Origin of the sequence: Pseudomonas brassicacearum (assembly GCF_003732265.1) — a bacterium.
In the GTDB taxonomy this organism is placed as follows: Bacteria; Pseudomonadota; Gammaproteobacteria; order Pseudomonadales; family Pseudomonadaceae; genus Aquipseudomonas; species Aquipseudomonas brassicacearum_D.
The window spans coordinates 1-115,343 of sequence record NZ_MOBK01000004.1 but is presented as its reverse complement, the minus strand read 5'-3'; the positions used below and the strand labels follow the sequence as shown (position 1 = coordinate 115,343).

The 115,343-nt window shown below is 59.0% G+C and carries 100 protein-coding genes; 61 read left to right on the top strand and 39 right to left on the bottom strand.

Annotation, left to right across the window (positions count from 1 at the left end; genetic code table 11):
- Positions 1-27 precede the first annotated feature (27 nt).
- Entirely contained in the window at positions 28-1,215 is a 1,188-nt protein-coding gene (gene cfaB, locus BK660_RS10160; RefSeq protein ID WP_123433199.1) for a C17 cyclopropane fatty acid synthase CfaB, read from the top strand.
- Here cfaB and cls read toward each other — a convergent pair.
- The gene (gene cls, locus BK660_RS10155) at positions 1,212-2,651 is read right to left on the bottom strand and encodes a cardiolipin synthase (protein WP_123433198.1); all 1,440 of its coding nucleotides are present in this window, start codon (positions 2,649-2,651) and stop codon (positions 1,212-1,214) included. The genes cfaB and cls overlap by 4 nt on opposite strands.
- A gap of 132 nt (positions 2,652-2,783) precedes the next feature.
- On the opposite strand from cls, the gene BK660_RS10150 reads away from it, so the two are divergent.
- Entirely contained in the window at positions 2,784-3,305 is a 522-nt protein-coding gene (locus BK660_RS10150; protein ID WP_123433197.1) for a DUF3617 domain-containing protein, read from the top strand.
- Between the two features lie 24 nt (positions 3,306-3,329).
- Here the strand turns inward: BK660_RS10150 and BK660_RS10145 are convergent, their stop codons facing one another.
- From BK660_RS10145 to folE2, 5 genes are all read right to left on the bottom strand, one after another.
- On the bottom strand, positions 3,330-4,226 hold the full coding sequence (locus BK660_RS10145; RefSeq protein ID WP_123433196.1) for a His/Gly/Thr/Pro-type tRNA ligase C-terminal domain-containing protein: 897 nt from the start codon (positions 4,224-4,226) through the stop codon (positions 3,330-3,332).
- A 155-nt stretch (positions 4,227-4,381) separates the two neighbouring features.
- Positions 4,382-5,257 carry a metal ABC transporter substrate-binding protein gene (locus BK660_RS10140; protein WP_123433195.1) on the bottom strand — a complete coding sequence of 292 codons (876 nt, stop codon included), beginning with the start codon at positions 5,255-5,257 and terminating at the stop codon, positions 4,382-4,384.
- A gap of 11 nt (positions 5,258-5,268) precedes the next feature.
- Positions 5,269-6,135 (bottom strand): metal ABC transporter permease, encoded by an 867-nt coding sequence (locus BK660_RS10135; protein WP_123433194.1) that lies wholly within the window; start codon positions 6,133-6,135, stop codon positions 5,269-5,271.
- A complete protein-coding gene (locus BK660_RS10130; RefSeq protein ID WP_123433193.1) occupies positions 6,135-6,803 on the bottom strand; it encodes a metal ABC transporter ATP-binding protein in 669 nt (222 codons plus the stop codon). The genes BK660_RS10135 and BK660_RS10130 overlap by 1 nt, the downstream gene beginning before the upstream one ends.
- Positions 6,800-7,696, bottom strand: a complete 897-nt coding sequence (gene folE2 / locus BK660_RS10125; RefSeq protein WP_123433337.1) for a GTP cyclohydrolase FolE2 — start codon at positions 7,694-7,696, stop codon at positions 6,800-6,802. The genes BK660_RS10130 and folE2 overlap by 4 nt, the downstream gene beginning before the upstream one ends.
- An 85-nt stretch (positions 7,697-7,781) precedes the next feature.
- Between folE2 and BK660_RS10120 the strand changes: the two genes are divergently transcribed.
- Complete coding sequence (locus BK660_RS10120; RefSeq protein ID WP_123433192.1) at positions 7,782-8,978, top strand: N-acetylmuramoyl-L-alanine amidase; 1,197 nt, start codon at positions 7,782-7,784, stop codon at positions 8,976-8,978.
- Here the strand turns inward: BK660_RS10120 and BK660_RS10115 are convergent.
- Entirely contained in the window at positions 8,975-9,352 is a 378-nt protein-coding gene (locus tag BK660_RS10115) for a glutamine synthetase (RefSeq protein WP_123433191.1), read from the bottom strand. The genes BK660_RS10120 and BK660_RS10115 overlap by 4 nt on opposite strands.
- Positions 9,353-9,495: 143 nt before the next feature.
- On the opposite strand from BK660_RS10115, the gene zigA reads away from it, so the two are divergent.
- Together zigA and BK660_RS10105 are read left to right on the top strand one after the other, a co-directional pair.
- Entirely contained in the window at positions 9,496-10,704 is a 1,209-nt protein-coding gene (gene zigA / locus BK660_RS10110) for a zinc metallochaperone GTPase ZigA (protein ID WP_123433190.1), read from the top strand.
- A complete protein-coding gene (locus BK660_RS10105; protein ID WP_123433189.1) occupies positions 10,704-11,354 on the top strand; it encodes a DUF1826 domain-containing protein in 651 nt (216 codons plus the stop codon). The genes zigA and BK660_RS10105 overlap by 1 nt, the downstream gene beginning before the upstream one ends.
- A gap of 4 nt (positions 11,355-11,358) precedes the next feature.
- On the opposite strand, the gene BK660_RS10100 is transcribed toward BK660_RS10105, so the two are convergent.
- Positions 11,359-11,715 carry an NADH:ubiquinone oxidoreductase gene (locus tag BK660_RS10100; protein ID WP_123433188.1) on the bottom strand — a complete coding sequence of 119 codons (357 nt, stop codon included), beginning with the start codon at positions 11,713-11,715 and terminating at the stop codon, positions 11,359-11,361.
- A 27-nt stretch (positions 11,716-11,742) separates the two neighbouring features.
- Here BK660_RS10100 and BK660_RS10095 point away from each other — a divergent pair, with 27 nt between their 5' ends.
- The gene (locus tag BK660_RS10095; protein ID WP_123433187.1) at positions 11,743-12,708 is read left to right on the top strand and encodes a CobW family GTP-binding protein; all 966 of its coding nucleotides are present in this window, start codon (positions 11,743-11,745) and stop codon (positions 12,706-12,708) included.
- Here BK660_RS10095 and BK660_RS10090 read toward each other — a convergent pair.
- Positions 12,705-13,118 carry a DUF3301 domain-containing protein gene (locus BK660_RS10090; RefSeq protein ID WP_123433186.1) on the bottom strand — a complete coding sequence of 138 codons (414 nt, stop codon included), beginning with the start codon at positions 13,116-13,118 and terminating at the stop codon, positions 12,705-12,707. The two genes, BK660_RS10095 and BK660_RS10090, sit on opposite strands and share 4 nt — an antisense overlap.
- A 120-nt stretch (positions 13,119-13,238) precedes the next feature.
- On the opposite strand from BK660_RS10090, the gene pdxY reads away from it, so the two are divergent.
- Complete coding sequence (gene pdxY / locus BK660_RS10085) at positions 13,239-14,111, top strand: pyridoxal kinase PdxY (protein ID WP_123433185.1); 873 nt, start codon at positions 13,239-13,241, stop codon at positions 14,109-14,111.
- 115 nt (positions 14,112-14,226) lie between these two features.
- On the opposite strand, the gene BK660_RS10080 is transcribed toward pdxY, so the two are convergent.
- Positions 14,227-14,709, bottom strand: a complete 483-nt coding sequence (locus BK660_RS10080) for an acyl-CoA thioesterase (RefSeq protein ID WP_123433184.1) — start codon at positions 14,707-14,709, stop codon at positions 14,227-14,229.
- A 202-nt stretch (positions 14,710-14,911) separates the two neighbouring features.
- Here BK660_RS10080 and BK660_RS10075 point away from each other — a divergent pair, with 202 nt between their 5' ends.
- A complete protein-coding gene (locus BK660_RS10075; RefSeq protein WP_123433183.1) occupies positions 14,912-16,675 on the top strand; it encodes a cation:proton antiporter in 1,764 nt (587 codons plus the stop codon).
- Positions 16,676-16,704: 29 nt separating this feature from the next.
- On the opposite strand, the gene BK660_RS10070 is transcribed toward BK660_RS10075, so the two are convergent.
- From BK660_RS10070 to uvrD, 4 genes are all read right to left on the bottom strand, one after another.
- Positions 16,705-17,112 (bottom strand): SMI1/KNR4 family protein, encoded by a 408-nt coding sequence (locus BK660_RS10070; RefSeq protein ID WP_007943369.1) that lies wholly within the window; start codon positions 17,110-17,112, stop codon positions 16,705-16,707.
- 136 nt (positions 17,113-17,248) lie between these two features.
- Complete coding sequence (locus BK660_RS10065) at positions 17,249-18,124, bottom strand: Tim44 domain-containing protein (protein WP_123433182.1); 876 nt, start codon at positions 18,122-18,124, stop codon at positions 17,249-17,251.
- 179 nt (positions 18,125-18,303) lie between these two features.
- Positions 18,304-18,744 carry an EamA family transporter gene (locus BK660_RS10060; RefSeq protein WP_123433181.1) on the bottom strand — a complete coding sequence of 147 codons (441 nt, stop codon included), beginning with the start codon at positions 18,742-18,744 and terminating at the stop codon, positions 18,304-18,306.
- Positions 18,745-18,902: 158 nt separating this feature from the next.
- Entirely contained in the window at positions 18,903-21,086 is a 2,184-nt protein-coding gene (uvrD, locus tag BK660_RS10055; RefSeq protein WP_123433180.1) for a DNA helicase II, read from the bottom strand.
- Between the two features lie 258 nt (positions 21,087-21,344).
- Here uvrD and BK660_RS10050 point away from each other — a divergent pair, with 258 nt between their 5' ends.
- The 3 genes from BK660_RS10050 to BK660_RS10040 all read left to right on the top strand — a co-directional run bounded on the left by BK660_RS10050 (position 21,345) and on the right by BK660_RS10040 (position 25,643).
- Positions 21,345-24,215, top strand: coding sequence for an EAL domain-containing protein (locus tag BK660_RS10050; RefSeq protein ID WP_123433179.1), 2,871 nt, complete (start codon positions 21,345-21,347; stop codon positions 24,213-24,215).
- A gap of 135 nt (positions 24,216-24,350) precedes the next feature.
- Positions 24,351-25,217 carry a transcriptional regulator HexR gene (gene hexR / locus BK660_RS10045; protein ID WP_008027445.1) on the top strand — a complete coding sequence of 289 codons (867 nt, stop codon included), beginning with the start codon at positions 24,351-24,353 and terminating at the stop codon, positions 25,215-25,217.
- A gap of 216 nt (positions 25,218-25,433) precedes the next feature.
- Positions 25,434-25,643, top strand: coding sequence for a PA3496 family putative envelope integrity protein (locus BK660_RS10040; RefSeq protein WP_027926271.1), 210 nt, complete (start codon positions 25,434-25,436; stop codon positions 25,641-25,643).
- Here the strand turns inward: BK660_RS10040 and BK660_RS10035 are convergent.
- On the bottom strand, positions 25,585-26,547 hold the full coding sequence (locus tag BK660_RS10035; protein WP_027926272.1) for a LysR family transcriptional regulator: 963 nt from the start codon (positions 26,545-26,547) through the stop codon (positions 25,585-25,587). The genes BK660_RS10040 and BK660_RS10035 overlap by 59 nt on opposite strands.
- A 192-nt stretch (positions 26,548-26,739) precedes the next feature.
- On the opposite strand from BK660_RS10035, the gene BK660_RS10030 reads away from it, so the two are divergent.
- On the top strand, positions 26,740-28,155 hold the full coding sequence (locus tag BK660_RS10030; RefSeq protein ID WP_038980544.1) for an acetyl-CoA carboxylase biotin carboxylase subunit: 1,416 nt from the start codon (positions 26,740-26,742) through the stop codon (positions 28,153-28,155).
- A gap of 11 nt (positions 28,156-28,166) precedes the next feature.
- Positions 28,167-29,975, top strand: a complete 1,809-nt coding sequence (oadA, locus tag BK660_RS10025; RefSeq protein WP_123433178.1) for a sodium-extruding oxaloacetate decarboxylase subunit alpha — start codon at positions 28,167-28,169, stop codon at positions 29,973-29,975.
- 78 nt (positions 29,976-30,053) lie between these two features.
- Here oadA and BK660_RS10020 read toward each other — a convergent pair whose 3' ends face one another.
- The gene (locus tag BK660_RS10020) at positions 30,054-32,279 is read right to left on the bottom strand and encodes an autotransporter family protein (RefSeq protein WP_123433177.1); all 2,226 of its coding nucleotides are present in this window, start codon (positions 32,277-32,279) and stop codon (positions 30,054-30,056) included.
- Positions 32,280-32,479: 200 nt separating this feature from the next.
- A complete protein-coding gene (locus tag BK660_RS10015) occupies positions 32,480-32,674 on the bottom strand; it encodes a hypothetical protein (protein WP_123433176.1) in 195 nt (64 codons plus the stop codon).
- Positions 32,675-32,811: 137 nt separating this feature from the next.
- Between BK660_RS10015 and BK660_RS10010 the strand changes: the two genes are divergently transcribed.
- Together BK660_RS10010 and BK660_RS10005 are read left to right on the top strand one after the other, a co-directional pair.
- The gene (locus BK660_RS10010) at positions 32,812-34,164 is read left to right on the top strand and encodes a HipA domain-containing protein (RefSeq protein ID WP_123433336.1); all 1,353 of its coding nucleotides are present in this window, start codon (positions 32,812-32,814) and stop codon (positions 34,162-34,164) included.
- Positions 34,161-34,439: a helix-turn-helix domain-containing protein gene (locus BK660_RS10005; protein WP_123433175.1), complete on the top strand. Its 279-nt coding sequence runs from the start codon at positions 34,161-34,163 to the stop codon at positions 34,437-34,439. The genes BK660_RS10010 and BK660_RS10005 overlap by 4 nt, the downstream gene beginning before the upstream one ends.
- 68 nt (positions 34,440-34,507) lie before the next feature.
- On the opposite strand, the gene BK660_RS10000 is transcribed toward BK660_RS10005, so the two are convergent.
- Genes BK660_RS10000 through BK660_RS09990 form a run of 3 tightly spaced genes read right to left on the bottom strand, consistent with a single transcriptional unit; the run spans position 34,508 to position 36,277 of the window.
- Positions 34,508-35,179 carry a GNAT family N-acetyltransferase gene (locus BK660_RS10000; RefSeq protein ID WP_123433174.1) on the bottom strand — a complete coding sequence of 224 codons (672 nt, stop codon included), beginning with the start codon at positions 35,177-35,179 and terminating at the stop codon, positions 34,508-34,510.
- 17 nt (positions 35,180-35,196) lie between these two features.
- Positions 35,197-35,643, bottom strand: a complete 447-nt coding sequence (locus BK660_RS09995) for a GNAT family N-acetyltransferase (RefSeq protein ID WP_123433173.1) — start codon at positions 35,641-35,643, stop codon at positions 35,197-35,199.
- Between the two features lie 10 nt (positions 35,644-35,653).
- Entirely contained in the window at positions 35,654-36,277 is a 624-nt protein-coding gene (locus BK660_RS09990) for an FMN-binding negative transcriptional regulator (RefSeq protein ID WP_123433172.1), read from the bottom strand.
- A 90-nt stretch (positions 36,278-36,367) separates the two neighbouring features.
- Between BK660_RS09990 and pdxR the strand changes: the two genes are divergently transcribed.
- The gene (pdxR, locus tag BK660_RS09985) at positions 36,368-37,918 is read left to right on the top strand and encodes a MocR-like pyridoxine biosynthesis transcription factor PdxR (protein WP_123433171.1); all 1,551 of its coding nucleotides are present in this window, start codon (positions 36,368-36,370) and stop codon (positions 37,916-37,918) included.
- A 4-nt stretch (positions 37,919-37,922) separates the two neighbouring features.
- Here pdxR and BK660_RS09980 read toward each other — a convergent pair whose 3' ends face one another.
- The 8 genes from BK660_RS09980 to aspA form a co-directional block, all read right to left on the bottom strand.
- On the bottom strand, positions 37,923-42,404 hold the full coding sequence (locus tag BK660_RS09980; protein WP_148057436.1) for a dermonecrotic toxin domain-containing protein: 4,482 nt from the start codon (positions 42,402-42,404) through the stop codon (positions 37,923-37,925).
- Positions 42,405-42,607: 203 nt separating this feature from the next.
- Complete coding sequence (locus BK660_RS09975; RefSeq protein ID WP_123433169.1) at positions 42,608-47,191, bottom strand: dermonecrotic toxin domain-containing protein; 4,584 nt, start codon at positions 47,189-47,191, stop codon at positions 42,608-42,610.
- A 151-nt stretch (positions 47,192-47,342) separates the two neighbouring features.
- The gene (locus BK660_RS09970) at positions 47,343-48,443 is read right to left on the bottom strand and encodes a polyamine ABC transporter substrate-binding protein (RefSeq protein ID WP_123433168.1); all 1,101 of its coding nucleotides are present in this window, start codon (positions 48,441-48,443) and stop codon (positions 47,343-47,345) included.
- Between the two features lie 12 nt (positions 48,444-48,455).
- The gene (locus BK660_RS09965) at positions 48,456-49,487 is read right to left on the bottom strand and encodes a histone deacetylase family protein (protein ID WP_123433167.1); all 1,032 of its coding nucleotides are present in this window, start codon (positions 49,485-49,487) and stop codon (positions 48,456-48,458) included.
- Positions 49,488-49,751: 264 nt separating this feature from the next.
- Positions 49,752-50,750, bottom strand: a complete 999-nt coding sequence (locus BK660_RS09960; protein ID WP_123433166.1) for an AraC family transcriptional regulator — start codon at positions 50,748-50,750, stop codon at positions 49,752-49,754.
- 165 nt (positions 50,751-50,915) lie between these two features.
- Positions 50,916-51,920 (bottom strand): asparaginase, encoded by a 1,005-nt coding sequence (locus BK660_RS09955; RefSeq protein ID WP_123433165.1) that lies wholly within the window; start codon positions 51,918-51,920, stop codon positions 50,916-50,918.
- Positions 51,921-52,063: 143 nt separating this feature from the next.
- Positions 52,064-53,515 (bottom strand): alanine/glycine:cation symporter family protein, encoded by a 1,452-nt coding sequence (locus BK660_RS09945; RefSeq protein WP_123433164.1) that lies wholly within the window; start codon positions 53,513-53,515, stop codon positions 52,064-52,066.
- Positions 53,516-54,012: 497 nt separating this feature from the next.
- On the bottom strand, positions 54,013-55,437 hold the full coding sequence (gene aspA / locus BK660_RS09940) for an aspartate ammonia-lyase (RefSeq protein WP_027926288.1): 1,425 nt from the start codon (positions 55,435-55,437) through the stop codon (positions 54,013-54,015).
- Positions 55,438-55,617: 180 nt separating this feature from the next.
- Here aspA and BK660_RS09935 point away from each other — a divergent pair, with 180 nt between their 5' ends.
- The 5 genes from BK660_RS09935 (at position 55,618) to BK660_RS09915 (ending at position 59,428) form a co-directional block, all read left to right on the top strand.
- Entirely contained in the window at positions 55,618-56,526 is a 909-nt protein-coding gene (locus tag BK660_RS09935; protein WP_027926289.1) for a LysR substrate-binding domain-containing protein, read from the top strand.
- A gap of 333 nt (positions 56,527-56,859) precedes the next feature.
- The gene (gene purE / locus BK660_RS09930; protein ID WP_008030713.1) at positions 56,860-57,351 is read left to right on the top strand and encodes a 5-(carboxyamino)imidazole ribonucleotide mutase; all 492 of its coding nucleotides are present in this window, start codon (positions 56,860-56,862) and stop codon (positions 57,349-57,351) included.
- 11 nt (positions 57,352-57,362) lie between these two features.
- Positions 57,363-58,445, top strand: a complete 1,083-nt coding sequence (locus BK660_RS09925) for a 5-(carboxyamino)imidazole ribonucleotide synthase (protein WP_123433163.1) — start codon at positions 57,363-57,365, stop codon at positions 58,443-58,445.
- Positions 58,446-58,557: 112 nt separating this feature from the next.
- Positions 58,558-58,803 (top strand): GlsB/YeaQ/YmgE family stress response membrane protein, encoded by a 246-nt coding sequence (locus BK660_RS09920; RefSeq protein WP_010465333.1) that lies wholly within the window; start codon positions 58,558-58,560, stop codon positions 58,801-58,803.
- An 88-nt stretch (positions 58,804-58,891) separates the two neighbouring features.
- On the top strand, positions 58,892-59,428 hold the full coding sequence (locus BK660_RS09915; protein WP_059181930.1) for a DUF3299 domain-containing protein: 537 nt from the start codon (positions 58,892-58,894) through the stop codon (positions 59,426-59,428).
- A gap of 118 nt (positions 59,429-59,546) precedes the next feature.
- Here the strand turns inward: BK660_RS09915 and BK660_RS09905 are convergent, their stop codons facing one another.
- Positions 59,547-60,446 carry a D-hexose-6-phosphate mutarotase gene (locus tag BK660_RS09905; protein WP_123433162.1) on the bottom strand — a complete coding sequence of 300 codons (900 nt, stop codon included), beginning with the start codon at positions 60,444-60,446 and terminating at the stop codon, positions 59,547-59,549.
- A gap of 57 nt (positions 60,447-60,503) precedes the next feature.
- Positions 60,504-60,908 carry an acyl-CoA thioesterase gene (locus tag BK660_RS09900; RefSeq protein WP_007942704.1) on the bottom strand — a complete coding sequence of 135 codons (405 nt, stop codon included), beginning with the start codon at positions 60,906-60,908 and terminating at the stop codon, positions 60,504-60,506.
- A gap of 364 nt (positions 60,909-61,272) precedes the next feature.
- Here BK660_RS09900 and BK660_RS09895 point away from each other — a divergent pair, with 364 nt between their 5' ends.
- Complete coding sequence (locus BK660_RS09895) at positions 61,273-62,571, top strand: MFS transporter (protein ID WP_123433161.1); 1,299 nt, start codon at positions 61,273-61,275, stop codon at positions 62,569-62,571.
- Positions 62,572-62,580: 9 nt separating this feature from the next.
- Here the strand turns inward: BK660_RS09895 and BK660_RS09890 are convergent, their stop codons facing one another.
- Positions 62,581-63,072, bottom strand: a complete 492-nt coding sequence (locus BK660_RS09890) for a PIN domain-containing protein (RefSeq protein WP_123433160.1) — start codon at positions 63,070-63,072, stop codon at positions 62,581-62,583.
- Complete coding sequence (locus tag BK660_RS09885) at positions 63,069-64,127, bottom strand: helix-turn-helix domain-containing protein (protein ID WP_123433159.1); 1,059 nt, start codon at positions 64,125-64,127, stop codon at positions 63,069-63,071. The genes BK660_RS09890 and BK660_RS09885 overlap by 4 nt, the downstream gene beginning before the upstream one ends.
- Positions 64,128-64,315: 188 nt before the next feature.
- Here BK660_RS09885 and BK660_RS09880 point away from each other — a divergent pair, with 188 nt between their 5' ends.
- The 7 genes from BK660_RS09880 to BK660_RS09850 all read left to right on the top strand — a co-directional run bounded on the left by BK660_RS09880 (position 64,316) and on the right by BK660_RS09850 (position 73,455).
- Complete coding sequence (locus BK660_RS09880) at positions 64,316-65,317, top strand: phosphate ABC transporter substrate-binding protein PstS (RefSeq protein WP_123433158.1); 1,002 nt, start codon at positions 64,316-64,318, stop codon at positions 65,315-65,317.
- 199 nt (positions 65,318-65,516) lie between these two features.
- Complete coding sequence (locus BK660_RS09875; protein WP_123433157.1) at positions 65,517-67,799, top strand: ABC transporter permease subunit; 2,283 nt, start codon at positions 65,517-65,519, stop codon at positions 67,797-67,799.
- Between the two features lie 15 nt (positions 67,800-67,814).
- Positions 67,815-69,485 carry a phosphate ABC transporter permease PstA gene (gene pstA / locus BK660_RS09870; protein WP_123433156.1) on the top strand — a complete coding sequence of 557 codons (1,671 nt, stop codon included), beginning with the start codon at positions 67,815-67,817 and terminating at the stop codon, positions 69,483-69,485.
- 131 nt (positions 69,486-69,616) lie between these two features.
- A complete protein-coding gene (gene pstB, locus BK660_RS09865; protein ID WP_123433155.1) occupies positions 69,617-70,450 on the top strand; it encodes a phosphate ABC transporter ATP-binding protein PstB in 834 nt (277 codons plus the stop codon).
- 72 nt (positions 70,451-70,522) lie between these two features.
- Entirely contained in the window at positions 70,523-71,284 is a 762-nt protein-coding gene (phoU, locus tag BK660_RS09860) for a phosphate signaling complex protein PhoU (protein WP_123433154.1), read from the top strand.
- A 167-nt stretch (positions 71,285-71,451) separates the two neighbouring features.
- Positions 71,452-72,351 (top strand): response regulator, encoded by a 900-nt coding sequence (locus tag BK660_RS09855; protein ID WP_123433153.1) that lies wholly within the window; start codon positions 71,452-71,454, stop codon positions 72,349-72,351.
- Between the two features lie 207 nt (positions 72,352-72,558).
- A complete protein-coding gene (locus tag BK660_RS09850; protein WP_123433152.1) occupies positions 72,559-73,455 on the top strand; it encodes a peptidoglycan DD-metalloendopeptidase family protein in 897 nt (298 codons plus the stop codon).
- A 168-nt stretch (positions 73,456-73,623) separates the two neighbouring features.
- On the opposite strand, the gene BK660_RS09840 is transcribed toward BK660_RS09850, so the two are convergent.
- From BK660_RS09840 to phoB, 3 genes are all read right to left on the bottom strand, one after another.
- Positions 73,624-74,964 carry a hemolysin family protein gene (locus BK660_RS09840; protein WP_123433151.1) on the bottom strand — a complete coding sequence of 447 codons (1,341 nt, stop codon included), beginning with the start codon at positions 74,962-74,964 and terminating at the stop codon, positions 73,624-73,626.
- A gap of 124 nt (positions 74,965-75,088) precedes the next feature.
- Positions 75,089-76,375, bottom strand: a complete 1,287-nt coding sequence (gene phoR / locus BK660_RS09835; protein WP_259698499.1) for a phosphate regulon sensor histidine kinase PhoR — start codon at positions 76,373-76,375, stop codon at positions 75,089-75,091.
- 81 nt (positions 76,376-76,456) lie between these two features.
- Positions 76,457-77,146, bottom strand: coding sequence for a phosphate regulon transcriptional regulator PhoB (phoB, locus tag BK660_RS09830; protein ID WP_007896474.1), 690 nt, complete (start codon positions 77,144-77,146; stop codon positions 76,457-76,459).
- A gap of 152 nt (positions 77,147-77,298) precedes the next feature.
- Between phoB and BK660_RS09825 the strand changes: the two genes are divergently transcribed.
- The gene (locus tag BK660_RS09825; RefSeq protein WP_123433149.1) at positions 77,299-77,682 is read left to right on the top strand and encodes a COG4315 family predicted lipoprotein; all 384 of its coding nucleotides are present in this window, start codon (positions 77,299-77,301) and stop codon (positions 77,680-77,682) included.
- A gap of 64 nt (positions 77,683-77,746) precedes the next feature.
- Here BK660_RS09825 and ubiA read toward each other — a convergent pair whose 3' ends face one another.
- The gene (gene ubiA / locus BK660_RS09820; RefSeq protein ID WP_123433148.1) at positions 77,747-78,637 is read right to left on the bottom strand and encodes a 4-hydroxybenzoate octaprenyltransferase; all 891 of its coding nucleotides are present in this window, start codon (positions 78,635-78,637) and stop codon (positions 77,747-77,749) included.
- Positions 78,637-79,188 carry a chorismate--pyruvate lyase family protein gene (locus BK660_RS09815; RefSeq protein WP_123433147.1) on the bottom strand — a complete coding sequence of 184 codons (552 nt, stop codon included), beginning with the start codon at positions 79,186-79,188 and terminating at the stop codon, positions 78,637-78,639. The genes ubiA and BK660_RS09815 overlap by 1 nt, the downstream gene beginning before the upstream one ends.
- 202 nt (positions 79,189-79,390) lie before the next feature.
- Here BK660_RS09815 and BK660_RS09810 point away from each other — a divergent pair, with 202 nt between their 5' ends.
- The 3 genes from BK660_RS09810 (at position 79,391) to BK660_RS09800 (ending at position 81,197) form a co-directional block, all read left to right on the top strand.
- Positions 79,391-79,558, top strand: a complete 168-nt coding sequence (locus BK660_RS09810) for a rubredoxin (RefSeq protein ID WP_007954349.1) — start codon at positions 79,391-79,393, stop codon at positions 79,556-79,558.
- Between the two features lie 20 nt (positions 79,559-79,578).
- On the top strand, positions 79,579-80,727 hold the full coding sequence (locus tag BK660_RS09805) for an NAD(P)/FAD-dependent oxidoreductase (RefSeq protein WP_123433146.1): 1,149 nt from the start codon (positions 79,579-79,581) through the stop codon (positions 80,725-80,727).
- Positions 80,728-80,921: 194 nt separating this feature from the next.
- On the top strand, positions 80,922-81,197 hold the full coding sequence (locus BK660_RS09800; RefSeq protein ID WP_003213368.1) for an HU family DNA-binding protein: 276 nt from the start codon (positions 80,922-80,924) through the stop codon (positions 81,195-81,197).
- 89 nt (positions 81,198-81,286) lie between these two features.
- On the opposite strand, the gene BK660_RS09795 is transcribed toward BK660_RS09800, so the two are convergent.
- On the bottom strand, positions 81,287-81,682 hold the full coding sequence (locus BK660_RS09795; RefSeq protein ID WP_123433145.1) for a DUF6124 family protein: 396 nt from the start codon (positions 81,680-81,682) through the stop codon (positions 81,287-81,289).
- Between the two features lie 960 nt (positions 81,683-82,642).
- On the opposite strand from BK660_RS09795, the gene tssA reads away from it, so the two are divergent.
- The 28 genes from tssA to BK660_RS09655 all read left to right on the top strand — a co-directional run bounded on the left by tssA (position 82,643) and on the right by BK660_RS09655 (position 114,742).
- On the top strand, positions 82,643-84,199 hold the full coding sequence (gene tssA / locus BK660_RS09790) for a type VI secretion system protein TssA (RefSeq protein WP_123433144.1): 1,557 nt from the start codon (positions 82,643-82,645) through the stop codon (positions 84,197-84,199).
- A 32-nt stretch (positions 84,200-84,231) separates the two neighbouring features.
- Positions 84,232-84,735 (top strand): type VI secretion system contractile sheath small subunit, encoded by a 504-nt coding sequence (gene tssB / locus BK660_RS09785; protein ID WP_027926311.1) that lies wholly within the window; start codon positions 84,232-84,234, stop codon positions 84,733-84,735.
- 28 nt (positions 84,736-84,763) lie between these two features.
- Positions 84,764-86,239 (top strand): type VI secretion system contractile sheath large subunit, encoded by a 1,476-nt coding sequence (gene tssC, locus BK660_RS09780; RefSeq protein WP_027926312.1) that lies wholly within the window; start codon positions 84,764-84,766, stop codon positions 86,237-86,239.
- Positions 86,240-86,253: 14 nt separating this feature from the next.
- Positions 86,254-86,661 carry a type VI secretion system baseplate subunit TssE gene (tssE, locus tag BK660_RS09775; protein WP_027926313.1) on the top strand — a complete coding sequence of 136 codons (408 nt, stop codon included), beginning with the start codon at positions 86,254-86,256 and terminating at the stop codon, positions 86,659-86,661.
- A 10-nt stretch (positions 86,662-86,671) separates the two neighbouring features.
- Complete coding sequence (locus tag BK660_RS09770) at positions 86,672-87,196, top strand: PAAR domain-containing protein (protein ID WP_123433143.1); 525 nt, start codon at positions 86,672-86,674, stop codon at positions 87,194-87,196.
- Positions 87,197-87,216: 20 nt separating this feature from the next.
- Entirely contained in the window at positions 87,217-88,149 is a 933-nt protein-coding gene (locus BK660_RS09765) for a DUF6402 family protein (RefSeq protein ID WP_123433142.1), read from the top strand.
- 51 nt (positions 88,150-88,200) lie between these two features.
- A complete protein-coding gene (locus BK660_RS32440; RefSeq protein ID WP_148057435.1) occupies positions 88,201-88,617 on the top strand; it encodes a hypothetical protein in 417 nt (138 codons plus the stop codon).
- A gap of 65 nt (positions 88,618-88,682) precedes the next feature.
- Entirely contained in the window at positions 88,683-89,033 is a 351-nt protein-coding gene (locus tag BK660_RS09755; RefSeq protein ID WP_259698497.1) for a hypothetical protein, read from the top strand.
- Positions 89,034-89,035: 2 nt separating this feature from the next.
- Positions 89,036-89,458 (top strand): hypothetical protein, encoded by a 423-nt coding sequence (locus tag BK660_RS09750; protein ID WP_123433140.1) that lies wholly within the window; start codon positions 89,036-89,038, stop codon positions 89,456-89,458.
- Positions 89,455-89,931 carry a hypothetical protein gene (locus BK660_RS09745; RefSeq protein ID WP_259698496.1) on the top strand — a complete coding sequence of 159 codons (477 nt, stop codon included), beginning with the start codon at positions 89,455-89,457 and terminating at the stop codon, positions 89,929-89,931. The genes BK660_RS09750 and BK660_RS09745 overlap by 4 nt, the downstream gene beginning before the upstream one ends.
- 24 nt (positions 89,932-89,955) lie before the next feature.
- The gene (gene tssF / locus BK660_RS09740) at positions 89,956-91,743 is read left to right on the top strand and encodes a type VI secretion system baseplate subunit TssF (RefSeq protein WP_123433139.1); all 1,788 of its coding nucleotides are present in this window, start codon (positions 89,956-89,958) and stop codon (positions 91,741-91,743) included.
- On the top strand, positions 91,707-92,714 hold the full coding sequence (tssG, locus tag BK660_RS09735; RefSeq protein ID WP_027926318.1) for a type VI secretion system baseplate subunit TssG: 1,008 nt from the start codon (positions 91,707-91,709) through the stop codon (positions 92,712-92,714). Before tssF ends, tssG begins: the two co-directional genes overlap by 37 nt.
- Before the next feature lie 13 nt (positions 92,715-92,727).
- Positions 92,728-95,376 carry a type VI secretion system ATPase TssH gene (tssH, locus tag BK660_RS09730; RefSeq protein ID WP_123433138.1) on the top strand — a complete coding sequence of 883 codons (2,649 nt, stop codon included), beginning with the start codon at positions 92,728-92,730 and terminating at the stop codon, positions 95,374-95,376.
- Between the two features lie 10 nt (positions 95,377-95,386).
- Positions 95,387-96,904 carry a sigma-54 interaction domain-containing protein gene (locus BK660_RS09725; RefSeq protein WP_123433137.1) on the top strand — a complete coding sequence of 506 codons (1,518 nt, stop codon included), beginning with the start codon at positions 95,387-95,389 and terminating at the stop codon, positions 96,902-96,904.
- Positions 96,905-96,997: 93 nt separating this feature from the next.
- On the top strand, positions 96,998-97,138 hold the full coding sequence (locus BK660_RS09720; RefSeq protein ID WP_007894589.1) for a hypothetical protein: 141 nt from the start codon (positions 96,998-97,000) through the stop codon (positions 97,136-97,138).
- Positions 97,139-97,155: 17 nt separating this feature from the next.
- On the top strand, positions 97,156-98,352 hold the full coding sequence (gene tagH, locus BK660_RS09715) for a type VI secretion system-associated FHA domain protein TagH (protein WP_123433136.1): 1,197 nt from the start codon (positions 97,156-97,158) through the stop codon (positions 98,350-98,352).
- A 5-nt stretch (positions 98,353-98,357) separates the two neighbouring features.
- The gene (gene tssJ / locus BK660_RS09710) at positions 98,358-98,858 is read left to right on the top strand and encodes a type VI secretion system lipoprotein TssJ (protein ID WP_123433135.1); all 501 of its coding nucleotides are present in this window, start codon (positions 98,358-98,360) and stop codon (positions 98,856-98,858) included.
- A 2-nt stretch (positions 98,859-98,860) separates the two neighbouring features.
- On the top strand, positions 98,861-100,192 hold the full coding sequence (gene tssK, locus BK660_RS09705; protein ID WP_123433134.1) for a type VI secretion system baseplate subunit TssK: 1,332 nt from the start codon (positions 98,861-98,863) through the stop codon (positions 100,190-100,192).
- 5 nt (positions 100,193-100,197) lie between these two features.
- Positions 100,198-101,073: a type IVB secretion system protein IcmH/DotU gene (gene icmH, locus BK660_RS09700; protein ID WP_123433133.1), complete on the top strand. Its 876-nt coding sequence runs from the start codon at positions 100,198-100,200 to the stop codon at positions 101,071-101,073.
- Positions 101,074-101,086: 13 nt separating this feature from the next.
- Positions 101,087-104,611 carry a type VI secretion system membrane subunit TssM gene (tssM, locus tag BK660_RS09695; RefSeq protein ID WP_123433132.1) on the top strand — a complete coding sequence of 1,175 codons (3,525 nt, stop codon included), beginning with the start codon at positions 101,087-101,089 and terminating at the stop codon, positions 104,609-104,611.
- Positions 104,611-105,339, top strand: a complete 729-nt coding sequence (locus tag BK660_RS09690) for a PP2C family protein-serine/threonine phosphatase (protein WP_123433131.1) — start codon at positions 104,611-104,613, stop codon at positions 105,337-105,339. Before tssM ends, BK660_RS09690 begins: the two co-directional genes overlap by 1 nt.
- Positions 105,336-106,337 carry a serine/threonine-protein kinase gene (locus BK660_RS09685; protein ID WP_185045053.1) on the top strand — a complete coding sequence of 334 codons (1,002 nt, stop codon included), beginning with the start codon at positions 105,336-105,338 and terminating at the stop codon, positions 106,335-106,337. The genes BK660_RS09690 and BK660_RS09685 overlap by 4 nt, the downstream gene beginning before the upstream one ends.
- A gap of 28 nt (positions 106,338-106,365) precedes the next feature.
- Positions 106,366-108,432 carry a type VI secretion system Vgr family protein gene (locus tag BK660_RS09680; protein WP_123433130.1) on the top strand — a complete coding sequence of 689 codons (2,067 nt, stop codon included), beginning with the start codon at positions 106,366-106,368 and terminating at the stop codon, positions 108,430-108,432.
- An 11-nt stretch (positions 108,433-108,443) separates the two neighbouring features.
- The gene (locus BK660_RS09675; RefSeq protein ID WP_123433129.1) at positions 108,444-109,250 is read left to right on the top strand and encodes a toxin Tle1 chaperone Tla1; all 807 of its coding nucleotides are present in this window, start codon (positions 108,444-108,446) and stop codon (positions 109,248-109,250) included.
- 132 nt (positions 109,251-109,382) lie between these two features.
- Complete coding sequence (locus BK660_RS09670; RefSeq protein ID WP_259698495.1) at positions 109,383-110,003, top strand: Tli1a family immunity protein; 621 nt, start codon at positions 109,383-109,385, stop codon at positions 110,001-110,003.
- Positions 109,988-112,606, top strand: a complete 2,619-nt coding sequence (locus BK660_RS09665; protein ID WP_123433128.1) for a T6SS phospholipase effector Tle1-like catalytic domain-containing protein — start codon at positions 109,988-109,990, stop codon at positions 112,604-112,606. Before BK660_RS09670 ends, BK660_RS09665 begins: the two co-directional genes overlap by 16 nt.
- A gap of 285 nt (positions 112,607-112,891) precedes the next feature.
- Entirely contained in the window at positions 112,892-113,482 is a 591-nt protein-coding gene (locus BK660_RS09660) for a lysozyme inhibitor LprI family protein (protein WP_123433127.1), read from the top strand.
- Between the two features lie 150 nt (positions 113,483-113,632).
- Complete coding sequence (locus tag BK660_RS09655) at positions 113,633-114,742, top strand: hypothetical protein (RefSeq protein WP_259698494.1); 1,110 nt, start codon at positions 113,633-113,635, stop codon at positions 114,740-114,742.
- A 67-nt stretch (positions 114,743-114,809) separates the two neighbouring features.
- Here the strand turns inward: BK660_RS09655 and BK660_RS09650 are convergent, their stop codons facing one another.
- Positions 114,810-115,193, bottom strand: coding sequence for a DUF6124 family protein (locus BK660_RS09650; RefSeq protein WP_123433126.1), 384 nt, complete (start codon positions 115,191-115,193; stop codon positions 114,810-114,812).
- Between the last annotated feature and the right edge of the window lie 150 nt (positions 115,194-115,343).

The following is a 115,343-nucleotide window of genomic DNA, read 5'->3' as shown; positions in this document are numbered from 1 at the left end:
AGACGTCTGAAACCAGGGGAACACTCCATGCTCGCGCATCTTCCACCGGCCTTACAGAATCTGCAGCTACCGCTACGCCTGCGACTCTGGGACGGCCATGAGTTCAATCTGGGGCCGACGCCCAGCGTCACGATTGTGGTCAAGGACCCACAAATGGTTACCCAGTTCACCCATCCAAGCCTGGACGCGCTCGGAGCGGCATTTGTCGAGGGCAAGCTTGAGCTGGAAGGCTCCATCAGCGACGTTATCCGCGTCTGCGATGAGTGGAGTCAGGCGATGTTGGACGAAAACGACGACAATCAACCGGTTCGTACCGTCCACGACAAGGAAACTGACGCCAAAGCCATCTCCTATCACTACGACCTTTCCAACGCGTTTTATCAGCTGTGGCTCGACAGTGACATGGCGTATTCCTGCGCGTACTTCGAGACCGGCAGCGAAACCCTGGAGCAGGCGCAACAGGCCAAATTCCGTCATTTGTGCCGCAAGTTACGGTTGCAGCCGGGTGAATATTTGCTGGACGTCGGTTGCGGTTGGGGTGGACTGGCGCGGTATGCGGCGCGGGAGTTCGGCGCGAAAGTGTTCGGCATTACGCTCAGCAAAGAGCAACTTGCCTTGGCCCGTGAGCGGGTGAAAGAGGAGGGCCTGGAGGATTCGGTCGAACTGCAATTGCTCGACTACCGCGATCTGCCTCAAGACGGGCGCTTCGACAAAGTGGTCAGTGTCGGCATGTTCGAACACGTTGGCCACGCCAATCTGGCTGAGTACTGCAAAACCCTGTTCGGCGCGGTGAAAGAGGGCGGCCTGGTGATGAACCACGGGATCACCGCCAAACACACCGACGGCCGTCCGGTGGGACGCGGTGCCGGCGACTTCATTGAGAAATACGTGTTCCCCAACGGCGAACTGCCGCATCTGTCGATGATTTCTGCCGAAATCAGTGAAGTAGGTCTGGAGATCGTCGACGTCGAAAGCTTGCGCCTGCACTACGCGCGCACTCTGGACCACTGGAGCGAGCGCTTGGAAGACAATCTTGAAGCGGCGTCCAGGCAAGTGCCGGAACAAGCCTTGCGGATCTGGCGGTTGTACCTGGCGGGATGCGCTTATGCGTTTGCCCGGGGCTGGATCAATCTGCACCAGATCCTTGCGGTCAAAGCCCACCCCGATGGCAGCCATGAATTGCCATGGACCCGCGACGACATCTACACCCCTTAGAGAATCGGTGAAATAAGCCGGGCGACCCGCATGCCGATCTGTTGCAGGCGGTGGGTCTCCCGGCCTTCGTCTTTGGCAATTTCATGGGCTTGATCGAAGTCATCGTTGAGCATCTGTTCCACCTCGGCGGCAAACGCACTGTCGACCGTCAACAGCATCACTTCGAAGTTAAGCCGGAACGAGCGGTTGTCCATGTTGGCGCTGCCGATGGCGCTGATTTCACTGTCGATCAACACCACTTTCTGATGCAGGAAACCGGGCTCGTAGCGGAACACCCGCACGCCGGCGCGTACGGCCTCAAAGGCATAAAGGCTGGAGGCGGCGAAGACGATGCGGTGGTCCGGACGCGAGGGCAGCAACAGTCGTACATCAACACCACGCAGCACCGCCAGCCTGAGTGCGGCGAACACTGCTTCGTCGGGGATGAAGTAGGGGCTGGTGATCCACACCCGTTCAGTCGCGGCATGGATGGCTTCGACGAAGAACAACGAACAGGTTTCGTAGGAATCCGCCGGCCCGCTTGCCAGCAATTGACACAGCACGCCGTCGTCCGGATACACATCCGGCAGGATCAGCGGCGGCAACGATCGTGCAGCCCAGAACCAGTCTTCGGCAAAAGACTCCTGCATACAGGCGACCACCGGGCCGCGCACTCGAACATGGGTATCGCGCCAGGGCGCCAGTGGTGGTTTCTCGCCCATGTATTCGTCACCAACGTTATGCCCGCCGACGAAGCCCAGCACACCATCGACCACCACGATCTTGCGATGGTTGCGGAAATTGACCTGGAAACGATTGAGCCAGCCACTGCGAGTGGCGAACGCTTTGACTTCGACGCCGGCATCGCGCAACGGTTGTACGTAACTGTGGGGCAGCGAGTGGCTGCCAATGCGATCGTACAGCAGGTAAATCGCGACGCCTTCAGCCGCTTTTTTCAGCAGCAGGTTTTGCAAGCGCTGGCCGAGACGATCATCGTGGATGATAAAAAACTGAATCAGCACGGCTTCTTTCGCCTGGCTGATGGCGTCGAAAATCGAATCAAAGGTGGCTTGGCCATTGATCAACAAATGCACTTCGTTGTTCGCCAGGCACGGCATGCGGCCCAGCTTCGGCATCGCCCGCAACGACGCGTAGGCATTGGAAGCACGAGCGGTCAGCGCCTCCTCGACCCAGGGGCGCCAGTTGAGCTCGGAGATGGCCTTGCGCATCTCTTCGTTGGCCTGGCGCCGCGCCTTGATGTAACCATCAAAGGTACTGCGGCCAAAGACCAGATAGGGGATAAGCGTGAGGTAAGGCATGAACACCAGCGAAAGCGCCCAGGCGATCGACCCTTGGGCGGTGCGGACGGTGAGCACCGCGTGGATGGCAGCGATCAGGCCCAGCGTGTGAAGCAGTGCAATGGTGTAGCCGAAAATGTGCGGTCCAAAGTAATCCATGGGGGCAGCCTTGCTCCTGAAGATTCAGTGCTTAACAGACCATGTTCCGTGCAGAATGTCGCTATTTAATTGGCCCATGAACCGAAGCCGATGCCCGGCGTCTAACGGCCACTACTGATCAGGAGTTACGCGATGAACGTTCGTCTGCTGGGTTTGGCCATAGCTATTGGTGTGTCACTTCCTGTGGCCGCTCAGGCGCAGATGCTGCAACCCGGGTTGTGGGAATTGACCACCAGCAACATGCAGGTCGATAACCAGAACCTGCCGGACTTGCAGTTGATCCTTGGACAGTTGCAGAGCCAGATGACCCCGGAACAGCGCGCGCAACTGGAGAAGCAGGGGATCACCATGGGCGGCAAAGGGATTCGGGCGTGCCTGACACCTGAGCAGGTGAAGACCGACAATATTCCACTGACCGACCCGCAATCGGGCTGCAAACAGGAAATCACCGACCGTACTGGCAACCAGTGGAAATTCCGTTTCAGCTGTCCGAAAGCGCAAGGCGCCGGTGTGGCCACGTTCCTCAGCGACCGTGAGTTCACCACCAAGGTCAACGGCACCTTCAATGCCACCGGCATCCAGCAAAAGGGTAGCCTGGAAAGTCGCGCCGTGTGGCTGGGGCAGGATTGCGGGACGGTCAAGCCTCGCGCTTAAGACCTGCGCCGTTACACCCGCTCCCTACACGCTCGTGTGGGAGCGGGCCTGATTCAGCCACTGACACGCCGCCTCAACCCCCATCCTGCCGAAATCCTCGCCCGCACCACTGCGCAAACTGACGAACTCACCTTCCTGTTCCTTCTCGCCCACGACCATCAGGTACGGCACTTTTTGACCGTGCTCGCGAATCTTGTGGCGGACCTTTTCATGGCGCAGATCGACATGGACGTGCACACCGCTTCGGCGTAAAGCCTCGGTCACCGACTGGACATAACTTGCCTGACGCTCCGCCATGCTGACAATCATGACCAAGGGCGGTGCTCGCCAGCTGTCCAACTCTTGCTGGCAAGACCAACACGTGCCGTAGATCCGTTGCTCAGACTTACCGTTGATGTAGTCGAGGGAGAACGCCTGCAATACCTTCGTGGCTGGTACATGTGGGCCTGTCGTTAAATGTTCGAAGTCTCCCAGACGGTACAGCGACAAATGCTCGGCCGGTTTTATTGTTTGTCGGCGGATCGAGTGATTGGTCGCGGCCAGTAATTGCATCCGGGCTTCGATGAGTGGCAGGTCGGACCGGCTTAACGACTGCTTGACGCTAAATCCATAAAAGAACCCGTCACCTAGAGACGATCCGGACTGCAACTGCACACCGGGATAAAGTTGCTTGACCGCCATGGCCAGTATCAACGCGCAGGAGCGTCGCAGGATCTCCAGGCCATCGGGTTCCTGAGGCGTGACGATGCTGACCCGTGCATCGCCTCTGATCACGTATTCGCAGTCCACCAGCACACCGTCCACCCGACCGGCCACTGCCGCTTTGGCCAGCGCGGGGCTAATGCTCGCGGCGAGTTCGTACACGGACAATGGCTGGTTGTATTCACGAAGTGAACCATCGGGCAGGCGGATCTGAATCATGGTGATGCTCTCGAGTGCTTCTATTCACGTGGCCAGATCTTGGCCATGAGGGTGGTTATCGGCAGGACTCTGTCAGCCATTAATTCCAGCAAGAAGGCCGTCAGCACACTGCTCATGGTCAGAGCTTGTTTTGGAGCGCTTTGGGTTCTTGCGGATCATGGTTTGCTCAACGCTTGGTAGAGGGTGTTGAGGTTGTATTCGAACAGCCCGGCAAACGTACTGGCCGGCCCGGTGGCGGCGAGTGCGTCGGAGTACAACGTGCCACCGATCTGCGCGCCGCTTTCATCGGCAATCTGTTTCAGCAGTCGGGCGTCCTTGATGTTTTCCATGAACACCGCTTTGACCTTGGCCTGGCGAATCTGGGTTATCAGCGCAGCGACTTCAGCGGCCGACGGTTCACGTTCGGTGGACAGTCCTTGCGGTGCCATGAAGTCGATCCCGTAGGCCTGACCGAGATAGCCGAAGGCGTCATGGGAGGTGACGATTTTGCGATTGCCCGGTGGCAGCGAGCCGAGCTTGGCCTTGGCTTCGGCAAGCAGGGCGTAGATTTGTTTCAGATAGGCCTGACTGTTGCGTTGGTAGTCGGCCGTGTTCGCCGGATCGGCAGCGATCAGCGCCTTGGTGATGTTGGCGATGTACAGCTCGGTATTCGCCAGGTTGTGCCAGGCATGAGGGTCAGGAATGGTCTCGCCGTCTTCATCCAGTGAGCGCGGGATGACGCCATGACTTGCACTGATCACCGGCGCCGTGGTTTCGGTGCTGGTCACCAGGCGGTCCAGCCAAGGCTCAAAACCCAATCCATTCTTGATGATCAGTTTGGCACTGAGCAGCGCCTTGGCGTCGTCGGGCGTCGGCTCGTAGGTGTGGGCATCGGCGTCCGGACCGACCATGTTGGTGATCTGGATATGCTCGCCGCCGACCTGATGGGCCATGTCGGCGAGGATGCTGAAGCTGGTGACCACCTGAAGTTTTTCCGCCGCAGACAGCGTCATCGACAACATCAAACTGAACAGCACGAGTAGAACGCGCATCGGGCAACACCTCATTGGGATGTGAGCAAAGGCGGGCGGCGCAGCAAGCCATGCACCGGACCGAACACCACGGACAGCAGATAAAAACCGCCGGCAACCAGCACAATCGCCGGACCGCTGGGCAGCGAGTAGAAGAACGACAGCAGCAATCCGAGCCACACCGAGAGGCAGCCGAGCACGGCGGCGATGCCAATCAACACTGGCAACCGGCGGCTCCAGAAACGCGACGCGGCGGCAGGCAGCATCATCAGGCCGACCACCATCAGCGCGCCGATGGCCTGGAAACCGATCACCAGATTCAGCACCACGAGCGTCAGGAACACACCGTGGGCCAAGGGGCCGAGACGGCTGACGGTTTGCAGGAAGAGCGGGTCGAGGGTGTCCAGCAACAGTGGTTTATAGATCAGGCCCATGGCGATCAGGCTGAAGCCCGAGACCCACAACATGCCGGTCAATGTTGGGCCATCGACTGCCAGTGCGGAACCAAACAGCAGGTGTAACAGGTCCAGGCGTTTACCGGCGATGCCCAGGATCAGCACGCCGCTGGCGAGGGAAATCGGATAGATCGCAGCCAGACTGGCGTCTTCTCGCAAGCCGGTACGGCGAGTGATCCATGCGGCCAGTCCGGCCATGCTCAGACCAGCGCCCAGTCCACCAAAGGTCAATGCCGGCAAACTCAAACCCGCGAACCAGAAGCCGAGTGCGGCGCCGGGCAAGATCCCGTGAGCGACGGCATCGCCGATCAGGCTCATGCGCCGCAAGATCAGGAACACACCCAGCGGTGCCGTGCTGCAGGCCAGGACGAGTCCGCCAATCAACGCCCGACGCATGAACACAAACTCGTGGAACGGTTGCCAAAGCTGAGTGGCGGCGAGCATCAGGCCACCTGTGTCTGTGGTTGTTGCCGGATCAGTTCGGTACTCGGTCCGAGCAGGCAACCACTGCTTTTGATCAGCAGCGTGTGCGAGATGTGTTGGCGAACGGCGGCGAGGTCATGGCACACCACAACCAGCGTTCGACCCTCGTCATGCCATTGGTGGATGTGCTTCCAGAGCAGCGACTGACCGAGTTCGTCGAGCGCCGCGTGCGGTTCGTCGAGCAACAACACTGGCGTTTGCGCAAGGCTCAATCGGGCGAGCAGGGCGCGTTGCAGTTCTCCTCCGGACAAGGCCATCAACGGGCGTTGCTCCAGACCGCTGAGGCACCAATCTTCCAGCACTGTTTTCAGGCGCTGGCTGCGCAGCTCGGGCGATTGCTTACTGCCCCAGAAACCGGCGGCTACCAACTCCCGGAGGCTGATGGGAAATTGCCGGTCCAGGTGTTGTTGCTGGGGTAGGAAGGAGAGTGAGCCCTTGCGTGGAACATCGAGGACGACTTTGCCTGTGAGTGGCTTTTGTAATCCGGCGATGACTTTCAGCAAGCTGCTTTTCCCCGCCCCGTTGGCACCAATCACGGCGGTCAGGCTTCCCTTGGGCAGTTCGAAATCCAAGGGGGGTGTGAGTGGTTGGCCGGGGGCGCCCCAGCGCAATGCCTGGCAACGGATCATGCGGCCTCCCAATTCCAGCGGCTTTCGGCAACGGCATCATGGGCGTGCAGGCTTTCGGCGTGGACGACTCGGACGTGAAAGGCGTGGAGGCCGGGTGAGCGTTTCAGGGCAAGGTTCAGACGTCGCGCGGCGTCTTCGCAGAACATCAGGTTCTGACCATTGGCCAAGGCGAAAGCTTGTTCATCGGCGCGCTTGACCGCGGTTTGTACGGCGGTGCCGAGTGCGGCTTCTGCGTCGTTGATGAGGGCAATCAACGGCAGGTCGTCCAGATAATCGTCTAGACGCAAGCTTAGGTGCGCGGTGCTGCGTTGACTGTGGGGAGTCGCAACCATGCCTTTTGTGGAACCGAGCCATGCCAGTACATCGGCGTGCTCCAGTGAGCGGTTGGCAAAGTCATCGACGAATTGCTGCTGAATCAACTGGCGGGACAGTGCCGCTGAACACGGACACGTCGAGGAATAAGCCACGTCGATTTTTAGTTCCACGTGGAACATCGCGTTTTTCAATCGCGCTTCGATACTCACCGGATAGCTTTTCCAACCGGCCAGCGGACTGATGAGCGCCGGCCTTTTGAGCAGTAAATCAGCGCGAATTTTTAAGTAAGCGCTTCGGGACAGTCCTTCATGACTGTCGAGAAAACTTCGCAGGACGCGCCGCAACAAAGCCGGTTTCAAGTTCTCCTGCTCAAGCATTTCCAGCGCCAGATACAGCCGCGACATATGAATCCCGCGTGCTTCTCCATCATCAAGGCTCACGCCCGCATCAGCTGTTGCGCTCAGACGTTGGCCATCGATCAGAACAGGAAGGGCAATGCCGCACATGCCCACCCAGTCGAGTGGCAGGGCTTGGCGAGAGGCTTGCGCGGCGATGTCCGGCAGAGTCAGCGCATTCATGAGCAGGTCCATCGTGGGAATCGATTCGGCATGTTATGTTATTACATTAAATTCGACTACGTCTTTTTCTCGAGCGGTTCTCTTCATGCACAGACGTCACTTGCTCAACCTGATTCTGGCCAGCGCAGCCTTCGCGTTGCCCTTTGGTGTCTCGGCCACGCAAATTCGCAACGCACGGTTGCGGCGGTCGGATGACAAGCTGCGATTGGTGTTTGATCTGAGCGGGCCGGTGCACTACAAAACCTTTTCCCTCAGTGCGCCCGAGCGGCTGATCATTGATCTGAGTGGCGCCAACCTCAGTGGCGATTTCAGTCAGTTATCCCTCGCCGATACGATGATCCGCTCGATCCGCTCCGGGCATTTTGGCCTGGGGGATACGCGAATCGTCCTCGACCTCAGCGGCCCGGTGCAGCTCAACAGCTTTTTGCTAGCGCCGCAGGATGGCCAAGGCCATCGGCTTGTGCTCGATCTCAAGTCCGCTGCGCCGTTACCCGTTGCGATGCCCTCTGAGACGATCCAGGACGCGGCACACCCCAAGCGCGACATCATCGTGGTGGTCGACCCTGGTCATGGCGGGAAAGACCCTGGCGCGGTCGGCGCTAAAGGGGAGCGAGAGAAAGACGTGGTGTTATCCATCGCTCAGCTGCTGGCCAAGCGTCTGAAACGCGAGAAGGGCTTTGATGTGAAGCTGGTGCGCAACGACGACTTCTTTGTTCCGCTTCGCAAACGGGTAGAAATAGCGCGCAAGCACAACGCCGACATGTTCATCTCGGTGCACGCGGACGCAGCCCCGCGTCTCACCGCTTCCGGTGCCTCGGTGTATTGCCTGTCTGAAGGCGGTGCGACCTCGGCCACGGCACGCTTCATGGCGCAGCGTGAGAACGGCGCGGACCTGCTGGGCGCCACGCGTTTGCTCAATCTCAAGGACAAGGATCCGATGCTCGCCAGGGTCATTCTCGACATGTCGATGAACGCCACCCTGGCCGCCAGTTTGCAGTTGGGCAGCACGGTCCTCGGCAGCCTCGCGGGGATCACCACGCTGCATCAAAAGCGCGTGGAACAAGCCGGATTTGCGGTGTTGAAGTCGCCGGACGTGCCATCGATCCTGGTGGAAACCGGCTTTATTTCCAATGCTCGCGACAGTCAGCGATTGGTCACTGCACGTCATCAGCAGGCGGTGGCGGACGGTTTATTCGAAGGGTTGCAGCGTTATTTCCAGAAACATCCGCCCGCCAACAGCTACATCGCCTGGCAACAAGCGCAGAAAAAAGCGCAGGTCTAGCAGCCGGTAATCCGGCTGCAGGTGAATTTGGCGCTGCTGCCACCCGAGCTGGAGAAGCGATTGATGGTGGTCCAGCCCACCCGACGGTTGTAGCCAACCCAGGCTTCGCCGTCGGAAGCGATGCCAGTGAAAAAGGTCAGTTGCCCGTAGCGGCTGTTGGTCTGTGCCCAGTAGCGCTTGCCCGCCATTTCGAAGCCGCGCAGATAGATCGTGCTGCCCACGGTGTTGACGCTGTAGGCGTTGCCGTCGACATCCACGCAGGCCAGCAGATTGGCGCTACGGGTGCACTGGGCCAGGCTCGGAATCTGCGCCCAGGTCTGTGTGGCCATCAGCAGCGAAACACTCATCAGCGCCAGTTTCAGGGCAGTACGCATGGGTTTCCTCGGGGACTGAACGGCCTTCAGCATCGGTCGCTTTGTCGTCATGGGCAAGAGGAGAGTGGTTTGATTGCATTGTTATACTATAACATTGAGTCAAGCCCGACACTGCGACCGGGCACCCTTGTGAGGAATACCTGATGCCCAATCGTCTCCCCGTGACCGTGCTCTCGGGCTTTCTCGGTGCAGGAAAAAGTACGCTGCTCAACTACGTCCTGCGCAATCGCGACAACCTGCGAGTCGCTGTCATCGTCAACGATATGAGCGAGATCAACATTGATGGCAGCGAAGTCCAGCGTGATGTCAGCCTGAATCGCGCCGAAGAAAAACTCATTGAAATGAGCAACGGCTGCATTTGCTGCACCTTGCGCGAGGACCTGCTCGAAGAAGTCAGCAAACTCGCCAGGGACGGGCGTTTCGACTACCTGTTGATCGAGTCCACGGGCATTTCCGAACCGCTGCCCGTGGCGGAAACCTTCACCTTTCGCGATGAACAAGGGCAAAGCCTGGCCGACATGGCGCGGCTCGACACCATGGTCACCGTGGTGGATGGCATGAACTTCCTGCTCGACTACCAAGCCGCCGAAAGCCTCGCGTCCCGTGGCGAAACGTTGGGTGAGGAGGACGAGCGCTCGATCACTGATCTGTTGATCGAGCAGATCGAATTCGCCGACGTGATCCTGATCAGCAAGATCGACCTGATCAGCCGCCGCGAACGCGAGGAGCTGATCGCGATTCTTCAACGCCTCAACGCGCAGGCAGACATCATCCCCATGGTCATGGGCGAAGTGCCCCTGGAAAAAATCCTCAACACCGGTCGCTTTGACTTTGAAAAAGCCGCTCAGGCACCGGGCTGGTTGCAGGAATTGCGTGGCGAGCACGTGCCGGAAACCGAGGAATACGGCATCGCCTCGACCGCATACCGGGCCCGCCGACCGTTTCATCCGCAACGCTTTTTCAGCTTCATCGACCGCCCTTGGGTGAATGGAAAGCTGCTGCGTTCCAAAGGTTTCTTCTGGCTGGCCAGCAAGCCCATGGACGCCGGTAGCTGGTCCCAGGCGGGTGGTTTGATGCGCCATGGGTTCGCGGGGCGCTGGTGGCGGTTTGTGCCGAAAACCCAGTGGCCGCAGGACGAAGAAAGCACCGCCGGGATCATGCAGAACTGGACGGCCGCCACCGGCGATTGCCGTCAGGAATTGGTGTTCATCGGGCAGAACATCGACTTCGCGCAACTCACCGCCGAACTCGACGGTTGCCTGCTGACGGAGGCCGAAATGGCCTTGGGCATGGAAGGTTGGCGATTGCTGCCAGACCCGTTTGGGCCGTGGCACGAAGAGGCTGCAGCCTGATGTTGGCGCCGAGTCTGAAGCGGCGTTCGGTCGCTCATCCTGTCCAGGGCGAAACGCCGCAAACGCTCGCCAGAATCCTCGATGACGAGGTAAACCTCGCCATTTGGCAGCGCCAGCTTCCGGTGCATATCGTCGATTTCGGCCAGTTGCTGCTGTCGCTGAACGCGCCGTTGGCCGAGTCGCTAGTCCTGGACATGCCCAGCGATGACGCCGAACCCAATCTGCAGGGATTGGCCTCAGGTTTCAGCAATTTGGAAGGGCATGAGGGCTTCATGGCCGACGTGTCGTGGCTGGTCAGCGCGTTTGCCTGTTTGCTGGGCGCCAAGCGCATCGGCCTGCGTTTGCGGGCGCTGGACAAGGCCATGTGCCCGCGTTTCCACGTCGATCATGTGCCGGTGCGGCTGATCACTACGTATTCCGGCATCGGCAGTCAGTGGCTGCGAGAGGGCGTTATGGATCGTCGCCAATTGAGCCAGCCTGAGGCTGAGCCTGTACAGGATTCGCTGATCGAGCAGATCGCCAGCGGGGATGTGGCGCTGTTCAAGGGCGAAAAGTGGCACGGCAACGAAGGTTTTGGCGTGATTCACCGCTCGCCGCAACCCGCATCGGGCGAGCGTCGTTTGATCCTGACCCTCGATTGGCTCGGCTAACGCCTCAAGGCGTGAGCCAGTTGCCTTGGCTTTGCGCTTCGCAAAACGGCTTCAAATAGGCCGCATCGGTGGCCACGCCGTAATAGTGAATGTCCTGCCGGTAAGGCATATTGGCGACTTGAGCGTTGCTGCACACCCCGAATGCGCCCGTTGGGCATTGGTCAACGTACTGCACGTCGACGGTCTGCCCGGCCAGATTGGGCTGGCAGAAGCCGTCGGCGAAGAGCTTTTCCGGGATGTTGCGGTTTTGCTGGCAGACTTTTACGTCCAATCTCACGGATGTGGTATGTACCACGCAGGCTTGGGCAAACACCTCGCCAGAACACAGTGCCAGCAATAACGACAATCCCATCAACCGCATCTTTTACCTCCTCAGAAAATACCGACCATGTTGCAGAACATTCCCACACACGTCATTGCCGGTCCATTAGGTGCCGGCAAGACCAGCCTGATCAAGCACCTGTTGACGCAGCGGCCGGTCGGCGAGCGATGGGCGGTGTTGATCAACGAATTCGGGCAAATTGGCCTCGACGCTGCGCTAATGACCTCGGATGCCGATGGTATCGCACTGGGTGAAGTGGCCGGCGGCTGTTTGTGTTGCGTCAATGGTGCGCCGTTTCAGATCGGGCTCGGACGGTTGCTGCGCAAGGCCAAGCCGGATCGGTTGTTCATCGAACCTTCCGGCCTCGGACATCCGGCCCGGTTGCTTGAGCAGTTGAGTGAGGCGCCTTGGGTCGGTGTACTGGCGGTACAACCTTGCGTACTGGTGCTGGATGCCCAGGCACTCGCGGCTGGCAAACCGCTGCCTGCGGCGCAACAGGAGACATTGAACAGCGCCGGTTTGTTGGTGTTGAACAAGGCAGAAGATCTCGACGTCGATGATCGCCAGCGAATCGCCGCGCAGTTACTGCCTCGTCCTCTGTACTGGACGCAGCACGCCGAGTTGCCATTGAGCGAGTTGCCGGGGCTCCATGCTCGGGCTGAAACGGGTGTGGATAACTTCGTCGTGCCAAAGGGGCTGGCGCAGCTGCCGGCCATCTGGACCGATCCCTTGCTGCCGATTTGCTTGAGTCAGGAACAGGAGGGTGGCTGGAGCATCGGCTGGCGCTGGCATCCGATCCAGAGGTTCGACGTGGCGCGCATCGGCCAGTGGCTTGAAAGCCTGTCCTGGCGGCGGGCGAAGCTGGTTATCCACAGCGTCGACGGTTGGGTGTCGGCCAATGCGCTGGATAACTCGGCGCTGGAATGGAAGCCCAGCGAATGGCGCCAGGATTCGCGGATAGAACTGATTTTCAGCGAGCCGCAGGAGGTTGATTCACTTCAAAGCGCCCTGGCCGGCTGTCGGTCGGTTTAAGGGCGCCACTTGGTGTGTTCTTGCCGCCATTGGCTCAGCTCGATCACCTCGGCCCGGGGCTTCACCACATCGACAACCGCAGGCGTGTCGTCGAACGGCATCGGGTAGGGCGCCAGTTCGATCTGCGCGCTGTGGGCGCCGAATTGGGTGATGGTGCCGTTGTGACGGGTTTCGCCGGTCACGGTGAACTCAAAGTTGTACACGCGAGCCAGGCGGCGCCGGCCGTTGGCGTCTTTGATGAAGGCGATCTTTTTCAAGGCCACGTTGCCGTCCAGCAACTCGATGCCGAGCTTGGCGCAATGCTGCTTGACCCGCTCCAGCGCGCGCTCGCGCAAGCCGTGGTTGTGCCACAACCACGCGCCACCGGTGGCGAGCAGCATCAGCACGAAGATATTTCCGAGGGTCAGCATCAACAGGTTGCTCCAACTAGATAGTGTCAGCTTAACTGCGTCGCCGGTCTGTCGTACAGGCTGCGTTTCGTCGCATACTGCGCGGCTCGAATTTCAATCGTTTTACGGAAAACTCACCGCATGAAACGTACGCCCCATCTGCTCGCCATTCAGTCCCACGTGGTGTTCGGCCACGCTGGCAACAGCGCCGCGGTTTTCCCGATGCAGCGGGTCGGGGTGAATGTCTGGCCGCTCAACACCGTGCAGTTCTCCAACCACACCCAGTACGGCCAGTGGACGGGTGAAGTGCTGGCGCCGCACCAGATCCCTGAGTTGGTCGAAGGCATTGCCGCGATTGGCGAGCTGGGCAACTGCGATGCGGTGCTGTCCGGTTACCTGGGCAGTGCGGCTCAGGGCCGGGCGATCCTGACCGGCGTGGCGCGCATCAAGTCGATGAATCCCAAGGCACTGTATTTGTGCGACCCGGTAATGGGCCATCCAGAGAAAGGCTGTAGCGTACCGGCCGAAGTCAGCGATTTCCTGCTGGAAGAAGCGGCATCGGTGGCTGACTTCATGTGCCCGAACCAGTTGGAACTGGACAGCTTCTCGGGGCGCAAGCCGCAGTCGCTGTTCGATTGCCTGGCCATGGCGCGAGCACTTTTGGCGCGTGGGCCGAAGGCAATATTGGTCAAGCATCTGGACTATCCCGGTAAGCCGGCGGATGGCTTCGAGATGTTGTTGGTGACTGCCGAGGGCAGCTGGCACCTGCGCCGTCCGCTGCTGGCGTTTCCGCGTCAGCCGGTGGGTGTGGGCGACCTGACGTCCGGGCTGTTCCTGGCGCGGGTGTTGTTGGGTGACAGTCTGGTCGCTGCGTTCGAATTTACGGCGGCAGCGGTGCATGAAGTGCTGTTGGAGACTCAGGCCTGTGCCAGCTATGAGCTCGAGTTGGTGCGGGCACAGGACCGGATTGCGCATCCGCGGGTGCGGTTTGAGGCGACGGCGATCAGTCTTTGATTCGGCGTTGACCTCATCGCGAGCAGGCTCACTCCTACATTGGATTTGTGAACGACACAGATCAAATGGGGGAGCGAGCTTGCTTGCGATAGCTCTCTAAAACCGGTCACAGACCTCAGGCATCGCCCTTGATTTCCTGATAGCGCTTTTCCAGCTCCTGACGAATCTGCCGACGCTGCTGGGCCTGCATGAAGCGGCGTTTGTCTTCGCTGTTCTGCGGTTGCAGTGGCGGGACAACAGCCGGTTTGCGGTCGTCATCCACCGCGACCATGGTGAAAAAGCAGCTATTGGTGTGGCGCACCGAGCGCTCGCGGATGTTTTCGGTCACCACCTTGATGCCCACCTCCATGGAGGTGTTGCCGGTGTAGTTGACCGAAGCCAGGAAGGTCACCAGTTCGCCGACATGAATCGGCTCGCGGAAAATCACCTGGTCCACCGACAGGGTCACCACGTAGCGGCCGGCATAACGGCTGGCGCATGCGTACGCGACTTCGTCGAGGTACTTGAGCAAGGTGCCGCCGTGGACATTGCCAGAGAAGTTGGCCATGTCGGGGGTCATCAATACCGTCATCGACAGTTGTGCGTTTCCGGGTTCCATAGCGTTCTCACGGTTCAAGGCAGAATTTCAGGGGCGCACCTCTGCGGGTGCCTTGTCAGCTTTTCAAAACCAACAGTTATCGGGACGCCGGGCAGGTGGCTGCCGTCACGCCCGTTTCGATCTGTTTCCATATATTGCACCGCCTTTGCGGCGCAAGTCCCGGTGTTAACCTCCAAAAGTCCCCCCTTACGGAGCACACGCCATGCATGCCATCAGTTTCATTCAGGATTTGGCAGTGATCATGTTGATCGCGGGCGTGGTGACCGTGCTGTTCCATCGCTTCAAGCAGCCGGTGGTGTTGGGCTATATCGTCGCCGGTTTCATCATTGGCCCGCACACACCGCCGTTCGGGCTGATCCACGACGAAGAGACCATCAAGACCCTCGCGGAGCTCGGGGTGATTTTCCTGATGTTCTGCCTCGGCCTCGAATTCAGCCTGCGCAAGTTGTTCAAGGTCGGTGCGACGGCGTTCATCGCGGCGTTCCTCGAAATCGTGCTGATGATCTGGATCGGCTACGAGATCGGTCGCTGGTTTGACTGGAACACCATGGATTCGCTGTTCCTCGGCGCGATCCTGGCAATTTCCTCGACCACCATCATCGTCAAGGCACTCAACGACCTGAAGATGAAGAACGAGCGTTTCGCGCAGTTGATCTTCGGTGTGCTGATCGTCGAAGACATCCTCGGCATCGGCATCATCGCGTTGCTCTCGAGCATCGCCGTCAGCGGTACGGTCAGCTCCGGCGAAGTGTTTTCCACGGTGGGCAAGCTCTCGCTGTTCATGATCGTCGCGCTGGTCATCGGGATTTTGCTAGTGCCACGGCTGCTGGCGTACGTGGCGAAATTCGAAAGCAACGAGATGCTGCTGATCACCGTGCTGGGGCTGTGTTTTGGTTTCTGCCTGCTGGTGGTGAAGCTGGAATACAGCATGGTGCTCGGCGCGTTCCTGATTGGCGCGATCATGGCCGAGTCTCGGCAACTGTTGAAGATAGAGCGCCTGATCGAGCCGGTTCGCGATTTGTTCAGCGCCATCTTCTTCGTCGCCATCGGCCTGATGCTGGATCCGATGATCCTCCTGCAATACGCCTGGCCAATCGCCGTGATCACCGTGGCTGTGGTGCTTGGAAAGATGCTGTCCTGCGGCCTCGGGGCGTTTATCGCCGGCAATGACGGACGCACCTCACTGCGCGTGGGGATGGGGCTTTCGCAGATCGGCGAATTTTCTTTCATCATTGCCGCGTTGGGCATGACGCTGCAGGTCACCAGCAACTTTCTCTACCCGGTTGCGGTGGCGGTTTCTGTGATCACCACGCTGCTGACTCCGTACCTGATCCGCGCGGCCGATCCGCTGTCGATCAAACTCGCCGCGGTGATGCCGCGACGGCTGGGCCGGGTGTTGGGGATGTACGGCGAATGGCTGCGCAGCATTCAGCCGCAGGGCGAGGGCGCGCTGCTGGCGTCGATGATTCGGCGGATTCTGCTGCAGGTGGGGGTCAATCTGGCGTTGGTGAGTGCGATTTTCTTTTCGGGAGCGTTTTTCGCCGAGCGCGTGTCCGTCTATTTGCAAGACTGGATCAGCGACCCGAGTTGGCAGAAGGCTTTGATCTGGGGTGGGGCGCTGCTGTTGTCGCTGCCGTTCCTGATCGCCGCCTATCGCAAGCTCAAGGCGTTGTCGCTGCTGTTGGCCGAGATGGGCGTGAAGCCGGAAATGGCCGGGCGTCACACACAGCGAGTGCGTCGGGTGATCGCCGAAGTGATTCCGATCCTCTCGCTGCTGGTGATTTTCCTGCTACTGGCAGCCTTGTCGGCCAGTATTCTGCCGACCAACAAGTTGCTGGTGTTGATCATCGTGGTCGCCGCCGCCGTGGCAGCATTGCTCTGGCGCTGGTTCATCCGCGTACATACGCGGATGCAGGTGGCATTGCTTGAAACCCTGGACAACCACAATGATGCCCCCGGTCACTGACATCGCACTTGCTACAACACCGAGGCGTCTCAGCTTTCCAGCCAGACGTCCCGCGCCCAGTGCCACACCGATTCCCAGGTTTCTTCGGCGATCAGTTCTTCTTCGGCCTGCCACAGCACCACGGTGCCGTCTTCTTCGACGAGGTAATAGTCATCACCGTCCTGGCAGATCGGGATCATGCTGCGGTCAACGCCAGCGTCCCAGGCGTTGGCGGCAACGTCAGGCAGGTAGGTGTGGGATTGCGGGTCGGTGACAGTCACCGGCTCCAGGCTGCCGTAGACGACGTCGCTGACGGTCAGCAAAAATTCTCTGAAGACGAACGGAATGTCGATGAACAGTTGTTCTTCGATTTCCACGATCTGGTCTTCGTCGGGCAGCTCCAAGGGGACCGGTACCGGTTCGTTGGCTTCACGCAGTTGTTCGATGATTTCTTCCACGTCCGGGATCCTCTTGCTTGATGGCGCGGTTTAGTTGGGGCGGTTTATACAGTAGCTCGCTATAGATGCAACCGCGAAATAGAAAACCCCAGCCTGAGCTGGGGTTTTTATTACAACACGCTTAACGCTGTGGGGATCAGCCGTTCTGGCGGATACCGGCCACCAGCCAAGGCTGGTTTTCGCCCTGCGGACGTTCCATGTTCCAGCTTTCGCTGAACACTTCGCCCTGGTCGAAACGTGAAGTCTTCGACACGCCGCTGAAAGTCAGGGTGGCGATGGTCTTGTCGGCACGATCATCCACACCGTCCAGTTGAACATTGAGGTTATCAATGTAGGTGGACTGGAAACCGTCGCCCAGGTCAGCGCGTTCGCGCTTGAGGAACTCGAGCATTTGCGGGGTCACGAACTCGGCGATCTTGTCCATTTCGTTGGCGTCCCAATGCTGCTGCAGGGACTGGAAGTGGTTGCGGGCCGCTTCAATGAAGTTCTGTTCATTGAACCAGGCCGGCGCATTGATTACCGGACGAGCGGCAACCGGTGCAGCCGAACCGCCGAAGATCGAACCGCCAGCAGGCTTCTGGTCGAACACTTCACGCTGCATCGGTGCGTGGCCAGCGGGAGCCATGTGCTCCTGCTGCTTGCGACGACGAGCGGCGATGAAGCGGAAGATCAGGAAGGCGATGACCGCCATGATCAGGATGTCGAAAATCTGCATGCCCTGGAAGCCGCCGCCCATGAACATGGAGGCCAGCAGGCCACCGGCAGCGATGCCGGCCAGAGGGCCGAGCCAGCGCGAAGCACCGCCAGCCTTGGCCGCAGCGCCCGCGGCACCGGCAGCGCCAGCGGTCGCCGCAGCGCCGCCCATGCCTGGAGAAGAAGGCGCCATTTGGCTGGTCTGGTGGGTCGGCGCAGCGCCGACGCTTTTGCCGCCACCAAAGCGCTTGGCGTTGGCGTCGAGGCTCATCGTCAGGCCGATGCACAACGCCATGGCGATGCTAAGAAAACGTTTCATAAAGGGTAATCCCATTTGTGGATGGCACGCGCGCCATGTTGCACAGCTGAAGTGTTACTGGCTAGCGGCAGAGTGTTTCGGGCTTTTGCCTGACAGGTTGCGTTCAGCTTCAGTCAGCGCAATAAGGCCTTTTGATTTCGGTCCGTAGGACGAGTGGATAGCTTCTGTAGGAAGGATGCCTAGCGTCGCAGCGCCAGCATGACCACACCGGCCGTGATCAGGCCGATTCCGCCCCATTGGCGCAGGTCGAGTCTTTCGCCCAGCAGGATCACGCCGAGCACTGCCACCAGCACCACGCTGAGCTTGTCCACCGGAGCGACCAGCGAGGCCGGCCCCAGTTTCAGCGCGCGGAAGTAGCAGATCCACGAGGCGCCGGTGGCCAGTCCCGACAGCAGCAAGAACAGGTAGCTCTTCGCCGAGATCGATCCTAATGACTGATATTGGCCCGTGGCGTACAAAATCAAGGCCAGGCTGACCAATACCACTACGGTGCGCAGCAGGGTGGCGAAGTCGGAATTGACGTTTTCGATGCCGATTTTGGCGAAGATCGCAGTCATGGCGGCAAACGCCGCCGACATCAGGGCCCAGAACGTCCAGGAAGAAAAGAAGCCTGAGCCCATTACTTCGCGCCTTTAATAAGATTAACTGTGAGCCTGGATGCAACACAGACTCTGTGGGAGCGGGCTTGCTCGCGAAGGCAGCAACGCGGTTTTTCAGAAATACCGCATTATCGTTCTTCGCGAGCAAGCCCGCTCCCACATAAGCCCGCTGGCTGGCTTTAGATCGCTTCCAGCTTCGCGTAACCCAGCATCAGCCACTTGCTGCCTTCGCTGAAGTTCACCTGCACCCGTGCCTGCGCGCCGGCACCCTCGAAGTTGAGGATCACGCCGTCGCCAAAGATCGAGTGCCTTACCGTCTGGCCCAGGCTGAAGCCGGTTTCCGGAATCTCGCTGCCGCTGAACAGGTTGCTGCCGCTCATCGATTGATTGCCACCGAACGGACGGCTGACACTGTTCGACAAGCGCACTTCCTGGATCAGCCCTTTCGGCACTTCCCGTACGAAACGCGAGACCTTGTTGTAGGTTTCGCTGCCATACAGGCGTCGGGTTTCAGCATAGGTCATCACCAGATTCTGCATGGCCCGGGTGATGCCAACGTAGGCCAGACGGCGTTCTTCCTCAAGACGGCCGGGCTCTTCCAGGCTCATCTTGTGCGGGAACAGGCCTTCTTCCATGCCCACCAGGAACACGTAAGGAAATTCCAGGCCCTTGGCGCTGTGCAAGGTCATCAGCTGAATGCTGTCTTCATGCTCTTCGGCCTGAGTATCCCCGGCCTCCAGCGACGCATGGCCGAGGAACGCCGCCAGCGGCGTCAGGTCTTCGTCTTCTTCGGCGTTTTCGAAGTTGCGCGCGGCGCTGACCAATTCCTCAAGGTTTTCTACCCGAGCCTGGCCTTTCTCGCCTTTTTCCGCCTGGTGATAGGCGATCAGCCCGGATTGCTCGATGACTGTCTGGGTCATCAGGTGCAGGGGCATTTCCATGCACTTGGCAGCAAGGTTCTCGATCAACTCGATAAAGGCACCGAGCGCGCCAGCCGCGCGACCGGTCAGGCCTTTATTGGCCACCAGCAGTCGCATGGCTTCCCACATCGACACATCGCTGTGACGGGCGTGGTCGCGGATGGCTTCGACAGTTTTCTCGCCGATGCCACGGGCCGGGACGTTGATCACCCGCTCCAGCGCCGCATCGTTGCCACGGCCTTCCAGCAAACGCAGGTAAGCCATGGCGTTCTTGATTTCTGCCCGCTCGAAGAAGCGCTGACCGCCATAGATACGGTACGGAATGCGTTCACGCAGCAGGGCTTCTTCCAAAACGCGCGATTGGGCGTTGGAGCGGTACAAAATCGCGATATCGCTGCGAGCCAAGCCGGTTTTCAGCGCACTTTCAATGGTTTCCACCACGTAACGTGCTTCGTCGTGCTCGTTGAACGCGGCGTACAGGTTGATCGCTTCGCCTTCGCCGCCATCGGTCCAAAGCTCTTTGCCCATGCGCCCGGTGTTGTTGGCAATCAGGGCGTTGGCAGCCTTGAGGATCCCGGCGGTAGAGCGATAGTTCTGCTCCAGACGGATGGTCTCGGCATCCGGGAAATCATCGGAATACTGATAGATGTTCTCGATCTTCGCGCCGCGCCAGCCGTAAATCGACTGATCGTCGTCGCCCACCACCATCAGGCTGTCGCCGCCTTTGGCCAGCAGACGCAACCAGGCGTACTGCACGGCGTTGGTGTCCTGAAACTCGTCCACCAGAATATGCCGGAAGCGTTTCTGATAATGAGCCAGCAAACCCGGGTGGTCGCGCCACAAATCGAGGGCACGCAGCAGCAATTCGGAGAAGTCGATCACGCCGGCGCGCAGGCAAGCGGCCTCATAGGCCTCATAAATGCTACGCATGGTCGCCAGGAACATATCGCCGCTGGCTTGAATATGTTGCGGACGCAGACCTTCATCTTTCTGCCCGTTGATGAACCACTGGGCCTGACGGGCCGGCCAGCGTTGTTCGTCCAGGCCCAGCTCGCGGATCACCCGCTTGACCAAGCGTTGCTGGTCGTCGCTGTCGAGAATCTGGAAAGTCTGGCTCAGCCCGGCTTCCTGCCAATGCGCCCGCAGCAAGCGGTGCGCCAGGCCGTGGAAGGTGCCGACCCACATGCCGGCGGGGTTGAGCCCCATCAGCTGCTCGATGCGCTGACGCATCTCGGCTGCGGCCTTATTGGTGAAGGTCACCGACAGGATGGAGTGCGGCGAGGCGTTTTCGACCTGGATCAACCAGGCGATACGGTGCACCAGCACTCGGGTTTTACCGGAACCAGCACCGGCCAGGACCAACTGACGACCCACGCGGGCAGCTACGGCCTGGCGTTGGGCATCGTTGAGGGAGTTCAGCAGAAGGGAGAGATCATCGCGCATCGGGGCATTCTAGGGTGCGCCGCCACACCGGGCAAACCGAGCTTTGCATTAGCCGATGAAAGTTGCACGGAGGACGACCGGTCAGTCACTGGCTGCAGGCGTTGGCGGGCCGCGCTCGTAGGGTTTTGCCGGGTAGACGGGGTGCTGAAATATTGTCGAATTTATGATCTGGGGCAGTTTGGTAAGGGCATTGGCTTGTGTATGCTCCGTCGACGTTTCGGGCTCATGCTCATCATTATAAGAACAAGAACATTGCCTATGACCCTCAGCACCGACCTGTCGGGCCCCACGGTGGAGCCGCGGGTTATCCGCAAGCAGTACGCCATGGAAATGGCGGTCGAACGCACGCGCCTGCTTTATCAGGGGTCACTGCTGCCCACGTTATTCATGTTGATCAATGGTCTGGTCTGCGCCGGTTTGCTCTGGAGCCCGCAGCGCTACTTCCTGGTCAGCGTCTGGCTGGTGTGGCTGTTGTCGCTGGTGGCGTTGCGGGTGATTCAAGTCGCGGCCTTCGATTCGGCGATTCCCAACCGTCAGGCGCATCCGATCTGGCGCCGTATGTTTTTGCTCGGCTCTGGCCTCACCGGCCTGACCCTGGCCGGTGCCGGTATTGCCTTGGTGCCCGCCGACAATTTCATGCAGCAAGCCTGGGTATTCGGCCTGATCGGTGCCGCCGCCCTTTCTGCCAGCGTGGCGTACGCGGTCAGCCTGCCGGCGTTTCTGTCTTTTACCTTGCCCTGCCTGTTGCCTGCCATCGCCTATTTATTCTGGGGCGGTGACGCGCAGGATCATGGCTGGGGCTGGTTCGGCTTGATTTTGTTGGGCGCGCTCAGCGTGATTGCCTGGCAGGTCAATCGACTGATCGACAGCGGATTGCTGCGCCGTTTCCAGAATCAGGCGTTGATCGAGCATTTGCAGCAAGCGCAAAGCTGCGGCGACCAGCTCAATCACGAGTTAGCCAAAGAGATCGATCACCGTCGATGCGCCGAAGAAAAACTGCGTGAAGCCCAGGTCGAACTGGAAAACCGTGTCGCCCAGCGCAGCCTGGAGCTCGACGTCGCCAACCAGGCCCTGAGCAAGAGTGAAGCGCGGCTGGCGTTGGCGTTGAAGGCCAGCGAACTCGGGCTGTGGGACTGGAACCTGCAAACCGATGAAGTTCATCACACGCAGATTCAGGAGTTGTTCGGCCTCGCGCCGGAATACGTAACAGCCATGCTTCGCCACCTTCGCCCGCGGTTGCACCCCGAAGACGTGCCGGCGCTGAAGCACGCGTTGATCGAGCATTTGAAAGGCCGCAGCGAGGATTACCAGATTGAATACCGCGTGCGGCATGGCGACGGCCACTGGGTCTGGATCGAGGACCGCGGCCGGGCGGTCGAGCGCAGCAAAACGGGTCGGGTCATCCGCATGGTCGGCACCCGTCGCGACATCAGCGCGAGCAAAGGCCAGGAAGAACAACGTCAACTGGCGGCGACCGTATTCGAAGCCGCCAGCGAAGGTATCGTGATTTTCGATCCCGATTACGCCTTGATCGCGGTCAATCAGGCCTTCAGTCGAGTCACCGGCTATGACATCGATGACATGCTGGGACGCAACGTCGTCGAGTTACCCTGCAGTCGCGATGCTCGCCGCCACTACGGCGCTATCCATCAGGCGCTGGCGCAGCACGGGACGTGGCAAGGCGAATTGGTCGAGACCCGTAAAAACGGCGAGCTCTATCCGCAATGGCTGCAACTGAACGCAGTGCGCGATACCCGAGGAAATGTCAGCCATATTGTCGGCTTCTTCGCCGATCTGTCGGCCCGCCGAGAATCCGAAGAGCGCATGCGCTACTTGACCCACTATGACGAACTGACGGGCCTGGCAAATCGCTCGTTGTTCCGGGAACGGTTGCGCGAGGCCCATCAGCGGGTGCGCCAGGGCGGGCGTAGCCTGGCGTTGCTGCACATCAATCTGGACCGATTCAAGCTGCTCAATGACAGCCTGGGGCATGACGTCGCTGATCAACTGCTGCAGAAAATGTCCCGGCGTCTGGTCAACGCGCTGCCAGAGGCCGACACGATCGCCAGGCTTTCCGGCGACGAGTTTGCGGTGCTGTTTGATACCTACGGCAACCTGTCGAGCCTGGCGCGGGTGGCGACGCGGTTGTCGACCAAGCTGCGTTTGCCAGTCTCCGTCGATGGCCATGAACTGGTCATCAGTGCGTCCATGGGTATCAGCATGTTGCCGGACAATGCGCGGGAAATCTCCGCGTTGGTCAGTCAGTCGAACATGGCCATGCAGCACGCCAAACACTTGGGCGGCGACAACTTCCAGTTTTATACCGAAAGCCTGCAAGCCAGCACCCTCGAGCGTTTGCAGCTGGAAAACCAGTTGCGCAAAGCCATCGAAGAAAAGCAGCTGAAAGTCTTTTACCAACCCAAACTCTGCCTCGCCACAGGCCGCTTGAACGCCGCCGAAGCGCTGGTGCGCTGGGATCATCCGACCATGGGCCGGGTGCCGCCGGGGGACTTTATCGGTCTGGCCGAGGAAACCGGGCTGATCGGCCCGATCGGCGAGTTCGTCTTGCGCCAGGCCTGTTGGCAAGCCTGCGAATGGCAGCGGCAGGGGCTGGAACCAATTCGTGTGTCGGTCAACCTGTCGGTGCATCAATTGCGTCAGGGCAAGCTGGTCAGTCTGGTGCGCCAAGTGCTGGAAGAAACCGGTCTGGCGCCGCACTGCCTGGAACTGGAACTGACCGAAAGTCAGTTGCTGGACAGCGTCGAGCACATCATCGCGACCTTCCAGCAGCTGCGTGATCTGGGGGTGAAGTTGGCGATCGACGATTTCGGCACCGGGTATTCGTCCTTGAGCTACCTCAAACGTATTCCAGTGGATTACGTGAAGATCGATCAGGCGTTTATTCGTGGGCTGGGGGAGGGCACTGTGGATGCGGCCATTACCCGGGCGATCATTGCGATGGCGCATGGCTTGTCGCTGAAAGTGGTGGCCGAAGGTGTGGAGCGGCAGGAGCAGTTGGAGTTTTTGAAAGCCGAGTGCTGCGATGAAGTGCAAGGCTATTTGATCAGTCGCCCCGTTGAGGCTGATGAACTGGCCAAGCTGTTACAAAAGGACGCGAACCCCTCGTAAGTGCTACATGGAGCGCATGTGGCGTGGAATGGGGACATCGAGTTACGGATTGAGCAGGCAAAAAGCCAATTCTTGTAGTATAACTACAAGCTTGCTACATCTCCGGCAACTGCCAATAACAAAGAGTCCAGCCCTTTGAATCTGCTGCAACACATCGCCCAGTCACGCCATCTCTTACGCAAGTCGGAGCTCAAGGTCGCCGACCACGTGCTGCTTGATCCTGCGGCGGTGATGCACAGCTCCATGGCCGACCTGGCCCACAGCGTCGGCATCAGCGAGCCGACCATCGTGCGCTTCTGTCGTGCCATCGGTTGTTCCGGTTTTCAGGACTTGAAACTGAAGCTGGCGCAGAGCCTGGCGGCCGGTGCGAGCTTCGGCCAGTTTGCAATCCATGAAGACGATTCCGTGGCTGACTACAGCCTGAAAATCTTCGACACCACCCTGCACACCTTGATGGAAGTTCGCGAGAAGCTCGATCCGGTGGAGTTGCAGCGGGCAGTCTCGCTCATGTCCCAGGCCCAGCGCGTCGAGTTCTATGGCTTCGGCGCATCGGGTGCGGTGGCAGCCGATGCCCAGCATAAATTCTTCCGTTTGCTGCTGACCGCGGCGGCGTACTCCGACCCGCACATGCAAGCGATGTCGGCCGTGACGTTGAAGCCGACCGATGTGGCGATCTGTATTTCCCAGTCCGGGCGCTCCAAGGATCTGCTGATCACGGCCAACCTGGTGCGTGAAAGTGGCGCCTCGCTGATCACCCTGTGCCCGAGTCAGACGCCGCTGGCTGAGCTATCGACCGTCAATCTGGCGATCGATGTGCACGAAGACACCGAAATCTACACCCCGCTGACCTCGCGTATCGCTCACTTGGTGGTGATCGACGTGTTGGCGATGGGCGTGGCCATGGCGCGCGGCCCGAGCCTGGTCAATCACCTCAAGAGCGTCAAACGCAGCCTTCGCAGCTTGCGGCTGTCGCCCAAGTCGGTGAAAGCGCTGGATGACTGATCCTGCTGGAGCTGTGGCGAGGGGGCTTGTCGGAACGCCGCATCGCCCCGTTGGGTCGCGAAGCGGCCCCAAAATCTCTGCGACTGCTGCGCAGCCGGACGGGGGCAAGCCCCCTCGCCACAAAGTAATGTTCACATCCCTGTAACCCACCCGCCGCCAAACCGTCATCCCCCGCGCCTATCTTGAAACTCCCGTAATCGCCTTGGGAGACTCGAAATGGCCCAGCCCTACGAAGAACGCAACAGCGCCGCCAAAACTCGCCGTCAGCAAGAAGATCAACGCCGCATGGAATTCCGTCGCGCCATCGAAGATCGCTGCGAACGCCGCCAACTGCTGGCCGAAATCGGTGATTTCCCGGAGCTGGAACTCAATTACTGGCAGGCGGCACCGACAACTTCCCGTCGAAACGCTCAACCAGCGCGCTGATCTGCACCCGCTCACTGCGGATAAACGCAAGGAACGCGTGCGCCACCGGTGACAGCCTTTTTGCCTTGGCTTGCACCAGACACCAGCTGCGGTAGAGCGGCAATTCCTCGACCGGCAACTCAATCAAGCCGCCGGTCGCCAACTCAAGGTTCAGGGCGTGACGCGTCAACAGCGCTACGCCCAGACCCGCCAGCACACATTCTCGCTGAGCTTCGGCTGACGAGACCTCCTGGGTCTGGTTGAAGTGCACGCGCTTTTCCTTGAAATACTCTTCGCAGGCCAGTCGTGTCCCCGAACCGGACTCGCGCATCAGCAAGGTGTAGGGCTCAAGGTCTTGCAGGCGCAGCGGCCCCATGTGGCACAGCGGATGATCCGGTGGCGCCACCGCAACGATCGGGTTGTTGAGGAAGGGCAGGAACTCCAGTCCCATGTCTTGCGGCACCATCGACATGATCACCAGGTCATCGCGGTTATCTGACAGGCGACGAATCACTTGCCCCCGATTGACGACCGTCAGTTGCAGATTGACCTCGGGATGCTGGCGCTTGAACGCGGCAAACAGGTGCGGGACGAAGTATTTGGCGCTGGACTCCACCGCGAGTTTCAGCTGCCCTTGCAGTGAGCCCTGCATGTCCGAAAGCTGCATGTCGAGGTTTTCCAGGCGCCCGAAAATATCCCGGCTGGCGCGCTGGAGTGCTTCGGCGGCCTCAGTCATGTAGAGTTTTTTGCCGACGTAATCGAACAAGGGCTGACCAATCAGCTCTTCAAGTTGCCGAATTTGTAGGCTGACGGCCGGCTGTGTAAGCGACATTTCGTCGGCTGCCCGGCTGTAGGACCGCAAATCACAGACTTCATTGAAAATCTGCAATTGACGCAATGTCATACGCATCAATGACTTACGCATAGTTTAGTCGCTCTCGGCACGGGCTGATGCGACGACTATAAGTCTTTACTTATGCCTAACCCAATAATTATTCATTTTTGTTAATCCCTTGCGGGGGCTAGTGTGGCCCTGCGACTGAATTGAAACATTTGGTCACGCGTCGACCTGGTCTAGCAGGTCGTGGTTACCACCGGCTCAAGGGAACCTCCAAAAGTGATAAAAAAGATCCTGATCGCCAACCGTGGTGAGATTGCCGTACGAATCGTGCGTGCCTGCGCCGAGATGGGCATTCGCTCGGTCGCGATCTATTCCGACGCCGACCGTCATGCCCTGCATGTGAAGCGCGCGGACGAGGCCCACAGCATCGGTGCCGAGCCACTGGCCGGTTACCTGAATGCGCGAAAACTGGTGAACCTGGCCGTGGAAACCGGTTGTGATGCGTTGCATCCCGGCTACGGCTTCCTTTCGGAAAACGCCGAACTGGCAGACATCTGTGCAGAGCGCGGCATCAAATTCATAGGTCCATCGGCTGAAGTCATTCGCCGCATGGGCGACAAGACTGAAGCCCGCCGCAGCATGATCAAGGCTGGCGTGCCGGTCACGCCGGGCACCGAAGGCAACGTCGCGGACATCGCCGAAGCGTTGCTCGAAGGCGACCGTATCGGTTACCCGGTGATGCTCAAGGCGACCTCCGGTGGTGGTGGTCGTGGTATCCGTCGCTGCGACAGCCGCGAAGAACTCGAACAGGCGTTCCCGCGCGTGATCTCGGAAGCCACCAAGGCGTTCGGTTCGGCGGAAGTGTTCCTGGAAAAATGCATCGTCAATCCAAAGCACATCGAAGCGCAGATTCTTGGCGACAGCTTCGGCAACGTGGTGCACCTGTTCGAGCGTGATTGCTCGATCCAGCGTCGCAACCAGAAACTGATCGAGATCGCCCCGAGCCCGCAACTGACCCCGGAACAGCGCGCCTACATTGGCGACCTGTCGGTGCGTGCAGCCAAGGCCGTGGGTTACGAGAACGCCGGTACCGTGGAGTTCCTGCTCGCCGAGGGCGAGGTGTACTTCATGGAGATGAACACCCGGGTGCAGGTGGAACACACCATCACCGAAGAAATCACCGGCATCGACATCGTGCGTGAGCAGATCCGCATCGCGTCCGGCCTGCCACTCTCGGTGAAACAGGAAGACATCCAGCACCGCGGTTTCGCGTTGCAGTTCCGGATCAACGCCGAAGACCCGAAAAACAACTTCCTGCCGAGCTTCGGCAAGATCACCCGTTATTACGCGCCCGGCGGTCCCGGCGTGCGGACCGACACGGCGATCTACACCGGTTACACCATTCCACCGTTCTACGATTCGATGTGCCTGAAACTGGTGGTGTGGGCGCTGACTTGGGAAGAGGCGATGGACCGTGGCTTGCGTGCCCTCGACGACATGCGTCTGCAAGGGGTCAAGACCACCGCCGCGTACTACCAGGAAATCCTGCGTAACCCGGAATTCCGTAGCGGCCAGTTCAACACCAGCTTCGTTGAAAGCCACCCTGAACTGACCAACTACTCGATCAAGCGCAAACCCGAAGAGCTGGCCCTGGCCATCGCCGCCGCCATCGCCGCCCACGCAGGCCTGTGAGGAATATAACAATGACTAAGAAGATTCACGTAACCGACACCATCCTGCGCGACGCCCACCAATCGCTGCTCGCCACCCGCATGCGCACCGAAGACATGCTGCCGATCTGCGACAAGCTCGACAAAGTCGGCTACTGGTCGCTGGAATGCTGGGGCGGCGCTACGTTCGACGCCTGTGTACGTTTCCTCAAGGAAGACCCGTGGGAGCGTCTGCGCCAACTGCGCGCGGCGCTGCCTAACACACGCCTGCAAATGCTGCTGCGTGGCCAGAACCTGCTGGGCTACCGCCATTACAGCGACGACGTGGTCAAAGCCTTCGTCGCCAAGGCCGCGGTCAACGGTATCGACGTGTTCCGCATCTTCGACGCCATGAACGACGTGCGTAACCTGCGCGTGGCCATCGAAGCGGTGAAGGCAGCCGGCAAACATGCCCAGGGCACCATCGCTTACACCACCAGCCCGGTGCACACCATCGACGCGTTCGTGGCACAAGCCAAGCAAATGGAAGCCATGGGTTGCGATTCGGTGGCGATCAAGGACATGGCCGGTCTGCTGACTCCATACGCCACCGGCGAACTGGTACGGGCGTTGAAAGCCGAACAGTCGCTGCCAGTGTTCATTCACTCGCACGACACCTCTGGCATGGCCACCATGTGCCAACTGAAGGCAATCGAAAACGGCGCCGACCACATTGACACCGCAATCTCCAGCTTCGCCTCGGGCACCAGTCACCCGGGCACCGAGTCGATGGTTGCTGCCCTTAAAGGCACCGAGTTCGACACTGGCCTGAACCTGGAACTGCTACAAGAGATCGGCCTGTACTTCTACGCCGTGCGCAAGAAGTACCACCAGTTTGAAAGCGAATTCACCGCCGTCGACACCCGTGTCCAAGTCAACCAGGTACCGGGCGGGATGATTTCCAACCTGGCCAACCAGTTGAAAGAGCAGGGCGCACTGAACCGCATGAGCGAAGTGCTCGCTGAAATCCCGCGCGTTCGTGAAGACCTCGGCTTCCCGCCGCTGGTAACCCCGACCTCGCAAATCGTGGGTACCCAGGCGTTCTTCAACGTGTTGGCTGGCGAACGCTACAAGACCATCACCAACGAAGTGAAGCTCTACCTGCAAGGCGGCTACGGCAAGGCGCCGGGTACTGTGAACGAACAACTGCGTCGCCAGGCCATCGGCAGCGAAGAAGTGATCGACGTGCGTCCAGCCGATCTGCTCAAGCCGGAAATGACCAAACTGCGTGCTGAAATCGGCGCCGTGGCCAAGTCCGAAGAAGACGTGCTGACTTACGCCATGTTCCCGGACATCGGTCGCAAGTTCCTCGAAGAACGCGCTGCCGGCACCCTGACACCTGAAGTACTCCTGCCGATTCCTGAAGCCGGCGGCGTGGCCTCGGCCGGTGGCGAAGGCGTGCCGACCGAGTTCGTCATCGACGTCCACGGCGAAACCTACCGCGTCGACATCACCGGTGTCGGCGTCAAGGCTGAAGGCAAGCGTCACTTCTACCTGTCCATCGACGGCATGCCGGAAGAAGTGGTGTTCGAACCGCTCAACGAATTCGTCAGCGGCGGCAGCAGCAAGCGCAAGCAAGCCACCGCGCCGGGCCACGTCAGCACCACCATGCCGGGCAACATCGTCGATGTGCTGGTCAAGGAAGGCGACACTGTGAAAGCAGGGCAAGCCGTGCTGATCACCGAAGCGATGAAGATGGAAACCGAAGTCCAATCGGCCATCGCCGGCAAAGTCACCGCCATTCACGTGGCCAAGGGCGACCGGGTGAATCCGGGCGAAATCCTGATCGAGATCGAAGGCTGATTTAACAGCCTCGATACAACGCTTTAAACCTCGGGGGGGCATGTGCTCCCCTTTTTTTTCGCCGCGTATTTATGACGGTCAGAAATTCATCCGCCATTGGCCGGTGACGCCATGGCTTCGGCTTTCCGTACCGACGTCCCCGTTAAGACTGACGCCCAAGGTATGTCTGGCTGACAATCCCAGGTCCAGCCCTGCATCGACGCTCAGGTTGTTACGGTCCAGAAGCGCACCGGAGACGGTGTAGTTTCTACCGCCCGTTGCCAGTCGTTGGCGAGTGTCGCTGGTGACATCACCGTAGGTGTGTTTCCAACTGGCACTTAATCGCGGCGTCAGTTGCATGCCGTTATTCAAAGCATTGGTTTTCGCCATGCGCAGGCCGACTGTGCTGTTCAAATTGTTCTGGGTCTGGCCGTGGACTTTCAACGCCGCTGCACCACCTTTTTCCGTGTAGGTGTCACGCTGATAGCGTTCGTAGCCAAGGCTGGCGAATGGTTCGATGCTGACATTGGCCCGCCCCAGGTTGTAACCCACTTCAGCGAAGGCTTGTTGGGTGTTGGCATCGTAACGGCCTTCGGGGCGGTCGCTGAAACCATTGAAAGCCACCCGGCGCTTGGTGTTGCCGTCGTGATTGCCATACGTCGCGCCCAATCGCAGCGACATGGGGCCGTTCTGGCGCAGGGCATAAGCGCCCAGATACCAGCTGTCGAGACCGCCGTCGAGGTCGCGACTATCGAGGCGTGTTTCGCCTTTGCCGCCCATCACACCGATACGCCATTCATCATCGATGCCCCAATCTGCGCCCAGGACCAAGCCTTGAGTGGAGTGTTTCAGTGGATCGAAGTCACGGTCCAGAGTGCCTCCCTGACCTAATGCTTGAAGCCAGACCCTGCCATTATCGTCGCTGCCCGCCGCCAGGCTTGGTGCGTTCCTGCGGTTGCTGCCCTTGTTGTAGGTGCTGGCGCTGTCCAGTTGGCGCATGGCCGAGAGCACGGAAGTGCCCACGGGGCTGGCGCTGGCGAGCGTTGCCTTGGCGAGGTTGGCGGTATTGCCGCCGGCCAGTTGTTCGATGGCATGAGCGGCGGTTGTTTTGTCGCTGCCGAGCAGCGCCACGACTGCGGCGTTTGCATTGCGCGATGGCGTAGGTGCTGCGGCGACGGGAGTTGTCGCTTGTGATGTTGAGGCGGTGACGGGAGTACCGAGGTTCTCGGCGGGATTCAGGGCCGCAGCAATTGGGGCGGCATTGTCCGGTGGCGTCTGAGTTGGCTCAGCGCCCCTTGGCTCCTCAATGCTTCCTCCAAACTCCCGTCCGTTATCTGAGTCCGCGACGCTCTCGATAGGCACATCGTTTCGAATCAAGACCAGGTCGACTGTCCTTTCACCGTATTGGACATCGGGTTCCAAAAAGGCAAGGTTGTTGATTACGTTGCCAAATTTTCCTTCGACGTTATTGGCCACAAGAATGTTGTTTTCGCTGACTAGCGGGTAGTTACCGGGCGCTGCAACAATGTTCAGTGTGGCGCCACCGAGCGTGGCGGTGCCATCGACTAATATCGTTTCACTTTTGCGATCGGCGCTGACTTCGTAGAGCAATTCGGCGGTATTGGAAAGCTTCAGGTCACCATTAACTTTTGGGGCGCCGTGCGATTCGCCCACCGAAAATTGTCCGTTTACCTCCAGCGAACCCGTGCGACCTCTACCCGCAAAAGCCCCTTTTTCGTGAATAAACACGTCGCCCTCGATCACCCCAGAGTTACTCAGGGCGCCACCTGACAGCACCGCCACCCCGCCGCCAATCCTGCCGTTATTGACGAGAGTGCCCTGGGTCAATGCACCTCCCCGGATATCGCTCTCATTTATTAGTGTTGCTTTGGGGCGTACCAAGGCACCTGTGGCGAAATCACCACTGGAACCGTTCAAGGTCCAGGTGCTTCGTTTCAGCTCCAGGCCGTCGAAATTGCGACTGTCGCCTAACGTGCCACCGCTCGCTGTATCGAGTTGTAGGAAATTGGTACCACCACCACCGTCAACCCATCCGGTGATACTCCCGCGACGGGATAAAGTGACCAGATCATTGTCATCGCTGAACGTTCGATTGGTACCGTCCTCTGCGTTTCCGATAGTGGTCTTTTTGGTGTCAGGGTCTTTGATAAATGCATCGAGCGCTGCCAAGAGCTGATCTGGCGTTTCAAGCGCAGGGGGAGTGTTTTCGACAGGACTTTGTTGGGCAAAAATTTCAGTGCAACTCAACGCCAGCGCAATGGCTAGCGCCAGATGATGTGGTCGGTATTTGTGTTGAACAGACATGGAATTTGGCCTCAATTGGAAGGAGACCAAACTCTAAGGAGAGCGCGTCGATACCGATGTCAGCCCGTTCCGGCGGGTTTGCAGGCGGTGTCAGAAGCTCGATGCAGAAAATCCACCGCTGCATGGGCACAGCGGTTTTTAACGCTTCGGACCGATGACCTTTTCTTACAATAAATCGAGACGCTGCCTGCAACGCACTCTCAGAAACTCATCTGCCACTGCCCGATCAGCCCTTGGTTACAGCTGTTGTTGCCGATTTCGCCGCTATAGCCAATGCCCACCGAATGCCGAGCCGAAATGCCCAGATCCAGACCAGCCTCCAGCACCAGGCTGTCTCGATCCAGCGAACTGCCATCCACACTGATGTGTGCCGCGATATCTGCATTATTTTGCATTTAAGGAAGCTTCCATGATCGTTTTTACGCATTTTATTGCATTTATAAAGGTGTTTAGGGGGGGCGCTAATGCACTATATTGCAGTTAACGTTTAAACGATTTTTGAAAATTGCATTTAAATGCAGACGGTGACGGCGTGTACAACCTGACCTTACAAATCTATACGACAGGAAAATGGCTCGACGCCATGGTTTTCAGCTTCGACAACCCTGAAAAAGGTTTCGAAAGCAGATGCAACTTCGGCTACGAAACCCCGTATCTCGTTGAGAGCATTGACGATATCGGAACTCTCTTCGCCAAAGCTGTCAGTGCCAGATTTCCTTTGGATTGGGAGGGCAAGCGATCCACTGCACCGGCGTTTCTATATGACATTGCGCCTGCCGGCGCAGCCAAAAAATTTCTTCTGGCACGCATAGGTAACGACAAGCCTGTTGACGTCAGCGCAGATCTTTATTTGCTGTCCAAAAGTACTCCGGCACCGATTGGCAATATGCGCATAAAGGAGTCCGCCGAGGCAGTAGATCAGCGCGAACCTATAGGGTTTAAGCGTGAGGATGTGATCAGTCGTGACAATCGGTTTCTCGAATATGCCCATGAGCAGGGCGCAGCAATTGGTGGGGCAACGGGAGCAGGTGGCGAGGCGCCAAAACTTTTGTTGGCTCAGGGCAAGGATGGAGATTTTTATCCTGATGCGGTACTCGATGATGCAGACGTTATCCAACACTGGTTTGTTAAGTTTTCTCGCAATAAGGGAGCCCGCAACGATCAGGACATTCTCAGAAGCGAATACCATTACTACAGGGCGCTACAAGAACTCGGTATCGAAACGGTGGCTGTTCAGGGCTTGGCCTTGGAAGAGGCGACCAAACCAAGCTTGTGGATGCAGCGTTTTGATCGGCAAGTAACCCCTCAGGGTGTCGAGCGTTTTGCCGTGGAGTCGATCTACTCCCTGGCACAAATAACCACGCAAGGTAGCTCGATGGATCACATGGAAGTTATTCGGCTGCTTGCGGGACTCTGGCGTGATGCTGGGCAGGCGGACCAAATCCCGAACCTTGTTGCTGACTATCTACGTAGGGATCTGATCAACAAAATCCTCGGCAACTCGGATAACCATGGTCGCAACACTGCAATCATCCGAGATACAGCCACTTTCCGTCTGGCACCCATCTATGATTTGGCGCCCATGGTGATGGACGATGAAGGTGTGACGCGTACAACCAAATGGCCAAAAGAGCTGGAACGAGCGGGTGATGTTGATTGGCGTGGGGTGTGCCGTGCTTTGGCCGATATTGCTGATCCGGATGATCCGCTGGCTGCGTTGAGTGAAGCGCAGGATTCCTTTGAGCGACTGCGGGGGGATGCTCAGCATCTCATGGCACTCCCCGACATTCTCGCTGCCAGCGGTTTGCCAGAGGTGACGATGAATCACCCGCAAATTGCATTGAGAAATCTGGAGCAGCGTTTGAAAGAGTGGGGCCTGAAATGAGCATGACTGTTGCCGAACGCACTGTGCTTATAGAAAACATTCAGGAAGCGCTGGCTCAAGGCACCCTTGAAATCAGCGAAGCGGTTCGCCGATTACGCGTAGAGGTCACCGGCCTGCACCAGACCCAATTCGCAAAAATGTGCAAAATCTCGGTGCGCACGTTGGTGCATATCGAACATGGGGAAGGGAATCAAACGCTGAAATCACTGAATGCGGTGTTCAGACCGTTTGGTCTGAAGATGGGCGTTGTGCGGATTCGGCGCGACGTTAGTTGAGGCTGAAACTCGAAATGAGTGGCAAGGGAGGTTTCTCCCTCGCCACCGGGTACTAAAAACCGCGCGCGTTACCCGCGGCACTCGGCAAGCGTTTTCACCTGCCCCGACCCCGCCTGATTCTCATCGCTCAACCAGCGCTCAAACCCTGCGCCAATCGCCGGCCATTCCGAGTCCAGAATCGAATACCACGCGGTATCGCGGTTCTGTCCCTTGACCACCATGTGCTGGCGGAAGACCCCTTCAAAACTGAAGCCCAGGCGCTCGGCCGCGTATTTGGAGCGGGCGTTACCGTTGTTGCACTTCCACTCCAGGCGTCGATAACCCAATGCAAACGACTCCTTGGCCAGCAGATAAACCGCCTCGGTACTTTTCGGTGAGCGCTGCATTGGCGCGCCGAACGTGACGTGGCCGATTTCGATTCGGCCCTGAGCCGGCACGATCGACATCAGGCTGAGAATGCCCTGCACCTCACCACTTGCACGGTCGATCACGCTGAAGAAATACGGGTCGCTGTTGGTCGCATGGTTGTTCAGCCAATCGTTGAACACGCTACGTTCCGGGAAAGGCCCGTAAGGCAAATAGTCCCAGAGTTTTGGATCGGCACCCGGGCCTTGCAAGGCCTTGAACAAGCCCTCGGCGTGACGGGCCGGGTCGAGTTTTTCCAGGCGAATGAAGCGCCCTTCGAGGGTTTGAACGGTGGGCGCGGGGACGCCTTTCCAGTCCGCGAGTGAAGTCGACATGTTGTTCTCCTTGAACCTTAAAGGGCTTTGCGAAACTGGATGTAACCGGGACGTTCGGCGATGCGCTCGTAGAGCTGAATCGCGGTGGCGTTGGTTTCGTGGGTCAGCCAGTGGACTTTGCAGCAACCGTCCGTTTTGGCGGTGGCGTAGACGAATTCGATCAGTTTGCGGCCAACGCCGGTGCCGCGGGTTTCTGGCGCTACCAGCAGGTCTTGAAGGTAGCAGGAATTTTCGATGCTCCAGTTCGAGCGATGGTAGATGAAGTTCACCATGCCGACGGCTTTGCCGTCGAGCCACGCCAGCGCGGAATGCGTCGTTTCGGTCGGGTCGAGCATGCGTTGCCAGGTGCTGTCAGTGACCGCTTCGGGCAACTCGGTATTGTAGAAGCGCAGGTAGGCTTGCCACAGCGGCAGCCAGGCCGCGTGATCGTCGGCGCTGACCTGGCGGATTTCAATCTGACTCATGTTCATTTCCTTAACGCATCAAGTGGGCGAGAGCCTGGTCGTGCACATCGGGGCTGGCGGCGAGCCCTTCGCGCACACCGGCGATGTCTTCGGCGCTGCGGTTCTGGCTGAGTTTGCGTTTGCCTTCCAGGCGCTGGATCGGCAGGGCAAACCCGACAATTGCCTTGAGCATGCCGTCGATGTAATCAGCGGAAGCGTCGGCGACCTTCCACGGCTGGGCGCGGCCGGCTTCGTGACGATCAGTCAATGCGCTGACCAGATTGAGCAGGCGCTCGGCATCGGTGAAGACGTCGGCGGTGCCGTGGGCGTGCACCGCGACGTAATTCCAGGTCGGAACAACTTTGCCGTGCTTGGCTTTGCTCGGATAAAAACCGGGACTGACGTAAGCATCGGCACCGGCAAAGATCACCAGCGCTTCAGCGCCGTTCTGCAATTCCTTCCACTGCGGATTGGCACGGGCGAAGTGGCCGTAGAGGGTGCCATTCGGACCTTCGTCAGGTTTGAACAACAGCGGCAGATGGCTGGCTTGCAAGCCTTGCTCGCCGTGGGTCACCACCATGGCGAGGCGGGTGTCGAGGATCTGCTGGCGCAGTTCATCCAAATCGTTGATGGCAAAGCTGCTGGGGTTGTACATGGAAATATCCCTTGGCGAATGCCTCCATCCTAGGCAGGCTATTGGTCTGTTGTAAGAGCCATTAATGGCCAATTTAATAGGTCCATTGCCATGACCGATGCGCCGCTTTCCTTGTCGTTCAACCCTGCCGGTATCGAACTTGATCGCCGTCAGGGCCTGAGTCGTCAGCTCTATCAAGCCTTGCGCCTGCGAGTGCTGGATGGACGAATGGCGAGCGGGACGCGATTACCGGCCAGTCGGGATCTGGCGGCGGCGTTGGCGATTTCTCGCAACAGCGTGGTGCGCGCCTACGATCAGCTCTATGCCGAAGGCTTTATCGAAGGGCGTGTGGGGGACGGGACTTACGTCGCGCAACTGCCCCAAACCGCGATACCCGCCAAAAAATTATCCACAAAAGTATCCACAGGGTTGTCAACAGGGTTACCCACAGCCTTATCCACAAATTGGCTGGATTTACCTGTAATTTCATCCAGTAAAGTTATCCACAGCGGCGCGCTGGGGCGCGTTCAAAAGAACCATTTGGCCCTGCCACCGAGTGGCCCGCCGCGTGCTTTTCGGGTCGGTGTGCCGGCATTTGATCTGTTTCCTTTCGAGGTCTGGGCCAAGCTGAATGCGGCTTTCTGGCGTAAGCCGGATTTGCAGCAGTTGTGCTATGGCGATCCGGCGGGCGATGAGCGCCTGCGTGGAATGATTGCCGCGTACTTGCGCAGTTCACGCGGCATGCAGTGTTCGGCTGAGCAAATAGTGATCACCAGTGGCGCGCAGCAGGGGATTAGCCTTTGTGCACAGCTGCTGGTGGAGCCCGGCGATGGGGTGGCGATCGAGAATCCGGGGTACCGGGCGGCGGGTCATGCGTTCGCCGTGGCGGGTGCGCGACTGCACGGTGTGGCGGTGGACAGCGAGGGTATCGACTGCCGCGAACTGGCTGCGCTCGAGGATTGTCGCCTGACGTACGTCACGCCGTCGCATCAATACCCGACCGGGGTGGTGATGAGCCTGGCCCGGCGTCTGGAATTGCTGGCCTGGGCCGAGCGCACCCAAGGCTGGATTGTCGAGGATGACTACGATGGCGAATACCGATACAGCGGCGCACCACTGGCACCGTTGGCGGCACTCGATCGACAAGGACGGGTTTTGTACGTCGGGACCTTCGGCAAGGTCGCCTTCCCGGCATTGCGTCTTGGCTATCTGGTGTTGCCGCCGGCGCTGGTGCAGGGGTTCTCTCAACGGCGGGCGGTGGACGTGCGGCATTCCGAAGTGAGCACCCAGGCGGTGATGGCCGAGTTCATGGCCGCCGGACACTTTCAGCGGCATATTCGCCGCATGCGTCGCGCCGCCCTGAGTCGGCGCAATACATTGCTGGCCGGTTGGCCGAAGGACATTCCCGGCATCGGCAGCCTGCCGAGTGTCGCGGCAGGGCTGCATCTGACCGTGGCGGTCGACTCACAGGCCCGCGAGCGCGAGCTGGTGGAACAGGCGGCGAGCGTCGATGTGGAGATCAATGCCCTCAGCGGCTACTGGTTGCCGGATTCGACACAACCTGTGGACCAGCGGGCGGGGCTGGTCCTGGGTTTCGCGGCGGTGCCCGAGGTGGCCATCAGCGCCGCACTCGGGCGACTGGAAAAGGCCTGGCGTCGTTAAGTGCTTACGTTGCGGTGTTTGTCTGTGGTTCCAGGTCCAGGAACAGTTTTCGTAGCGCAGGATCTTCCAGCTTCCTGAACACCCCATCGATGGGTTCGAAGGTGGTCAACGCCAGTTGCTGATCCAGTGGCAGCGTTTTCAGGTAATCATCTGAAACTTTCAAATGGGCCGCGGTGGGTGTACTCGCCGGACTCGACAGCGTCTCGTAGTGGAAATGCGCCACCCATAACGGTTTATTGTGGCTGTTGTCGAAAATCCGGTACTCCTGGAAAAAGTCGCCGAGCCCTCGGGTCTGGACGCGCCCTCGTCTGTCGCGGCTGATGGCGAGCTGCCCGTTTTCATGCATCCATTTGAAAATGCTCTGGGTCGGTTTGTGGCGCGTGTAAAGGTCGGCGCGAACGCTGACACCTTCTTTGCGCAGACGACTGGCCCCTGCACGTAAATCGCGGCTCAGGGTGGCAACCGGGAGAGGGGAGGCTTCGTCCTTCCTGCTATTGATCACGGCTTGATCAACGCTGCTGGCAGTCTGCTCCAGTTTTAATGCCTGCTGATCGAACACATCCTGAATATCGGCAGGGATGCGTCTTGGGAGCAAAGCGTCTTTACGGATGCGTTCGATGAATGGGGCCGTGTCCAGGTTCAGCTCGATGCCAGCCTCGATCGTTCCTGTGTCATCCAGCACCGGGACGGGTTGCCGATAAACGGCGGGGGTAAATGACCCAAGTGCCTCCTCCTTGGGTTTTTGGGGTTCATTTTTGCCGCAATCCCGCGGCCTGGTCTTGCGCACCTTGATCGGTTGTCGTGACGTACCCGGATGTACTCGTTCTACAGGGGCCTGCACGGGCATGGGTTCCGGCTCTGGCAGCAACGCCTGTAAGCGGTTTTGTGCGAGCTGCGCGAACTCGTCGATGAGCGATTGCAGATGGTCGAGCCTGGTTTGCTTGACCAGTCCAGGGTACGTGCCTGGCAATTCCTGAATGCGCTGATCAGCGCCGGCAAATGTCTCCACGAGACTGTTCAATTCCTCGATTTGCGCCTGTAAATCGGAATGTTCGCCTTCGACTTTCATCAGGTCCGCCACTTGAATCGCGGCCTTCGCGGCGCTCACAGCGATATGCCCCACCGCGTTACGGGCCTGCTGCATCAGAGGGCTGGCCTGTTCATTGAGGCACAGCTCCTGCGCCATGCCGATCTCGTTGGCCTTGATATCCAGCACGGTAAACGAAGGCGCCAGTTTTCTGATTTGCATGGCGCGCTCAATGCCAGGACGTCCTGCCGCGTGCATGTCCTCAAGTGTCGACGCAAACAGGGTCAGCTTCTCAATCATCTCGTCACCGATGTCGGACGCTTTCTGCACATTGTCGACAAACGTTGGCCTGGCAACGGGTTGGTTTTGTTGGCCGCTGGTCAGGACTTGGGTGACCTGAGCATACCTGGACCGCTTCAGGACAAACCACAAAGACAGATTCTTCTCCAGCACCACGCTCATGCGAAGCAAATCTTCCCGGTAGTTTTCCGTGCCACCGAGGGTGCGCCATTCGCGTAGTTGTTCCAGCGCCTGGCGATACTCGCCGATCGTTGCCTCCAGTTTTTCCATGTACGCCGCCGTTCGTTGATCGTAGTTTTCGGCGTTGGCCTGCCCGATGCTGGCATGTAATGTTTTGAGTTCGGTTTCCTTCGCTTTTTCCTGGCTTTTGAAGGAACTCAGGGCCTCCTCCAGATGGCTTCTACGCTGCTCGTCAGCCGCCTCCTGGTGGCGGCTGAATGCATTCCCGGCTCCCCCTCGCAACCGCAGACGCAAGTCGAGCACCCATTGCCCCTGGCCGTTATCCATCAGCATCGGGCCGTTTCGCTCAGGCTGATCCGGGTAAACGATATGAATTTCATCATCCCCTTTCACGTCGACGTAAAACCACCGCTCACCCACCTGTGCGTAGTTTCTGAAGTTGTGTTGGTAAAAATGCGGAGGGGCTCCCTTCACCTTCGTCACGTTTGTGCTGGAAATATCGGGAGCCGCGACTTTGAGCGTGTCCAGGTAAGCGCCCAGCGCGGTCGGTGTTCGGCGTGGAACCGAACCAGCCAGTTCCAGGGAGGAAAGATGACTGGACGGAAGATCCGGGGCCAGCGGGGCGGGATTGAGCGTGACGGCCTCGGGCTCGACGAGTGATTCTTCAGCTTTCTCCCTCGACAGCTGCTCGATTCGGGGTTTGCTCGAAACCCTTCTGCGCCGCATCACGGCGTGATGGCTAAGGATGATGCCGATCGCCAGCAGAATGTCCGACACTGAAGTCCATTCGATGAAACGGTCATCCTGCTCGTGGGCATCGAGTGCCTGTTGGATCTGATTGATGGTTTGCCAGACCCAGACGGCTGTGCCAACCGCACCGCTGAGAACATTCGAGGCGACGTTGAAGAGCGCCCAGCCACTGTCCTTCAACACACTCCAGCGTCGTTCGGCATTGGAGCTCGATTGTCGGTCGGCGAGGTTGACCAGCATCCGTGCATTACTTTTGAACAGCGCAGACAGAATGTCGCCGGTGATCTCGACGTTCTCGAAAACCACACGCCCGAACTTGTCTGCGCGCTGCAATGGATTGACGAATTGTTCCGCGATCAGCCACGGAGAGGGCAGGCCAGTGGGAAAAACAGACTGGGCATATTCAAAGCTCAGGTGTTTATCGGGCAACCAGGCCAGTACCGTATCCCTGAGGTCGCCGGGTTGGTGCAACGCGTACAAAAGGTTTTGCCTCGAGGGGTATTGCAGCAGGGGCTCATCGAGCATTGGCCGATAGAGCAGGCAAGGTCCGCTGTGTGCATCTCGTGGGCTGATGATGAACATGTTGTCCACGGTGTCGCTGCTGCTGATCAAGCGATGTTGCGGCGTCATCGTGAGCGGGTAGAGGGCCACGGTTTTGGTGGCGACGTCGGGATCGAGCAGCTCGCAGATGTAGCGGTAACCGCGTTCGTCCACACCGGTTTCAGGCTTGAATCGGGCTTCTAATGCCTGGAGCGGCAGCATGGAACGCAATTGAGCGCGATAGAAGTTTTCCTGGCGGCGGGAGGCGACCGGGTCCTCCAGCAGCTTGGGTTTGATCAGTTCGGGGTAAGCCTTGCCGATGTCCACTCGCGCAGACACGGTGGTGAGAAATTCAGCCGTGAGCCAATCCGGTACCGTCTCCCCGCCCGTGAAAGAGACGGTCGCCATGTAGGGCGCTTCGTTCTCCAGCGCGAAGTCGGCCAACGTTTCAATGCGTTGATCGTGTGGGTTGGGCAGGGTGAAATTGTCGGCGGTAAAACTGTTGGTGATTTTGATCCGCAGATCATCCAGCGCAAGATTCGCGGCACCGACCGCCCGTGGATCCGCGATGATCGCTTCACGCATCCGCCGCTGGGCATAGTCGGTGATGGACGGGATCTCGGCGCTGGCCAATTGGCTGTCCGGTTGGCGATACAACTTGCCCAGTGCACTGATGTAACGGCCGTAATCTTGAATGTCTTCGGAGGAGGCATTGCGCAACCAATCGGGAATCGCTTTGTTCAGTTGCAGGAATCGTGCTTTTTCGTCGAGGTCGAGGTCGAGGTCGAGTCCGGTTTCGGGGGCGACCTCGTCGGCCGGGGCCTCAATAAAGCGCAACGAGTCAATGGCATCCATCTGTGACGAGACCAACGCCCACGCCATGTGGTCGAAGATGTTGCCTTCCGGCTCGTAAAACCGCCACGTCAGAGCGCGTCCTGACCGTTGTTCTTCCAGGCGTGCGGGAAGCGAGTTACCCAATTCTTCCATCGAACTGAACGACTCATACGCGCGCTCGATGGTGTACATCACCAGCAGTTGGCGCTTGCGATGCGTGGCCTTGAGCACCAACGCGCCACCGATCAACAGATGGCGGGAGATGTCATTCTCGACGGTATCGATATCGAGAAGGCACGCCTGAATGGCGGAAAATTCGTTGTTTACATTTTTACGGGCGGTTTTGTCCGGGGCGCTGAACACTTCCCGCGCCATCGCGCATTCATCGGCGTCCCAGCCTTTGACCTTCTGCACGTTCAACGCCTTGCGCAGCGTGTCGGACAGCTCCTGCCAGCGGGGGATCGCATGCCCCTTGGCATTCCAGAACGCGAGTTGCCGTGCTTGAGCCTCGATGAACAGGATCGACGCCGAGTCATTGAGCATCTTCGCAATGTCCTCGATGCAGACAGCGAGGTGAACCGGGTTTTTGCTGTCCGGCTCGAGGGTCAGGAAATGCTCGCCTTCGAGATAGTTGGCCGTTGTTCCATACAGGCCCTGGCGCATCAGTGCCAGGGTCAGTGATTCGAACCCGGTTGGGCCCGCCTCGACATGGTCGTCCACCATGAGCCATCGGGGGGTGCCGACGAAGGCGTTTTCAGGGTCGATCTGCAATTCTGGCCAGGCTGTTTCCATCGCTTGGCGCAGCAGGTGCGAAGCCACTTTGCTGAGCGTGGGGCCATGGCTGGTCAGGCCCACGAGGTCGCTGGTTTCCACCAAGGGTGTCGAGTCATTTTGAGGCAGTGAAGTGTTGTTGCTCATGGCGGATACCTGGGCGAAATGTCGAGGCCGGGAAAGCCTCTTGGTGCTTCGAAGGTAATCAGGCACCACCCACCCGAGGTGGTAGATAGATATCGTGGATAAAAAAGACCCGCGAATGCGGGTCTCAGGTTCTGCCCGGTTTACGACCCCGAGGCCGCGGCCGGCACTTTTGCGAAGAATAGGCTGGTCGCCAGTTGCGGACTGATTTCGCTGCGGTAGATCGAGATCGCCTGGAGGTCGTCGTTGGCGGAGCGGGACTCGGTTGCGCCACCCAGCAGTCGTTGCTGGACGGTTTTCAGGTGTGCCGCGGTGAAGGTGTGTGCAGGCGAAGCGGGCTCGGAGTAGTGGAAGTGGGCATACCACAGAACACTTTGGTTGCTGTGATCGCGGACCTCATATTCCTCGAGAAAGTCTCTTTTACGGCTTTTGAGCAAGCGTCGGCCGGGGGTCTTGACGATATCGACCTGACCTTCACTTTGCAGCCAGCGGACGCGCTCCGCCGTCGGCGGCTGCAGTTTGGTCATGCTGATTCGGGTCAAGCGTCCCTGATTGTAGAGTCTGGTTGCCCCGTCGTTCAGTTGCTTGGCCAGCGTCACGGCGGACCCCGGACCACCTTCGGTGGAATTGTTGGCGGTCAGCGCATCGTCGATTGCGCTGGCGGCGTCCTGCAGTCGGTGAGCCTGCTGATGAAACATTTCCTCTATTTCCACGGGTATTCGTCGCGTGCCTTTCGAGTGGGCCTGCGTTCGACGAATGAACGCGTCCAGCCCAGCCAGCAATGCCTGGCCTTGAGCCGTGCTTGCACTCAAGTCGGGTTGGCTAACGGCGGGGGGAGCCGGTTTCGGGGGCACTCTTTCAACCCAGACCCCCGGGGTCTTTTCATGGAAGGTCGAGATGACCTTTCCGGTCAACGCCGAGGTCACGTCGATCAGTTCTGACCCTTGCATCGCGGAGTCGGCACGTGGCCGGCCCACCACCGTGCCTTTGTAGCGGGTCTTGATGATTCGCTTGGCGGGAGCGCTCGGCAGGCGGGAAGGGCCGGGTTGCGGCTCGAGTGCCTTGCGTTCGCGCAGCAAGCTCGCCAGTTGCTTCACGGTGCGCTGTTGAAAAACGTCGATACGTTGGCGCATCACGTCGAGGGGTGTTTGCAGGAACTGCCCGGGAAACTCCGTGGGCAGATCGACGATGCGCTGGTCGGTGATCGTCAGTTGCTCCACCAGATCGCTGAGCCCATCTATCCGCTCGGGCAAGTGCAGCACCTCTTCGTCAGCAGCCAGATCCAGTGACGCCTGAATCGCGAGGCCTGCATTTTCGACAACGCTCTCCAGTGCCTGGCGCGCTTCAGATGCGGGCTCAACGCTGTTGTCGAGGCACAACTCTTGACCGAGTGTGATCTGGAACAGCTTGAGGTCCTGTAAATCGAACGACGGCATGTTGGCCTTGACGTCGCGGATCACTTCGATGGCTTCTTTGCCGAGCAGGTTCAGTTGCTCGAAGCACGCATGTGCCGACTCGATTTTGTTGATGTAGCCGGCGGTCAACTCGCCCGTGAGTTGATGGGTTTGCCGGACGGCCTGTGTGTTTTCCGTTGGCGGGTTGTCGAGAAAATCGAGGGAAAGGCGCATTTGATTGCCGAAAACCGGCTGCTGGTGAACGAACCATTTTTGCAGCAGCGACAGCTGGAAATCCAGGCGGCTGATCATTGCTTTTCGGTAATTGGGAATCGCCTCGCGAGCATTGAAGGCTTTCATCTGTTCCATGTTGGTGCTCAGGAAGGACATCTGCGCGTCGAGCATTTCAAGGTACAAGCGACGATGGGTGCCGGTGGCTGTAACCGCCTGCGCGCTTTTTTCCGCTTCCTTGAGCTCTGTTTCGCGGCTTTTGTTCTGGCTCTCGAACGCGATCATTTGCTGTTTCAGTTCAGCCTGGCGTTGCCGGTTTTGTTGTTCCAGCCGTTGTTTTTCCTTGCCCCCGGCCTTGAGTCTCAGCCGCGTATCGATAAACCATTCGCCCCTGGCATTCTTGACCAGCAAGGGCCCCGTGCGTGTGGGAGACCGACGTGAGTCAATGATCTGCACATCGTCATTGTCGTTGAGGGTGACCTCGAACCATCGCTGGCCAACCTTCGCATACCATTTTCCCTCGAGCGAACTGAGGTGTTGGCGAAGGCCGGGCTCGCTGGAGGCGGCTGCCATTCCTTTGGGTTCGGCGATGGCCAGTTCATCAAGCAAGACGCCCAGGGATGAAGGAGGCAGCGTGGCGATGGCGTGCAGAGACGTCTCATGGGGGATTGGCAGCTGATCGAGGTCGGGCAGACGGGTGATCGTGAGGGTGTGGGCAGGTTTGCTTGAGGGTGTTACGGGCGGCGGCTCGACCTTCTCGGGCAACCGCGAGACGGGCTTATTGCGAGTGGCAGCCCGATGGGCCAATACCATGCCCAGTGTCAACAGCAGATCGGTCAGGGCGGACCAGGCGAGTGAGCTGTCGTCGTTTTCTTCTGCATCGGTAATGTTCTGCAAGTCATCCATGATCTGCCAGATCCACGCCGCAACCCCGGCGGTGCGACCGAGGAAGGGCAGCGCGACATTGAACAGCATCCATGAGCCTTGCTTGAGCGTTGCCCAGCGAGCTTGTGCATTGGACACCGATTGATGGTCCGCCAGGGTAATCATGGCGTTGGCGTTGGCTTTGAACAGAGCCGCCAGCGTCGCGTCATCGAGGACCGTTGCACTGAGTGTCACCGCGCCCATCTTGCCCAGGGCTGAAGTCGGATCGACCAGCAATTGGGTCAGCGTCCAGACCGAAGGCAACTCACCGCAAAACACGTACTGGGAATAGTTGAAGCGTACATCGTCGGACAGCCAGGCCAGGATCGATTGGCGAAGCGGTTTTTCGTGCTTGATTGCATACAGCAGATTGGCCTCGCTCGGGTACTGCATCAGCGAGGGGGTGAGCAACGGTCGGTAGAGCAGGCACGGTCCTCTATCGGTGAGTCGCGGACCGATGACGAACATGTTGGCGACTTCATCGCCTTTGCTGCCGGCGCGATCACCGGTGATAAAGGCCAGCGGTCGAATGACAATCTCCTGCCCGTTCACCCTGCGGTCGGCAGTGTTTTCCTGCAGGACGGCGTTGACGTACTGGTAACCACGCTCATCAATACCCGCCTCGCCGCGCATCTTGTGCTGCAGCGCCTGCAAGGGCAACTGGGTACGCAGATGGCGGGTGTAGAGCGCCTGTCGTCGTTGCGCTTCTTGCGGATCATCAAGCAATTTACGCTTGATCAGCGCCGGGTAAACCCCACCGATATCGACCTGCGTGACGAGATTTTCAAGATAGGCAGGAGTCATCCAGACGGGTACGGCGTCGCCGTTTTTGCAGTTCACCGTCTTGTTTCCCAGCGGAACGGCAATCAGGTTTTGCAGCGCCAGTTCGATCAGCGACAGCGTGGTGGTTTGCGTCTTGCCGGGTATCACGACAGCGCCAAGTACCACGACGCTGGTGATGCTGATTTCAATGTCTTGCAGATCCAGGTCGGCTGCCGCTGGATGATCCTTGATCATCTGTTCTTGCAGGGTCTTAAGCGCAAACGCCGGCAGCGACGAGAGGCCTTCGTCGAAGGTTTTTCCAGCGTCCTGTTCCCGCAGCTGCGCCAGGTCCATCAAGTGTCGGCTGTAGCGGGTGAGGTCCGCTGACGAAGCGTTTTTCAGCCAGCCGGTCAGTAACCCCTGAACCTTGTTGAAGCGTGACGACGGCAGGGCTTCAAATTCAGTGAAGCCTTTTGCAGCAGCACTGATTGGTGGCGAAAGAAGTGTGGCAGAAGTGCGCTGGACCGAACTGAATGCGCCAATCGCTTCGACCTCGAGCGCAATCAGCGCGCAGGCCTGGTGATGAAAGAAGTTGCCCTCGGGTTCATACAGGCGCCATTGCAGGGTTTGCTCGACGCTTGACGTTCCAGAAGGTTTGAACACCGCTTCACCCAGCGCGGCAACCGAATCGTAACGCTTGAACCCTTCGACAATCGAGTGCGTCAGCACCAGGGTGCGCTCGCCCAATGTGCCCACGAACACGGCGATTTCCAGAACGCGCAGGTGTTTGATGACTGTGTTTTCTAGCAGGTCGGTGTCGATCAGGCAGGCCTTGGTCAGGTATTTGTCCTGGGTCCGTGTTGCGCGATCCGGATGAGTGAACACGGCCTGGGCCATGGCTTTTTCATCGGCATCCCAGTCTGAGGCGGGATCGGGGCTCCAGATGTCCTGCAGCGATTGCGCGAGCGAATGCCAGCGCGGTGTCGAAGGGCTTGTCTCCTGGTTCCAGTAATCAAGCTGCTGTTGCTGATAGGCGATGAACAATTGCGGTGCGAGCGCGTTGAGCAGACACCCGATGGCATCGATTTTTACCGGCAATTGAGCGAACGGTTCAGCGCCCGGTTGCAGGGTCAGGAAATGTTCGCCATCGAGGAGCGTCACCGTCGATTCCGACAAACCGAGCCGTACCAGCACATCGGTGAGCGATTCAAACACTTCAGGGCCGGGCACGATCTCGGTGCCGGTATCGATCCAGGTCGGGGTGACGACCGTGGCGAGCGTCGGGTCAATCTTCAACTGTGGATACAGCGCGTTGAGCGCAGGGCTCAGCGCGGTCGCTGCGACCTCTCTGATCGAGGGGCCGGTGACCAACTGGGTCAGTACCTCTTCTGCACTCGGGGCAACGGTGTCGGACATGGTCGTCTCCTGACTGAGAACGCGCCGCTGCGGATTGCGCAGCGCGGGATCAGTGGAAGGTATCGGGCGACCCAACGTGTCGGGTGGTACATAAATATCGCAGGCAAAAAAAGACCCGCGTCGCCGCGGGTCTTCGGTTTTCAGTCGGGTATCAGGTCCCGGACTTGATCTTGGTCCAGGCCCGCGTACGCGCACGTTCGGCATCGCGCGGCAGGGGTTGCAGGGTGTAAAGCGTGCTCATCGCCGTTTCGGTCGGGTACAGGTTCGGGTTGTTGCGGATCGCCGGGTCGACCAGTTCCGTGGCGTCCTTGTTCGGGTTCGGGTAACCGACAAAGTCGCTGACCGGCGCGATGACTTGAGGTTGCAGCAAGTAGTTGATGAAGGTGTAGGCGTCTTCCGGGTTCTTCGCGCCTTTGGGAATCGCGAGCATGTCGAACCAGATCGGCGCGCCTTCCTTGGGCAGGCGCATGTCGACGATCACGCCGTTCTTGGCTTCCTTGGCGCGGTTGGCCGCCTGGGAGAAGCTGCCGGAGTAACCGACCGCGACGCAGATGTCACCGTTGGCGATATCGGCCATGTACTTCGAGGAGTGGAAGTAGGTGATGTACGGGCGGATCTTCATCAGCAGCGCTTCAGCCTTGTCGTAGTCCGCCGGCTTCTTGCTGTTCGGGTCGAGGCCAAGGTGTTGCAGGGCCAGCGGCAGGATCTCCGACGGCGAGTCGAGCAGGGCGACGCCACACTGCTTGAGCTTGCTGATGTTCTCTTCCTTGAAGATCAGGTCCCAGCTGTCCACCGGCGCATCGGCACCCAGCACGGCTTTGACCTTGTCCGGGTTGAAGCCGATCAGAATCGTGCCGTACATGTAGGGCACGGCGAATTTGTTGCCAGGATCGTTGGCTTCGATCAGCTTCATCAGCTTCGGATCGAGGTGATTCCAGTTCGGCAGTTTGCTGCGGTCCAGCGGCTGGAACACGCCGGCTTCGATCTGCTTGGCGAGAAACACATTGGACGGCACCACCACGTCATAACCGGAGTTACCGGTCAGCAGCTTGGCTTCCAGCGCTTCGTTGGTGTCGAAAATGTCGTAGACCAGTTTGGTCTGGGTGTTCTGGGCCTTGAAGTCTTCCAGCGCCTTGGGGGTGATGTAGTCGAACCAGTTGTAGACGCGCAACGTTCGCTCTTCAGCATGAACCGCACCACTGAGCACCGTGGCGCACAGGGTGGGGATGATAAAACGCTTGAGTCTGTTCATTGTTCTAATTCCTCAGTGGGCGCTTTCAAAACCTTCGAGAACGTTCACGGCGTTGATGCCGATTTCTTCTACCGCGTAACCGCCCTCCATCACGAACAGCGTCGGCTTGCCGAGGCGCGCGATGCGCTCGCCCATGGCCAGGTAGTCCGGGCTGTCGAGTTTGAATTGGGAGATGGGGTCGTCCTTGAACGTATCGACGCCCAGGGAGACGACGACAATGTCGGCGCCGTAGTTTTCGATCTCTTTGCAGGCCTGATCCAGCGCTGCACTCCAGGTGTCCCAGCCAGAACCGGCGGGCAGAGGGTAGTTGAAGTTGAAGCCTTCACCCGCGCCTTCGCCGAGCTCGTCTTCGTAGCCGAGGAAGAACGGAAACTCGGCTTCCGGGTGGCCGTGGATCGAGGTGAACAGCACGTCGCTGCGTTCGTAGAAAATCGATTGAGTGCCATTGCCGTGGTGGTAGTCGACGTCGAGGATCGCGACTTTTTTGTGGCCCTGATCGAGGAATGCCTGGGCGGCGATGGCGGCGTTGTTGAGGTAGCAATAACCGCCCATCAAATCGCTGGCTGCGTGGTGCCCCGGCGGACGGCACAGGGCGAAGGCACTGCGCGCGCCGCGCTGGATGTGCGCTTGGGCGGTCAGCGCGACTTGTGCCGCGCTGTACGCCGCTTGCCAGGTACCGGCGGTGATCGGTGCGCCACCGTCGAAGCTGTAATAGCCGAGCTGGCCGTGCAGGCTGGTGGGCTTGATGGCGCGCAGTGTTCGCGCCGGCCAGGTGTAGGGCAGCAAGTCGCCGTCGGTGTTGTATTCGGTCCAGCGTGCCCATGCCCCCTTGAAGAAGTCGAGGTAGTCGCGGCTGTGGATGCGCGCGATCGGGTCGAGGCCGAAATCCTGCGGTGCTTCGACCGCGCCGAGGTTCTGGTTCTTTACGCGTTGCAACACATGGTCGGCACGCGACGGCATTTCGAAGCAGGGCTTGAGTTGCCCGTCTATCAATTCGCAACGGCCGTGGTGCAGGTGGTGATCGTCCGAGTAGATCGTCAGCATTTTCTTGTTCTCCGCAGGCTGATTCGGTTGAACACAGTCTTGCGGCAGGCGGCGTTTGGGAGAACGGCAGGAAAGGCCAAAAGGGGATTGATATGGCCAAAAGGTTTGACCGAAATTCGCCCCTTGATGGTGCGGCGGTGCCCCATTTTCGGATATGAAATGCAGACATTGTGGGAGCGAGCCTGCTCGCGAAAACGGTGTGTCAGACGACTTCAGTGTTAGCTGTGCCGCCGTCTTCGCGAGCAGGCTCGCTCCCACATTGGTTTATCGGTGGGGCCGGAACTGACTCGGTGCCACCCCGCTCCAGCGCACAAACGCATGGCGGAAACTCGCGGTCTCGCTGAAACCCAGCGCCTCGGCGATCCGGTAGATCGGCAACTGGTCCTCGCAGAGCATGTGCTTGGCCTGCTCGAAACGCAGCTCATCGAGCAATTCCTGATAGCTGCACCCCGAATCCTTGAGGTGTCGACGCAAGGTGCGCGCCGAGCAATTCATCTGCTCGGCCAACCCCTCAAGCCCCGGCGCGGCATTCAACTGTGCGCTGAGCAATTGCCGAATCCGCCCCAGCCACGCCTGGCGCCCGGTGAACTCGGTGTTCTGTTTGCGGCAGCGTTCGGCCATGGCTTGATGGGTGATGACATCGGCGAGCGGCAAGGGCTGGTCGAGCCATTTGCGATCGAACGCAAACGCGTTGTCCCGTGCCTCGAAGCTCAACCTGCAATCGAAATGTTCGGCGTAGGTGGCCTGATAGTCCGGCGCGGTGTGTTCGAAGCGTGCGGCCAGCAGTGGAAGCGTGTGACCGAGCAGGTCGTCGCAGATCACTTTCAACGACACCAGACAGAATTCGGCATTGAACACGGCCATTGCCGGGCTCTCCCGGTAATCCGCCGCGACGAACCAGACACGCTCGCCGTCGTCTTCCAGGCTTAGCTCGAAAAGTGTTCCCAACAGCGCCGGATAGCGCATCGCCAAGCGCAAAGCGTCACCGAAGGTGGCACTGGTGAGCAGCGCGTAGCCGAGCATGCCGTAGCACGAAACGTGCATTCGCCGGCCCAGTTCCAGGCCAATGTCACGCTTGAGCGCGACCGCGTTGGCGCAGACCTGCATCTCCTGATTGGTGGTGATGCGCGTGTCCGCCCGGTTCAGGTCCGCCGCGCTGATGCCGCTTCCGGCGAGCAAGTCCTCGCTGGACAGGCCTTGGTCCTTGAAGGTGTTAAGCACCAGGGAGACGGCGTTGAGGGTGGTGAGGTGGGAGTGGAGCATGGGCGGCTTCCAGCCTTGGGGTGGCTGGAACGCAGCAAGTTATATGCCTGATGGAGATCCCTGTGGGAGCGGGCTTGCTCGCGAAGGCGGCGGCACATCCAACAATGATGTGACTGATCTATCGCATTCGCGAGCAGGATCGCTCCCACAGGGTTTTTCGGCGTGTCAGATGAGTTCGCCGCAGAGGTCGAGTTCTACAAGCTGCCGAACTTCAGCGGTGCTGAGTCCGGCACCCAACAACGCATGCAACTTGCCGAACGCCGCCTCACGGGTCATGCCGCCACCCGACAGCACGCCAACGCCACGCAAACGGCTGCCGGCCTCGTACACGTCCAGCTCAACACCACCTTCATGGCACTGCGTCACGGCGACCACCACAACACCCTTGTCCCGCGCCCGTTCCAGGCTGGCGAGAAACTCAGGGTTATCACTCGGCCCGGTGCCGCTTCCATAGCACTCCAGCACCAGACCCTGAATACCGCTGGCGAGCAGGCCATCCAGAATCTCGGCGCCGATACCGGGGAACAGCGGCAGTACGGCGACTTTCGCCAGTTGCCTGGGTTGGTTGTAAGTCAGCGGTGCCGGCAGGGAAGCCGCCTTCACACCACCGCCCTGACGCTCAAGCCGCTTGAACGGGTGACGACCGAAACTGCGCACTTTCGCGCAACGGGTCGGGTCCAGCAGTTCGCCGTGGAAGTACAGATGAACGCCCGGAGCCAGGCCATGGCCGAGGGCAACCAGCGCACCGCTGAGGTTTTCCCAGGCATCGCTGTCGGTCACGCCGGCCGGCAGCATCGAGCCGGTGAAACACACGCGGGCGTGCAGGCCGAGTAACTGGAAACTTATGGCCGCTGCGCTGTAGGCGAGGGTGTCGGTGCCGTGCAGGATCAGCACGCTGTCGCAGCCCTGCACATCGACAGCGTCCACCACCGCTTCACGCAGTTGCTGCCAGTACGCCGGGGTCATGTTGGCGCTGTCGATCAGCGGCGACATTTCGCGAAAGCGCCACTGTGGCACCACCAATTCGGGTTGGTTGTGCAGGTATTCACGCATCCGCGCTTCGAAACCGGACGCCGGGGCCAGGCCGTGGGCGCTGGCTTGCATGCCGATGGTGCCACCGGTGTAGAGCACCATGACGTGCTGGGCGGCAGGGTAGGTCGAGGAATTCATGAGGGTTCTCCGAGAACAATGACATTCCTAATGTGGGAGCGGGCTTGCTCGCGAAAGCGGTGTGTCAGTCAACGATGATGTTGAATGTTACGACCTCTTCGCGAGCAAGCCCGCTCCCACATGGGGTTTCTCACTTTAACCGATCAGCGTTGCGCTGCGGGTACGCCTTGTGGCTCGGCTTCAGCCTTGGTAGCAGCCGCTGGCGGGTTGGCTGGCCAGGCTTGCAGGTCCAGGTCCAGATCCGGGAACTTGCTCGAATCGAACACCGGGGTCTTGATCCCGGCAGCACGCTGGTCATCGTAGTCACGCAGGATGCGCATGCCGACCTTGAACAGCAGGAACAGCGCGATGAGGTTCACGAACGCCAGCATGGTCATGGTGATGTCGGCGAAGGCGAACACGGTGCTCAGGTTTTCGATGGCGCCCCAGAAGATCAACACCAACACCAATGCGCGGTAGCCGATCAGCGCCTTGCGGTTTTCACCGATCAGGAAACGCAGGTTGCTCTCGCCCAGGTAGTAGTTGTAGAGAATCGAGGTGAACACGAACAACGACAGGGCCACGGAAATGAACATCCGGCCCCAGTCACCGACCACGGCGGCCAGAGAGTTCTGGGTCAGGGCAATGCCATCGCCTTCGAAGCCCGGGGTGTAGAAGCCCGAGAGCAGGATCAGCAGCGCGGTGCAGGTGCAGATCACGAACGTGTCGAGGAACACGCTGAACGCTTGAACCACACCCTGAGCAACCGGGTGCTCAACCGACGCGACCGCTGCCACGTTAGGCGCACTGCCCAGGCCCGCTTCGTTGGCGAACACGCCACGCTTCACGCCCATGACAATCGCACTGCCGATCAGGCCGCCGAACGCCTGGTCGAGACCGAACGCGCTTTTGACGATGGTCATCAACATCGCTGGGACGTGATCGAATTGCAGCACGATCACGTAGATGGTCACGCCGATGTACACCAGGGTTTTCACCGGCACCAACAGGTCGGCGACCTTGGCGATGCGCTTGATCCCGCCGATGAACACCAGGCCCAGCAATACCGCCAGCGCGATGCCGGTGTAGGTGGTGTCGAGGCCGAAGGCGTTGTTCAGTGAGTGAGTCACGGCGTGGGATTGCAGACCGTTGAAGGCGAAGCCGAAGGTGATCAGCAGCAGGAACGCCATGATCATGCCCAGCCAGCGTTTCTGCAGGCCGTGCTGAATGTAATAGGACGGGCCGCCACGGTAGGTGCCGTCGGAATCGCAGCGCTTGTAGAGCTGGCCGAGGGAACATTCGAAGAAGCTGCTGGACATGCCGACCAGCGCGGTCACCCACATCCAGAACACTGCACCTGGCCCGCCAAGGGTCACGGCAATACCGACACCGGCGATGTTGCCTGCACCGACACGGCCGGCGAGGCTGAGCATCAGGGCCTGGAACGAGCTGAGTTGGCCGGCGCTGCTTTTGAGGCTGTCGCCGAATACAGAGAACATGTGAAAGAAGTGGCGCAATTGAACGAAACGCGAGCGGATCGTGAAGTAGCTACCGAGCCCGACAATGAGCACGATCAGTACTTTCCCTGAGAGGAAGTCGTTAATGACTTCGAGCATGGATTATTCCTCGCTGTTTTTTGTGTAGGCAAATGTTGGGCAGGCAGCAACATCGCGTTACACCGATGTGCGCGTGGCACAACAGATGAGGCGCGTGTTCGTCCCGGTCCCATTTCGCAGGTTTGTTATTAGTTCGGGTTTCGCATGGGTTTGGGCCTCGTTACCGACGACCGCTCATGCGAAGAGGGGCGGCACTATACCTAGGAGAGTGCCGTCCGTCTGCACAGTTGTGGTGCAAGCGATGACGAGAAGCCTTTGAAACACCTGACATTTTTGCGCCAGGCTTGTGTAGGAGTGAGCCTGCTCGCGATGCGGACGCTGCGGTGTTTCAGTTACACCGCGTAATCGTTCATCGCGAGCGGGCTCACTCCTACAGAAGACGGTTGTTCTTTCAAAAGTTAAAAAAAAGGGCCTGGGGATACATCCCCAAGCCCTCAAAAGGTGAGAGGTGTCTAGTCCCTCGACCTGGTGAGCGGTGCTACAAGTAACGCGTCGGTTCAGGCTTTAAGCGGAACCAGACGCGGAGCAATCATGTTTTCCGGGCGCAGGATGTCGGCAAGCATGGCGTCGTCGAGCAAGCCTTCTTCGCGCACCAGTTCCAGCACGCCGCGGCCGCTTTCGAGGGCGATACGGGCGATGCGGGTGGCGTTTTCATAGCCGATGTACGGGTTCAGTGCGGTGACCAGGCCGATCGAGTGCTCGACCAGTTCGCGGCAGCGTTCTTCGTTGGCGGTGATGCCGGTGATGCAGTGCTCGCGCAGCATGTCCATGGCGCGTTGCAGCAGACGGATCGAGTCGAAGATCTTGAACGCGATCAGCGGCTCCATCACGTTCAGTTGCAGCTGGCCGCCTTCGGCCGCGATGGTCAGGGCCAGGTCGTTACCGATGATCTGGAACGCTACCTGGTTAACGGCTTCCGGAATAACCGGGTTGACCTTGCCTGGCATGATCGAGCTGCCTGGCTGACGCGCTGGCAGGTTGATTTCGTTGATGCCGGTGCGTGGGCCGCTGGACAGCAGGCGCAGGTCGTTGCAGATCTTCGACAGTTTGACCGCGGTACGCTTGAGCATGCCGGAGAACAGTACGAAGGCGCCCATGTCGGACGTGGCTTCGATCAGGTCGGCGGCCGGAACCAGCGGTTGACCGCTGATCAGTGCCAGGCGCTGAACAGCCAGGTGCTGGTAACGCGGGTCGGCGTTGATGCCGGTACCGATCGCAGTACCGCCCAGGTTCACTTCGGTCAGCAGCTCGGGTGCCAGTGTTTTCAGACGCGCCAGGTCTTCGCCCAGGGTCGTGGCGAAGGCACGGAATTCCTGGCCCAGGGTCATCGGCACGGCGTCTTGCAGCTGGGTACGACCCATCTTCAGGACGTGGCTGAATTCTTCACCTTTGGCGGCGAACGACTGGATCAGGCTGTCGAGGCTGGCCAGCAGTGCGTCGTGACCCAGCAGCAGACCCAGGCGGATCGCGGTCGGGTAGGCGTCGTTGGTCGACTGCGCCATGTTCACGTCGTTGTTCGGGTGCAGGTATTGGTATTCGCCTTTCTGGTGACCCATGGCCTCCAGTGCGATGTTGGCGATGACTTCGTTGGCATTCATGTTGGTTGAAGTGCCAGCGCCGCCTTGAATCATGTCCACCACGAACTCTTCGTGGAAATCGCCGCGGATCAAACGTGCACAGGCTTCGCTGATGGCAGCGTGCTTGGCTTCGCTCAGGTGACCCAGTTCGCGGTTGGCGTCAGCGGCGGCCTGTTTGACCATCGCCAGACCGACAACCAGCTTCGGGTAATGCGAAATCGGAACGCCCGAGAGGCGGAAGTTATTCACCGCTCGCAGGGTCTGGATGCCGTAATACGCTTGAGCAGGTACTTCGAGTACGCCAAGCAGGTCTTTTTCTGTGCGGAAAGATGCAGCGGAGGACATGATAGAAATCATCTCGATAGGGACCCGGTCTGTGCCGGAACACTGCAAATGCTAGGCTTGTGGAGAATTTTCGGCCAATGCTGTTAAGCACTGGCCTATGCACATTCGGCATAATGCCCATGTGACGCCGCGTGTGCGGCGAGCGTGTGACCTAAATTGGTGCGTGTCCGGGAGGACGTGATGAATCTGGAAAGTAAATGGCTTGAGGACTTCAGCGCCCTGGCCGCCACCCGCAGCTTCTCCCAGGCTGCGGAACGCCGCTTCGTGACACAACCGGCGTTCAGCCGGCGGATCCGCAGCCTTGAAGCCGCGCTGGGGCTGCAACTGGTCAATCGCTCGCGCACGCCCATCGAGCTGACGGCGGCGGGGCAATTGTTTCTGGTGACGGCGCGGACCGTGGTCGAGCAGTTGGGCGAAGTACTGCGCCATCTTCATCACTTGGAAGGCGGGCAGGGCGAAGTGATGCAAGTCGCCGCCGCTCACTCTTTGGCGCTGGGTTTCTTCCCGCGCTGGATTGCGCAGTTGCGCAACGAAGGTTTGAACATCGCGACGCGTCTGGTCGCGACTAACGTCGGTGACGCGGTGCATGCCTTGCGTGAAGGCGGTTGCGATTTGATGCTGGCGTTCTACGACCCGGATGCGGCGTTGCAGATGGACCCGGAAATCTTCCCTTCGCTGCACCTCGGCCATACGGAAATGCTCCCGGTGTGCGCAGCGGATGCGGACGGCAAACCGTTGTTCGATCTGGAAGGCGAGGGCAGCGTGCCTTTGCTCGCCTACAGCGCCGGCGCGTTTCTCGGTCGCTCGGTGAACATGCTGCTGCGCCAGCGGGCGCTGCGCTTCACCACTATTTATGAAACCGCCATGGCCGACAGCCTGAAAAGCATGGCGCTGGAGGGTTTGGGGATTGCCTGGGTGCCGCAACTCAGCGTGCGCGCGGAACTGGCTCGGGGTGAGCTGGTGGTATGTGGCGGTCCGCAATGGCATGTGCCGCTGGAGATTCGCCTCTACCGCTGCGCACTGGTGCGCAAGGCCAACGTGCGATTGCTGTGGCGCAAGCTCGAAGGCGGCGCCGCGCAAGGTACTTGAAACCCAATGAAGATCAAGTGTGGGAGCGGGCTTGCTCGCGAAGGCGGTGTATCAGCCAACACAAAATGTGAATGTCAGATTGCATTCGCGAGCAAGCCAGCTCCCACAAGGGGATTGGGGGTGTAGTTGGCTGACTCGCAAGTCAATAAAACCGGCCCTTTGCGCCGTATGACAGATGGTCGTTTCGGGGGCTGTTTATCTGTGTCATTACGGTATACTGCGCGGCCTTCGGCCGGTTCGCCCGGCCATAATTCGTACAATCAAGCCACGCATCCTGCGTGGCTTGTTGTTTTTTGACGCGCCTGCGGGCGCCCAGAGAGAAGAGGCACGACGATGAGTGCACTGGTTGGCGTGATCATGGGCTCCAAGTCCGATTGGTCCACCCTTAGCCACACCGCCGATATGCTGGAAAAGCTCGGCATCCCTTACGAGGTGAAAGTGGTCTCTGCCCACCGCACCCCGGACCTGCTGTTCCAGTACGCCGAAGAGGCTGAGGCCCGTGGCATTGAGGTGATTATCGCCGGTGCCGGTGGCGCGGCCCACTTGCCAGGCATGTGTGCGGCCAAGACCCACCTGCCGGTGCTGGGCGTGCCGGTGCAATCGGCGATGCTGTCCGGCGTCGATTCGCTGCTCTCCATCGTGCAGATGCCGGCCGGCATCCCGGTTGCGACCCTGGCCATCGGCAAGGCTGGCGCGATCAACGCCGCGCTGCTGTCGGCGAGCATCCTGGGCGCCAAGCATCCGCAGTTCCACGAAGTGCTGAAAACTTTCCGTGCTGAGCAGACAGACAGCGTCCTGGACAATCCAGACCCACGCATCGCCTGAGGTTGTTGACGATGAAGATCGGTGTAATCGGTGGCGGCCAGTTGGGTCGCATGTTGGCGCTGGCGGGCACCCCGCTGGGTATGAACTTCGCTTTCCTGGACCCCGCGCCGGATGCTTGCGCAGCCGCGTTGGGCGAACACCTGCGGGCCGATTACGGCGATCAGGATCACCTGCGTCAACTCGCCGATGAAGTCGATCTGGTGACCTTCGAATTCGAAAGCGTCCCGGCCGAAACCGTGGCGTTCCTCTCGCAATTCGTGCCGGTCTACCCGAGCGCCGAAGCCCTGCGCATTGCCCGCGATCGCTGGTTCGAGAAGAGCATGTTCAAGGACCTGGGAATTCCCACCCCAGCGTTCGCCGACATTCAGTCGCAAACCGATCTGGACGCCGCCGTGGCTTCCATCGGTCTGCCGGCCGTGCTGAAAACCCGCACCCTGGGTTACGACGGCAAGGGCCAGAAAGTCCTGCGCAAACCGGAAGACGTGGTCGGCACCTTCGCCGAGCTGGGCAGCGTTGCCTGCCTGCTGGAAGGCTTCGTGCCGTTCACTGGCGAAGTGTCGCTGATCGCCGTGCGTGCTCGCGATGGCGAAACCCGTTTCTATCCGCTGGTTCACAACACCCACGACAGCGGCATCCTAAAGCTGTCCGTGGCCAGCACCGATCACCCACTGCAAGCCCTGGCGGAAGACTATTCCAGCCGTGTGCTCAAGCAGCTGGATTATGTCGGCGTGATGGCGTTCGAATTCTTTGAAGTCGACGGTGGCCTCAAGGCCAACGAAATCGCCCCGCGCGTGCACAACTCCGGGCACTGGACCACTGAAGGCGCCGAGTGCAGCCAGTTCGAAAACCACTTGCGCGCCGTTGCCGGTCTGCCGCTGGGTTCGACGGCCAAAATCGGTGAGAGCGCGATGCTCAACTTCATCGGCGTTGTACCGCCGGTTGAGAAGGTGATCGCGATTGCCGATTGCCACCTGCACCACTACGGCAAGGCGTTCAAGGCCGGTCGCAAGGTCGGTCACGCCAACCTTCGCTGTGCAGACCGCGAGACGCTGGCGGCACAGATCCTCAAAGTCGAAGCGCTCATCGCTGAGTAAAATAGTTTCATGTGGCAGCGGCGGAACCATTCTGGGGCCGCCGTTCTCTCATGGCAGGATGCCAAAGTCTGACTAGGCTTTGGGCATTGCCATTCAATCAGAGGGAAATGCCATGGGAATTATTGGAACCATCTTTATCGGCTTGATCGTCGGCCTGCTGGCTCGGTTCCTGAAACCGGGCGATGACAGCATGGGTTGGATCATGACCATCCTGCTCGGTATCGGCGGTTCGCTGGCGGCCACTTACGGCGGCCAGGCGCTGGGCATTTACCACGCGGGTGAAGGCGCAGGTTTCATCGGTGCGCTGGTCGGCGCCGTGGTGTTGCTGGTGATCTACGGCTTGATCAGAAAGAACTGATCCAAAGCGACAAAGCCCCCTCTGCGCCGCACGCAGAGAGGGCTAGAATGCTCGGCGACTTATCGCCCTTCCTTTACCGAGCACCTCAATGCGCCGTCTTCTGTTGACTCTCCTTTTCCTGGGCAGTGGTTTGGCCCATGCCGGCGAACTGCCGGAAACCGACTGGCTGGAACTGATGCCCAAGTCGGACCAGAAAGCCCTCGAAGCCATGCCTGAAATCGACCACAACTCCCCTGAAGGCGATGGCACCTTTACGGCGAAAGGCGGCATGAAGCAGAGCAAAGGCTTGCCGGCGGTGATGTATTCGACCAAGACCGTGCCGTCGATGAACGACAAGAACATCCGCATCGGCGGTTACCCGGTGCCACTGGAGTCCGACGCCAAGGGTCGCAGCACGCTGTTCTTCCTCGTGCCGTACCCGGGCGCCTGCATCCACGTGCCGCCACCGCCGCCAAACCAGTTGGTGCTGGTGCGTTATCCGAAGGGGTTGAAGCTGGATGACATCTATACACCGTTGTGGGTAACCGGCACGTTGAAGATCGAAAAGGTCAACAACGACCTGGCTGATGCGGCGTATGCGCTGGATGCGGCGAAGGTGCGGGTAGTAAAGGAATCGGATCTATAGGCGATCAAAATGTGGGAGCGGGCTTGCTCGCGAATGCGGTGTGTCAGGCAACATTAATGTCGACTGATACACCCTCTTCGCGAGCAAGCCCGCTCCCACATTTGTTCTGGGGTGTTGCTTAGAGGGATCTGCTGGCGATGCTGACGCCCAGGGTATGGCTGGCGCCCGGCGCCAGCGTCACCACATCACCCATCACATTCGCCGTCTCGATGCACAGCATGCGCTGCCAGCCATCGTCGGCCATGTCGCTGAACGCCGCCGCACGCTCGATCCACGGGTTCCAGATCACCGCCGTGCGAGACCCGCTGCTGGTCAGTTCGATGCGTCGCTCCCACGCCGGATCGACAATACTCAGCGTCGTCGGGGGATCGAGGTAAATGCGATCGGTCTCGCCAGTAAAGCGCAGGTCACCAGACTGAGTGACAGTTTTCCAGTCATCCAGCGTCTCGATGTAGCTCAACCCATCCAGACCTTCAACGTGTACGTTGCGAACATCGCTGACCGCGAAATAGCTGTGCAGCGCCTGGCTGAGGGTGACGGTGTCAGTGCCCTGGTTATGGCTGGTCAGGCTGATATGCAGTTGCTCATCCAGCCGAATGCTCAGCTTCAAATCCACCTGGTGAGGCCACTGTGCAAAGCCACCTTCTGGGTAGGGCAGGACAAATTCCACCTTGAGGCTTTCACCTTCGCCCTCGATGCCGCCCAGCTCCCAATCCATCGCCCGGACAAAACCGTGGGCGCTCGGCGCTTCAGGGCTGACACGCATCGCCTGGACGCTCTGCGGGTTGCGTGCAAAGTTGCCGAACCACGGCCAGCACACCGGCACGCCGGCGCGGATGCTCTTGCCGGTCTTGAACACGGCCTCGTCGTTGAGCCAGATCAGCGGCGGTTGGCCGGCCAATTGATAACTGAGGATGTGCGCGCCTTGCTGGGCGACCAGCAATTCGGCCTGACCGTGGCGGATGCGCCAGCAGTTCAGTTCATCCAGTTTCACGGCTTCAACGTTGGGCGTGTTCATGGGACAACTCTCGATCGGGAACAATGACTGCAATGGACCGCAAAACCGTCGCAGCGTTTAACGCGCGCGCGGCGGAACCGAGCGAGTACGGCCGCTGCCGTCGATGGCGACGAACACGAACACCGCTTCCGTCACTTTACGCCACTCGCTGGACAGCGGATCGTCGCTCCAGACCTCGACCATCATCTTGATCGAGCTGCGGCCGATTTCCAGGGCCTGGGTATAAAAGGAGAGCTGAGCGCCCACCGCCACTGGAACCAGGAACGCCATGCGATCAATCGCAACCGTGGCTACGCGCCCGCCAGCGACTTTGCTGGCCATGGCGGTGCCGGCCAAATCCATCTGTGCCACCAGCCAGCCGCCGAAAATATCGCCGAAACCGTTGGTTTCGCGAGGAAGCGCAGTGATTTGCAGGGCCAGGTCGCCTTGCGGGATTGGATCTTCTTGTTCGAGCTCTATCATGCCGGGGGTGCCTCTGACCCGTGACTCTTCATTGGTACTTCAGGTGAATAGCCGCTTTCAAGAAAAACGATTCAGCCCCGAACATACTACGTTCGTCACGTTTTTCGTAAGGCGCCTAAAGGGAAACTCTGCGAAATCGACTGGTAGAGCCAGCAGCGTCTTCGCACAGCAACCCTTTCAAACTGTTGCAAGATCCCGAGTATATCGGTCGGTAGACTCCGAGACGACCGCCGGGTTCTCATTTTGACCGTCAAAAACGCACCTCTATGTGCTTTTTCGAACAATTTGTTATGGTGCCGGACCTGCCCAAGCCTCCGCCAGCGTTGTTGAGGTTGCAGATTCGACTATAAGAGAAGCCCTTGCCATGACCACAGCGCCCTCGAGCATCGCGCAGCCGACTCAACCCGCACGTCCGTTGACCCGCAACGACTACAAGACTTTATCGCTGTCTGCCTTGGGCGGTGCGCTGGAGTTCTACGACTTCATCATCTTTGTGTTCTTCGCCACGGTGGTGGGCAAACTGTTCTTCCCGGCGGACATGCCCGAGTGGCTGCGGCTGATGCAGACCTTCGGCATTTTCGCTGCCGGCTACCTGGCGCGGCCGTTGGGCGGCATCGTCATGGCGCACTTCGGCGACCTGCTGGGGCGCAAGAAGATGTTCACCCTGAGCATTTTCATGATGGCGGTACCGACCCTGATCATGGGTTTGCTGCCGACTTATGCGCAGATTGGCATGTGGGCACCGATCCTGTTGCTGCTGATGCGGGTGATTCAAGGCGCGGCGATTGGCGGTGAAGTACCGGGCGCGTGGGTCTTCGTTTCCGAACACGTGCCGCAACGGCATATCGGCTACGCCTGCGGCACCCTGACCAGCGGTCTGACGGCAGGTATTTTGCTGGGCTCCTTGGTCGCCACGGCGATCAACAGCGTTTATACCCCGGTGGAAGTCGCGGATTACGCCTGGCGGATCCCGTTCCTGCTCGGCGGTGTGTTCGGTCTGTTCTCGGTGTACCTGCGCCGCTGGCTGCACGAAACCCCGGTGTTCGCCGAGCTGCAACTGCGCAAGGCTCTGGCCGAAGAAGTGCCGCTGCGCGCCGTACTGCGTGACCATCGCGGCGCGATCCTGATTTCCATGCTGCTGACCTGGCTGCTGTCCGCCGGCATCATCGTGGTCATCCTGATGACCCCGACCGTGTTGCAGACCGTTTACCACTTCTCGCCGACCACGGCGTTGCAGGCCAATAGCCTGGCGATTGTGTTCCTGAGCCTGGGCTGTGTGGCTTCCGGCGCGCTGGCGGATCGCTTTGGTGCCGGACGGGTGTTCGTGTTTGGCAGCGCGGCGTTGCTGATCAGCTCGTGGACGTTCTATCACAGCCTGTTCAATCACCCGGACTGGCTGTTCCCGATGTATGCCTTGACCGGGTTGCTGGTCGGCACCATCGGCGCGGTGCCGTATGTGATGGTGAAGGCTTTCCCGGCGGTGGTGCGTTTCAGCGGGTTGTCGTTCTCGTACAACCTGGCCTACGCGATTTTCGGTGGTTTGACGCCGATGGTGGTGACGTTGCTGCTGAAGGAGAGCCCGATGGGACCTGCTTACTATGTGGCGATCATTTGCGGGGTCGGGATTGTGGTGGGTGGGTATCTATGGAAGAAGGGGCGTTAACCTTCACCATCAAGGCTTTCGCCAGCGCGAAAGCCTTGCTTCACACTCGCCTGACGGTAATCGTGCTCCGCGCATGAGCATGTCCTCTAAAGCATCCGCAGCCTGCTGCAATCCAACAACCTGATGGTCAACCATCAGGTCCAGCAGCCAAAGTGCACCGTGTACCTGTAGCCCATCCTTTTGCGCCTGCTTTCTAAGTTTGCCGTCCCCCGTCAATAACGGTCGACCTGTTTGCTGAGCCAGTAGATAGCAGGAAACGTCTGCCAGAGAACTGTTGTTATGTTCGATTTTAAGACCGAACAGCCGTGCCACTTCGGGGCCCTCGAATGATTCGACAATTAACCCATGGGCAAGCAGTTCGTCATGCGGAAAATCTTCGAGCTCGTGCAGTACGAAATCTGTGCAGCAAAGAGTGAACGGGAGTCTGAACATCTGTTTCAGCAGCCCTGCATTCCTGAAATCGATCCAGATATTCGTATCGCTGATGTAGATCAGAGTCATGCACTCTCCAGTGAGCCCAGGAAATTGGGATCTAAAGCGCTCACTGGTTTGCGTAGAAGTTCAGCTGCACGGGATTTGGTGATCAATCCTTCGGCCAATCCCCAAAACACCAACGACTCAAAACGTTGTGGTGGTTTACACGGCAATGGTTCTGGCTCGGCCTTGCGCCAGCCGTTCGAGCTGAATTGAATGGTGAGGGATTTGTAACCGCTGTCGCTAAGGAGATTTAAATCCTTGAGCCGCCGCAGTGCTGCGTGCATCGAAATTCCGTATTGGCGCTTGGCGATGAGCAGTTCCCGGGGGTGGACTCTGGAGCGAGGGTGGTTACCAAAGTCACTGGTGACACCTTTGGCCGGATAGAGGAAGGCCCCCGCGAAACGATGGCAGCAGTTTTCCTTTTCTCTTTCGGGCATTTCTTCGGGTAACTGCATGACCCAATGACCCAGCTCATGGGCAGCGGTGAAGCGTATGCGTTCGCCAGGGCGCTCCGAGTTGAGTGCGATCAAGACATGACGACCGTCACCGGTTGCGGCGCAGGCCCCATCAAAGTCATCTGGCCCCATGAGCATGGCTACCTTGATGCTGTGCTCTTCCAGTTGCTCGGTAAGATTGGAAATGGGATCACTGCCGATCTTCCAGAATTCACGCAGTTGCTCGGCCGCGCGTTCAGCTTCCTCTATAGAGGAAACCGGTAGCATTTGCGCTGGGGTGGTCGGAGTCTGGATGTCCGCCGGGTCGAAGCAATCCTCCAGAGCGATGTAGCGCTCGAGGTGCTCACGAATTTGTTCTTCGACTTGAACCTGGCGGTACTTCGGCATTTTTGCCAGTTTGCGAAACTCTAACGGTGCAAGCGGCACTGCCTCCGCGCGGAAAAAGTACTCTGGACTGACCTCCAATACTTTTGCCATTTGTAACAGGCGTGCGGAGTTTGGAGTGCTTGCCCCTTTCTCGTATTTGCTGAGGCCTTGTTTGGTGATATCGCCAAGCTTGAGCGCTAAAGCCTCTAGAGACATGCCCCGCAGTAGGCGAGCGCGGCGAATTCGGTCGTTGATCATGGGTTCCTCTCGTGGTTGACAAGGCTATCTTCTGGTTGAGATTTGTCAACCTGCGCTGCAAGACTGGATGTATCGGGCACTCGAATGCTGGCCTTTCATCCAATTGTCATATTTCAGCCATAGAGTGTTCACACGGCCTGCTGATACTTGGCCCCGACTTAACACACCCTATCTGCTAGGAGTAAGGCATGAAACTGAAGCGTTTGATGGCGGCAATGACTTTTGTCGCTGCTGGCGTTGCGACTGCCAACGCGTTCGCCGCTGTTGACCCTGCTATCCCGAGCTACACCAAGACCACTGGTGTGTCGGGCAACCTGTCCAGCGTCGGCTCCGATACTCTGGCCAACCTCATGACCCTCTGGGCTGAGAACTACAAAAAAGAATACCCGAACGTAAACATCCAGATTCAGGCCGCTGGCTCCGCCACCGCGCCACCTGCGCTGACTGAAGGCACCTCTAACCTGGGCCCGATGAGCCGCAAAATGAAGGACACCGAACTGGCGGCCTTCGAGCAGAAGTACGGCTACAAGCCAACCGCTATCCCGGTTGCCGTGGACGCCCTGGCTGTCTTCGTTCACAAAGACAACCCGATCCAGCACCTGACCATGGAACAAGTCGACGCGATCTTCTCGTCCACTCGTCTGTGCGGCGCTAAAACCGAAGTCAAAACCTGGGGTGACCTGGGCGTGACCGGCGATCTGGCCAACAAGCCGGTTCAACTGTTCGGTCGTAACTCGGTATCCGGCACCTACGGCTACTTCAAAGAAGAAGCCCTGTGCAAAGGCGACTACAAGCCAAACGTGAACGAACAACCAGGTTCGGCTTCGGTCGTGCAGTCGATCAGCTCCTCGCTGAACGGCATCGGTTACTCGGGCATCGGCTACAAAACCGCTTCCGTGAAGACTGTGGCGCTGGCCAAGAAAGGCAGCACTGAATTCATCGAAGACAGCGAAGAAAACGCACTGAACGGCAAATACCCGCTGTCGCGTTTCCTCTACGTTTACGTCAACAAAGCCCCGAACAAGCCTCTGGCCCCGCTGGAAGCCGAGTTCGTGAAACTGGTTCTGTCCAAACAGGGCCAGGAAGTTGTAGTGAAAGACGGTTACATCCCACTGCCAGCCAAAGTCGCAGCCAAAGCACTGGCTGACTTGGGTCTGGCGGAAGGCGGCGCTGAAGTCGCAAAAAAGTAACAAACTGATTCGAGGTTAACCTCGAATCCTGTGGGAGCGTGGCTTGCCCGCGATGGCCGTAACCCGGTCTCCCGGCAAGCCAAGGCTCTTGCTCCCACACCCCCAAATTTCCGGTCCTCTGCCAGTTCCCGCTGGCGGCGGACTTGTTGCGTCACTGCATTGTCATCTTTCTGTCATACAGGATCGCTAGGGTGTGCGCATGAATGATCTGGCCAATTCCACCATGACTACGAATCCCCCCAAGCGAATTGATTTCAATACGCCTGAGTTGCAACGCAAGCGCCGCATTCGCGCGCTTAAAGATCGCCTGACCCGTTGGTACGTCCTTGTTGGCGGCCTCGCTGTCCTCGGCGCGATCACGCTGATTTTCTTTTTCCTCGGCTACGTCGTCATGCCCCTGTTCCAGGGCGCAGACCTGACTGCCAAAGACGCCATCACGCCAGCCTGGATGCAAGACGCCGGCAAGCCGTTGATGATCTCCCTCGAAGAACAGAACCAGGTCGCCATGCGGGTTTCCGACAAGGGCCAGGCGCTGTTCTTTGATATCGACAGTGGCGCCGAACTCAAGCGCGTCGATCTGCCGCTTCCGGCAGGAGTCAACGTGACCTCCATTGGTGAAGACCAACCGGGCCATCCATTGGTGGCTGTGGGTCTGTCCAATGGCCAGGCGCTGGTGTTCCGTCACACCTATAAAGTCAGCTACCCGGACGGCAAGAAAACCATCACGCCGGCCGTTGAGTACCCGTATGGCCAGACGCCGATTGCGTTGAACGAAGCCGGCGGCGCGCTGGAGCACATCAGCCTCAACGCCAACGATTCGACGCTGATGCTGGTCGGCGCAACCGGTTCGCAACTCAATGTTTTGTCGCTGACCAGCGAAGAAAACATGATGACCGGCGAAGTCACCAACGAGCAGAAGCGTATCGACCTGCCGCAGATGAACGAGCCGGTGAAGAACATCTTCGTCGACCCGCGTCAGCAGTGGCTGTACGTCATCAACGGGCGTGCCCAGGCCGACGTGTTCAGCCTGCGCGACAAGAGCCTCAACGGTCGCTACAAACTGCTTGAAGACGGCGAAGCGCAAATCACTGCCAGTACCCAATTGGTGGGCGGTATCTCGCTGATCCTCGGCGACTCCAAAGGTGGCCTGGCCCAGTGGTTCATGGCGCGCGATCCCGACGGCGAGCTGCGCCTGAAGCAGATTCGTACCTTCCAGATGGGCACCACGCCGATTGTTGAAATCAGTGCCGAAGAGCGTCGCAAAGGCTTCGTCGCCCTCGACGCCTCCGGCAAGCTCGGCGTCTTCCACAGCACCGCTCACCGCACCTTGCTGGTGGATCAGGTTGTGGAAGGCCAGGGCCTGTTCGGTCTGTCGCCACGCGCCAACCGCATCATCGTCGAAGCGGGCGGCAAGATTCAGCCGCTGCTGCTGGACAACCCACACCCGGAAGTCTCGTGGAGCGCGTTGTGGAGCAAGGTCTGGTACGAGAACTACGACGAGCCTAAATACGTCTGGCAATCAACCGCCGCCAACACCGACTTCGAACCGAAGATGAGCTTGTCTCCGCTGACCTTCGGTACCTTGAAGGCCGCGTTCTACGCCATGCTGCTGGCGGCACCGCTGGCCGTCGCTGCGGCGATCTACACCGCTTACTTCATGGCTCCGAGCCTGCGCCGCAAGGTGAAGCCGGTGATCGAACTGATGGAAGCGATGCCGACGGTGATCCTCGGTTTCTTCGCCGGTCTGTTCCTCGCACCGTATGTAGAAGGGCATTTGCCGGGCATTTTCAGCCTGCTGATGCTCCTGCCGATCGGCATCCTGGTGGCCGGTTTTGTCTTCAGTCGCCTGCCTGAGTCGATCCGCCTGAAAGTGCCGGACGGCTGGGAAAGCGCGATCCTGATCCCGGTGATCCTGTTTGTGGGCTGGCTCTCGCTGTACATGAGCCCGTACATGGAAACCTGGTTCTTCGGCGGCGACATGCGCATGTGGATCTCCCACGACCTGGGCATCACCTACGACCAGCGCAACGCACTGGTGGTCGGCCTGGCCATGGGCTTCGCGGTCATCCCGAACATCTACTCCATCGCCGAAGACGCCGTGTTCAGCGTGCCTCGTGGCCTGACCCTCGGTTCCCTGGCCCTCGGCGCTACGCCGTGGCAGACCATGACCCGCGTGGTGATCCTCACTGCCAGCCCGGGCATCTTCTCGGCGCTGATGATCGGCATGGGCCGTGCGGTCGGTGAAACCATGATCGTGTTGATGGCCACCGGTAACACCCCGGTCATGGAAATGAACCTGTTCGAAGGCCTGCGCACCCTGGCGGCCAACGTTGCGGTGGAAATGCCCGAATCGGAAGTCGGCGGCAGCCACTACCGCGTGCTGTTCCTCTCGGCGCTGGTGCTGCTGTTGTTCACCTTCGTCATGAACACCCTCGCAGAACTGATTCGTCAGCGTCTGCGCAAGAAATACTCGTCGCTTTAAGAAAGGTAGAAGTCTGTGAAACAGAACTCCCTGAATGGATGGTTCAAGAGCGGCGCCCCGGGCGTCTGGATCAGCGGTGGCGCGGTGTCCATCGCGGTCATCATGACCATTGGCCTGCTGGCCGTGATTGCCGTGCGCGGCCTGGGTCACTTCTGGCCGGCGGATTTGATTCACGCCAGCTACGACGTGCCGGGCCAGGCCAATCACCTGGTCATTGGTGAAGTGGTACAGAAGGAAGAAGTGCCGCGTGAGCGCCTGAAAAGCGCTGGCCTGCCGGTGCCCGATCAGGGCCCGGAATTCATGACCCGCGAGCTGATCAAGGTCGGCAACCGTGACTTGAACGGCAACGACTTCACCTGGATCGTCGGTGAGTGGCTGACCAACCAGAAAACCCCGCCTGAGCTGATGACCATCGAGCGTCGCGAGTGGGGCAACTTCTACGGCTACCTGGTCAACGTCAAACAGGACGGCAAAGTCATCGCTGAAGGCGAAGCGGCCTGGCCGGAACTGCAGGCGCGTGTCGATCGCGTGAACAAGCTCGCGGCGCAGCTCAAGACCCTGGAAAAGGTCGACATCGGCGCGATCAACTCGGGTCTGGAACGCATTCGTCTGCACGGTCGCAAACTGGAACTGGCCGGTAAACTCGACGCCGCGGCGCAAGCGGACATGGATGCCGAGCGCGCCGAGCTGAATGCACGTTATCAAGACATCGAAGCCCGTCTGAATGACCTGCACGCCCAGTTCAACCGCGACAGCCTCACGGCCCGCGATGCGAACGGCAAAGAGATCGAAATCAGCATCGGCAAGGTGGTTCACGCTTACCAGCCGAACGCCATGGGCACGCTGACCAAGGTCGGCTTCTACTTCAGCAAGGTCTGGGAGTTCCTGTCCGACGACCCGCGTGAAGCGAACACCGAAGGCGGGATCTTCCCGGCGATTTTCGGCACCGTGATGATGACGTTGATCATGGCGATGATCGTGACGCCATTTGGCGTACTGGCAGCGGTTTACCTGCGCGAATACGCCAAGCAAAACACGTTGACCCGGATTATCCGCATCGCCGTGAACAACCTGGCGGGCGTACCGGCCATTGTTTACGGCGTGTTCGGCCTGGGCTTCTTCGTCTATGTACTGGGCGGCTCGGTTGACCGTTTGTTCTTCCCTGAAGCCTTGCCGGCACCGACCTTTGGTACGCCTGGCCTGCTCTGGGCCTCGCTGACCCTGGCACTGCTGGCGGTACCGGTGGTGATCGTGGCCACCGAAGAAGGTCTGGCGCGGATTCCTCGCACCGTGCGTGAAGGCTCGTTGGCCCTCGGCGCGACCAAGGCTGAAACCTTGTGGAAGATCGTGCTGCCGATGGCCAGCCCGGCGATGATGACCGGCATGATCCTCGCCGTGGCGCGTGCCGCCGGTGAAGTGGCGCCGCTGATGCTGGTCGGTGTAGTGAAACTGGCACCGTCGCTGCCGCTGGATGGTAACTACCCGTACCTTCACCTTGACCAGAAGATCATGCACCTGGGCTTCCATATTTATGACGTCGGCTTCCAGAGCCCGAACGTCGAAGCCGCACGGCCGCTGGTGTACGCCACGGCGTTGCTGCTGGTGCTGGTGATCGCCACGCTCAACCTGTCGGCCGTCTACATCCGGAACCACCTGCGCGAAAAATACAAAGCGCTGGATAGCTGATTTGATGAAGCACTGATTTCTAGGTGGGAGCGAGCCTGCTCGCGAAGCTTTTGGCGCCAGAGATGGCCCCTTCGCGAGCAGGCTCGCTCCCACAAAAAACGAACCGAATTTGTTAGCACAGGGAGCCTCCCATGCAGCACGAAACACATACCCACGGCATCAACATGTCGGCGTTGGGTCGCGACAAACAGAGCCTGAGTCTCGAACAGGAAACCGTGGCCATTGAAGTGCCGGGCCTGAGCCTGTTCTACGGCGAGAAACAAGCGCTGTTCGACGTCAGCATGAACATCCCGAAACAGCGCGTGACCGCTTTCATCGGTCCGTCCGGCTGCGGTAAATCCACGCTGCTGCGGACCTTCAACCGCATGAACGACCTGGTGGATGGCTGCCGTGTCGAAGGCGCGATCAACCTCTACGGCAACAACATCTACCGCAAGGGCGAAGACGTTGCCGAACTGCGTCGTCGCGTGGGCATGGTGTTCCAGAAGCCAAACCCGTTCCCGAAGACCATCTACGAAAACGTGGTGTATGGCCTGCGTATCCAGGGCATCAACAAAAAACGCGTGCTCGACGAAGCCGTTGAGTGGGCGCTGAAAGGCGCGGCGCTGTGGGACGAGGTCAAAGACCGTCTGCACGAATCGGCACTCGGCTTGTCCGGTGGTCAGCAACAACGTCTGGTCATCGCGCGCACCATCGCCGTGGAACCGGAAGTGCTGCTGCTCGACGAACCCTGCTCGGCACTCGACCCGATCTCCACGTTGAAAGTCGAAGAGCTGATCTACGAACTGAAATCGAAATTCACCATCGTCATCGTGACCCACAACATGCAACAGGCCGCTCGGGTTTCCGACTACACGGCGTTCATGTACATGGGCAAACTGGTGGAATTCGGCGACACCGACACCCTGTTCACCAATCCGGCGAAGAAGCAGACCGAAGACTACATCACCGGTCGTTACGGCTAGGAAGCCTGTGGTTGCTCACTGAACTGACGCTGCGGCCCACCGCACCTTACCGGACGCTCCAAGGACGCCAACATGATTAGTAAAGAAGGTCTTACCCACCACATTTCCGCGCAGTTCAACGCCGAACTGGAGGAAGTGCGCAGCCACCTCCTGGCCATGGGCGGGTTGGTGGAAAAGCAGGTCAACGACGCGGTGACCGCGCTGATCGAGGCCGACTCCGGTCTGGCCCAGCAGGTTCGCGAAATCGACGACCAGATCAACCAGATGGAACGCAACATCGACGAAGAATGCCTGCGCATTCTGGCCCGTCGTCAGCCTGCGGCGTCTGACTTGCGCCTGATCATCAGCATCTCCAAGTCGGTCATCGACCTGGAGCGCATCGGTGACGAAGCGACCAAGATTGCCCGCCGCGCCATCCAGTTGTGCGAAGAAGGCGAAGCGCCGCGCGGTTACGTCGAGGTTCGCCACATTGGCGACCAGGTGCGCAACATGGTGCGTGACGCGCTGGACGCGTTTGCCCGCTTCGACGCTGACCTGGCGCTGTCGGTGGCGCAGTACGACAAGATCATCGACCGCGAATACAAGACCGCCCTGCGTGAGCTGGCGACCTACATGATGGAAGACCCGCGCTCTATCTCGCGGGTCTTGAGCATTATCTGGGTGCTGCGTTCGCTGGAACGGATCGGCGACCACGCGCGTAATATTTCGGAACTGGTGATTTACCTGGTGCGCGGCACCGACGTGCGTCACCTGGGTCTCAAGCGCATGAAAGAAGAAGTTGAAGGAACCAGCAGCGAAACCGCTAATGTTCCGGGCAAAGCTGACGATAAGTAAGACTGCCCAAGAAAAACGCCCGGTCCTTTGGCCGGGCGTTTTTGTGTGTGGTTTTTGACGTTACTAGCAGCACCCGCGAACGAAAAGTCCCGGCGTGACTGAAGGTTTTTGGCAATGTGCCATCAGCAAAACGGTATGCTTGCCGGGATTTTTTCGAGGGGTAATGGATGAGCAAGATCAGCGTGTTGGTGGTGGACGATGCAGCGTTCATTCGTGACCTGGTAAAGAAAGCCCTGCGTAACTACTTCCCGGGCATTCGCACGGAAGATGCGATCAACGGCAAAAAGGCTCAGGCCATGTTGGCCAAAGAGACGTTCGACCTGGTCCTGTGTGATTGGGAAATGCCCGAGATGTCTGGCCTGGAACTGCTGACCTGGTGTCGCGAGCAGGACCACCTCAAGACCATGCCTTTCGTGATGGTGACCAGCCGTGGCGACAAGGAGAACGTGGTCCAGGCGATTCAGGCCGGCGTTTCCGGCTATGTCAGCAAGCCCTTCACCAACGAACAGCTGCTGACCAAGGTCAAGCAGGCGCTGAACAAGGTCGGCAAGCTTGACGCCCTGATGAGCGGCGCGCCGGCGAAAATGAATTCGGCCTTCGGCAACGATACCCTCAGCGCATTGACCGGCGGCAAACCCGCCGTGGTCGCACCGACGCCGGCTGCTGCACCGTCTCGTGGTTTGCTCAACAGCCCACCCGTCCGGACTGCGACCGCCGCAGCGCCTGCCAGCGGTCGTGGCCAAGGCCAGTTGCGCTTGCCGAGCGGCATCCAGCAATGCGTGATCAAGGCCTTGAGCATCAAGGAAGCGCTGTTGGTGGTGAAGCGCACCGACACGCTGCCACAAATCCTCGACAGCGCCGTGCTCGATCTGGAGCAGGGCGAGAACGCTGAAATCGCCCGCTTGAACGGTTACCTGCACGCCGTCGTCGCCCACGAGCCGAAGCCTGACAGCGACTGGTTGCAACTGACCTTCCGCTTTGTGGATCAGGACGCGCAGAAGCTGGACTACATCTCCCGCCTGATTGCCCGTGGTACGGCGCAGAAGCACTTCATTCCTGGCGCGTAATCTTCGTCGCCCGAAAGCCAGTCTTCGCGAGCAGGCTCGCTCCCACATTTGAGATGCATTCCAATGTGGGAGCGAGCTTGCTCGCGATGGGGCCCTCAGAAACACCACACATCCGCTGAACCGCCCCTTTTGAAACATCTGCCGACTCCTTGGGTCCATTGCAGCTGCTAGGCTCACCTCAAGGCCTTAATCGACAGAATCCTGCCCATGCTCGCGCGCCTGCTGTTTTTCTGTGGTCTGTTCATGGCCGCCACTTCGGCGATGGCCGTGACGGTCTACAAGTCCACCGACGCCAATGGCGTGGTCTCCTACAGTGACCGCCCCACCAAAGGCTCAGAGGTGTTCGTTTTTCGAGATCGCATGGATGAGCACCTGGAGCGTCAGGTGTACCTGGTTTTTCTGAAGAAGGGCGGCGAGCACAGCGTGTACGTGCGCAATAACCTGTACGCGCCGGTAGAGATCGGCTTGAGTTTCGCCGGGTTGAAAAACGTCAGCGGCGCGCCGGGCAAACCGCTCCGCAAGGTAGTGCCGGCGCGCAGCAGCGTCCGTGTAGCGGTGCTCACCGCGACTCAGGCCGGAAAGCCGCTCGTGTACACCCCGAAGTTCAAATACGCCTTGGGCAACCCCTCAGGGTCCGCCATGGCCTATCGATACCCGTTCCCCTGGCGAGGCGGTCCGTATCGTGTGAGCCAGGGTGCCGAAGGCGCCTACAGCCACTTCGGGCCGAAGAGTCGCTACGCCATAGACATTGCCATGCCTGAAGGCACGCCGATCATCGCTGCGCGTGGCGGGGTGGTGGTGAAAACCGAGAGCGGGCAAACGGGGCGGGGCACCAATCCGTCGGGCAATTTCGTGCGGGTGCTGCACGATGACGGGACCATGGGCGTGTACCTGCACCTCAAGCAAGGTTCGGTTTGTGTTCGCGAGGGGCAGCGGGTGTCGGTGGGCAGTGCACTGGCGCTGTCGGGTAACACCGGCAACAGCACCGGGCCGCATCTGCATTTTGTGGTGCAGCGCAATACGGGGCTGGGGCTGGTGTCGATTCCGTACCAGTTCAAACAATCGATGGGGGTGTTGCCCAACTTTGTGTTGGGCAAGCAGTGAAGCTGATACACATGAATTGTGGCGAGGGGGCTTGCCCCCGTTCGGCTGCGCAGCAGTCGTAAACCAGTGAATGCGGTGCGCTGGGTGAGCGGGGTGGCAGAATTTGGGGCCGCTTCGCGACCCAACGGGGGCAAGCCCCCTCACCACAAAGAAGTCCTCAGCCTTTGATCAATCCAGCATCAACACCTTGGCCAGAATGATCTTCGGCCCTTTCATCTTCTTGATGATGATCCGCAAACCTTCGACTTCCAGCACCTCTTCCTCTTCCGGCACCCGCTTCAGGCTTTCGTAGACCAGCCCGGCGAGGGTTTCGGCTTCGACGTGATCCAGATCGATGCCCAACAGGCGTTCGACCTTGAACAGCGGCGTATCACCGCGTACCAGCAGCTTGCCCGGCTGGTACGCGAGGATCCCGCGCTCAGCCTTGCGGTGTTCGTCCTGAATGTCGCCAACCAGCACTTCAAGCACGTCTTCCATGGTCAGGTAGCCAATGATGTTGCCATCGGCTTCTTCCACCACGGCGAAGTGCGAGCCGCCCTTGCGGAACTGTTCCAGCAGCTGCGACAGCGGCAGGTGTCGCGAAACGCGTTCCAGCGGACGGGTCAGCTCAGCCAGGTTGAACGACTCGGGGATGTGATCCAGCGCCGCGAGTTCCAGCAGCAAGTCCTTGATGTGCAGCAGGCCGACGAACTCCTGACGGTCGCTGTCGTACACCGGGTAACGGCTGAACTTGTGGCGACGGAACATCGCCAGGATTTCCTTGAGCGGCGCATTGAACTCCAGCGTCACCAGGTCTTCCCGGGAGTTGGCCCAGTCGACCACTTCCAGCTCGCCCATTTCAACGGCCGAAGCCAATACGCGCATGCCTTGGTCGCTAGGGTCCTGGCCACGGCTGGAGTGCAGGATCAGTTTCAGTTCTTCACGGCTGTAATGGTGCTCGTGATGCGGGCCGGGTTCACCCTGGCCAGCAATCCGCAGGATGGTGTTGGCGCTGGCGTTCAGCAGGTAGATCGCCGGGTACATGGCCCAGTAGAACAGGTAAAGCGGCACGGCGGTCCACAGCGACAGCAGTTCCGGTTTGCGGATCGCCCAGGATTTCGGGGCCAGCTCGCCGACCACGATGTGCAGGTACGAAATGACGAAGAACGCGGCGAAGAACGATACGCCTTTGATCACTTCGGCCGACTGCACGCCGACCGCTTCAAGCATCGGCTCGAGGATGTGCGCGAACGCCGGTTCACCGACCCAGCCAAGGCCCAGGGAGGCGAGGGTGATACCCAACTGGCACGCCGAGAGGTACGCATCGAGCTGACTGTGAACCGTGCGCAGGATATGCCCGCGCCAGCCGTTTTTATCAGCGATGGCCTCGACTCGGGTCGAGCGCAGTTTGACCATGGCAAATTCCGCCGCAACGAAAAATCCGTTGAGCAAAACCAGGATCAGAGCAAAGAGAATCATGCCGAAGTCGGCAAATATTGTTGCGAGGGTCAAGCCAGGGGAAGGGTCCATGATGGAGTTTTGCGGGTTCCGTATATTCGAAAAAGGGGAGTAATGCGGTGCCTGAAGGGCAGGCACAAGTCAGCCAATGTAGCGGCTGACTCGGTGATTGCCTAGTGGCGCGTGCTGGCCGGTATCAGTCAGCAGTCCTGAGGACTTGCAATTTTGCCACCTGAGCCGGGGCAAAGTGGCAGGTGAAGGTGCTGCCGTGGCCCGGCACGCTGCTGATTTCCATCCGCGCGCGGTGGCGCAGCAACACGTGTTTGACGATGGCCAGCCCCAGGCCGGTGCCGCCGGTGTTGGAATTGCGGCTGGAGTCGACGCGGTAGAAGCGTTCGGTCAGGCGCGGCAGGTGTTTGCTGTCGATGCCGATCCCGGAATCCTGCACGCTCAGGTGCGCGCCTTGCTCATCGGCCCACCAGCGAATGCGGATGTTGCCTTCGGCCGGGGTGTATTTCACCGCGTTGAACACCAGGTTGGAAAACGCACTGCGCAATTCCGCTTCGCTGCCCTTGAGCATGATCGTCGGATCGGCTTCGAGGGTGATGCGCTGGTTTTTCTGCCCGGACAGTTGCTGGGCGTCGCTCTTGATCGACTGCAACAAGGCGTCAATCACCACTGGCTGGTTGTCCGACGGGTAATCGGTGGCTTCCAGCTTGGCCAGCAACAGCAAGTCATTGAGCAACGTCTGCATGCGCCCACCCTGTTGCTGCATCTGCTGCAAGGCACGGGTCCAGCGCGGGTTCACTTCTTCGACGTTGTCGAGCAGGGTTTCCAGATAACCGCAGATCACCGTCAGCGGCGTGCGCAGCTCATGGGAGACGTTGGCGATGAAGTCTTTGCGCATCTGTTCCAGCTGATGAATGCGCGTGACGTCGCGCACCAACATCAAGTGTTCGTTGTTGCCGTAGCGGGTGATGTACAGCTGAATGCGCACGCGATCATTGGTCGGCGAGGGGATTTCCAGCGGTTCGGCGTAACTGTCCTGCTCGAAATATTCCTTGAAGCGCGGGTGGCGCACCAGGTTGGTCACCGGCTGACCGCTGTCTTGCGGGGTCTTGAGGCCGAGCAGGGTTTCGGCGGCAAGGTTCCACCATTCCAGGTTGCCGTCGCTGTCGAGCATGACCACTGCGTCTTTCAGTGCGGCGGTGGATTCCTGGATCCGGTCGATCACCGCTTGCAGACGCCCTCGTACCCGTTGGTCGCGGCGTTGCAGATGATAGATGCTGTCGAACACCTCGCCCCACAGGCCATAGCCATCGGGTGGGGCTTCATCGGCTGAGTGCAGGCGCAGCCATTCGTGCAAACGCAGCAGTTGCTTGAGGGTCCAGGCCAGGTAAAGGCCCAGCCCCGCGGCGAGGCTCCAGCCGTAGTAGCCGGTAATCAGGCCGATCACCAGGCAACCGGTGACCAGTAACAGCATGTGGCGAATCAGGGTGCCATGCCAGTTTTGGTTCACGGAAACGTGCGTCCTTGTCAGCTTGTCGGGCGGGTAAGGGCAGGGTCAGGCTTTGGTGGAAAAGCGGTAACCCGTGCCACGCACGGTTTGTACCAGATTTTCGTAGGCATCGCCGAGGGCCTTGCGCAGACGACGGATATGCACGTCGACGGTGCGCTCCTCGACGTACACATTGCCGCCCCAGACCTGATCCAGCAACTGGCCACGGGTGTAGGCGCGTTCCTGGTGGGTCATGAAAAATTGCAGCAGGCGGTACTCGGTCGGGCCCATTTCGGCGGGTTTGCCGTCGATGGTCACGCGGTGGCTGATCGGGTCCAGCAGCAGGCCGCCGACTTCAATCGGCGCCTCGCCATCGGTTGGGCCGGCACGGCGCAGCACGGCTTTGAGGCGGGCAACCAGTTCACGCGGGGAAAACGGTTTGGTGATGTAGTCGTCGGCGCCGACTTCCAGGCCCTGGATCTTGTTGTCCTCTTCGCCCTTGGCGGTGAGCATGATGATCGGGATGTCCCCGGTCAACTCATCGCGCTTGAGACGGCGGGCCAACTCGATACCGGAGGTGCCGGGCAGCATCCAGTCGAGCAGGATCAGGTCCGGCTTGCGGTCGACGATGATGGCATGGGCCTGCTGCGAGTTCTCGGCCTCCAGGCAGTCATAGCCGGCCATTTCCAACGCAACGGCGATCATTTCGCGAATGGGCGCTTCGTCGTCGACGATCAGAATGCTCCTGCCAACCATGCCTTAATCCTCTTGTCATTTAACTGTCTTGCGCCGCATTAGATAACGGAATTATTGCAGTCGTGTGACAGTATTTTAGCTGCCCGGCGATTGTCATGATCCTGAACTAAGCTCTAAGTCCGAATCCTGACAACCACAAAAGGAAGGTTTCCATGAAGCAAATCTCGCATTCCTTTAAAGCCCTGCTGCTGGCGGCTGCGTTTTCCTTGCCGGCCATGGCCTTCGCGGCTGAGCCGGCGATGATGAAGGGCGACATGATGGTCGACCATAAAGGCATGACCCTGTACACCTTCGACAAGGACACGGGCGGCAAGTCGGTGTGCACTGGTGAGTGTGCCAAAAACTGGCCGCCGCTGGAGGCAAAAGCAGGCGACAAGGCTGAAGGGAAATGGACCATTATCAAGCGTGACGATGGCACGATGCAGTGGGCCTACGGCGGCAAGCCGCTGTATTACTTCATGAAGGACAAGGCTCCCGGCGATATGACGGGCGACAAGATGAAAGACGTCTGGCACGTCGTTCGCGAGCATATGTAAGCGATTCGCTTGAGCCTGTAGCAGCTGACGAAGCCCTCGGCAGCTGCTACATAAAGCGTGTCTGTCAGCGCAGTGCGTAATCCAGCACGATCCCGACAAAAATCGCCAACCCGGCCCAGTGGTTGTGCAAAAACGCCTTGAAGCAACGCATCCGGTCCTTGCCACGGGTGTACCAGAATTCCCACGCAAAACAGCCCGCCGCCGCCAGCAAACCGAGGTGGAACCAGCCACCGAGCTCGAATTTCGACCCGGCCAGCAACAGGCAGCCCAGCGCCAGCCCCTGCAACGTCAGGATGATCACTCGATCCGCATCGCCAAACAGAATCGCCGTGGATTTCACCCCGATCTTGAGGTCATCGTCACGGTCAGTCATCGCGTAATACGTGTCATAACCCACAGTCCACAGCAGGTTGGCGATCCACAGCAACCACGCCGCCGCCGGCAATTCACCGGTTTGGGCGGTGAACGCCATCGGCATCCCCCAGGAAAATGCCGCGCCCAGCACCACTTGCGGGTAATAGGTGTAGCGCTTCATGAACGGGTAACTGAACGCCAACGCCAAACCGCCGAACGACAGCCAGACCGTCGCCGCATTCGTGCACAACACCAGCAGAAAACTCACGCCCATCAACAGCGCGAAGAACACCAGGGCTTCTTTGGAACTGATCTTGCCGCTGACCAAGGGCCGCTGTTCGGTGCGTTTCACATGGCCGTCAACCTTGCGATCCGCCCAGTCATTGATCACGCAGCCACCGGCTCGGGTCAGGATCACGCCCAGGACAAAAATCACCACGTTAGCCAGCGACGGCGAGCCTTTCCCGGCAATCCACAGCGCCCACAGCGTCGGCCACAGCAGCAGATAGATGCCGATCGGCTTGTCCATGCGCGTCAGTTGAATGAAATCCCAGGCCCGAGGGTTCAAGCGGTTCAAGGACTTGAGCAGGCTCTGGTACATCAGCAGTTCTCCGGATGGGCGCGGGTGGCGTTCCACAAGGTCGGCAGGAATATCTCGGCCACCAGTACGCTCAGGGCACCACGGTCGAAACGCGAGCGCCGGCCCCACAGCTCCGGTGTCCGGCACTCCATCGGCAACCACGCTTGAGGGTAGTGACAAACCTCAATCGCCCGACGCTGGAACGCCTGATCGCAAAACAGCAATTCCCCAAGGGAACGGCTGCCCAGTTCATCCATGTGCAAACCATCACCCTGCAACGCGCTGCGAGCTGCAACGCTGCGGGCAAACACCCACGCCTCGCCATGACCGCGCAAATACACCTCGCGCACCCAGCCCTCGCTGCCTTCGGCCAGGTCCAGTGCAGCACACTCGTCGGCGCGCAGCGGTTGCCAGCCTTCGAACAGCGGCGTGACGCTGAAGCGGTCATTCGACAAACGGATCAACCGTCGGGTCAGGGAGCCTTCGTCGAACAGCCAGTCGAGGGTAGACGCGTCGGGGAGGGGCGTGAGTTGGCTTTGGGGGAGCCACAGCGGGGCGTTTGAGTGCGGCACAGTGAGTCATTATTGGCAGCAAATGAGGCGGCGAGCTTACCATGTCAGCCGGCGATTTTGATTGATCCGGGCCGCCGTTGCGCCGAACACGCTTGCATCTGTCGGGCCCGATCAGTACAAAACGCCCCTGAGCCGGACGGCAACGCTGCAACCATTGACCGTTCGTGCCGGCAATACGCCTGAATCCTGAGGAAACAACTGAATGAAAAAGTGGCAATGTGTGGTCTGCGGCCTGATCTATAACGAAGCCGACGGCTGGCCGGACGACGGCATTGCGCCGGGCACACTGTGGCAAGACGTGCCGGAAGACTGGCTGTGCCCGGACTGCGGCGTGGGCAAGATGGATTTCGAAATGATCGAAATCAACTAAGACAAAAAAAGGAGTAAGGAATGAACGCACCTGTCGTGATCGTCGGTACCGGGCTGGCGGGCTATAACCTGGCCCGGGAGTTTCGCAAACTCGACAGCGAAACCCCGTTGCTGTTGATTACTGCCGATGACGGACGTTCCTACTCCAAGCCGATGCTCTCCACCGGTTTCGGCAAAAACAAAGACGCCGATGGCCTGAGCATGGCCGAACCCGGCGCGATGGCCGAACAGCTGAAAGCCGAAGTGCGCACCCACACACGCATCAGCGGCATCGATCCGGGGCACAAACGGCTGTGGATCGGTGAAGAAGCGGTGATTTACCGGGATCTGATCCTGGCCTGGGGCGCGGAAACCGTGCGCGTGCCGATCGAAGGTGACGCGGCGGATTGCGTGTTCCCGATCAACGATCTGGAAGATTACGCGCGCTTTCGTGCGGCCGCCGCCGGCAAGCGTCGGGTGCTGTTGCTCGGCGCCGGCCTGATTGGCTGCGAGTTCGCCAATGACCTGAGCCTGGGCGGCTACGAGGTGCAACTCGTTGCACCGTGCGAACAGGTGATGCCGACCCTGTTGCACCCGGCTGCGGCGGCGGCTGTTCAGGCCGGGCTGGAAAGCCTCGGCGCGCGATTCCATCTCGGGCCGGTGCTCAATCGCTTGCAGCGCGTGGCGGATGGCCTGGAAGCGCATCTGTCCGATGGCCAGGTGATTCCTTGCGACGTCGTCGTTTCGGCGATTGGCCTGCGTCCGCGTATCGATCTGGCAGCGGCGGCCGGTGTGCAGGTCAACCGTGGCGTGGTGGTCGACCGTCACCTGAAAACCTCCCATGCCAACATCTACGCGCTGGGCGACTGCGCCGAGGTCGATGGGCTGAATTTGCTGTACGTCATGCCCCTGATGAGCTGTGCGAGAGCGCTGGCCCAGACCCTGGCCGGAAACCCGACGCCCGTGACCTACGGCCCGATGCCGATCACCGTGAAAACCCCGGTGTGTCCGTTGGTGGTATCGCCGCCACCACGGGGCAGCGAGGGCGTCTGGACGGTCGAAGGGCAGGGCGGCGACATCAAGGTGTTATGCCGCGATGCCAGCGGGAAACTGCTCGGTTATGCCCTGACAGGCACGGCCGTGATGGAAAAACTGGCCCTCAACAAAGAGCTTCCGGCACTGCTGGCGTAAATACCGGTCGTTCTGTCGGAATCACCCCTATTTTGCCCCTACAAAGCACGCGCCGAGACTGGCGCGGCTCTTCCGTGCGTGCCATCCTCACTCCCGTCTGCCGCAGAGTAGAGCACCTGCGGCGCTTTGGGCGCTGCTCCACAGAGAGCAGCACGGACATAACAACAAAAAACCGTCAAAGGGGCTTCACTAATATGCGTAAACCAGAACTCGCCGCTGCAATTGCTGAAAAAGCAGACCTCACCAAAGAGCAGGCCAACCGCGTTCTCAACGCCGTTCTCGAAGAAATCACCGGCGCTCTGCATCGCAAGGACAGCGTCACGCTGGTGGGCTTCGGTACCTTCCTGCAACGCCACCGCGGTGCCCGCACCGGCAAAAATCCGCAAACCGGTGAGCCCGTCAAAATCAAGGCCAGCAACACTGTTGCGTTCAAGCCAGGCAAATCGTTGAAAGACAGCGTTAATCCGTAACACGCACCGACTGCCCGCGTCGCGGGTGAGCGGGATAAAAAATGGGCACGCCAACGAGGTTGGGTGCCCATTTTTTTATGGCTGGCGGATTAGCTGGCCCGGCTGAGTTTCCTGGCGAGAATCGCCGCCATTTCCGGCTCGTCCAGGTCATCCAGCGCCCGATCTATCAGCAGATGCACGCCATCGGCCATGCGGCTGAGCGCCAGGGCTACGGAGCGTTGTGGGCCGTCCACATTGTCGGCGAGGTCGGCTGCGATGGCGCTGATGGACCGAGAGTCTTCCGACGCGTTGGCGAGTAGTGCATCCGTGTTGATGTCGGGGCAAACGTTGAAGAGCTGGCCGTTGCGTTTGGGTTGTTTCGGTTTGGTCGGTGGGAAATGGTGGTCGAGGGCGCGCTCGGCGGCGTCGTTGAGCTTTTTTGAATCGGGGCTTTCGTAGGGTGAGACCGGATCGGTGTCCGGTGGGTTGGGTGTCACTTTGAACATGATCTTCAATTCCATGAATGATGCTGACACCACTTCGCCGACTAAACGGAGGGGTGGCAGCTGTACGCAGGTTAGTCGGACCGGGGAATTGAAGAAGCCGGCGCACCCGAAGGTGCCCTGCGCACAGCCACCATCAAATGCAGGTATGAGAAACCTGTCTGACGGAAGCTTGTGCAACTTCAATTACCAGCGGGCGACTAAACCCGTCCACTGAGAATCAGTGACAGGAACCAAGTTACCGACCGGCCCCAAGGCGCACAAGCCGGCGGATTCTGGCGTAGCCGTAGGCAACGGCGCAAGGTGTTGTAGCTTGCAGGACGTAACCTTGAGGCGTTTTAAACGGGTGTTGTCGAGCGGTGTTTAAGCCGCAAGGAAACAGCGTCTGAACATCTGCCGGAAACGCGACCTGAAACTTCCGTGTTTCAGGATATTGCGCAACCATTGCGAGCGAAGTTCCTCCAGGTACCCAGGGTATTGCCGAAGTTGAGTATCTACTCGAATTAAATCGCCATCACTTCGATAGCACTTATCTACACATCCATTGTCGCGCTGCGTTTTTCTTAAATGCCGGAAACATTTAGGAGCTTTCCTACATTCATCGCTGCCAATTGTTGGCATGCTGCACGCCGACCAAGGTAGCGTGCAGCCAATAACCAGGTGCAATCGCCAGCGGACAGCTCTGGATCAGTGGTCTCAGGGCCATCACATGAAGGCTTGAATATTAAAACGACATCAGGGGATCCCCTTACGTATATAGGGATATCTCCGATGGGCAATAAACAACAGTTCGTCTTGTTGTTTAATCAGATGCTTGCTAGTGGCCATCATTGTGATTACGATGCGCGCACTTGAAAGAGCACGAACTCAATTGGATGAGACTCATCGCAGCTCTTTGATACTGTCCCGCGCCGCTGAAATCTTCTTTTGGCGTATGACCGTAATCCTAAATAAAGGCCATGGATGTCCTACTCAAGCAAACTTTCCGCGCATTATCTCGAACTCGCAAAAGTCTCTGTTTCCAAAGAGAATTTCGCGGGCGAGGACGTTCGCTTTTCAAGCGAATATGAAGCGCTGGAAAGTGAGCTGGCGAAAGCCTCGTCCATGCACGAAAGCGGTCAGATCGACTGGCTGAAAATCCGTGAAACCAGCGAAAACCTGCTGCGTACCCAGTCCAAGGATTTGCGCGTTGGCGCCTGGCTGACCTGGGCGTTGTACCAGCGTGAATCGTTTCAAGGACTGCTGGCCGGTCTCGGTTTGCTGCACCATTTATCAGAAAATCACTGGGCCGAAGTCCACCCGAACAAGGCCCGAACCCGCGCCGCCGCGATCAGTTGGCTGGTGCCGCGTCTTGAGCAGGTGCTGACCGAAAACATCGCGATCAAAGAGCAGTTGCCGATGTTCCGGCGACTGGTCGAGCACCTTGAAGGCCTCGATGCCGCCTGCACCGAGCACTTGGGCGACGACGCGCCGCTGCTGCTGCCGATCTCCCGCCGCCTGAAAAACATGGTGCAGCGCGCCGCCGACAACCAGCCGGAACCCGGTGTGGTCGGCGCCGCAGTCGCCCAGGTCAAACAAGCCGCCACGCAGTTGTTCACCCCCGGCGCACCGATCGATAACGAAAAAGAAGCCCACAAGGCCCTGCGTGCCCAGCAAGAGAGCGCGCGGCCGTTGTGTGCCTGGTGGCTCAAGCAGAAAGCCACCGACCTGCGCGCCTTGCGCCTCAATCGCACATTGCTGTGGTTGCCCATCGACGCCGTCCCCGAGCGCAACGCCGAGCAAATCACCGTGCTGCGCGGCTTGCCGGCGGACAAGCTCAAGGCCTATCAGGACCGTTTCGACCAAGCGAAATACGCCGACCTGCTGGTGGAACTGGAGGCGAGCCTGGCGAAGGCGCCGTTCTGGTTCGATGGCCAGCGAATGGCCTGGGAATGCCTTCAGTCCTTGAACGCCGAGATGGCAATGCGCGAAGTGGAAATCCACTTCGCGCTTTTGATTCAGCGCCTGCCCGGCATCATCGAATTGCGTTACCACGATGGCGCGCCGTTCGCCGATCCGGCCACGCGTGCCTGGATCAGCGCCCACGTCATGCCGCACCTGCAAACCGCCAGTGCGCCGCGCAAGGTCGAAGTCGCTGACACTCAGCCGGCGTGGGAGCTGGCCCTCGAAGAAGTCCTGCCGATTCTGCGCAAGGACGGTCTCAAGGCTGCCGTGCAAATCCTCAAGCAGGGCCTGCAAAGTGCCCAGGGCGGACGCGTTCGATTCTTCTGGCAGTTCGCCCTCGCGCGGCTGTGTTTCATGGCCAAGAAATACGAACTGGCCAAGACCCAATTAGAGACCCTCGACCAAACACTACAGGACTCAGGCCTGAACGCCTGGGAGCCCGATCTTGCGCTGGAAGTGCTGCATTTACTGCATAGCTGCTGCGAGTTGTTGCCGCAGAACCATGCCGTACGTGAACGCAAGGAAGAGATTTATCGCAGGCTGTGCCACCTCGATCTCGAAGTGGTACTCGAATAGGCCCCCGGGCCACAACCGCAAGGAGAAAAGCCATGGCCAAAGAAGGCTCGGTAGCCCCCAAGGAACGCATCAACGTCACTTTCAAACCTGCCACCGGTGGTGCACAGGAAGAGATCGAACTGCCGTTGAAACTACTGGCAATCGGTGACTACACCCACCGCAAGGACGAACGCAAAGTCGAAGATCGCAAGCCGATCAGCATCGACAAGATGACCTTCGACGAAGTGCTGGCCAAGCAAGAGCTGAGCCTGACACTGAGCGTACCGAACCGTCTTCAGGAAGAAAGCGACACTGAAGAACTGGCCGTGAAACTGCGCGTCAACTCGATGAAGGACTTCAACCCGGCCAGCCTGGTCGAGCAAGTGCCTGAGCTGAAAAAACTGATGGAACTGCGCGACGCGCTGGTGGCCCTCAAAGGCCCGCTGGGCAACGCGCCTGCGTTCCGCAAAGCCATCGAAGGCGTGCTCGCCGACGACGAATCCCGCGGTCGCGTATTGGGTGAGCTGGGCTTGAACGCCGCCGCCCAGGACGCCTGAGCCCCTATCAGCCAAGGAAGCCAAGACAATGAGCACTAGCGCAGCACAGCAAAAGAGCAACGAGAACGGCGAATACAGCATTCTCGACAGCATCATCGCCGAAACCCGCCTGACCCCGGACGACGAAGCCTACGACATCGCCAAACGCGGTGTGTCTGCCTTCATCGAAGAGCTGCTCAAGCCGCAGAACAACGGTGAGCCGGTCAAGAAAGCCATGGTTGACCGCATGATCGCCGAGATCGATGCCAAGCTCAGCCGCCAGATGGACGAAATCCTCCACCACCCGGACTTCCAGTCGCTGGAATCGTCGTGGCGTGGCCTGCAGTTGCTGGTCGACCGCACCAACTTCCGCGAAAACATCAAGATCGAAATCCTCAACGTCTCCAAGGACGACCTGCTGGACGACTTCGAAGATTCGCCGGAAGTGATGCAATCGGGTCTGTACAAGCACATCTACACCGCTGAATACGGTCAGTTCGGTGGTCAGCCTGTGGGCGCGATCATCGCCAACTACTTCATGTCCCCGAGCTCGCCGGACGTGAAACTGATGCAGTACGTGTCCAGCGTTGCCTGCATGTCCCACGCGCCGTTCATTGCCGCGGCCGGCCCGAAATTCTTCGGCCTGGAAAGCTTCACCGGCCTGCCGGACCTGAAGGATCTGAAGGATCACTTCGAAGGCCCGCAATTCGCCAAATGGCAGAGCTTCCGCCAGTCGGAAGACTCCCGTTACGTTGGCCTGACCGTGCCGCGTTTCCTGCTGCGTAACCCGTACGACCCGGAAGACAACCCGGTCAAATCGTTCGTGTACAAGGAAACCGTCGCCAACAGCCACGAGCACTACCTGTGGGGCAACACCGCCTACGCGTTCGGCACCAAGTTGACCGACAGCTTCGCCAAGTTCCGCTGGTGCCCGAACATCATCGGCCCGCAAAGCGGTGGCGCGGTTGAAGACCTGCCGTTGCACCACTTCGAAAGCATGGGCGAAATCGAAACCAAGATTCCTACGGAAGTATTGGTTAGCGACCGTCGTGAATACGAACTGGCCGAGGAAGGTTTCATCTCCCTGACCATGCGCAAAGGCTCCGACAACGCGGCGTTCTTCTCCGCGAGCTCGGTGCAGAAGCCGAAGTTCTTCGGCATCAGCGCAGAAGGCAAGGCGGCAGAGCTGAACTACAAGCTCGGCACCCAACTGCCGTACATGATGATCGTCAACCGCCTGGCTCACTACTTGAAAGTGCTGCAGCGCGAGCAACTCGGTTCGTGGAAAGAACGTACCGACCTCGAGCTGGAACTCAACAAGTGGATCCGCCAGTACGTGGCCGACCAGGAAAACCCGAGCGCCGAAGTGCGTGGCCGTCGTCCGCTGCGTGCAGCCCAGATCATCGTCAGCGATGTCGAAGGCGAGCCTGGCTGGTACCGCGTCAGCCTGAACGTGCGCCCGCACTTCAAGTACATGGGTGCCGATTTCACCCTGTCGCTGGTTGGCAAGCTGGACAAAGAGTAAGAGGAGCCTGAGTCATGACTGGATACGGCAGCCTTTTCGAACGCCTGGGTGGCGACGCGGACAAACGCGTCGGCTGGAGCCGCGAGGTTTCCGCCATGGCGTCCGTGGCTGCCCATCTGGCCAAGATGCTCAGCACCCGTGCGGGCAGCGTGCAAACGCTGTCCGATTACGGGCTACCCGATCTCAATGACATGCGTCTGAGCCTGCACGACTCCCTGAGTCAGGCCCGTCTGGCCATCGAAAATTTCATCGAAGCCTACGAGCCACGCCTGAGCAATGTGCATGTCATCTCCCTGCCGCGTGACCACGATCAGCTTCGCCTGTCCTTCAGCATCGAAGGCCTGCTGGAAGTTGATGGTTTCAAGCGTCAGGTCAGTTTCGCCGCGCGCCTGGATGGCAGCGGTCAAGTGAAGGTCAACTAAGGAGATTCGTATGTCCGGCAAACCCGCAGCACGTGTATCCGACCCCACCGCTTGCCCGCTCCCCGGCCACGGCACCAACCCGATCGTCGCCGGTTCCGGCGACGTGTTCTTCGACGGCCTCGCGGCCGCCCGCCAAGGCGATGCCTCGGCGTGTGGTGGTGCGATGTCGGGCGGGTTGGCGACGACGGTTTTGATTAACGGAAAACCGGCCGCCACGGTGGATTCCGTCGGGACTCATGGCAACAAGGTTACGGCCGGGTCCGGGACGGTGATTATCGGGAATTCGCATTCGCCGGTGCCGTTTGTGGCGCCGTTGCCGGTGGAGATTCAGTGGCCGTTTAACGAGCACTACGTGATCAATTGCCAGGACACCGGGAAGCCGTTGGCTGGAGTTGCATACAGTTTCAAAACAGCCTCGGGAAAAATAATCAGTGGTGTCACAGGCGCCGACGGCAAGACGCAGAAAATTTCGTCATCGGAAGCTGAACCCTATGAACTGATTATTGAGCAACAATCTGAAGTTGTAATTGGATAATGTAATTAAGGGGTTTTGAGATGGCGGATACAAAAATAGCTTCAAGTCTGACACCAGCCAGTAATCAAGCTGGTAAGTCTGCAGCTGTCCGTCAATTTAAAATCACAGATATTCCTGATGCCATGGACAAGATGAAGTGGCCTGTCGCTGCAAAACTAATGCAGCATTGGTTTAATGGTAAGCCATGGCCAACCGCTGACGGCGCGATGAGTAAAGAAGTTAAAGATCATGTCGTTCTTCCTAAAGATCCTTATGTAGAGGACGCCATTGTAAAGATGGCCTGGCTGAATCAATTCGAACCGGCTAAGGCCGTTATTAAAGAGTTGAGATCTGTTTGGAATAATCCTGCCGCACAGAAAAATATAAGCGATAAAATCAAGTCGAAATATCTCGGGAAAGCTCCTGGGGTTTATCCGTTCAAGTTCGATGGCAGTGCTAGAAAGGTAGAAGAGTTCGGATACAGTAACAATCGGGCAGTTAAGTTTGGGCTGATAGAAAAGACCGATGAACTCAGAGCGGCTCTAGCAAACTTTAACGTCCGTGTTTTTCCGGAAGGTAAGGTAATCATTTCTGTTGATAGTATTCAGCTCTTTGCTGATCGTATTGGGTTTTACGTTGAAGATGCGTACGACTTCAATGATGCGCCGGATGACAATTTTAGTCAGCCACTGGGCTACTGGAACTTTGATGGTATAGCCAACCCAGCCTACGCAACGGCAGCAAATGCAGGCATGGCGCAGATGAAGTCGGATATGACATCGAATCCGTTTCTGGACCCACAAGACGCTCAAAAAATGTTCAAAGAGTTAGATGAGTCACGATATTTTTATATATCCAACTCTCATTTCGTGAAGTATCGAGCTGACTTTGGTAAGGGTGGTGATTTTCAGGTTCTTTCTGATGTGCAGTATGAGTCTGTTCCGCTCACAGTTATAAATGTTTGGAATAAATGATGGGCAGCCTTGGCTCGGTTGAAGTTTTGATTTATTTTGGTGCTAGAAATAATGCATATATTTAAGAAAAAACTGGTTTGGTCTATTAGCTTTGCTCTGGTGGCGTCACTTGCGTTGCTGATTTATTGTGTTAACGCAATGTTAGGGTATCCAGCAAGTACAACCCAAGTTAGTCCTTCTGGCCGATATGTAATGGAAAATGTTCGTGTCGGGAAAATTTTTATGTTGGGTGGCATGGCGTATTTAAGAGTTATGGATACGCAGGAGCCAGGAAAAACCTACCGAACCCCATTGTATGATACTCAGTCGCTAGATATGCGCGCGTTCGAAGATGAGGCCGAAGTCGGTATTACTTGGATCTATTTCGATCGAAAAAACAAGACGTTCACCATTTCCATGCCGCAATGGGAAGAAAGCTGGCTAAATATGTTTATCAGTAATACCCCGTACAAAGTGTTGGAAAACTAATGCTTGGTCTAAGGAAGGGCGATGCTCTGTGCAGGTGCGCGGATAGAAAACGCCTGCCCCTAACTTTGCTCATCGCATTCCTGAGCTCCATTGGGCTGCTGGCGATTTTGGTTTTGTTTGCGGTGTTGTTGCGTATGGAGCGGTCTGTCGCCCCAACTTTGATTGCTCATCCCAATGCGCTTTGGGTGGGTGGCGAGGATGGTGGGGTGTTTGTCGAAATAGCGAAATCCGAGGCGCCGAATTATTACGTGCAGGTTCGTCATGAGAATGGCGATATTTGGTCGGAGGGTTGGATTCGATTCGGCACGAAAGAGGGGTTTCCTCTAAGCACCGCCGGTATTACAGGGTTTGATGGCGAACAACTTTACTTGCACACCAGCACGACGATTGCACCTGAAAAAGCGAGAGGTCGGTAGGCATGAACTTCTACACCCGCTTTGCCATGTGCCTCTCTTTCCACGCCGCTGGATGCCTCGCTTACGCGTTCCTGAACGACGCGGTTGTACATGCCTACAAGCATCTGAACGGCGGATTCACTTCGCACGGTGTTGCAATCGGCATGGCCAGTTACGCGCTGTTCTACATCTTCCTGGGTGTGAATCTGGTTGCCGCGTTGATTCCGAGCCTCATCGCCAAGCTTGTGATCCTGGCTCTGATGGTGGGATTCATCTTGCTCTGGATGCTGCCAGAGAATCCGTTAAGAGCTTTGTTTTACGGCGTGGCCCAAGGCTGCGTCACATTGCTGGCAATCCTCGCCACTCAAGTCATCGAGTTGCGTTGGGCATTGCGAAATGCGGCTAGCCGTACCCAGCCGATTCAGCCTGAGGGGACTACGCAATGATCAGGTCGGGTATCGAGCGCATTCCAAAATGCGAAAAGGGGACGGTCCCTACCACTCCCAATCCAAATTTTTTCAGGGCGGCGCTCTGGTCTCCGCTCTTGGTGATGTTGTCTTTGATACTGGTCGAGCAGGGCACCGGATACGCGTCGGTTCTGGACTGGCAACAAATGCTGTTGATCTACGTTCTCTCATTCGGAATCCCGGCCTACATCGCCTTTGCCCTGTGGGCGACGCGAGTAATGAACGGGAAAACCGAACAGCAAATTTTGAGAAGTGTGTGGCGCGCACCGTTGATGTTCATCCCTTTTTACGCCGCCCCATGGGTGATTTATGGATTGGCCCATGTGTTTTTGGGGAGCCTCGCCGGGTTCCCGATGATGTTTGGCTGGCTGGCTTTTCTGCCGTACCTGTTCATCGCCGGTTACGTAGTTGCCGGTCTGACAGTCGCGCTCTACAGGACAGTTTTTTCATGAGATCCAACACCAGGAAGGTACCCCGTGTCCTTTAACCACTACTACCAAAGCGAACTCACCGCACTGCGCCAGTTAGGCCGCCGTTTCGCCGAGCGTAGCCCGGCGTTGGCGCCTTTCCTCGGCCAGGCCGGGCGGGATCCGGACGTGGAGCGGTTGCTGGAAGGTTTTGCGTTCCTGACCGGGCGCCTGCGTCAGAAGCTCGACGACGAACTCCCTGAGCTCAGCCATTCGCTGATGCAATTGCTATGGCCCAACTACATGCGCCCGCTGCCGGCGTTCAGCATTTTGCAGTTCGACCCGCTCAAGCGTTCCGGCCCGGCGCTGAAGGTCGATCGTGATACACCGATTGAAAGCGTTCCGATTGAAGACGTGCGTTGCCGTTTCCGCACCTGCTACCCGACCGAAGTCCAGGCACTGGATCTGGCCGCGCTGACGTACTCGGTGAAGGGCGACGGTTCGCTGTTGAGCCTGCGCCTGGAGATGAGCGCCGACGGTCATCTCGGTGAGCTGGAATTGAGCCGCTTGCGCCTGCACTTCGCCGGCGAGCGGTACATCAGCCAGATGCTGTACCTGAGCCTGTTGCGCAATCTGGAAGGCATCGAGTTGATCCCGCTGGATAGCGCCGGCAAGCCGATCAATGGCGTCAACGGCACACCGATGGCGTTCAAGATGCCCGGCGACCGGGTGCAACCGGTGGGTTTTGCCGAAGAAGAAGCGTTGATTCCGTATCCGCTGAACACCTTCCGTGGCTATCGCTACCTGCAAGAGTATTTCGCCTTCCAGGACAAGTTCCTGTTCGTCGACGTCAACGGTCTGGACATTCTCAAGGCGCTGCCGGAAGACACGCTGAAGCAGATGCGCGGCCTGGAGTTGCGCTTTGATATTCGCAAGAGCGGCATCCTGCGCATGCGTCCGACCCTGGACAACGTGAAGCTGTACTGCACGCCGATCGTCAACCTGTTCAAGCACGATGCGTTACCGATTCGCCTCGACGGCAAGCAGGACGAATACCTGCTGTTGCCCGCCGAATACGACCTGGAAAACTGCGGTGTGTTTTCGGTGGAAAGCGTCACTGGCTGGAAGCCCGGCGGTCTCGGTTATCAGGAATACGTGCCGTTCGAATCCTTCGAGCACGACCCGAGTTTCGACGTGCCCACCAGCCGTCCGCACTACAGCATTCGCCAGCGTTCATCGCTGTTGCATGACGGCCTCGACACTTACCTGAGCTTCGGCATCCGCCATACCGAAGCCCACGAAACCCTGTCGATCGAGCTGATGTGCACCAACCAGAACCTGCCGAAAAAACTCAAGCTCGGCGACATCAGCCAAGCCTGTGAAGAGACGCCGGAGTTCCTCAGTTTCCGCAACATCACCCCGGCGACCCCGAGTTATGCGCCACCGCTGAATCGCGACTTCCTGTGGAAGCTGATCAGCAACATGTCGCTTAACTACCTGTCATTGGCCGACGTCAATGCGTTGAAGGTGATTCTCGAAACCTACGACCTGCCGCGCTACTACGACCAGCACGCGGAGAAGGTCAGCAAACGCCTGCTCGGTGGGCTCAAGTCGATCAAACACCAACACGTCGACCGCCTGCATCGCGGCTTGCCGGTGCGCGGGTTGCGCACCGAGCTGACCATCGACCCGGAAGGCTACATCGGCGAAGGCGACCTGTTCGTGTTCGCTTCGGTTCTTAACGAGTTTTTCGCGCTTTACGCCAGTCTCAATTCGTACCACGAGCTGCGGGTAAAAAGCACACAGGGAGAGGTGTACCAATGGACACCACGTATGGGCCTTCAGCCGCTGCTTTAAGCGGACTGACCCGAGGAATACGCGAGTACTCGCTGTTTCAGGCCGTGCTGCTGGTGGTTGACCGGCTGCGCGAGGCCCACCCGCACCTGAGTCAGGACGATTTGTACGACCAGCTGGAATTCCAGGCCAACCCGAGCCTGGGTTTCCCTGGCAGCGATGTCGATCGCGTGGAGTTTTTCCACGAGCATGGGCAGATGCGCGCGCGCCTGCGTTTCAACCTGATCGGCCTGGTCGGTTCCGGTTCGCCGCTGCCGGCGTTCTACGGCGAACAGGCCCTGGGCGACAGCGAAGACGGCAACCCGACCCGCAACTTCCTCGACCTGTTCCACCATCGCCTGCAACGGTTGATGCTGCCGATCTGGCGCAAATACCGCTACCGCGCAAGCTTCGAGAGCGGCGCGCTCGATCCGTTCTCTTCGCAGCTTTTTGCATTGATTGGCCTGGGTGGCGAAGAGATCCGCAAGGCCGGCGAACTGAACTGGAAACGCCTGCTGCCGTACCTCGGCTTGCTCAGTTTGCGGGCGCACTCGGCGGCGCTGATCGAAGCCGTGCTGCGTTACTACTTCAAGCACGCCGAGCTGACCATCGAGCAATGCATCGAGCGCCGCGTGGAAATCCTCGACGAGCAGCGCAATCGTTTGGGCCGCGCCAACAGCCTGCTCGGCGAAGACCTGGTGCTGGGCGAACACGTGCGCGACCGCAGCGGCAAATTCCGCATTCACATCCGCGAACTCGACTGGCAACGCTTTCACGAATTCCTGCCCATCGGTTTCGGCTACCAGCCGTTGTGCGCGCTGGTGCGTTTCACCCTGCGTGACCCGCTCGATTACGACATTCGCCTGGTGTTGCGCCACGAAGAAATCCCGGAACTGCGCATCGGTGAGCAGAACGCCTGTCGCTTGGGTTGGACCAGTTGGCTGGGCCGCGAAAAAGCGGACGGCGTGGTCACCCTGGGCAGCAAAATTCATTAAGGACAGATGACCAATGATCAACGTAGACCTGCAACAACTTATCCAGGCGCTGGACGCCGAAACCCGTCGTGACCTGGAAAGTTCTGCCGAACGCTGCGTCGCCCGTGGCGGCAGCAAGATCCTCGTCGAAGACTTGCTGCTTGGCCTGCTGGAGCGCCCGCAAGGCCTGCTCGCACGCGCGCTGCAAGATGCCGAAGTGGATGCCGGTGAACTGAGCGCCGCCCTGCAATCGCGGGTCGAGCACAGCGCCTCGCGCAACCCGGTGTTTGCCCCGGAACTGGTGCAATGGCTGCAGGATGCCTTGCTGGTGGCCAACCTCGAACTGGGCCAGACCCAGGTCGAACAGGCCGCGCTGATCCTCGCCCTGCTGCGCAACCCGATGCGCTACGCCGGCAGCCGTTACCAGGCGTTGTTGGCCAAACTGAACATTGATCGCCTGAAAGAATTCGCCCTGTCGCAGAAAGAACAACCGGCCACCGGCAAACCCGCCGTGCCGGGCGAATCGCTGCTGCAGCGTTTCACGCACAACCTGACCCAACAGGCCCGCGACGGCAAACTCGACCCGGTGCTGTGCCGCGATGGCGCGATCCGGCAGATGGTCGACATCCTCGCCCGTCGCCGCAAGAACAACCCGATCGTGGTCGGTGAAGCCGGTGTGGGTAAAACCGCCATCGTCGAAGGCCTGGCCTCGCGCATTGCTGCCGGTGAAGTGCCGCAAGTCCTGAAAGGCGTCGAATTGCTGTCGCTGGACATGGGCCTGCTGCAGGCCGGCGCCAGCGTCAAAGGTGAATTCGAACGTCGCCTCAAGGGTGTGATCGACGAAGTCAAAGCCTCGCCGAAACCGATCATCCTGTTCATCGACGAAGCCCACACGCTGATCGGCGCGGGCGGCAATGCCGGCGGTTCCGACGCGGCCAACCTGCTGAAACCGGCGCTGGCCCGTGGCGAACTGCGCACCATCGCGGCGACCACTTGGGCCGAGTACAAAAAATACTTCGAGAAAGACCCGGCGCTGGCCCGTCGTTTCCAACCGGTGCAACTGCACGAGCCGACCGTCAGCGAAGCAGTGACCATCCTCCGTGGTTTGGCTCAGGTGTACGAGAAGAGCCACGGCATCTACCTGCGCGATGACGCCGTCGTCTCCGCTGCTGAACTGTCTGCCCGTTACCTTGCCGGTCGCCAACTGCCGGACAAAGCCGTCGACGTACTCGACACCGCGTGCGCCCGCGTGCGCATCAGCCTCGCCGCCGCGCCGGAAAGCCTTGAGCGCTTGCGTGGCGAACTGGCCGAAGGCGGTCGTCAACGTCAGGCCCTGCGCCGTGATGCCGAAGCCGGTTTGCTGATCGATCACGAGGCGCTGGAAGCACTGGAAGCGCGGCTGGAAGAAGCTGAAGACGAAAGGGCGGCGCTGGAAACCCTGTGGACTGAACAGAAAGAACTCGCCGAACGCCTGTTGGACCTGCGCCAGCAACTGGCCAAGGCGCGTGAAGCCGCTGCTGTCGAACCCAACGTCACGGTTGAAGAAGACGCCGAAGGCTCCGTCATCGAAACCCTGCCGGTCGACGAAGCGCAAAGCGTCGCATCGCTGGAAGCCGCACTCAACGACACGCACAAAGCGCTGACCGAACTGCAAGTCAAAGAACGTCTGGTGAGCTTCGAAGTCTGCCCGCGTCTGGTCGCCGAAGTGATCAGCGCCTGGACCGGCGTGCCATTGGCGCAATTGGCCCGTGAGCACAACGCCAAGGTCGCGAGCTTCGCCACCGACCTGCGCACGCGCATCCGTGGTCAGGAGCAAGCCGTTCACGCACTGGACCGCTCGATGCGCGCCACCGCTGCCGGCCTCAACAAACCGGACGCGCCAGTGGGCGTGTTCCTGCTGGTCGGCCCGAGCGGCGTCGGCAAAACCGAAACCGCGCTGGCCCTGGCTGATCTGCTCTACGGCGGTGATCGTTTCATCACCACCATCAACATGTCCGAGTTCCAGGAGAAGCACACCGTCTCGCGCCTGATCGGTGCGCCACCGGGCTACGTCGGTTATGGCGAGGGCGGCATGCTCACCGAAGCTGTGCGCCAGAAACCGTACTCGGTGGTGCTGCTCGATGAAGTCGAGAAGGCCGACCCGGACGTGCTCAACCTGTTCTACCAAATCTTCGACAAAGGTGTGGCCAACGACGGCGAAGGGCGCGAGATCGACTTCCGCAATACGCTGATCCTGATGACCTCGAACCTGGGCAGCGACCGCATCAGCGAACTCTGTGAAAACGGTGCGCGGCCGACCGCCGAAGTGCTCGAAGAAACCATCCGCCCGGTCCTCAGCAAACACTTCAAACCAGCGCTGCTGGCGCGGATGCGCGTGGTGCCTTACTACCCGGTCGGCGGCCCGGTGCTGCGCGAGCTGATCGAAATCAAACTCGGCCGTTTGGGCGAGCGCCTGAACCGACGTCAGCTGGACTTCACTTACTCCCAGGACCTCGTCGATCACCTGGCCGAACGCTGCACCCAAAGCGACAGCGGCGCGCGCCTGATTGACCATTTGCTCGACCTGCACGTGCTGCCGCTGGTGGCCGACCGCTTGCTCGACGCGATGGCCACCGGTGAAAGCCTCAAGCGTGTGCATGCCACGCTCGACGGTGACGCCAGCGTGACCTGCGAGTTCGCCTGAGGTGGGTGTGATGTTCACTCGAGTGCCGCAACCGCTGGTGTATGCCGAAGCCTTGCTGGCGCAGTTCGCCAGCCTGTCGCGCGCGGCGGACGGCGCTGCGCTGCTGGGTGACTTCGTGCGCGGTCTGGCCGAGCTCAGCGGTTGCGAACTGACACAGCTGTACTTGCTGGACGCGACCCACACGTGCCTGGGAATGAATGCCGAGTGCCTGAACGGTATCCTGCAACCCCGGGAAGCGGCGAGCCTGCCGGCGGATTACAACGGTGAACAGCTGTTGCAATTCGCCCTGTGCCAGAACCGTGTGGTGAGCCTCAGCGAACTGAGCGGCAGCCTGCACGAAACCAGTTTCCTGCCGCCCCAGGCCACGCCTTGGCAGTCGTTGCTATGCGTGCCGTTGGTCAATCAGCAGAAGTCGGTTGAAGGCTTGCTGCTGTGCGCCAGTCGCCGGCACATCGACCTGCAAGGCTTTGCCGATTCCCTCGGTCAGTTGGGCTCGTTCGTGCTCGGCCAACTGCACTTGCTGCAACGTTTGCGTCAGCCGACCGGTGTTTCGCGGCCAGCGCCGGTCAGTGTGCCGAGCGCCAGCGGTTACGGTTTGATCGGTAAAAGCTCGGCCATGCGCCAGACCTATTCGCTGATCAGCAAAGTCCTGCACAGCCCGTACACCGTGCTGTTGCGCGGTGAGACCGGCACCGGCAAGGAAGTGGTCGCGCGCGCCATTCATGATTGCGGGCCGCGCCGCTCCCAGGCGTTTATCGTGCAGAACTGCGCGGCGTTCCCCGAGAACCTGCTGGAAAGCGAACTGTTCGGCTACCGCAAAGGCGCCTTCACCGGCGCTGACCGCGACCGCGCCGGGCTGTTCGACGCGGCCAACGGCGGCACCTTGCTGCTCGATGAAATCGGCGACATGCCGTTGTCGCTGCAAGCCAAGTTGCTGCGCGTGTTGCAGGAAGGCGAGATCCGCCCGTTGGGTTCCAACGACACGCACAAGATCGACGTGCGCATCATCGCCGCGACGCACCGGGATTTGTCGGTGCTGGTCAGCGAAGGCAAATTTCGCGAGGACTTGTACTACCGCCTCGCGCAATTTCCGATCGAGTTGCCGGCCCTGCGTCAGCGCGAAGGCGACATCCTCGACCTGGCGCGGCACTTTGCTGAAAAGGCTTGTTCGTTCCTGCAACGCGATGCGGTGCGGTGGTCCGATGCGGCGCTGGATCACCTGTCCGGTTATGCCTTTCCCGGCAACGTGCGCGAACTCAAAGGCCTGGTCGAACGCGCTGTTCTGTTGTGCGAGGGCGGCGAGTTGCTGGCCGAGCATTTCTCCCTGCGCATGGAAGCCATGCCGGAAGACAACAGCCTGAACCTGCGCGAACGCCTGGAACAGGTCGAACGCAGCCTGCTGCTCGATTGCCTGCGCAAAAACGACGGCAACCAGACCCTCGCCGCCCGCGAACTCGGCCTGCCACGACGCACGCTGCTGTACCGCCTCGGCCGCTTGAATATCAACCTGGGCGACTTCGATGGGTAGGCAAATGACCGTCGATTTCACCTCAACCGCTTTTAACAGCGCCGCCCAATCGGGCCGGCGCTTTGTGCTTTGTCTATCCCTGGAGACCCTCTGATGCCTGTTCGTCACTGGCAAGCCGTCCTGCTGACCCTCGTCGTTTTATGCGGCCTCGGCGGCTGTAGCGGCAATTACAAATACAACGACAACACCTATCGCCCATTGGGTGATCCGCAGGCGGTCAATCGCGGCAAGTGACCGCAAGGAGTATCACCATGGAACTAGTTTTCGAAATGCTCAACACCAAGCAATTCGTGCCCACGGACTTGTGCCAAAAGACCTTTAAACAGGCCGGTGGCGTGATTGGTCGGGGCGAGGATTGTGACTGGATCATCCCGGATCGCAAGCGGCACCTATCCAACCATCACGCGTTGATCAGCTACCGCGAAGGCACGTTTTTCCTGACCGATACCAGCAGCAACGGTATCCAGAACAGCGAAAGCGGTGCACGCCTGCGCAAGGGCGAAGCCATGCGTATCGAGCACGGCAGCGTCTATGTGCTGGGTGATTTCGAGATCCGCGCGCGGCTGGTGCGTGACCCGGCGACCTTCGACGTCGAAGTCGGCCGTCCGCAAGCGGCAGGCAGCATCATTCCGGATGACGCGTTCCTCGACCTCGACCCACTCAATGCACTGGATCAGCAAGAACGCGTGTATTCGGAAATCGAGCAATTGATCTCCCCGAGCACCACGATCGAAGACTCCCGTCAGCGCGCCGACTACGCCCGTATCGACATGGAAAGCCTGATGGTCCCGGAGCTGATCAACGCCCCGGTCGAACCTGCTCCGGCCCCAGCGCCGAAAGCGGTCGAACGTCAGAGCGAAGGCTTCTGGGAGCATTTCGGCGCCGCGCTGGGCGTGGACCTCAAAGGCCTCGACCACGACGCCCGCGAAGCCCTGGCGCTGAACGCGGCACGCTTGCTCAAGCAAAGCGTCGGCGGTTTGCAGCAGAGCCTGCGCACCCGCAGCGAACTGAAAAACGAACTGCGGCTGGCCCAGACCACCGTGCAAGGCTCGCAAAAGAACCCGCTGAAATTCGCCGTCGATGCCGGTGAAGCGCTGGGTATTTTGTTGCAGCCGAACAAGCCGGGCCAGTTGCCGGCCGAGCAAGCAATCTCCCGCGCGTTCCGCGATTTGCAGGCGCATCAAGTGGCCTTGCTGACCGCCAGCCGCGCTGCCGTTCGCGGCACGCTGGAGCACTTTTCGCCGCAGCAATTGACCCTGCGTTTCGAGCGCGACAACAAGCCGTTGCTCGCCACCTCCGGCAGTCGCTGGAGAGCCTACGGTCGTTATCACCAGGCCCTGCGTCAGGACGATGACTGGAGCGAACGCCTGCTGGCCCGCGACTTCGCTCAGGCTTACGAAGAGCAGATCCGCCTGATTTCCACCCTACACACCGACCACCAAGGATGATGCGCATGTCTCGCTGCTCGACCGCTTTTTTCAAGACGCTGACGGCGCTCATGGCCCTGGTGCTGTTGGCCGGCTGCTCGTCGCTGTCGCCGTACTCGAAAGTCACCAAGCTCAACCTGAAACTGACCGCCAGCGATCAGCTGAACCCGGACCTCAACGGGCGTCCGTCGCCGATTGTCGTGCGTCTGTTCGAGCTCAAGCACCCGGTGACGTTCGAAAACGCCGACTTCTTCAGTCTGTATGAACGCGCCAAGGAATCCCTGGCCCCAGACCTGGTGGCCAGCGAAGAACTCGAGCTGCGCCCCGGCGAAACCGTTGAGCTGAAACTCAGCGTGGAGGAGGGCAGCCGCTACGTTGGCGTACTCGCCGCCTACCGCGACCTGCCGGAAACCAAATGGCGCTACACCGTGCAAATCACCCCGGTGGAAGTCACCGACGCTGACCTGACGCTCGATCAGGCCGGTATCCGCAGCAGCCTCGAAACGCTCGCCAAGGCGGATGACTGATCATGAATAACCATAAAGTCATTTGGCAGGAAGGCATGCTGCTGCGCCCGCAGCACTTCCAGCACAACGATCGTTACTACGACCACCAGATGAAGACCCGCACCCAGTTGCTGGGCAGTTACACCTGGGGCTTCCTCAACCTGGACATCGACTTGCAGTTCCTCAACATGGGCAAACTGGTGGTCAGCCAGGCCTCGGGGATTCTGCCGGACGGCAGCCTGTTCGAACTTGGCGGCAACACCGAACCGCTGGCGCTGGACGTTCCGCCGAACACCGGCAACACGCCGATCTACCTGGCGTTGCCGCTGGTCACCGGTAACCACATCGAGGCGCGCCGTCCGGAGCAATCCGACGTGCTGGCGCGCTACACCGCGTACGAAGCCGAAGTCGCCGACTCCAACGCCGGCGACGACTCCGCCAGCCAGGTGCGCTGCGGTCGCCCGGACTTCAAATTGTTGCTCGGCGAACAGCAGAGCGATCAAGCCTACGTGAAGCTGAAGATCTGCGACGTGCTCGACACCACGCCCGATGGCGTGATCAGCCTCGACCCGGATTTTGTGCCGACCTACATCCAGGCGCATTCCTCCAGCTACCTGCTGTCGTGCCTCAAAGAAGTGATCAGCATGCTCGGTCACCGCGGCGACACCATCGCCGACCGCATCCGCTCCAACGGCAAGGTCGGCGGCGCGGAAGTCGGCGACTTCATGATGCTGCAACTGATCAACCGCACCGAGCTGCTGCTGCGTCACTACCTCGGTCTGGAACAAGTGCATCCGGAAGAGTTGTACCGCACGTTGCTGACCATGCTCGGTGATCTGGCGACCTTCTCCAGCGACAGCAAACGCCCGCGCCTGGACAGCCGTTATCAGCACAGCGATCAGGGCGCGAGCTTTCGCAAACTGATGGAAGCGATCCGCCAGGTGCTGTCGATGGTGCTGGAACAGCACGCCATCGAACTGATCCTGCAGGAGCGTCAGTACGGAATCATCGTCTCGCCGTTGCACGACCACAAACTGCTGGGCTCGGCGTCGTTCGTGCTGGCGGCCAGTGCCAACTGCGACTCCGAAGAGCTGCGTCATCGCTTGCCGGCGCACCTCAAGGTCGGCCCGGTGGAGCGCATCCGCCAACTGGTCAACCTGCACCTGCCGGGCATCAAGGTCAAACCGTTGCCGGTGGCCCCGCGGCAGATCGCGTTCCACTCCAACAAAACCTATTTCATCCTCGAACTCAGTTCGGGAGACCTGGCAGACCTGGAGCGCTCCGGCGGCTTCGCGTTCCACGTTTCCGGTGAATTTGCCGAGCTCGAACTGAAATTCTGGGCCATCAGGAACTGACTGAAATGATTAAGGACATGGAACACCATCAGGACGATAAAACCGTCTTGCTCGACCGCCAGGGCCACGGCCCGGCGCAAAGTCCGCTGACCGATTTCGCCGCACCACCGCGTTTCGAACAGCTCGAAGAACGCATGATCTACGCCGCGCGCCTGCGCCCGGCGGAAGCGTTCAACATCAGCCTCAATTCGCTGGTGGCCGCCGCGTCCGAGTTGCTCTCGGAAGTGGTGCGACTCAAGCACAGCGACACCCGCGAAGACATGTACGCGCTCAACGAGCGACTGACCGCCGGGCTCAAGCTGTTTGAAGTGCGCGCACTGCACAACGGCGCCGAAAGCAGCCAGGTAATGGCCGCGCGTTATGTGCTGTGCACCGTGGTCGACGAAGCTGTCGTGACCACGCCGTGGGGCAACGAAAGCGAATGGTCGCAGATGAGCCTGCTCAGCAGCTTCCACAACGAAACCTTCGGTGGCGAGAAGTTCTTCCAGCTGCTGGATCGCCTGTCGAAAAACCCGGTCAAGCACCTGCCGATGCTGGAATTGATGTACCTGTGCCTGTCCCTCGGTTTCGAAGGCAAGTACCGCGTACAAGCGCGCGGCATGCTCGAACTCGAAGGCATCCGCGATGCCTTGTATCGTCAGATCCGCCAACTGCGTGGCGACGTGCCGCGTGAGCTGTCGCCGCACTGGGAAGGCCTGAACGATCAGCGCCGCAGCCTGGTGCGCATCGTGCCGGCGTGGATGGTGGTGCTCTTCACCGTCGTCTGCCTGGTGGTGATGTATTCCGGTTTCGCCTGGGTACTCGGCGAGCAGCGCGACACCGTACTGCAACCTTTCCAGCCGCTAGATCCGGCCGCGGTCCAGCCGCAGTCACAGCCGTAAACAGGGACGTGTCATGAAAAAGTTTTTCAAGAAAGTCGGCGCATTCTTGCGCAAGACCTGGGTCTGGACCTTGCTGGTGGTGCTGTTTGTTGCGCTGCTGGTGTGGTTCGTCGGGCCGCTGCTGGCGGTGGATGACTACAAGTTCTGGGAAGGTTCGACCTCCCGCTTGCTGACCATCAGCGTGCTGTTCCTGATCTGGGGCCTGACCATGGTCTTCGTCAGCTGGCGCGCCGGTGTGCGTAAAAAAGCCATCGAAGACACCGAAGACGGCCAGGATCGCATCCGCCGTGAAGAGCTGATCGACGAAGAAGAGAAAGAGTTGAAGGTGCGTTTCAAGGACGCCCTGAAAACCCTCAAGACGTCGAGCCTGTATCGCGGTCGCAGCGAGCGCTGGCGCAGTGATTTGCCGTGGTATTTGCTGATCGGCCCACAGGGCAGCGGCAAGACCAGCCTGCTGGACTTCTCGGGCCTTGAGTTTCCGATCAACAAGATCGACCGCAAACTCACCCGCGACACCCAAGGCACCCGTCATTGCGACTGGTACTTCGCCGACCACGGTGTGCTGATCGACACCGCCGGACGCTACCTGACCCAGTCTGATGCCGAAGTCGACGGCAGCGCCTGGAGCACCTTGCTCGACCTGCTGCGCAAGCGTCGCCGTAACCGTCCATTGAACGGTGTGCTGGTGACCATTCCGGTGGAAACCCTGCTGTGCCCCGACGAGAAAGACCTCGAGACCCTGGCCCGCCAGGTGCGTGCGCGCTTGCAGGACGTGCATCAAAAGCTCCACGTCGACGTGCCGGTTTACCTGGTACTGAGCAAGGCCGACAAGCTGCTCGGCTTCGACGAGTTCTTCGATCAACTGACCCGCGAAGAAAGCGATCAGGTACTCGGCACCAGCTTCCGCAAAGAGCAGAGCGGCACCGACGTGACCGTGCTGCGCACCGAGTTCGAAGAGCTGCTGCGTCGCCTCAACAGCCAGGTGATCATGCGCATGCACCAGGAGCGCGACACCCAGCGCCGTGGCCGCATCCTCGATTTCCCGCATCAACTGGGGCAGATCGGCGAGCGCCTGTGCCTGTTCGTCGACATGGCGTTCACCGGCAACCGCTACCAGCGTGTCAGTCAGTTGCGCGGTTTCTACCTGACCAGCGCACCGCACCTGACCCAGGAAATGGACCAGACCACCGCCGGCATCGGCGCCAATCTGGGCATGAACGCCGGCGTGCTGCCGACCTTGCGCAGCGGCCGCTCACGGTTCATTCACCACTTGCTCAGCCGGGTGATTTTCCCCGAGGCCGATCTGGCCGGTCTGGACAAGCGCGAACGCAGTCGCATCCATTGGGGCCAACGTGCCCTGTATGTGGGTGCTTTGGCGGCATTGGCACTGTTCGGCATGCTGTGGGCGGGCGGTTTCTCCGCCAACTACGAGCGTCTGGAAAACCTGCGTAACCTCGCCACTAACTGGACGCAACAGCGCTCGGCCCTGACCGCGCGTGATGATTCCATGGCGGTGCTCAAGCCGCTCGACACGGCTTACGCGGCGACTCAGGTGTTCCCGAAAAAAGGCGACGTGAGTTACCACGAGCGTGGCGGCCTGTACCAAGGCGAAGACGTCAATCCAGTGGTCAAGAACGCCTACGAGCGCGAGCTCGAAGCGCAACTGCTGCCGAAGGTCGCGACGCTGCTGGAAGGGCAGATCCGCGCCAACATGCACGATCGCGAACGCCTGCTCAACAGCCTGCGCGCGTACCTGATGCTGAACATGAAAGACCGTCGCGACGGCCCGTGGCTCAAGGATTGGGTCGCCACTGAATGGTCCCAGCGTTACGCCGGCAACACCGCCGTGCAGAACGGTCTGAACACCCACTTCGAACGTTTGCTGCAGCAGCCTTTTATCTACCCGCTCAACGATCAGCTGGTGGCTCAGGCGCGTCAGGTATTGCGCAGCGAGTCGCTGGCCAACGTGGTTTACCGGATGCTGCGCGAGCAGGCTCGCAATCTGCCGGAATACCGTCTCAGCCAACACCTCGGCCCGCAAGGTTCGCTGTTTGTCGGCACTGACTACGTGATCCCGGGCTTCTACACGCAACAGGGTTATCAGCAGTATTTCTCGGTCCAGGGCAGTGCACTGGTCACCGACATCCTGCGTGACAACTGGGTGCTGGGCGAAGGCTCGGGCATCAGCGGCATGGACTTGCGTCGCCTGATGGTCGAACTGGAGCAACTGTACTTCCGCGACTACGCCAACTTCTGGAGCGAAGCGGTCGGCCAGGTCGCCCTGCCACCGATCAACGATGCGGGCGAGGGCGCCGAGCAACTGGCGGGCCTGACTTCGGCCAACTCGCCAGTACTGCAACTGCTGGTGGAAGTGCGCGAGAACACGCGCTTCCCGGCAGCCGCCGACAATGCTGAAGACGCGGCTGATGCAGCCGGGAAACTGGCAGAGAAGGGAGGCAAGCTCGGCAAACTCGCGGCAGCCGCGGCGGATAAAGCTGCGGACATGACCAAGAACCTGCCCGACACCGCGAAGAAATCCCTGCAACGTCGCTTCGAACCGCTGCACCGTTTGCTGGATGACAACAACGGCCCGGCCGCTGATTTGACCCCGGCCCTGACGGCGCTCAACGACCTGCAAATGCAACTGGCGAGCCTGGCGCGTGCCAGTTCCCCGGAGCAGGCCGCGTTTGAAATGGCCAAGACCCGCATGAGCGGCCAGCGTGATGCGCTGAGCGCGCTGCGCAATGCTTCTAATCGTCTGCCGCGTCCGGTCAGCGTGTGGTTCAACGTGCTGGCCGAAGACACCTGGCGCCTGGTGCTCAACGATTCCTACCAGTACCTGAACCAGCGCTATCAGAGCGAGCTGTACAGCTTCTATGGCAAGGCGATCAATAAGCGTTATCCGTTCAGCGCCCACAGCACCAGCGACGTGGCGATCAGCGACTTCCGCGAGTTCTTCAAGGCGCAGGGCATCAACGACCGCTTCTTCGATACCTACATGCGTCCGTTCGTGAGTGGCGATCCGGGTAACTTCCGTCTGCGTGTCATCGACGGTCACAGCCTGCCGATTTCCAAGGTTTACCTCGACCAAATGGCGGCGGCACAAGTGATTCGCCAGAGCTTCTTCTCGATCAACCCGGCCGAGCCGCAAGTGCAGTTCAAACTGGAGCCGTACACCCTCGACCCGGCCGTCAGCCGTTCCGAGTTCAAGTTTGGCGACAAGACCATCGAATACCGCCACGGCCCGATCGTGCCGGTGTCGTTCAAATGGCCGACCGACGCTGAAGACGGTCGCACCAGTCTGGTCCTCGACAAAATGGCCGGGCGCCCGATCGGCATCGAAAAGAACACCGGCCCATGGTCGCTGTTCCGTCTGTTCGACCTGATGCAGACCGAGTACCTGAGCGGTCGCGATGTGCTGGTATTGAAAGCTGACGTAGGCGGCCTGCGCGCCAATTACCTGCTCAGCAGCCAGCGCACACCAAACCCGTTCGACATGGGCGTGCTGCGCACCTTCCGTATGCCGGTGCAGCTCTGATGCTGGTTGCCAGTCCCTGGCGCAGCGCGGCGCGTACCGACGCCGGCAAGGTTCGGGCGCGCAACGAAGATGCCTTCCTCGACTGTCCACAGCAGGGGCTGTGGGTGGTCGCGGACGGCATGGGCGGTCATCAGGGTGGCGACATCGCCAGCCAGTTGATCGTCGCCAGCCTGGCGGAATTGCCGGTTCAGGATGATTTCGACGAACGCCTCAAAGGCATCCGCCAGTGCCTGCACTGGTTGAACCGCCGCTTGGGTCAGGAGTTGACCGTCACTGCCGGGCGCCACGACAGCATCATGGGCAGCACCGTGGTGGCGCTGCTGGTGGACGGCAATCGGGCGGCCTGCATCTGGGCCGGTGACAGCCGTTGCTACCTGTGGCGCGGCCAGCGTTTGTATCAACTGTCCAAGGACCATTCGCTGCAACAGCAACTCATCGACGAGCAAAACATGAGTATCGAAGACGCCAAGGCTCACCCTGCCGCCCATGCCCTGACCCGTGCGGTCGGGGCGGCCGAGCAGTTGACCCTGGACGTGCTCGAACTCGAAGTTTATCCCGGCGATGCGTTTCTGTTGTGCAGCGATGGTTTGTACAACGGGTTGAGCAGCGATGCCTTGGGCAACGCCCTGAGCCTGACCGCGCCGCACGTTGCGCTGGAGCGTCTGTTCGACGGCGCTCTGCGTGGCTCGGCACGGGACAACCTGACTGCCGTGGTGATCCGCCAATGACCCAACTCATGCCGCCGCTCGACGACCTGCTGGTGAGCGACGAAGAGGTCAGCAACCTGACTTATTTCGCGTTCGCCAAGCCGAATAAAGCTGAGCCCGCGCTGGCGCCGACCAAGGCCAGCATCGGCGAAATGCCGGACGTACTCGCAGGCCGTTACCGCATCGAGCGCCTGCTCGGTGCCGGTGGCATGGGGGCGGTCTACCGCGCACGGGATTTGCTGAGCGAACAGTTCGGCGATCCCGACCCTTACATCGCGCTGAAAATCCTCAGCGAAGAATTTGCCGAATCGCCGGACGCCAGCGCCTTGCTCTACAGCGAGTTCGCCCTGACCCGACGCCTGCGCCACGACAACGTGCTGCGTTTGCACAGTTTTGAAGTGGACACTGACTGCCAGCGCGCCTTCATCACCATGGAACTCATGCGTGGGCTGACCCTGGACAAATTACTCTGCGAGCGGCCCCTGGGCCTGCCGTGGAAAGAACTGCGCGACATCGCGCTGCCGCTGCTCGATGCGCTGGCCTATGCCCACACGCGCGGCGTGCTGCACGGCGACATGAAACCGAGCAACGTGATGCTCAGCGAAGAAGGCGTGCGCTTGTTTGACTTCGGCCTCGGCCAAGCCGTGGAAGGCATCCTCCCCGGCCTGCCGCACCTGAGTCGCGACCGCTTCAACGCCTGGACCCCCGGCTACGCCGCCCCGGAACTGCTCGAAGGCCAACCGCTGACCGCCAGCGCCGACGTCTACGGCGTAGCCTGCGTGCTCTACGAACTGGCCGGCGGCAATCACCCGTTCCGTCGCTTGCCCTCGACCGAGGCCCGTGACGGCCAGCTCGAACGCGAGCTGCACCCGCCGCGAAACCTGCCCAAACACTGCTGGCCAGCCCTGCGAACGGCGCTGGCTTTCGATGCGGCCAAGCGCACCATCACCGCCGCCCAATTGCGTGACGCCCTGGGCGCCACTTCGTCTTTGCTGCAACGCCTGCGAATTCGGGCGTAACGGATGACCACCGAACAGGGAGCAAGCAATGTTCAACTCAGCTAACGAAACCCACTTCAGCCTGACTGTTGAAGATTACGTGGGTGACCTGCAAGTGCTGTCGTTCACCGGCACCGAAGGCATTAGCCAGCCGTATCGCTTCGACCTCGAACTGGTCAGTGAAAACCCCGATCTGGACCTGGAACAGCTGCTGCACAAGCAAGCGTTCCTCGCGTTCGATCCGCAGGGTTCCGGCATCCACGGGCAGATCTACCGCGTCGCCCAAGGCGATGCCGGCAAACGCCTGACCCGCTACAAAATCTCCCTGGTGCCGCACCTGCAATACCTGCATCACCGCACCAACCAGCGCATCTACCAGCAGATGTCCGCGCCGAAAATCATCGCGCTGATCCTCGAAGAACACGGCATCAAGGGCAACGGCTACCGCTTCCAGCTCAGCCAACCGTGCCCGGACCGCGACTACTGCGTGCAGTACGACGAAACTGACCTGCACTTTGTGCAGCGCCTGTGCGAAGAAGAAGGCATTCACTACCACTTCCAGCACAGTTCCAAAGGTCATTTTTTAGTATTCGGCGACGACCAGACCGTATTCCCGAAACTCGGGCAGCCAACGGCCTACGTGCAAGGCAGCGGCATGGTCGCCGACGAGCCCGTCATCAAAGGCTTCAAACTGCGCCTCGAAACCCGCACCAGCCGCACCACCCGCCGCGACTACGACTTCGAAAAACCACGCCTGCAACTCGAAGCGGCGTACAAACCCGACGGCGAAAGCACCGAGCCCGACCTCGAAGACTACGACTACCCCGGCCGCTTCCTCGACCGCGCGCGCGGCAAATTCCTCAGCCAGCGCGCCCTCGAACGCCACCGCGCCGACTACCAGCAAGCCGAAGGCCACGGCGACCAGACCCGGCTCATCAGCGGGCACTTCCTGGAAATGTCCGACCACCCGCGCACCGAGTGGAACGACCTCTGGCTGCTCACCGAAATCGTCCACGAAGGCAAACAGCCGCAAGTCCTCGAAGAATCGGTGACCAGCGACACCACCGACAACAAAGACGACTTCCACCAGGGCTACCGCAACCGCTTCCTCGCCACCCCGTGGAACGTCTTCTACCGCCCCGCGCTGGAACACCCCAAACCCCGCGTCCTCGGCAGCCAGACCGCCATGGTCACCGGCCCCAAAGGCGAAGAAATCCACTGCGACCAATACGGCCGCATCAAAGTGCAATTCCACTGGGACCGCGAAGGCCTGGCGGATGACAAAACCAGCTGCTGGATGCGCGTCTCCTCCAGCTGGGCCGGCGACCGCTACGGCGCCATCGTCATCCCGCGCATCGGCATGGAAGTGCTCGTCACCTTCCTCGAAGGCGACCCCGACCAACCGCTGGTGACCGGCTGCCTGTATCACAAGGAAAACCAGGTTCCCTACGAATTGCCGGCCAACAAAACCCGCACTGTATTCAAAACCCTCAGCTCACCGGGGGGCGGTGGGTTTAATGAACTGCGAATTGAAGACAAGAAAGGTGCCGAGCAGATCTTTATTCATGCCCAGCGGGATTGGGATGAAAACATTGAGCATGATCAGAAGATTCGCGTCGGCAATGAGCGCCACGACACGGTGGTGAAGAACACCTACACCGAACTCAAGGCTGAAGAACATCGCACCACGATTGCGGATCGCAAGGTCGAAACGCGGCTGGATGATCACCTGACGATTGGGCAGAACCAGCATGTGAAGCTCGGGACTGCGCAGCTGACGAGTGTTGGGAAAGAGATTCATCTGAAGGCTGGGGCGAAGATTGTTATCGAGGCTGGCAGCGAACTCACCATTTTGGGGGGCGGGAGCTTTATCAAGCTGGATGCCGGAGGGGTGACGGTTGTTGGGCCGGTGGTGAAGATTAATGCGGGTGGTTCGGCGGGGAATGGCACGGGGATTGGCATCAAGCCTCCGCGTCTGCCGGGCGCTGCGGATTCAGACATCGCTGGCGCGGTGCCGCCACAGGCGCTCGGCAATGCGCCGATGCCGCCACCGCCAGTCTGCAAGGAATGTCTGGCCCGGGCCAAACGTAACGCCCAAGCTCTGGCCGCGAGATAAAGGACGACTTTATGTACACAAGCAACGTGCACTGGCTCGACGAGTTATGGGTCAACGCCCAGCAACTGCAACACCAGCACCTCGACCTGCTGATCGACGCCACCAGCCTCGACTACCCGCTGCTGCAAGAACTGGTGGAGCAACCCGAAGCGGTCAAACTGGCCAAGCTGTTCGAAAACACCCCGGAAGTCGCCATCGCCGATTTCGGCCCGTTGCTACTACGCGTAGACAACGCCCTACGGCCCTGGCTGAAAACCTTCATCAGCGCCGTCGACTGCAACAAACACGTCGTCGCCCTGTTCAGCCCTTGGGCATTCGAAGCGCTGGCCGATCATCTGCGAGGCTTCCTCCAGGCGCAATGGAATCAGGGTCGCTCCGAAGGCGTTTTGCGTTACTACGATCCGCGCATGCTGCTGCCGGTCGCCGAAACCCTGACCCCTGCGCAAAGCAACGCCTTCCACGCCGCCGTGATTTCCTGGCACTGGCTCGACCGCGACCAACACCCACAAAGCCTGCCCGGCAACTACGTGCGCCACGCACCGAAACCGGCCAGCGGCCCGGTCATGTTCGACCACCCGCAAGTGGCCAACCTGCTTGCCTGGACAGAGGCTGATGCTTACCGGGTTGATCGCTGCGCCGTGCCGCAGAACTATGGCTTGAGCCGTAATGAGAGCCTTATTCGTCATTTGTATAGAAGCCAATTGGCGGCGAATCAGAAAGGATTGAAAGAGCCGGAGGAGCGGGAGCCGTTTATTGAACAGTGGTTGGTGGAGAACTCGCCGTTTGTGATTGATGAGCCGCCGAAGGCGTTGATTTGATGGGGGTGAGTGCTCGTAGCCCGACGGGATTTTCAGGGAAGGTGATGTTTTCCTGGCTGGTTCGTGAGTGGATTAAACCCGGATCTCCGGGTGTTTTATTAATTGCCCGATGAACATGGAGGAACCGAAGGTATGTCAGTATTAACAGGTGTTATTAAGTCAGTTCGCTGCTGCGCGACGTTGATGGTAGAGCTGTTTGTAGGAAGGCAGTATTTAGATCGGAAAAATATTAACTCTAATAGGCCTGGAAAATTATTAATCCTATCAGTCGGAATGCTTTGCGTAAGCGCGTGCAACGCTGGTCCGGAAATGGTGTCTGCACCGGTTACTGGTTATAACCATACGTCCGCAGAAATTATAAGATTTAGTATTAACGGTGCCGGTGGTCCACGGATTCCAGCAAATCAAGGTGGAGGTGAAGTTTGCTGTGGCGCACTACCCGTTCAGTGGAATCCTGGAATTAGAGCGATTATCGAGTGGGACAAAGATCCAAAGCCATACCAATCCCTCAAACGTGATCAGTATGGGCAAATTGTTAAAGAGGCTGCAGTTCGTCACTCCTCTGGTTACTCTCACCATACAGCTACGGTTGAGATTCCCAAGTACGCCGAAAAACTATGTGCGTTACAGGTTCACTTTCTTCCCTGCGACCAGGTAAAAGTATCCACGACTTGCTTCACACCCGGCAATCCAAATTATCCAGATAGAGCGTACTTTCAAGCTAAGGAGCCGACCTCATGTTCGAATCATTGATGGCAGATGGTGCTCCTCCGCCGGAGGGAGCACTAATTGCCCCAAGCTTTCCTCTTACGCGTCGGTTGCCAAATGATCCGGGACAGTTGTCGAAGAACATACAACAGCAGAAAAAAGACGAAAGAGTATTTGGTAATAATCAACGCAAGCTTGCTCAAACTAAGGGGCAGGCAAATAGCGGGGTGCCTTGCTGTAAAACATTACATATCACATTGGCTTTTGATGGCACCAATAACAACGATCAAGCAGACGGCTCGTCAACGCCCAATTCTCGAAGCAATATCGCTCGGCTTTTTCACGCAAGTTTGGGGGCAAACCCTGATACGCAGAGTGAGGGATTTCTAAAATATTATTGTCCCGGTGTCGGGACAGTTTTTCCTGATGTCGACGAATACACTCCAGATCAAAATGGCCTTGTTGGAGCTAGCGGGGGCGAAAACCGTATTAATTGGGCTCTGACGAGGCTGCTTGATGCATTAAAACGAAATTTAGGAGAAGAAAGGTTAGATATCGTTGAAGCGAAAACGATGTTAAAGGCCATGGCCACTAACTGGTTTGGCAACGTTCTTAGTGCAGGAATACTCCAGAATGGAGAAAAAATGCGCGAAGCAACGTTGCGTCCGGAAATAGAAAAGTTGGAGGGTAAGCTAAAACAGAAGCTCGACGCTGATGAAAAGCCGAACATATTAGCCATGCGACTTTATGTTTATGGGTTCTCTCGAGGAGCCGCAGAAGCTAGGACTTTCGTTAATTGGTTACAGGCACTGGTTCGCTGTAAAGGGGCGAGTGGCGAAGTTGAGTATCGCTTCGCCGGACTGCCGATTTCCGTAAACTTTCTAGGTGTATTTGATACCGTTGCGGCGGTTGGTCTTGCCGACAGTGCTCCATTTGCGGCAGGGCATATGGACTGGGCTGATGGGACCATGCGATTACCTGATGAGGCTGCATCCATTTGCCAGAACACGGCGTTGCCCGAAGACTGTTCTTTTCTAAAACGTTGTGTTCATCTTGTTTCTGGCCATGAACAGCGAGCAAGTTTTCCACTGGATTCTATCCGACGGCGCCCCAAATCGCCTGATGGTAACCGTGACAAAAGTAAAGCATCAGGTTATCGGCAAGGAACGGCCGAATACATATACCCAGGCGTTCACTCGGATGTAGGTGGGGGGTATTCTCCGAACGATCAGGGTAAGGCCACAGCCGGCTCCGATCATGTGTTGTCGCAAATTTCTTTACAGCACATGTATGCGGAGGCATTCATGGCAGGTGCGCCATTATTGGTGCCGGAGCCAGCGGTGCAAAAAGAGGTTCACGACCAATGGAGAGCAATGAGTGCGGATCTTGAACTTGAATTTTCAGTCTCTGAAACTCTCATTAAACGCTTCAATGCCTGGCAAGCACAGGGCCAAAGTGGGCCATTAGAAGAAATGATGAAGCGTGAGCACGCTCTCATTACTGCTTGGCGAATTGATCGATATGCCGGCGGTGTAGAAAAACAATCGTTCTTTAAAAATGCTGCTCCGGATATGCCTAAAGCCAAAATAGATGCTTGGCAGGCCATCGAAAAACGTAACAATGCCGATGTAACCGCCGCTTCCGAGGGGCTCCCTAAGCCGGTTTACACTGAAGCTCAAGAGAAAGAGCATCAACTGAATATACAAATTGTTGGTGGGCAGGAAAAAGTCGACAAGATGCGCGGGGAGAAGGTATTCGAACCACCTTTGGACCATAGACAACTGAGTGGAGCGGCGGCTGAGTTTCGTCATGACTACCGACAAGAATGGGGCATGGTAGACGATGGCCTTACCATTGGTGGCGTCGCCGATATGTTGCTGGGCGGCACGGTCTACCTGATCAACGAGGAAGACGAAGCCGAGGAATATGCATACCTTCATACAGAGGGAACCAAGCGCTACAACAAGATGTTCAGTGCGCCTAATAAGCCTAGGCAGGGAGAAGAGGACCTCGTGGCGTTGTTCGATGAACAGGTTCATGACTCTCGAGCCTGGTTCATGAACTTTTCTGCCATTGGCCCACGTGAACCCTTTACTGACTATTTCCGCATTCGACTGGTCCATTTCGATAACGAATCGAACAAGCAATTGTCCCTTCTGGTTAGCGCCGGGCGAGTGATCGGACTTGGTATTGCCCTGGCGAGCGTCGGGCTCAGTATCAAGAAAAAAGATCCGCGTATGTTGCTAGGCCTGTTCTTGCCATCCTTGGCTCGTCCTGTTCTGAGTGGAAAAGTAGGTCTGCCGGAAATCAGCGCTTTCGACCCGCTTACTGGCATTGCGCTTCCAGTAGCAAGCAATCTGGATGCTCTGCGAGCGTTCACTAAAACTCCGGGCGATATGGTGGCCAAAGTCGCAGCCTTGCCACCGCTGAAGCCATTGACTGCAGCCACCGCTAACACCCCGGCGCTGCAGAAAATTCTGGTAGCCCATCAGGCGCTTGAAGCAGTGGAAGCTGCTCGCAAGAAGGACGCTGGTGCTTTGGCCAGTATGGTGGCCAAAGCGGCTAACGATGAGGACAAGCCCGGTGGCTGGCTCGACTTGGTGGCCGATCAGGCCAGTAACTTGAAATCGTCTGAAAAGAACGTGTAACTGCAAAACGATAAAAAGGGCGACTCTGAAATGAGCCGCCCATTTTTTCGTGCGCTACGGGTGAAAAGGGGTGAAAAGGGGACGGGTGAAAAGGTGACGGGTGAAAAGGGGACGGATTTATTTATGATGATGCGGTCTCCAATAAATAAATCCGTCCCCTTTTCCCGTCCCCTTTTCCCTTTCGCGTCTTCGAAGTATGAAGAGGCTTTGGGAAAATGATTCTCAAACAGTTGGGGTGGCGACAAGGCGTGAAAAAGAAGCGGTCTACTTTGAGGAGGCATTAAAATGCAGTTGCTGGAAGTAATTAATAAGACGTTTGTTGCTGCCTCCATTTTCTCCGTCTCAATGGGTTTTGCGTTGGCGGATACTAAGTGTAATTCTGCGAATTTAACGAATCCTGACATTATTATCTGTTCTCAGGCAGCTTTTGCCAAAGTTGATAAGGTGCTTAATGAGCAGTATAAGGCACTATCATCCGAACTAGATCCATCGTTAAGGCCTGAGTTGCTAGCTGCTCAGAAAAGCTGGATTAAGTTGAAAGAAGGCTACTGCAAGGATGAGGGGGATGGAGCTGCAGAGTCTCCTATAGACAGTCTTTCCTGTATAAAACAGTTTACGAGTTTTCGGTTGAGTGAACTCGTGTATCTCCGCACTGGCGTTATTGGAGATGGCTTTTATAAAGCGGTCTCAGTGGTTAATGAGAAAGCTACCGCGATGAATTATCCTAGGGCTATTGAGCTCGTGGGCGGAGATGCAGACTTTGGCACGTCTTGGAAAGAGTATGCGGAAAAAAATTGCGCCATGACCCAGAAATTATATGGAGAGCTCCATGAGAGATGTTTGGCAAGAATGCGATTTCAGATGCCAATCTACTAGTTGAATATTAGAGGCCTAGCTTCGACAGGCTTGTTTAAAGAAAAGTGGGGAAATTTTATTTAAGGTAGGTTGGCTATCGGTAAATAAAGTTGTCACTTTTTCACGGTCAATTTTTTGTGCCGTCAGGGCCGTATTCATGAATAGGGAGGTATGTTGAAAAGACTTTTCTTGGCGGCGTTATTGTTGGTTTCTTTGCCTGCGGTTGCAGAGCCGATGTTCCCGTCACTCAAGTCCTGCACGCAAGCCGGTAGCAATTGCGCATTGGTGTTGGATGCTAACAACTATCTGGTGGATGCCGATTCCGGTGACAAGCTATCCGACACGGCAGAGTCGGTCGGGGCCATGAATTCTTTCGAGCTGTATCGCGATGGTGATCGGTACATTTTGGAAAACGAGAATTTCTCCCAAGCGAAGTCTCGTCGCTGGGTGGTTTTTGACTATGACAGTGGAAGAGTAGCGCTTGAGGGCGCATATGTTTTCTCGATAGATATCAATCCGAGTACGGGGCCGTATTGGCACGGCTACGACTGCCGCGCCGATGCCAAGCTGTTTGCCCGACCTTCAGTTGATTCGTTCAGTGATGCCGCTTTGCAGGAGTTATGCGGTGATGCGGAGGGTTTGGTTGTCTCTGGGCAGGACTCTGGCGTGACCGTGCCCACCAAAGGGTTGACTGTCAGTGTTCCCGTTTACAACGCTCGTAACCGTGATGGTTTCGCGACTTACCTGTTTGTTGGAAGCGAGGAACCGGATCTTTCGAAGTTGGCTTGTCTAACCAATTGTGTCTCCGGCGCACAACTGCAAGAGCAAGTTCCGGTAAAGAGTCCGTCCTTGAATGACGAGCCGAATGAAACGTTGTGCTCCGCAGACGAAGATATTTATTTCAGTTGTCCATTGACGGGAGGAAAGACGGTTTCCGTTTGTGCGCAGGGAAACAACAAGCCCGCTGCCGGTTCTGTTCAGTACCGTTACGGCGTTCCGGGAAAAATAGAAATGCTCTTCCCGCAGAAAAGTGCACCTCCCAAGGGCAAGTTTTTCGTGGTGAATGCGTCGGAAGGTAGCGTCAACCTGGACATCATCAAGTTCAAAAAGGGGCCCTATACCTACCTCGTTAACCAAGCCTTCGTGAGTAATCTGACAGTTCTCAAGGATGACAAGGTTATATTCCGGCAGTCCTGTGGCGCGAGCAGCTATGCCTTCGTAAGTCGGTCCGCAAGGCAAGGAATAGAAGCGCAGCCTAAAAGTGCTGAAGACTTTCGCTAGTTAAGATAGCTTGGAAAAGGAACGCAGAAAGGGGACTCAACGTCCCCTTTTTCTATTCGCGGTTTCGTTACACCTTCGTCCGAGGCACCGCCGGATTCGGCGTATCAATATGATCCAACGCTCGCTCCACCAACAACCGAACCCCATCCGACATTCTGCTGATCGCCAGTGCTACGGAGCGCGGCGTGCCTTCGACATCGTCGGCCAGGTTGGCGGCGATGGCGCTGATGGATAGCAGGTCTTCCGAGGCGTTGGCCAGGAGGGCTTCGGTGTCGATGTCGGGGGAGACGGTGAAGAGGTTGCCTTTGCGCTGCTTGGGTTTTTCGCTGGGCGGTGGGGCGAAATGGTGGTTGAGGGCGCGTTCGGCGGCTTCGTGGAGTTTCTTCGAATCGAGGGATTCGTAGGGGGATGTGTCTTCGTGTTCTGGTGGATTTGGTGTTGGCTTGATCATAGGAGTAAATACCGAGATTAAGGAGCTTTACACCGTTTCGCTTGCTTCGAAAGAGGTGGCAGCTGTGCATAGGTGTGCAAGACCGACTGGGGGTGTCAGAAATTTTGTGTTCGGGCATAACATGAGTAAGAGGTGCATGTATGCCAACCA

Bases quoted from the DNA above. Each gene is read 5' to 3' on its own strand.
- BK660_RS10000 (WP_123433174.1), bottom strand. From the start codon at position 35,179: ATGTCGACTTCACTCGCGGACTGGAAAGGCGTCCCCGCGCCCACCGTT.
- BK660_RS09725 (WP_123433137.1), top strand. From the start codon at position 95,387: ATGTTCACTCGAGTGCCGCAACCGCTGGTGTATGCCGAAGCCTTGCTG.
- BK660_RS10150 (WP_123433197.1), top strand. From the start codon at position 2,784: ATGAACGTTCGTCTGCTGGGTTTGGCCATAGCTATTGGTGTGTCACTT.
- BK660_RS09850 (WP_123433152.1), top strand. From the start codon at position 72,559: ATGCTCGCGCGCCTGCTGTTTTTCTGTGGTCTGTTCATGGCCGCCACT.
- purE (WP_008030713.1), top strand. From the start codon at position 56,860: ATGAGTGCACTGGTTGGCGTGATCATGGGCTCCAAGTCCGATTGGTCC.
- oadA (WP_123433178.1), top strand. From the start codon at position 28,167: ATGACTAAGAAGATTCACGTAACCGACACCATCCTGCGCGACGCCCAC.
- BK660_RS10145 (WP_123433196.1), bottom strand. From the start codon at position 4,226: ATGATTCAGATCCGCCTGCCCGATGGTTCACTTCGTGAATACAACCAG.
- BK660_RS10140 (WP_123433195.1), bottom strand. From the start codon at position 5,257: ATGCGCGTTCTACTCGTGCTGTTCAGTTTGATGTTGTCGATGACGCTG.
- cfaB (WP_123433199.1), top strand. From the start codon at position 28: ATGCTCGCGCATCTTCCACCGGCCTTACAGAATCTGCAGCTACCGCTA.
- BK660_RS09925 (WP_123433163.1), top strand. From the start codon at position 57,363: ATGAAGATCGGTGTAATCGGTGGCGGCCAGTTGGGTCGCATGTTGGCG.
- BK660_RS10090 (WP_123433186.1), bottom strand. From the start codon at position 13,118: ATGCTGACCCTCGGAAATATCTTCGTGCTGATGCTGCTCGCCACCGGT.
- BK660_RS09905 (WP_123433162.1), bottom strand. From the start codon at position 60,446: ATGAACACGCCCAACGTTGAAGCCGTGAAACTGGATGAACTGAACTGC.
- BK660_RS09675 (WP_123433129.1), top strand. From the start codon at position 108,444: ATGTACACAAGCAACGTGCACTGGCTCGACGAGTTATGGGTCAACGCC.
- BK660_RS09970 (WP_123433168.1), bottom strand. From the start codon at position 48,443: ATGAACAGACTCAAGCGTTTTATCATCCCCACCCTGTGCGCCACGGTG.
- BK660_RS09855 (WP_123433153.1), top strand. From the start codon at position 71,452: ATGAGCAAGATCAGCGTGTTGGTGGTGGACGATGCAGCGTTCATTCGT.
- BK660_RS10105 (WP_123433189.1), top strand. From the start codon at position 10,704: ATGTTGGCGCCGAGTCTGAAGCGGCGTTCGGTCGCTCATCCTGTCCAG.
- folE2 (WP_123433337.1), bottom strand. From the start codon at position 7,696: ATGAATGCGCTGACTCTGCCGGACATCGCCGCGCAAGCCTCTCGCCAA.
- BK660_RS09875 (WP_123433157.1), top strand. From the start codon at position 65,517: ATGAATGATCTGGCCAATTCCACCATGACTACGAATCCCCCCAAGCGA.
- BK660_RS10100 (WP_123433188.1), bottom strand. From the start codon at position 11,715: ATGCGGTTGATGGGATTGTCGTTATTGCTGGCACTGTGTTCTGGCGAG.
- BK660_RS09920 (WP_010465333.1), top strand. From the start codon at position 58,558: ATGGGAATTATTGGAACCATCTTTATCGGCTTGATCGTCGGCCTGCTG.
- BK660_RS09690 (WP_123433131.1), top strand. From the start codon at position 104,611: ATGCTGGTTGCCAGTCCCTGGCGCAGCGCGGCGCGTACCGACGCCGGC.
- BK660_RS09660 (WP_123433127.1), top strand. From the start codon at position 112,892: ATGCAGTTGCTGGAAGTAATTAATAAGACGTTTGTTGCTGCCTCCATT.
- tssC (WP_027926312.1), top strand. From the start codon at position 84,764: ATGAGCACTAGCGCAGCACAGCAAAAGAGCAACGAGAACGGCGAATAC.
- BK660_RS10050 (WP_123433179.1), top strand. From the start codon at position 21,345: ATGACCCTCAGCACCGACCTGTCGGGCCCCACGGTGGAGCCGCGGGTT.
- uvrD (WP_123433180.1), bottom strand. From the start codon at position 21,086: ATGCGCGATGATCTCTCCCTTCTGCTGAACTCCCTCAACGATGCCCAA.
- pdxR (WP_123433171.1), top strand. From the start codon at position 36,368: ATGACCGATGCGCCGCTTTCCTTGTCGTTCAACCCTGCCGGTATCGAA.
- BK660_RS09955 (WP_123433165.1), bottom strand. From the start codon at position 51,920: ATGAATTCCTCGACCTACCCTGCCGCCCAGCACGTCATGGTGCTCTAC.
- BK660_RS10075 (WP_123433183.1), top strand. From the start codon at position 14,912: ATGCATGCCATCAGTTTCATTCAGGATTTGGCAGTGATCATGTTGATC.
- BK660_RS09800 (WP_003213368.1), top strand. From the start codon at position 80,922: ATGCGTAAACCAGAACTCGCCGCTGCAATTGCTGAAAAAGCAGACCTC.
- BK660_RS10015 (WP_123433176.1), bottom strand. From the start codon at position 32,674: ATGCAAAATAATGCAGATATCGCGGCACACATCAGTGTGGATGGCAGT.
- icmH (WP_123433133.1), top strand. From the start codon at position 100,198: ATGATTAAGGACATGGAACACCATCAGGACGATAAAACCGTCTTGCTC.
- BK660_RS09670 (WP_259698495.1), top strand. From the start codon at position 109,383: ATGTCAGTATTAACAGGTGTTATTAAGTCAGTTCGCTGCTGCGCGACG.
- tssB (WP_027926311.1), top strand. From the start codon at position 84,232: ATGGCCAAAGAAGGCTCGGTAGCCCCCAAGGAACGCATCAACGTCACT.
- BK660_RS09745 (WP_259698496.1), top strand. From the start codon at position 89,455: ATGATCAGGTCGGGTATCGAGCGCATTCCAAAATGCGAAAAGGGGACG.
- pdxY (WP_123433185.1), top strand. From the start codon at position 13,239: ATGAAACGTACGCCCCATCTGCTCGCCATTCAGTCCCACGTGGTGTTC.
- BK660_RS09960 (WP_123433166.1), bottom strand. From the start codon at position 50,750: ATGCTCCACTCCCACCTCACCACCCTCAACGCCGTCTCCCTGGTGCTT.
- BK660_RS10120 (WP_123433192.1), top strand. From the start codon at position 7,782: ATGCACAGACGTCACTTGCTCAACCTGATTCTGGCCAGCGCAGCCTTC.
- tssJ (WP_123433135.1), top strand. From the start codon at position 98,358: ATGTCTCGCTGCTCGACCGCTTTTTTCAAGACGCTGACGGCGCTCATG.
- BK660_RS09720 (WP_007894589.1), top strand. From the start codon at position 96,998: ATGCCTGTTCGTCACTGGCAAGCCGTCCTGCTGACCCTCGTCGTTTTA.
- BK660_RS10040 (WP_027926271.1), top strand. From the start codon at position 25,434: ATGGCCCAGCCCTACGAAGAACGCAACAGCGCCGCCAAAACTCGCCGT.
- BK660_RS09945 (WP_123433164.1), bottom strand. From the start codon at position 53,515: ATGCTCGAAGTCATTAACGACTTCCTCTCAGGGAAAGTACTGATCGTG.
- BK660_RS09650 (WP_123433126.1), bottom strand. From the start codon at position 115,193: ATGATCAAGCCAACACCAAATCCACCAGAACACGAAGACACATCCCCC.
- ubiA (WP_123433148.1), bottom strand. From the start codon at position 78,637: ATGTACCAGAGCCTGCTCAAGTCCTTGAACCGCTTGAACCCTCGGGCC.
- pstB (WP_123433155.1), top strand. From the start codon at position 69,617: ATGCAGCACGAAACACATACCCACGGCATCAACATGTCGGCGTTGGGT.
- BK660_RS09805 (WP_123433146.1), top strand. From the start codon at position 79,579: ATGAACGCACCTGTCGTGATCGTCGGTACCGGGCTGGCGGGCTATAAC.
- tssE (WP_027926313.1), top strand. From the start codon at position 86,254: ATGACTGGATACGGCAGCCTTTTCGAACGCCTGGGTGGCGACGCGGAC.
- BK660_RS09995 (WP_123433173.1), bottom strand. From the start codon at position 35,643: ATGAGTCAGATTGAAATCCGCCAGGTCAGCGCCGACGATCACGCGGCC.
- aspA (WP_027926288.1), bottom strand. From the start codon at position 55,437: ATGTCCTCCGCTGCATCTTTCCGCACAGAAAAAGACCTGCTTGGCGTA.
- BK660_RS09795 (WP_123433145.1), bottom strand. From the start codon at position 81,682: ATGTTCAAAGTGACACCCAACCCACCGGACACCGATCCGGTCTCACCC.
- BK660_RS09915 (WP_059181930.1), top strand. From the start codon at position 58,892: ATGCGCCGTCTTCTGTTGACTCTCCTTTTCCTGGGCAGTGGTTTGGCC.
- tssA (WP_123433144.1), top strand. From the start codon at position 82,643: ATGTCCTACTCAAGCAAACTTTCCGCGCATTATCTCGAACTCGCAAAA.
- BK660_RS10130 (WP_123433193.1), bottom strand. From the start codon at position 6,803: ATGATCCGTTGCCAGGCATTGCGCTGGGGCGCCCCCGGCCAACCACTC.
- BK660_RS10035 (WP_027926272.1), bottom strand. From the start codon at position 26,547: ATGCGTAAGTCATTGATGCGTATGACATTGCGTCAATTGCAGATTTTC.
- BK660_RS10095 (WP_123433187.1), top strand. From the start codon at position 11,743: ATGTTGCAGAACATTCCCACACACGTCATTGCCGGTCCATTAGGTGCC.
- BK660_RS10065 (WP_123433182.1), bottom strand. From the start codon at position 18,124: ATGAAACGTTTTCTTAGCATCGCCATGGCGTTGTGCATCGGCCTGACG.
- BK660_RS09975 (WP_123433169.1), bottom strand. From the start codon at position 47,191: ATGTCCGACACCGTTGCCCCGAGTGCAGAAGAGGTACTGACCCAGTTG.
- tssG (WP_027926318.1), top strand. From the start codon at position 91,707: ATGGACACCACGTATGGGCCTTCAGCCGCTGCTTTAAGCGGACTGACC.
- BK660_RS09770 (WP_123433143.1), top strand. From the start codon at position 86,672: ATGTCCGGCAAACCCGCAGCACGTGTATCCGACCCCACCGCTTGCCCG.
- BK660_RS10115 (WP_123433191.1), bottom strand. From the start codon at position 9,352: ATGCGTACTGCCCTGAAACTGGCGCTGATGAGTGTTTCGCTGCTGATG.
- BK660_RS09750 (WP_123433140.1), top strand. From the start codon at position 89,036: ATGAACTTCTACACCCGCTTTGCCATGTGCCTCTCTTTCCACGCCGCT.
- tssM (WP_123433132.1), top strand. From the start codon at position 101,087: ATGAAAAAGTTTTTCAAGAAAGTCGGCGCATTCTTGCGCAAGACCTGG.
- BK660_RS09765 (WP_123433142.1), top strand. From the start codon at position 87,217: ATGGCGGATACAAAAATAGCTTCAAGTCTGACACCAGCCAGTAATCAA.
- BK660_RS09840 (WP_123433151.1), bottom strand. From the start codon at position 74,964: ATGGACCCTTCCCCTGGCTTGACCCTCGCAACAATATTTGCCGACTTC.
- tssK (WP_123433134.1), top strand. From the start codon at position 98,861: ATGAATAACCATAAAGTCATTTGGCAGGAAGGCATGCTGCTGCGCCCG.
- BK660_RS10080 (WP_123433184.1), bottom strand. From the start codon at position 14,709: ATGGAACCCGGAAACGCACAACTGTCGATGACGGTATTGATGACCCCC.
- tagH (WP_123433136.1), top strand. From the start codon at position 97,156: ATGGAACTAGTTTTCGAAATGCTCAACACCAAGCAATTCGTGCCCACG.
- zigA (WP_123433190.1), top strand. From the start codon at position 9,496: ATGCCCAATCGTCTCCCCGTGACCGTGCTCTCGGGCTTTCTCGGTGCA.
- BK660_RS09885 (WP_123433159.1), bottom strand. From the start codon at position 64,127: ATGATCAACGACCGAATTCGCCGCGCTCGCCTACTGCGGGGCATGTCT.
- BK660_RS10005 (WP_123433175.1), top strand. From the start codon at position 34,161: ATGAGCATGACTGTTGCCGAACGCACTGTGCTTATAGAAAACATTCAG.
- BK660_RS09685 (WP_185045053.1), top strand. From the start codon at position 105,336: ATGACCCAACTCATGCCGCCGCTCGACGACCTGCTGGTGAGCGACGAA.
- BK660_RS09895 (WP_123433161.1), top strand. From the start codon at position 61,273: ATGACCACAGCGCCCTCGAGCATCGCGCAGCCGACTCAACCCGCACGT.
- BK660_RS09665 (WP_123433128.1), top strand. From the start codon at position 109,988: ATGTTCGAATCATTGATGGCAGATGGTGCTCCTCCGCCGGAGGGAGCA.
- BK660_RS09990 (WP_123433172.1), bottom strand. From the start codon at position 36,277: ATGTACAACCCCAGCAGCTTTGCCATCAACGATTTGGATGAACTGCGC.
- phoU (WP_123433154.1), top strand. From the start codon at position 70,523: ATGATTAGTAAAGAAGGTCTTACCCACCACATTTCCGCGCAGTTCAAC.
- cls (WP_123433198.1), bottom strand. From the start codon at position 2,651: ATGGATTACTTTGGACCGCACATTTTCGGCTACACCATTGCACTGCTT.
- BK660_RS10135 (WP_123433194.1), bottom strand. From the start codon at position 6,135: ATGCTCGCCGCCACTCAGCTTTGGCAACCGTTCCACGAGTTTGTGTTC.
- BK660_RS09965 (WP_123433167.1), bottom strand. From the start codon at position 49,487: ATGCTGACGATCTACTCGGACGATCACCACCTGCACCACGGCCGTTGC.
- tssH (WP_123433138.1), top strand. From the start codon at position 92,728: ATGATCAACGTAGACCTGCAACAACTTATCCAGGCGCTGGACGCCGAA.
- BK660_RS09900 (WP_007942704.1), bottom strand. From the start codon at position 60,908: ATGATAGAGCTCGAACAAGAAGATCCAATCCCGCAAGGCGACCTGGCC.
- BK660_RS09655 (WP_259698494.1), top strand. From the start codon at position 113,633: ATGTTGAAAAGACTTTTCTTGGCGGCGTTATTGTTGGTTTCTTTGCCT.
- BK660_RS09935 (WP_027926289.1), top strand. From the start codon at position 55,618: ATGAATCTGGAAAGTAAATGGCTTGAGGACTTCAGCGCCCTGGCCGCC.
- BK660_RS10060 (WP_123433181.1), bottom strand. From the start codon at position 18,744: ATGGGCTCAGGCTTCTTTTCTTCCTGGACGTTCTGGGCCCTGATGTCG.
- BK660_RS09680 (WP_123433130.1), top strand. From the start codon at position 106,366: ATGTTCAACTCAGCTAACGAAACCCACTTCAGCCTGACTGTTGAAGAT.
- BK660_RS09810 (WP_007954349.1), top strand. From the start codon at position 79,391: ATGAAAAAGTGGCAATGTGTGGTCTGCGGCCTGATCTATAACGAAGCC.
- BK660_RS09880 (WP_123433158.1), top strand. From the start codon at position 64,316: ATGAAACTGAAGCGTTTGATGGCGGCAATGACTTTTGTCGCTGCTGGC.
- BK660_RS10020 (WP_123433177.1), bottom strand. From the start codon at position 32,279: ATGTCTGTTCAACACAAATACCGACCACATCATCTGGCGCTAGCCATT.
- BK660_RS32440 (WP_148057435.1), top strand. From the start codon at position 88,201: ATGCATATATTTAAGAAAAAACTGGTTTGGTCTATTAGCTTTGCTCTG.
- BK660_RS09890 (WP_123433160.1), bottom strand. From the start codon at position 63,072: ATGACTCTGATCTACATCAGCGATACGAATATCTGGATCGATTTCAGG.
- phoR (WP_259698499.1), bottom strand. From the start codon at position 76,375: ATGCTGTTACTGGTCACCGGTTGCCTGGTGATCGGCCTGATTACCGGC.
- BK660_RS09825 (WP_123433149.1), top strand. From the start codon at position 77,299: ATGAAGCAAATCTCGCATTCCTTTAAAGCCCTGCTGCTGGCGGCTGCG.
- phoB (WP_007896474.1), bottom strand. From the start codon at position 77,146: ATGGTTGGCAGGAGCATTCTGATCGTCGACGACGAAGCGCCCATTCGC.